At 60.9% G+C, this 85,618-nt stretch carries 79 protein-coding genes and 2 tRNA genes; 46 read left to right on the forward strand and 35 right to left on the reverse strand.

Going from position 1 to position 85,618, the window contains the following annotated elements; genetic code table 11:
* From G533_RS0115900 to G533_RS0115910, 3 genes are all read left to right on the forward strand, one after another.
* Positions 1-360, forward strand: a 360-nt coding sequence (locus G533_RS0115900; protein WP_027950822.1) for an ATP-binding protein, incomplete at its 5' end; no start/stop codon positions are given.
* Between the two features lie 433 nt (positions 361-793).
* Complete coding sequence (locus G533_RS0115905; RefSeq protein WP_027950823.1) at positions 794-2,053, forward strand: tyrosine-type recombinase/integrase; 1,260 nt, start codon at positions 794-796, stop codon at positions 2,051-2,053.
* Between the two features lie 51 nt (positions 2,054-2,104).
* Positions 2,105-2,971 carry a hypothetical protein gene (locus tag G533_RS0115910; RefSeq protein ID WP_144079914.1) on the forward strand — a complete coding sequence of 289 codons (867 nt, stop codon included), beginning with the start codon at positions 2,105-2,107 and terminating at the stop codon, positions 2,969-2,971.
* Between the two features lie 105 nt (positions 2,972-3,076).
* Here the strand turns inward: G533_RS0115910 and G533_RS0115915 are convergent, their stop codons facing one another.
* On the reverse strand, positions 3,077-3,937 hold the full coding sequence (locus G533_RS0115915) for a Stf0 family sulfotransferase (protein WP_027950825.1): 861 nt from the start codon (positions 3,935-3,937) through the stop codon (positions 3,077-3,079).
* 424 nt (positions 3,938-4,361) lie between these two features.
* Between G533_RS0115915 and G533_RS0115920 the strand changes: the two genes are divergently transcribed.
* The 3 genes from G533_RS0115920 (at position 4,362) to G533_RS25385 (ending at position 7,176) form a co-directional block, all read left to right on the forward strand.
* Positions 4,362-4,571 (forward strand): helix-turn-helix domain-containing protein, encoded by a 210-nt coding sequence (locus G533_RS0115920; RefSeq protein WP_027950826.1) that lies wholly within the window; start codon positions 4,362-4,364, stop codon positions 4,569-4,571.
* A 6-nt stretch (positions 4,572-4,577) separates the two neighbouring features.
* Positions 4,578-6,398, forward strand: coding sequence for a DUF927 domain-containing protein (locus tag G533_RS0115925; RefSeq protein ID WP_027950827.1), 1,821 nt, complete (start codon positions 4,578-4,580; stop codon positions 6,396-6,398).
* 400 nt (positions 6,399-6,798) lie between these two features.
* Positions 6,799-7,176: a helix-turn-helix domain-containing protein gene (locus G533_RS25385; RefSeq protein WP_158413429.1), complete on the forward strand. Its 378-nt coding sequence runs from the start codon at positions 6,799-6,801 to the stop codon at positions 7,174-7,176.
* Positions 7,177-7,700: 524 nt separating this feature from the next.
* On the opposite strand, the gene G533_RS0115930 is transcribed toward G533_RS25385, so the two are convergent.
* The 3 genes from G533_RS0115930 to birA all read right to left on the reverse strand — a co-directional run bounded on the left by G533_RS0115930 (position 7,701) and on the right by birA (position 9,603).
* A tRNA-Thr gene (locus tag G533_RS0115930) sits at positions 7,701-7,776 on the reverse strand.
* A gap of 103 nt (positions 7,777-7,879) precedes the next feature.
* Positions 7,880-8,626 (reverse strand): type III pantothenate kinase, encoded by a 747-nt coding sequence (locus G533_RS22335; protein ID WP_051230485.1) that lies wholly within the window; start codon positions 8,624-8,626, stop codon positions 7,880-7,882.
* Positions 8,626-9,603, reverse strand: a complete 978-nt coding sequence (birA, locus tag G533_RS0115940) for a bifunctional biotin--[acetyl-CoA-carboxylase] ligase/biotin operon repressor BirA (protein WP_027950828.1) — start codon at positions 9,601-9,603, stop codon at positions 8,626-8,628. Before birA ends, G533_RS22335 begins: the two co-directional genes overlap by 1 nt.
* 163 nt (positions 9,604-9,766) lie before the next feature.
* Here birA and G533_RS0115945 point away from each other — a divergent pair, with 163 nt between their 5' ends.
* The 8 genes from G533_RS0115945 to G533_RS0115980 all read left to right on the forward strand — a co-directional run bounded on the left by G533_RS0115945 (position 9,767) and on the right by G533_RS0115980 (position 18,293).
* Entirely contained in the window at positions 9,767-10,291 is a 525-nt protein-coding gene (locus tag G533_RS0115945; protein WP_027950829.1) for a hypothetical protein, read from the forward strand.
* 119 nt (positions 10,292-10,410) lie between these two features.
* Positions 10,411-10,791: a MerR family transcriptional regulator gene (locus G533_RS0115950; protein ID WP_027950830.1), complete on the forward strand. Its 381-nt coding sequence runs from the start codon at positions 10,411-10,413 to the stop codon at positions 10,789-10,791.
* A 70-nt stretch (positions 10,792-10,861) separates the two neighbouring features.
* Complete coding sequence (locus tag G533_RS0115955) at positions 10,862-12,031, forward strand: isovaleryl-CoA dehydrogenase (protein ID WP_027950831.1); 1,170 nt, start codon at positions 10,862-10,864, stop codon at positions 12,029-12,031.
* Between the two features lie 13 nt (positions 12,032-12,044).
* Positions 12,045-13,652 (forward strand): carboxyl transferase domain-containing protein, encoded by a 1,608-nt coding sequence (locus tag G533_RS0115960; protein ID WP_027950832.1) that lies wholly within the window; start codon positions 12,045-12,047, stop codon positions 13,650-13,652.
* A gap of 517 nt (positions 13,653-14,169) precedes the next feature.
* Entirely contained in the window at positions 14,170-14,958 is a 789-nt protein-coding gene (locus tag G533_RS0115965) for an enoyl-CoA hydratase/isomerase family protein (RefSeq protein WP_027950833.1), read from the forward strand.
* Positions 14,959-14,960: 2 nt separating this feature from the next.
* Entirely contained in the window at positions 14,961-16,967 is a 2,007-nt protein-coding gene (locus tag G533_RS0115970) for an acetyl/propionyl/methylcrotonyl-CoA carboxylase subunit alpha (protein WP_027950834.1), read from the forward strand.
* A complete protein-coding gene (locus tag G533_RS0115975; RefSeq protein ID WP_027950835.1) occupies positions 16,964-17,869 on the forward strand; it encodes a hydroxymethylglutaryl-CoA lyase in 906 nt (301 codons plus the stop codon). Before G533_RS0115970 ends, G533_RS0115975 begins: the two co-directional genes overlap by 4 nt.
* Before the next feature lie 73 nt (positions 17,870-17,942).
* Complete coding sequence (locus G533_RS0115980) at positions 17,943-18,293, forward strand: hypothetical protein (RefSeq protein WP_027950836.1); 351 nt, start codon at positions 17,943-17,945, stop codon at positions 18,291-18,293.
* 38 nt (positions 18,294-18,331) lie between these two features.
* On the opposite strand, the gene G533_RS0115985 is transcribed toward G533_RS0115980, so the two are convergent.
* Entirely contained in the window at positions 18,332-18,670 is a 339-nt protein-coding gene (locus G533_RS0115985; protein WP_144079915.1) for a hypothetical protein, read from the reverse strand.
* Between the two features lie 117 nt (positions 18,671-18,787).
* Between G533_RS0115985 and G533_RS22340 the strand changes: the two genes are divergently transcribed.
* Together G533_RS22340 and G533_RS22345 are read left to right on the forward strand one after the other, a co-directional pair.
* Complete coding sequence (locus G533_RS22340; RefSeq protein ID WP_084639053.1) at positions 18,788-20,272, forward strand: AlkA N-terminal domain-containing protein; 1,485 nt, start codon at positions 18,788-18,790, stop codon at positions 20,270-20,272.
* 75 nt (positions 20,273-20,347) lie between these two features.
* Positions 20,348-20,857: a methylated-DNA--[protein]-cysteine S-methyltransferase gene (locus G533_RS22345; protein ID WP_035528549.1), complete on the forward strand. Its 510-nt coding sequence runs from the start codon at positions 20,348-20,350 to the stop codon at positions 20,855-20,857.
* 63 nt (positions 20,858-20,920) lie between these two features.
* On the opposite strand, the gene G533_RS22350 is transcribed toward G533_RS22345, so the two are convergent.
* The 3 genes from G533_RS22350 to cysQ all read right to left on the reverse strand — a co-directional run bounded on the left by G533_RS22350 (position 20,921) and on the right by cysQ (position 23,158).
* Entirely contained in the window at positions 20,921-21,868 is a 948-nt protein-coding gene (locus G533_RS22350) for an MBL fold metallo-hydrolase (RefSeq protein WP_051230487.1), read from the reverse strand.
* A 32-nt stretch (positions 21,869-21,900) separates the two neighbouring features.
* A complete protein-coding gene (locus tag G533_RS0116005; protein ID WP_027950838.1) occupies positions 21,901-22,155 on the reverse strand; it encodes a YdcH family protein in 255 nt (84 codons plus the stop codon).
* A 133-nt stretch (positions 22,156-22,288) separates the two neighbouring features.
* Positions 22,289-23,158, reverse strand: a complete 870-nt coding sequence (gene cysQ, locus G533_RS0116010) for a 3'(2'),5'-bisphosphate nucleotidase CysQ (RefSeq protein ID WP_027950839.1) — start codon at positions 23,156-23,158, stop codon at positions 22,289-22,291.
* Positions 23,159-23,346: 188 nt separating this feature from the next.
* Here cysQ and yrfG point away from each other — a divergent pair, with 188 nt between their 5' ends.
* The 12 genes from yrfG (at position 23,347) to G533_RS24080 (ending at position 36,776) form a co-directional block, all read left to right on the forward strand.
* Positions 23,347-24,024: a GMP/IMP nucleotidase gene (gene yrfG / locus G533_RS0116015; RefSeq protein ID WP_027950840.1), complete on the forward strand. Its 678-nt coding sequence runs from the start codon at positions 23,347-23,349 to the stop codon at positions 24,022-24,024.
* Complete coding sequence (locus G533_RS0116020; protein ID WP_027950841.1) at positions 24,021-24,416, forward strand: RNA-binding S4 domain-containing protein; 396 nt, start codon at positions 24,021-24,023, stop codon at positions 24,414-24,416. The genes yrfG and G533_RS0116020 overlap by 4 nt, the downstream gene beginning before the upstream one ends.
* Positions 24,417-24,476: 60 nt before the next feature.
* The gene (dxs, locus tag G533_RS22355; protein ID WP_035528552.1) at positions 24,477-26,423 is read left to right on the forward strand and encodes a 1-deoxy-D-xylulose-5-phosphate synthase; all 1,947 of its coding nucleotides are present in this window, start codon (positions 24,477-24,479) and stop codon (positions 26,421-26,423) included.
* A 109-nt stretch (positions 26,424-26,532) separates the two neighbouring features.
* Positions 26,533-27,576 carry a glycosyltransferase family 4 protein gene (locus G533_RS0116030; protein ID WP_205622636.1) on the forward strand — a complete coding sequence of 348 codons (1,044 nt, stop codon included), beginning with the start codon at positions 26,533-26,535 and terminating at the stop codon, positions 27,574-27,576.
* Entirely contained in the window at positions 27,569-28,495 is a 927-nt protein-coding gene (locus G533_RS0116035; protein ID WP_027950843.1) for an NAD-dependent epimerase/dehydratase family protein, read from the forward strand. The genes G533_RS0116030 and G533_RS0116035 overlap by 8 nt, the downstream gene beginning before the upstream one ends.
* On the forward strand, positions 28,465-29,529 hold the full coding sequence (locus G533_RS0116040; RefSeq protein ID WP_027950844.1) for a glycosyltransferase family 2 protein: 1,065 nt from the start codon (positions 28,465-28,467) through the stop codon (positions 29,527-29,529). Before G533_RS0116035 ends, G533_RS0116040 begins: the two co-directional genes overlap by 31 nt.
* 18 nt (positions 29,530-29,547) lie before the next feature.
* Positions 29,548-30,480: a glycosyltransferase family 2 protein gene (locus G533_RS22360; protein WP_051230492.1), complete on the forward strand. Its 933-nt coding sequence runs from the start codon at positions 29,548-29,550 to the stop codon at positions 30,478-30,480.
* A 388-nt stretch (positions 30,481-30,868) separates the two neighbouring features.
* Positions 30,869-32,038, forward strand: a complete 1,170-nt coding sequence (locus G533_RS0116050; protein WP_027950845.1) for a DegT/DnrJ/EryC1/StrS family aminotransferase — start codon at positions 30,869-30,871, stop codon at positions 32,036-32,038.
* A gap of 40 nt (positions 32,039-32,078) precedes the next feature.
* Positions 32,079-33,368 carry an ATP-grasp domain-containing protein gene (locus tag G533_RS0116055; RefSeq protein ID WP_027950846.1) on the forward strand — a complete coding sequence of 430 codons (1,290 nt, stop codon included), beginning with the start codon at positions 32,079-32,081 and terminating at the stop codon, positions 33,366-33,368.
* Positions 33,369-33,393: 25 nt separating this feature from the next.
* On the forward strand, positions 33,394-34,158 hold the full coding sequence (locus G533_RS0116060; RefSeq protein ID WP_027950847.1) for a class I SAM-dependent methyltransferase: 765 nt from the start codon (positions 33,394-33,396) through the stop codon (positions 34,156-34,158).
* A 78-nt stretch (positions 34,159-34,236) separates the two neighbouring features.
* A complete protein-coding gene (locus tag G533_RS22365; RefSeq protein ID WP_051230494.1) occupies positions 34,237-35,691 on the forward strand; it encodes a lipopolysaccharide biosynthesis protein in 1,455 nt (484 codons plus the stop codon).
* Between the two features lie 17 nt (positions 35,692-35,708).
* The gene (locus G533_RS24080; RefSeq protein WP_240472462.1) at positions 35,709-36,776 is read left to right on the forward strand and encodes a glycosyltransferase; all 1,068 of its coding nucleotides are present in this window, start codon (positions 35,709-35,711) and stop codon (positions 36,774-36,776) included.
* Positions 36,777-37,081: 305 nt separating this feature from the next.
* On the opposite strand, the gene G533_RS0116070 is transcribed toward G533_RS24080, so the two are convergent.
* Positions 37,082-38,032: an IS5 family transposase gene (locus G533_RS0116070; protein WP_027950848.1), complete on the reverse strand. Its 951-nt coding sequence runs from the start codon at positions 38,030-38,032 to the stop codon at positions 37,082-37,084.
* Positions 38,033-38,423: 391 nt separating this feature from the next.
* Here G533_RS0116070 and G533_RS25390 point away from each other — a divergent pair, with 391 nt between their 5' ends.
* The 6 genes from G533_RS25390 (at position 38,424) to G533_RS0116100 (ending at position 44,466) form a co-directional block, all read left to right on the forward strand.
* Positions 38,424-39,050 (forward strand): methyltransferase domain-containing protein, encoded by a 627-nt coding sequence (locus tag G533_RS25390; protein WP_420835541.1) that lies wholly within the window; start codon positions 38,424-38,426, stop codon positions 39,048-39,050.
* Positions 39,051-39,676: 626 nt separating this feature from the next.
* Positions 39,677-39,835 (forward strand): hypothetical protein, encoded by a 159-nt coding sequence (locus G533_RS24845; RefSeq protein WP_158413431.1) that lies wholly within the window; start codon positions 39,677-39,679, stop codon positions 39,833-39,835.
* Positions 39,836-39,908: 73 nt separating this feature from the next.
* Positions 39,909-40,160, forward strand: a complete 252-nt coding sequence (locus G533_RS0116085) for an exodeoxyribonuclease VII small subunit (RefSeq protein WP_027950850.1) — start codon at positions 39,909-39,911, stop codon at positions 40,158-40,160.
* Entirely contained in the window at positions 40,157-41,071 is a 915-nt protein-coding gene (locus G533_RS0116090; RefSeq protein WP_240472460.1) for a polyprenyl synthetase family protein, read from the forward strand. The genes G533_RS0116085 and G533_RS0116090 overlap by 4 nt, the downstream gene beginning before the upstream one ends.
* A gap of 244 nt (positions 41,072-41,315) precedes the next feature.
* Entirely contained in the window at positions 41,316-43,520 is a 2,205-nt protein-coding gene (locus tag G533_RS0116095; protein ID WP_027950852.1) for a TonB-dependent receptor, read from the forward strand.
* A gap of 4 nt (positions 43,521-43,524) precedes the next feature.
* Positions 43,525-44,466 (forward strand): Lrp/AsnC family transcriptional regulator, encoded by a 942-nt coding sequence (locus tag G533_RS0116100; protein ID WP_027950853.1) that lies wholly within the window; start codon positions 43,525-43,527, stop codon positions 44,464-44,466.
* Between the two features lie 69 nt (positions 44,467-44,535).
* Here the strand turns inward: G533_RS0116100 and ribA are convergent, their stop codons facing one another.
* From ribA to G533_RS22375, 11 genes are all read right to left on the reverse strand, one after another.
* The gene (gene ribA, locus G533_RS0116105) at positions 44,536-45,135 is read right to left on the reverse strand and encodes a GTP cyclohydrolase II (protein ID WP_027950854.1); all 600 of its coding nucleotides are present in this window, start codon (positions 45,133-45,135) and stop codon (positions 44,536-44,538) included.
* 69 nt (positions 45,136-45,204) lie between these two features.
* Entirely contained in the window at positions 45,205-45,831 is a 627-nt protein-coding gene (locus G533_RS0116110) for a retropepsin-like aspartic protease family protein (protein WP_027950855.1), read from the reverse strand.
* 64 nt (positions 45,832-45,895) lie between these two features.
* Positions 45,896-46,423, reverse strand: a complete 528-nt coding sequence (locus G533_RS0116115) for a phosphatidylglycerophosphatase A family protein (RefSeq protein ID WP_240472461.1) — start codon at positions 46,421-46,423, stop codon at positions 45,896-45,898.
* A 98-nt stretch (positions 46,424-46,521) separates the two neighbouring features.
* Positions 46,522-47,442 (reverse strand): thiamine-phosphate kinase, encoded by a 921-nt coding sequence (gene thiL / locus G533_RS0116120; protein WP_027950857.1) that lies wholly within the window; start codon positions 47,440-47,442, stop codon positions 46,522-46,524.
* On the reverse strand, positions 47,442-47,894 hold the full coding sequence (nusB, locus tag G533_RS0116125) for a transcription antitermination factor NusB (protein WP_027950858.1): 453 nt from the start codon (positions 47,892-47,894) through the stop codon (positions 47,442-47,444). The genes thiL and nusB overlap by 1 nt, the downstream gene beginning before the upstream one ends.
* 8 nt (positions 47,895-47,902) lie before the next feature.
* Positions 47,903-48,379 (reverse strand): 6,7-dimethyl-8-ribityllumazine synthase, encoded by a 477-nt coding sequence (gene ribH, locus G533_RS0116130; protein WP_027950859.1) that lies wholly within the window; start codon positions 48,377-48,379, stop codon positions 47,903-47,905.
* 30 nt (positions 48,380-48,409) lie between these two features.
* Positions 48,410-49,513 carry a 3,4-dihydroxy-2-butanone-4-phosphate synthase gene (gene ribB, locus G533_RS0116135; protein ID WP_027950860.1) on the reverse strand — a complete coding sequence of 368 codons (1,104 nt, stop codon included), beginning with the start codon at positions 49,511-49,513 and terminating at the stop codon, positions 48,410-48,412.
* A 31-nt stretch (positions 49,514-49,544) separates the two neighbouring features.
* Complete coding sequence (locus G533_RS0116140; protein ID WP_027950861.1) at positions 49,545-50,210, reverse strand: riboflavin synthase; 666 nt, start codon at positions 50,208-50,210, stop codon at positions 49,545-49,547.
* 46 nt (positions 50,211-50,256) lie between these two features.
* Positions 50,257-51,375: a bifunctional diaminohydroxyphosphoribosylaminopyrimidine deaminase/5-amino-6-(5-phosphoribosylamino)uracil reductase RibD gene (ribD, locus tag G533_RS0116145; protein WP_027950862.1), complete on the reverse strand. Its 1,119-nt coding sequence runs from the start codon at positions 51,373-51,375 to the stop codon at positions 50,257-50,259.
* 21 nt (positions 51,376-51,396) lie between these two features.
* Positions 51,397-51,873 carry a transcriptional regulator NrdR gene (nrdR, locus tag G533_RS0116150; protein WP_027950863.1) on the reverse strand — a complete coding sequence of 159 codons (477 nt, stop codon included), beginning with the start codon at positions 51,871-51,873 and terminating at the stop codon, positions 51,397-51,399.
* A gap of 52 nt (positions 51,874-51,925) precedes the next feature.
* On the reverse strand, positions 51,926-52,216 hold the full coding sequence (locus G533_RS22375; RefSeq protein WP_051230496.1) for a CCDC90 family protein: 291 nt from the start codon (positions 52,214-52,216) through the stop codon (positions 51,926-51,928).
* Between the two features lie 89 nt (positions 52,217-52,305).
* On the opposite strand from G533_RS22375, the gene G533_RS0116160 reads away from it, so the two are divergent.
* The gene (locus G533_RS0116160) at positions 52,306-54,207 is read left to right on the forward strand and encodes a gamma-glutamyltransferase family protein (protein WP_035528561.1); all 1,902 of its coding nucleotides are present in this window, start codon (positions 52,306-52,308) and stop codon (positions 54,205-54,207) included.
* Between the two features lie 740 nt (positions 54,208-54,947).
* On the opposite strand, the gene glyA is transcribed toward G533_RS0116160, so the two are convergent.
* Positions 54,948-56,210 carry a serine hydroxymethyltransferase gene (glyA, locus tag G533_RS0116170; RefSeq protein ID WP_027950866.1) on the reverse strand — a complete coding sequence of 421 codons (1,263 nt, stop codon included), beginning with the start codon at positions 56,208-56,210 and terminating at the stop codon, positions 54,948-54,950.
* Between the two features lie 182 nt (positions 56,211-56,392).
* On the opposite strand from glyA, the gene G533_RS0116175 reads away from it, so the two are divergent.
* The 5 genes from G533_RS0116175 (at position 56,393) to G533_RS0116195 (ending at position 62,000) form a co-directional block, all read left to right on the forward strand.
* Positions 56,393-57,736 (forward strand): UDP-glucose dehydrogenase family protein, encoded by a 1,344-nt coding sequence (locus G533_RS0116175; protein ID WP_027950867.1) that lies wholly within the window; start codon positions 56,393-56,395, stop codon positions 57,734-57,736.
* Positions 57,733-58,179: an ATP-dependent zinc protease family protein gene (locus G533_RS0116180; protein ID WP_027950868.1), complete on the forward strand. Its 447-nt coding sequence runs from the start codon at positions 57,733-57,735 to the stop codon at positions 58,177-58,179. The genes G533_RS0116175 and G533_RS0116180 overlap by 4 nt, the downstream gene beginning before the upstream one ends.
* A 6-nt stretch (positions 58,180-58,185) precedes the next feature.
* Positions 58,186-59,241, forward strand: a complete 1,056-nt coding sequence (locus tag G533_RS22380; protein ID WP_035528563.1) for a succinylglutamate desuccinylase/aspartoacylase family protein — start codon at positions 58,186-58,188, stop codon at positions 59,239-59,241.
* Positions 59,242-59,899: 658 nt separating this feature from the next.
* The gene (gene ettA, locus G533_RS0116190) at positions 59,900-61,564 is read left to right on the forward strand and encodes an energy-dependent translational throttle protein EttA (RefSeq protein WP_027950869.1); all 1,665 of its coding nucleotides are present in this window, start codon (positions 59,900-59,902) and stop codon (positions 61,562-61,564) included.
* Positions 61,565-61,613: 49 nt separating this feature from the next.
* Entirely contained in the window at positions 61,614-62,000 is a 387-nt protein-coding gene (locus G533_RS0116195; protein WP_027950870.1) for a PilZ domain-containing protein, read from the forward strand.
* 25 nt (positions 62,001-62,025) lie between these two features.
* On the opposite strand, the gene radA is transcribed toward G533_RS0116195, so the two are convergent.
* Positions 62,026-63,402: a DNA repair protein RadA gene (gene radA / locus G533_RS0116200; protein WP_027950871.1), complete on the reverse strand. Its 1,377-nt coding sequence runs from the start codon at positions 63,400-63,402 to the stop codon at positions 62,026-62,028.
* 115 nt (positions 63,403-63,517) lie between these two features.
* On the opposite strand from radA, the gene G533_RS24085 reads away from it, so the two are divergent.
* From G533_RS24085 to G533_RS0116225, 5 genes are all read left to right on the forward strand, one after another.
* On the forward strand, positions 63,518-64,801 hold the full coding sequence (locus G533_RS24085) for a DnaT-like ssDNA-binding domain-containing protein (protein WP_027950872.1): 1,284 nt from the start codon (positions 63,518-63,520) through the stop codon (positions 64,799-64,801).
* A complete protein-coding gene (locus tag G533_RS22385) occupies positions 64,713-65,384 on the forward strand; it encodes a replication protein P (RefSeq protein WP_027950873.1) in 672 nt (223 codons plus the stop codon). Before G533_RS24085 ends, G533_RS22385 begins: the two co-directional genes overlap by 89 nt.
* Before the next feature lie 115 nt (positions 65,385-65,499).
* Positions 65,500-67,044, forward strand: coding sequence for a metallophosphoesterase family protein (locus G533_RS23635; RefSeq protein ID WP_027950874.1), 1,545 nt, complete (start codon positions 65,500-65,502; stop codon positions 67,042-67,044).
* A 55-nt stretch (positions 67,045-67,099) separates the two neighbouring features.
* Complete coding sequence (locus tag G533_RS0116220) at positions 67,100-67,912, forward strand: tetratricopeptide repeat protein (protein WP_035528565.1); 813 nt, start codon at positions 67,100-67,102, stop codon at positions 67,910-67,912.
* Positions 67,913-67,952: 40 nt separating this feature from the next.
* A complete protein-coding gene (locus G533_RS0116225) occupies positions 67,953-69,632 on the forward strand; it encodes an isovaleryl-CoA dehydrogenase (protein WP_027950876.1) in 1,680 nt (559 codons plus the stop codon).
* Between the two features lie 43 nt (positions 69,633-69,675).
* Here the strand turns inward: G533_RS0116225 and dnaB are convergent, their stop codons facing one another.
* From dnaB to rnr, 7 genes are all read right to left on the reverse strand, one after another.
* Positions 69,676-71,097: a replicative DNA helicase gene (gene dnaB, locus G533_RS0116230; protein WP_027950877.1), complete on the reverse strand. Its 1,422-nt coding sequence runs from the start codon at positions 71,095-71,097 to the stop codon at positions 69,676-69,678.
* A 136-nt stretch (positions 71,098-71,233) separates the two neighbouring features.
* The gene (rplI, locus tag G533_RS0116235; protein ID WP_027950878.1) at positions 71,234-71,683 is read right to left on the reverse strand and encodes a 50S ribosomal protein L9; all 450 of its coding nucleotides are present in this window, start codon (positions 71,681-71,683) and stop codon (positions 71,234-71,236) included.
* A 45-nt stretch (positions 71,684-71,728) separates the two neighbouring features.
* A complete protein-coding gene (locus G533_RS22395) occupies positions 71,729-72,634 on the reverse strand; it encodes a hypothetical protein (RefSeq protein ID WP_051230498.1) in 906 nt (301 codons plus the stop codon).
* 54 nt (positions 72,635-72,688) lie between these two features.
* On the reverse strand, positions 72,689-72,916 hold the full coding sequence (rpsR, locus tag G533_RS0116245; RefSeq protein WP_027950879.1) for a 30S ribosomal protein S18: 228 nt from the start codon (positions 72,914-72,916) through the stop codon (positions 72,689-72,691).
* Positions 72,917-72,965: 49 nt separating this feature from the next.
* The gene (gene rpsF, locus G533_RS0116250; RefSeq protein ID WP_027950880.1) at positions 72,966-73,406 is read right to left on the reverse strand and encodes a 30S ribosomal protein S6; all 441 of its coding nucleotides are present in this window, start codon (positions 73,404-73,406) and stop codon (positions 72,966-72,968) included.
* A gap of 134 nt (positions 73,407-73,540) precedes the next feature.
* A complete protein-coding gene (rlmB, locus tag G533_RS0116255; protein WP_027950881.1) occupies positions 73,541-74,296 on the reverse strand; it encodes a 23S rRNA (guanosine(2251)-2'-O)-methyltransferase RlmB in 756 nt (251 codons plus the stop codon).
* A gap of 9 nt (positions 74,297-74,305) precedes the next feature.
* On the reverse strand, positions 74,306-76,714 hold the full coding sequence (gene rnr, locus G533_RS22400) for a ribonuclease R (RefSeq protein WP_035528570.1): 2,409 nt from the start codon (positions 76,712-76,714) through the stop codon (positions 74,306-74,308).
* Positions 76,715-76,846: 132 nt separating this feature from the next.
* Here rnr and G533_RS0116265 point away from each other — a divergent pair.
* A tRNA-Leu gene (locus G533_RS0116265) sits at positions 76,847-76,933 on the forward strand.
* A gap of 51 nt (positions 76,934-76,984) precedes the next feature.
* Here the strand turns inward: G533_RS0116265 and solA are convergent.
* The 6 genes from solA to G533_RS0116300 form a co-directional block, all read right to left on the reverse strand.
* Positions 76,985-78,073 carry an N-methyl-L-tryptophan oxidase gene (solA, locus tag G533_RS0116270; RefSeq protein ID WP_027950882.1) on the reverse strand — a complete coding sequence of 363 codons (1,089 nt, stop codon included), beginning with the start codon at positions 78,071-78,073 and terminating at the stop codon, positions 76,985-76,987.
* 98 nt (positions 78,074-78,171) lie between these two features.
* Positions 78,172-78,906, reverse strand: a complete 735-nt coding sequence (locus G533_RS0116275; RefSeq protein ID WP_027950883.1) for a MauE/DoxX family redox-associated membrane protein — start codon at positions 78,904-78,906, stop codon at positions 78,172-78,174.
* Positions 78,907-78,958: 52 nt separating this feature from the next.
* A complete protein-coding gene (locus tag G533_RS0116280) occupies positions 78,959-82,096 on the reverse strand; it encodes an efflux RND transporter permease subunit (protein ID WP_027950884.1) in 3,138 nt (1,045 codons plus the stop codon).
* Positions 82,093-83,358 carry an efflux RND transporter periplasmic adaptor subunit gene (locus G533_RS22405; protein ID WP_051230500.1) on the reverse strand — a complete coding sequence of 422 codons (1,266 nt, stop codon included), beginning with the start codon at positions 83,356-83,358 and terminating at the stop codon, positions 82,093-82,095. Before G533_RS22405 ends, G533_RS0116280 begins: the two co-directional genes overlap by 4 nt.
* Positions 83,355-84,677: a TolC family protein gene (locus G533_RS0116290; protein ID WP_027950885.1), complete on the reverse strand. Its 1,323-nt coding sequence runs from the start codon at positions 84,675-84,677 to the stop codon at positions 83,355-83,357. Before G533_RS0116290 ends, G533_RS22405 begins: the two co-directional genes overlap by 4 nt.
* Before the next feature lie 620 nt (positions 84,678-85,297).
* Positions 85,298-85,618 (reverse strand): transposase (locus G533_RS0116300; RefSeq protein WP_205622638.1); only part of this gene is annotated, 321 nt, incomplete at its 5' end.

Raw genomic sequence — 85,618 nt, forward strand, 5'->3', positions numbered from 1 at the left:
GTCCGCCTGACCCGGCTGCTACGGGAACTGATGATCGCCAAGGGCGATGGCAGCTACCCGAAGTTACTGGCCAACCTCGCCAAGGTCGATGTATTGATCCTTGATGACTGGGGCCTGATGAAGCTGAGCGCCGAGAACCGGCGCGACCTGCTGGAGGTACTGGAGGACCGCCACGGACGCCGCTCCACTGTCGCCACCAGTCAGTTACCCATTGAGGAATGGCATGGCGTCATCGGCGACGCGACCCTGGCGGATGCCATCCTTGATCGGCTGGTACACAACGCCTACAAGATCAATCTGAGAGGAGAGTCGATGCGAAAACGCCAGGCCAAGTTGACGAGCACCACTGCTTCCGAGTAACAATGCAAACCCCGCGTCGCTACGCTCCGATGGGTGGCAGCTTTGCTCCGGTCCGCGTGGCAGCCTTCAAATGGAATGGGTGGCAGGCTTCAGCGGTATACGCACACAAGCTCGATCAACCGGGTTTAGTGAACGTCGGCACATACCCCCTTGAATGGGGAGGGGCCGAAGAACTTAAATACTTGAATTTTAAAGGAATAATGGAGCTGGCGAGAGGAATCGAACCCCCGACCGGCTGATTACAAAATAAAAACAGACCGTTTACCGGCTGATTCATATAGATTCATAATTATTGATAATTCAATATGTTAGGAATAACATTCCTTCTCGGTGCTACGCCAGAATTCACGACTTTTCACCTCAAACGTAGCACCAACGTAGCACCGGCCGACCGGCTGACTACTACAGACCACCGTCTTCGAGGGGGAAACACATGGCCCAGAACGCTCTCAATTTCACCAAGGCGGCGCTTGAGTCCTTGCCCCCTGCCGCCCCTGGCAAACGCGCCGATTATCACGACAGCCGCATCAGCGGCCTGATCCTGCAGGTCACAGCCAACGGCAACAAAACCTTCTACTTCTATCGGCGCATCAACAAAAAACCCAAGCGCTATCATCTCGGCAAGTTTCCCGATCTGACCCTCGCGGAGGCCCGCCGACAGGCTGAAACCCTAAAGGGCCGGATTGCGAGCGGCGATAACGTGATGCGCGAACGCACCGACATCGAAGCGAGCGCCGTAACCCTGGCCCAGGCATACGCCCAATTCGGTGCAGCGCGTAAAACACTGAAACCCAAGACCCGCTACCTCTACGAACGCTGCATGGCCGTCGCCTTTCTTGATTGGCAAAAACTACCCATCGCAGAACTCACCAAAAACATGGTCAGCCAACGCCATACAGACTTGACCGCCAACCACGGCCCCGCCTATGCCGATGGCGCTATGCGCTTCTTGCGCTCTTTGTACAACTTCGCCTCCGCCGTCTACGAGGACGAAAAAGGCAACCCCCTACTCCCGGTCAATCCCGTGCAGCGGCTGTCCCAGGCGCGCGCCTGGAACAAGCCCAAGCGGCGCACAAGTTGGATTAGCCCGGATCAGATGCCCGCCTGGTTTGAGGCGGTCGCAAACCTGCGCAGAGAGCCCACCGGGTCCACGGCCGCTGAAGTCGGCGACTACCTGCTAGTGGTTCTGCTAACCGGCTTGCGGAAATCCGAAGCGGCGAACCTTGACTGGAGCAACATCAACTTGGCTGACCGCACGTTGACCGTGCCGGACACCAAGAACGGACGCGACCACACGCTGCCCTTGTCGGACTACCTCTACGAGCTGCTAGCCCAGCGCAAGCGCATTTTGCTCCATGCCCGTTATGTGTTCCCCAACCGGGGGCGCAATGGGCCGCTGGTAGAGCCACGCAACCCCATGCGGCGAGTGACCGAGCAATCCGGAGTAGAATTCACGCTGCACGATTTGCGCCGAACCTTCACTACAATCGCGGAGCGTCTGGATATCCCCCACTACGCCCTTAAGCGCCTAATTAACCACGCGCAGGACGATGATGTGACGGCTGGCTATGTGATGGGCGACATCGAGAGACTGCGCAAGCCCATGCAACAAATCACTGACTTCATGCTAAGTGCCGGAGCTGTGCGCGCAAAGGCCGAAATCATCCCACTGACCAAGACCGAGCAAGGTTAAATGACTGACATATCGGTATTCAGCGACGTACTGAAGGGTGTGGATGCAGACGTGGGTGAGCATTTGCTGCCGCTAAACACTTTTGCGTTATTCGACCCACTAACCGGGCCTGCCCCCAGAGCCTTCGCCTCGCAGCTCGAAAACGTCGCAATGCGTGCCCGCGCGCTAATTCCAGGATGGAATACCGACCAAGTGATGGATGCTGCGGACTACCTGGCATTTCTGCTCAGTGCGACCCCTGCAACCGGAGTCCCCGCGGGCGATGAACCTGCCCAGCGACTGCCTCTGGAGGCGAGGGAATCGGCGATTGCCCAAGCAGCGGCCACTTGGGCCAAGTACGACAGCGTTGAGGGGGACATAAATGCGAGCCAAACGCTAAACCCGCCATACTGGCCCAGTATTTTCGCGTGCTATGCCCTCGCACACATCGGCCTTGCGCACCGCTGCTGCGCCTATGCCCAGCCAACGCCTGCGGCCGCGCCGGACAACACTGTCAAAGAGCGGTTTGTTGTCGCCAGCGACCCGTCATTGGGCGCGTGGCCGCTGCAGGGCGCAGATGACCTCTCACGAGAAACAGTGGCACAAGTTGCAGCGCATGCGTTTGCCGCCTTAGAGGCAATTTGTTGCGCTGAGGCTCTGCTGAACAGTGAACGCAAGATCGCAACTGATAAAAAGAAGCGCGCCTTACGCGCCGCTTCCGCAAAGCACGCAAATGCAAAGGCGCTCAAAGAAAAAGTGGAGGCGCTCTACACGGCAGACCCGGACTTCGCCGACGGCAAGACGCCGATGCTGAGCAATCAGCGCGTTGCGGACATCATTTACGATCACAGGCTGACGGACGAAGAACGCCGGGTACTTACGGGGCGCCGCCCCAGCGGTACCATTGCCAAGTGGATCGCGGAGTTTCGCCAGAAATGAACAGGCGCTATCGCTACAGACTGCACTAATAGTGCTGTGTCTATGAAATATTTGCGGGGCATCCTTACGACGCCGGAACTACTTGCTGCATGGAGGATTCTGTACTTACAACCCAAGGAGAGACCTAATCTCCTGATCCCAACGCGATCTCTCGAGATCACGCTTAAACCTTTCTATAAACTCGCGGTTCCGAGAACCCGCCTGCTTATCGCGCCGCAGTTGAGCTGAATCCACTTCCACATCCTTGATGCCAAGGCTATCTGCTAACGTGACCGTACTCTCTGGCGGATTAATGAGAAAGTCCTCATAGAAAATTTCAACCGGATCGATGCCTATATAATCGCAAAAAATGTCTATTTTTCGATTACTCTCGATCACGCTGAGAACCTGAGTCTTAATGTCGCTATAGCTGTATTCGGGGTCAACCGCGCTGCCGTCATGAAAACTTGCCCACTGACCAGTCTGGGCAGCTATCGAGTGCGAGACTGCTTGAGCGAGAACATCGCGCCGCTTCGCCACCAACCAGTTTACATGACCGTAACAAGCAGGTATGGCTCCGCTGGTGATCAGCATTAGCGCCTGATCGGCAGAAGCTTTCATGCCGAACATCGTGTTAGGCTCATGAACATGCGTCATGAGCCACTCAAGATAGCCATAGAATGACTCAATACCGTGGGATTCGGAACGGGAGACGACCAATGGATGATTTAAAGGCTCCCCCATACCGCTAAACTTGCCGGTGGCCCTCATATAATCGCAGATCAGAGAAGACCCAGAGCGGTTGCTGAACAACATAACACAGACTTCCTCAGCCAAAGCCTGCGCAGATTCCGACACTTCCAGTGAACCATAAAGCTTCGAGATTTCCTGCTCATGCTCACCAGGCCCGATGCTCTCAATGTCACCCTGCGGGGGCCCCACCCAAACGTTGAGGCCATTGCCAGCTTCTAAGCTCGATTTAATCATGCGCGGTCCTAACTAACGGCATTTGAGGCATTATACGAAAACGCGCCAGCCCGTAAAACTAAAGATCACGCTGCGCAAGAAATCCTCCAGCATAGCGCCCAGCGCTACCTACGTCAGTCAGCGTCGAAGCACCGGCAAAGGTGCCAGTATGTTACCTACTTCATCACTTCGACCTCACACGCGACAGCAACTCCTTGCTCGCCGCACTCGCCAAGAGCCTTTTCGCAAGCTGTGGCTATGAAATATTGTCGGAGCGCAATTAGAACCTTCGGCGGGGTTGAGCCTCACAGGCCGAATAACCCATCTGCTTCTGCGCGCAAAAGTCCGCTTCTGCATGCAGAAGCCGCCCCGTTTCTTGCCTTAAACCGCCAGCTCCCCTGAAATTGTCGGCGTCACGACAATTAATCAACTAGGAGCTACATTCATGTCTCATACGTCACATGCACTGACCAGGCTGCTTACGCCTGAACAAGTCGCGGAAACCCTCGGGGTAACGCCACACACTCTCGCCGTATGGCGATCTGAAGGCCGCTACGAACTGCCCTATATCAAAACGGGCCGCCTTGTGCGCTACCTCGTAGAGGACGTGCAGGCGTTCATTCAGGCGCGTCGGCGCACAGCCCCGGATGAGTAACTCACTATGAAATCAAATATACAACCCATTACCGCAGGTAATGCAACGGGTCCCGCTCCACAGTCAGAAGGTGATGCGCCGCTGCACAAACGCTTAATCCCCGAAGGGCTCAACGTCCCCGAGAGCTTCATACTCGCAGACGAAGGCGTCTACAAGATTGCGCCGCAGGGGCAACTCCGGCTTGTCAGCGGCCCCGTCTGGGTTAGTGCGAAAACCCGAGATATCTCTGGCAACGGCTGGGGCATCCATGTGCAATGGATTGACCAAGATGGGCTGCGGCGCGAGCGCGCATTCCCAACCCGACAGCTGCACGAACGCGGCCAATCCGCAGTCGTCGTCCACTTAGCCGACGAAGGACTGCGCGTGATACCCGGCCAAGAGAGCCCATTATTAAGCTATCTGGGGAGCTTTGAAACTAATCACCGGATTGCATCAACCGCGCAAACCGGCTGGCTAATGGCGCCCGATCTCGCGCTCAGCTACGTACTGCCCCATACAGTCATTAGCAGTGATGAGACCCTCCCCGTAGCATTCCAGCCGGAGCGGTTCAGCCCCAGCGCAGACAGCCTGCATGCCAACGGTTCACTGAAACAGTGGCAGGCGCAGGTCGCTCACTACTGTATTGGAAGCCCCATACTTCAATTTGGAGTCTGCCTGGCCCTGACGCCACCTCTCCTGCGATTTGCAGAAATGGACAGTTTCGGGGTCCACCTGTACGGGGCCAGCAGCCAGGGCAAGACGACCGCGCTACAAGTTGCCAGCAGCGTCTGGGGTAATGGCGCCGACCCAGCTGCATCCGCTCATTCGAGCATTCAACGCTGGAACACCACCGCCAACGCACTCGAAGGGCTTGCAGCGGCTCACAACGACGGCCTAATGGCATTGGATGAAATGGGTACGTATACCGGCTCCGACTTCGGGGCGGTGGTTTACAACCTTATGGGCGGGCAAGGCAAGGCGCGCATGAATGACCATGCCGGGATGAGGAACATGCGCACCTGGCGGCTAATCGCTCTTTCAACCGGGGAAATTTCAATAAAAGCTAAGGTGGAGGAATACGGCGCCACGGTTAAGGCAGGACAAATAAATCGTTTCCTCGACATTCCGGTGTCAGGCCGCATCATTCAGCCTAGCCACGGAGTGCCACCGGCCAAGCTGGCCGACCTGCTTAAAGAGGCCGCAGGGCGCTGCCATGGAACGCTAGGCCCCGCGTTCGTGGAGAAGCTAATTCACTCAGCGCCGGACGCGCCCGCGCTACAACAACGCGTCAAGCAACTCACTGCCGACTACACCGCCCAACTTCATGGAACGGTGCAATTGGAACCACATCAAGTCCGAGGGCTCAGGCGCTTTGGCCTGATCTGCACCGCAGCCCATCTCGCAAACGAATTCCAGCTTCTGCCCTGGACGCTGACGAACAGCGTCAACGCGATCACGGAAGCGGCCCATACCTGGCTCGCAGAGAACGTCAGCGATGCAGTACGCGGCATCCTCGCAATCCGGAACTTTATCCTCCAATTTCAGGAAAGCAAGTTCCGGACTACCCACGAATTGCGGTCTGCAAAATCGCAGACACATCATGATATTGCCGGATATTTCTTACCCGACAAGTCGATCTACGCGTTCACGCCGGACGGGTTCAAGCGCGCTTGCGGCGGACTCGACCCCAAGTCTGTCGCTGCGGCCCTCGATCAGCATGGTCTTCTTTTCAAAAACGAATCCGGCAGGCGCATGAGCAAATTGACGATCCCAGGCGCCTCCAACCGCCTACGAGTATATGCGGTTGAGTCAGATATACTCGACGCGGACATGGTTGGCGGCGAATAGCGCCGGGACAGCGGGGCATATGGGGCGCAGCCCGCCGATATAAGGCTCCCCCTAAAGCACACCAGATCAAACGAAAGGGGCCGGCGGGGACAACTGTCCCAGTGAGCCCCGCGCCCGATACAAGACCACTACTTTCCAAAGCCTACCTGTATGGCGCGCTGCCCCGACAGCCCCGCTGTCCCAGCCGCACGCCTGCGACAAAATCAGGATGAATAATCCCCATATGGGGAATGCACCACCGTTAACCCGATTCAAGACCAAAGGAGACCCAGCGCAAACCACTCGTAGCTCACTTTTGAACATCCCAAAATTCACCAATGTGCACCCATGTCATGGCTCAATTTCGGACCGCTGCCGACAATAGACCGAAAGCAAACTAATGCGACCAAAGGTGAACCCTATGCTCTACCCAGACCAAATTTGCGAAGCGCGACATACACTTTCACTCTCCCAGCACGAGCTAGCGCGGCGCGCCTGCGTGTCGCGTACTGCATTGAATCAGTTTGAACGGGGGAACTACTCTGCGGGGCCAAACTTCAGCCGGAAGTTACGTGATTACTTTGAGGCGGAGGGCATTCATCTCGAAGCGTCAAGCGAACCGCAAACAACGAAAGTGGGGGACCAGGGCCAGCCAACTGGCGACGCGACAGAGGCACGCACGGCGGCATCAAGTGACTGGAGGCGCCCGGAGAGCCCCTCAAAGCGCGCGCCTAGCCCGGTCGAGATCCTGATAGGGGTGGGACTAAGTCTACTCCTTGGCCGCCGAATAGGCTTATAGCGCGCCGCACCCAGCGGACAGCGAACCGGAAGGCCCGAAGTGATGAAAAAAAGTTAATCCCGAGACGACCCACGCGCAAAGGCGCGCCGAAACCTTGGAGCGTTAGGCTTCACTGTGAACCCGGCAACACATCTCGAGCGTTTGCGTCGTCACTTTGAAGTCGCACCGGCGAAGCTATGACGTTGTCTCGTTGCTTGACTTGTCCCACTCGCTGAGAAGTTGGGCCGATCTAAAAGACAGCATGCCCAAGTCTTACCCAAAATTTCATTCAACGAGTGCGGTCAATACAGGCACCCTGAAGTGCGCACACGACGCTGTCGAACTGGCACCCTAGCCACTGCGTCAAAATGCTGGAAGTCGCGGGAAGCCTAACAAGGCAAGGCAGCAAAGGCGCGAGGCGTCATGACGCCTTTAGTCGGCTTGATGCTCTACGGCGGAGCGTAGCACCAACGTAGCACCAACGAAAACCCCGCACGTAGCGCTGAAATTCCGTAACTGCAACTATTTGAATTTAAAGTAAAAAATGGAGCTGGCGAGAGGAATCGAACCCCCGACCGGCTGATTACAAATCAGCTGCTCTACCTACTGAGCTACGCCAGCTAAGCGCGGGTGGGGCGCATACCCCGGAAAGGCCGCAGATTCTAGACAAAGCACAGGTGCCACGCAAGCCCAAACCGACGCGGGTGAAAGGTGAATTAACAATCTATTCCCCGCCGCGCAGCCCGGCGAGCACCTCCAGTCCTTCAAACACAAGGTCAGGACGCAGCTTTCCGACGCCGCCCAACAGCGCCTGCAAAGTCTCCCCGGCACCACCACAGAACAGCAGCTCGGGCGCCGGGTCGCCCGCTTCACGCAGCGCCAGCAATACCGACCCGGCCTGGGAGAGGGCAATGCCGTGGCGCACTGCCTCGGCCGTGGACTGCCCCGGTGCCAACGCGTAAACGGGCTGTTCGGCAAAGCGCACCCGGTCCGTATCGAGCAAGAGTGCACGCTCCATCAACGCCGCGCCGGGAATAATATAGCCACCTTCGTGGCGACCATCGGCAGCTACCACATCAATGGTGAGAGCGGAGCCCGCATCCACAACCACCAATCGCTGCCGGCTGTGCTCCCTCGCGCCCAACATGGCTAGCCAACGGTCGACTCCCATACGCAGGGGTTGCGTGTAGCTGTTCACCAGATCACCACTGCGTGCCTCGCTGCGAGCGAACCAGAATTTCGCGTGCGGCCACCGCTGCTGCAGCCGGCGACGTACCGCGTCCTCCGTCGCCTCGCTGGAAACACTGGCGATCCAGATATGCGCGGGCTCAACGGGCTGTGCGAATAACACCTCCATGGTCTCCGGCGCGGTGTGACGAAACTCGCCGCGACTGACGATCTCGCCGCCCACCTTCAGCCGCCACTTCGCGCTGCTGTTGCCCATATCCAGCTGCAGGCACTGCGCCGCCATCAGGAGGCCGCCCGCAAGGAAATTTCTCCGCCATAGACGGGCTGCACACCTGTTGTGGTTTCCAGCAGCAGTGCGCCGCGCTCGTCCACACCGCGAGCCACACCAGCCTGGCGTTGCTCGCCGCTGTGCAACACCACCGGCGTATCAGCGTAGGCATCCAGAGCGATCCACGGGGCCCTCCAGGGCGCGAAACCCGTATCGCCGAAGCTGGCCGCCAGTGGCAGCAGCTCGTTGAGCAGGGCCGCCAGCAGCGCGTTGCGCCCGGGCGGACTGCCATCGCAGAGGCGAGTAAGGTCAATCCAGGCCTGGTCGATAGTATTGGCGGCAGCCGGCGGCATGGCCACGTTAATGCCTACCCCGATCACCACCTGGCAGCGGCCGGCTGCATCCCCGGCCATCTCCAGGAGCACGCCGCCGAGTTTGGCGCCCTGGGCGAGCACATCGTTGGGCCATTTGAGTTGCAGGCCATCGACACCCAGCCCGCGCAAGGCCCGCACCACCGCCACGCCCACCGCCAGACTCAACCCCTCCAGAGCCGTTGCGCCCTGATGGTACTCCCAGCATAAGGACAGGTAGATGTTGCGTGCAAATGGGCTCACCCACTGGCGGCCGCGCCGGCCACGCCCTGCGGTTTGCTGCTCAGCGCTGCAGACGAGTCCCGGGGCACTGCCCGCTGCAATCCGACGCAGCACTTCAGCGTTGGTCGAGTCCACCGTCTCCAGTAGTTGCAATTCATGCAGCAGTTGGCGGGCATGCGGCTCCAGCCGATCACGGGTACGGCTCTGGTCCAACAACTCGATGCCCCCGGGGATACGGTAGCCACGGCCCTTGACCGATTCGACCTCCAACCCCAAAGACTGCAAGCGATTCAGCTGCTTCCAGATCGCCGTACGGCTCAGGCCCAGGGCATCTGCCAGCGCCTGGCCAGAATGAAACTCTCCGTCTGCCAGCAGGGGCACGAGGGTGGTATTAGGCATCAGTGGCGTACCGGTCAGCGAAACATGGCGCGAATAATAGCAAACCCTGCCGCGGTTCAACTGAATAACCAGCCCGATTCGCCCTGCAACGCAAATCAGGCCAGAGTGGGCCCCTGATCCACCGGCTTCAGTGACCCCACACATAACAATACGGAGAACCGCCGTGCCGAATCTTGATGATGCCACCCTGCGCGCTGCCGCGGACACCCTGATCCGTGCGCACGCACAAGCTTCCCATGACAACGAGTGGACGTTTTTCGTCGACCAGATCTACGCGCGCGACTGCGTCTACACCTGTGAGTATGCCGGCGTCATGCAGGTAACGGCCCGCGGCATCGACGAGATCAAGGCCACGCACTACGGCCGCGACATGCAGGTCGGCTGGGAGGGCTGGACCTTTCCTTACCTCGGCGTCTACACCGGCAGCGACAACCGCCTCATCACCCACTGGATGAACCGGGGGCCGGGCGAGCGCAGTGACGGGAGCTACTACGAAACACCGGGCGTCTCGTTCATCACACTCGACGGTGATGCGAAGATCATACGGCAGTTCGATCTTTTCGACCTCGCCCACCAGATGCGCCTGTGTGATGAGCTTGAGGAGGCCGGGCTGCTCTCCCCCGCCCTGAAGGAGAACTGGGTGCAACCGATGAAGGCACGACTGCAAGAGCAGCTGGCTTCGCGCTGAGCCACCAGCTGCTTTTTCACACAGCGGGGATGCAGGACGCGCGCGCTCGCGGCGAACCATAGTTTACGTTAACGTAAACGTAGGCTATATTTCAGCCACACCCTCAACAGGCAGGTGCAGTGACAGACCGCAGCTACAGCATTTCGCAGCTGGCGTCGGAGTTCGGTATCACCACCCGAACCATTCGCTTCTACGAAGAAAAGGGGCTCATCCACCCCCGCCGACAGGGGCAGAAGCGTGTGTACAGCGCCGGTGATCGCGTGCGGATCAAACTTATCCTGCGCGGCAAGCGCATTGGCATGAGCCTGCAGGAAAGTGTGGAAGTGATCGACCTCTACGACCCCGCACACAATAACCGCGGCCAGCTACACTCATTGATACGCACGGTGCAGGACAAGCGCGAGCGCTTGCTGCGCCAGAAGCGGGACATCGAGGACATGCTGGCAGGCCTGGATGAAGTACAGGCCCTGTGTGAGCAGGGGTTGGAAAATGCAGATTGAACGCGACAGGCCAGGCACCCAGCGACGCTGGCACGCCACCCCATAACCACGGACTGAGGCACACATCACCATGAATACCGGCTACCCCACACTCAACTTTGGCCTGGGCGAAGAACTGGACATGCTCCGCAATGCCGTTTACCAGATGTGCCAGAAGGAGATCGCCCCGCGCGCCGCCCAGATCGATCGCGACAATACGTTTCCGAAGGACTTGTGGCGCACGTTTGGCGACATGGGCCTGCTCGGCATCACCGTCGACGAGCAGTACGGCGGCTCCAACATGGGCTATCTCGCGCACAGTATTGTTATGGAGGAGATCAGCCGCGCATCGGCGTCGGTGGGGCTGTCCTACGGCGCCATGTCCAACCTCTGCCTGAACCAGATCCAGAAGAACGGCAGCGAAGCCCAGAAACAAAAGTACCTGCCCCGGCTGTGCAGCGGAGAGCACGTGGGCGCACTGGCCATGTCGGAGCCCAACGCCGGCTCGGATGTGGTGAGCATGAAGTTGCAGGCACGCAAGGAGGGTGACACCTACTACCTCACCGGCAACAAAATGTGGATAACCAACGGCCCGGACGCGGATGTCTACGTCATCTACGCGAAAACCGACCCCGAGGCCGGCTCCAAAGGAATTACCGCCTTTCTGGTCGAGCGCGACTTTCCGGGCTTTTCCCGCTCACCCAAACTCGACAAGCTGGGCATGCGCGGCTCCAACACCTGCGAGCTGGTATTCGATAACACGCCAGTGCCCGCCGCAAACATTCTGCGCGGCGAAGGACAGGGTGTGAAGGTGCTGATGTCCGGGCTGGACTACGAGCGCACGGTACTCTCCGGCGGCCCGGTGGGGATTATGCAGGCCTGCCTGGACGAAGTGGTGCCCTACCTGCACACCCGCGAGCAGTTTGGTCAGAGCATCGGCCAGTTCCAGCTCATGCAGGGCAAGCTGGCGGATATGTATGCCGACCTGTCCGCCTGCCGCGCTTATCTGTACGCCGTTGCCGCCGCCTGCGACCGCGGCGAGGAAACGCGCAAGGATTGCGCGGCGGTGATTCTGTATACCGCGGAGAAAGCCACACAGATGGCGCTGCAGGCGATTCAGGCGCTCGGCGGCTTCGGTTATACCAATGATGCCAACGCGGGACGCCTGTTGCGGGATGCCAAGCTGTATGAAATCGGTGCCGGCACTTCCGAGATCCGCCGTATGCTGATTGGCCGCGAACTGTTCAACGAAACCGCCTGACCGGAGTGCTCCCATGACCGTGCTGCAATCCCGCCTGAACCCGCGCGACGAAACGTTCCAGGCCAACAGCGACCACATGCAGACCCAGGTCGATGACCTGCGCGAGCGGGTGGCGGCCCTGCGCGAGGGCGGCGGCAAGAAAGCGCAGGAGCGTCACCTTGCGCGCGGCAAGCTGCTGCCCCGACTGCGCCTGCAGGCACTGCTGGACCCCGGATCGCCCTTCCTGGAGCTGTCACAACTGGCCGCTCTCGATGTCTACGACGACCCGGTTCCCGGCGCCGGCATCATCACCGGGATTGGCCGGGTTGCCGGCCAGGAGTGCATGATTTTCGTCAACGACGCCACAGTAAAAGGCGGCACCTACTATCCGCTCACCGTGAAAAAGCAGGGCCGGGCACAGACCATCGCGGAAGAAAACCACCTGCCCTGCCTGTATCTGGTGGATTCAGGCGGCGCATTCCTGCCTCTGCAGGACGAAGTGTTCCCGGACCGGGAGCATTTCGGCCACGCCTTCTACAATCAGGCTCGCATGTCTGCCAAGGGTATTGCGCAAATCGCCGCAGTGCTCGGTTCCTGCACCGCCGGCGGTGCCTACCTGCCCGCCATGGCGGACGAGTCCATCATCGTCAAGAATCAGGGCACCATTTTCCTCGGTGGCCCGCCGCTGGTGAAAGCGGCCACCGGCGAAGTGGTTACCGCGGAAGAGCTTGGCGGTGCCGATGTGCACTGCCGCACCTCGGGCGTGACCGACCACTACGCCAACAACGACCACCACGCCCTGGAGCTGATGCGCCGCGCTGTGGCGCGACTGAACCGCGTCAAGCCGGTGAACCTGGACCTGCGCGAACCACAGGAACCGTTATACGACACACGGGAAGTTTACGGGGTGATACCCGCTGACAGCCGGCAACCCTACGATGTGCGCGAAGTGATCATGCGTGTGGTCGACGGCTCCGAATTCGACGAATTCAAGGCGCTCTACGGCGAAACCCTGGTCTGCGGGTTTGCTCGCATCCACGGCTACCCGGTGGGCATTGTCGCCAACAACGGCATTCTGTTTGGCGAATCCGCTGTGAAGGGCGCGCATTTCGTCGAGCTCTGTGCGCAACGCAAGATCCCGTTGGTGTTCCTGCAGAACATCACTGGCTTCATGGTGGGCAAGCAGTATGAGGCCGGCGGCATAGCGCGCCACGGCGCAAAAATGGTGCACGCCGTGGCCTGCGCCAATGTGCCGAAGTTCACGGTGATGATTGGCGGTTCTTTCGGCGCGGGCAACTACGCTATGTGTGGTCGCGCCTACGAACCGCGCTTCCTTTTCATGTGGCCCAATGCGCGTATCTCGGTGATGGGCGGTGAGCAGGCCGCGGGGGTTCTGGCCACGGTGAAGCAGGACCAGTTGGCGCGTGAGGACAAGGCGATGACGGCTGATGAGGAGCGCGCGTTCAAACAGCCCATTCTGGACCTGTACGAGAAGCAGGGCCACCCGTACTACGCGTCGGCGCGGCTTTGGGACGACGGGGTGATTGACCCGGCGGATACGCGGACGGTGTTGGGTTTGGCGATTTCCGCGGCGCTGAATGCGCCGGTTGAGGAGACGCGGTTTGGGGTGTTCCGGATGTGAGCGGGGTGTTGGACGCGAGTGTGATCGGGAGCTGCCTTGCGGGCGGATTAGTGGGTGCTTCGTGCGCGGGTGAGTGCGTGGGAGCTTCGTATGCGGGTGCATGCGTGGGAGCTTCGTATGCGGGCGGGGCGACGGGGAGGCGCTGGCCGGAAGCGCTACGAGCACATCCATGTGCGCTCGATGGCGGCCATCCATGGCCGCCAACGTTCCGGCCAGCGCCTCCCCGCCACCCCGCCCTGAATGTGGCAGTGAACTTGGACTTGTGGCGTGTCCACCACCAAATCGTAAACAAAGCCAGACTGTTGTTGGGCTCCCTACAGCGTGCGGCAGTTGAGGCAGTGTGGGGGTGGGGTCGGAGTTGCGGGACCGTCGGCGGCCATGGATGGCCGCCGACGAGCCTACATGGACGTACTCGCGGCGGGTCCCGCAACTCCGGCCCCACCGCCATACTGCCAGCACCAAGCCCGAAGCCCACAATCTCCACCCGCGCCAACGAAACCGCTGCAAGGAACAACCAATGACCACCACTGTCCTCACCACCACCGACCACCGCGGCGTTGCCACTGTCACCCTCAACAACCCCGCCAAGCACAACGCCTTTGACGACGCCATGATCAGCGCCCTGCGGCTCGCTTTCGATCAACTACGCGAGCGCGACGACGTGCGCGTTGTCGTGCTGCGCTCCGACGGCAAGCACTTCTCAGCCGGCGCCGATCTGGACTACATGAAGCGCATGGCCACGTACGACTATGGCCACAACCTGCACGATGCCGAGATGCTGGCGGGCATGCTGCGCGCCCTCTATGAACTCCCCCAGCCCACCATAGCCCGTATACAGGGTGCTGCGCTGGGCGGTGCCGTGGGACTGGTGAGCTGTTGTGATATGGCCGTTGCGACACGTGGGGCGAGTTTCGCGCTCTCGGAGGTGAAGATCGGCCTGGTGCCCGCAACGATAAGCCCCTATGTGTTGCGCGCGATTGGCGAGCGCGCGGCACGGCGCTATTTCCTGACCGGAGAGCGCTTCGATGCTCATCGGGCACTGGAGCTCGGACTGGTCAGCGAAGTGGCCGACGAGGAGTCACTGGATGCCGATGTGGACATGCTGGTGAATGCTCTGCTCGCCAACGGCCCGGAAGCCGTGCGCGCCGCCAAGGACCTGATCGCCAACGTTGCCGGGGAGCCACTGACAACTGAACTGGTGGAGGATACCTGCGCGCGAATCGCCCATATTCGGGTCTCCAGCGAAGGTCAGGAAGGCCTGAGCGCCTTCCTGGAGAAACGCACACCCAACTGGCAGGAGAGGTAGCCATGTTCAGCAAGCTATTGATCGCCAACCGCGGAGAGATTGCCTGCCGCATCATGCACACGGCGCGCCGTATGGGTATCGCCACCGTTGCCGTGTATTCGGATGCAGACCGCAATGCGCTGCATGTGCGGATGGCAGACGAAGCGATACACATTGGCCCGGCACCCGCGCGGGAAAGCTATCTGGTGACGGAACGCATCATCGCCGCGGCGCTGGACACGGGGGCGCAGGCCATCCACCCGGGTTATGGCTTCCTGTCGGAAAACGCCGCCTTCGCGAGCGCCTGCGCGGAGCAGGGACTGGTGTTCGTGGGCCCGCCCACCGGCGCTATCGAGGCCATGGGGTCCAAGTCTGCCGCCAAGCACATCATGGGCGAGGCCGGCGTGCCCTTGGTGCCGGGCTATCACGACGCCGATCAGGACCCGGCGCTGCTGCGCCGGGAAGCGGAGCGCATGGGTTACCCGGTGTTGCTCAAGGCAACCGCCGGCGGCGGCGGCAAGGGCATGCGACAGGTGTGGTCCGGGGATGAGTTCGATGCCGCTCTCGCAGCCGCACAGCGGGAGGCGAGCGCGAGTTTTGGCGATGCCACCATGCTGGTGGAGAAGTACCTGACCAAACCGCGCCATGTGGAAGTGCAGGTGTTCTGCGACAACCACGGCCACGCGATCTACCTCGCGGAGCGCGACTGCTCGGTGCAGCGCCGCCACCAGAAGGTCATTGAAGAGGCCCCCGCACCGGGCATGACGCCGGCCTTGCGCAGCGCCATGGGCGATACCGCGGTGCAGGCGGCGCGCGCCATCGACTACCGTGGCGCGGGCACGGTGGAATTTCTGCTGGATGAAGACGGCAGCTACTACTTCATGGAAATGAATACGCGCCTGCAGGTCGAACATCCGGTGACTGAAATGATCACCGGGCAGGACCTGGTGGAGTGGCAGCTGCGCGTGGCCGCCGGCGAAGTGCTGCCACTGCGACAAGAGGAGCTCGTCCTTCGCGGCCACGCCTTCGAGGCGCGGGTCTACGCCGAAGACCCGGACAACGATTTCCTGCCGGTTACCGGCACCCTCGCCTACCTGCAGGCGCCCGAGGAGTCCGCGCATGTGCGGGTGGACACTGGCGTACAACAGGGGGACGAGATCAGCGTCCACTACGACCCCATGATCGCCAAGCTTATTGTCTGGGACGAGTCGCGCGAGCGGGCGCTGCAGCGCCTGGCGGCTGCCCTGCGGGATTACCGGATTGGCGGTACGGTGACCAACCTCGATTTTCTCTACAACCTGGCCACGGCCGCCCCCTTTCAGCAGGCGGAACTGGACACCGGGTTCATCGAACGTCATCAGTCGCTGATTTTCCGCCAACGGCAGCACGACCTGCAGCGCGATCTACCCATGGCCGCATTCGCCCTGTTCCTGCTGCGTCAGCGCGAGGCCGCGCCGCGCAGCTGCCTCGACCCGTGGTCACCATGGGCCAGCGGCACGGCCTGGCGTCTCAATGAGCCCCACGTGCATCACCTGATGCTGCACTGTCATCAGCGCGACGTGCACGCCACGCTGGAACAACTGCCCGGCGGCGGCTTCTGCATTGATATCGACGGCGAGCGCAGCCAGCTGCGCGGTGCCCTGCAGGGGGACGAGCTGGTATTCGAACAGGACGGGCACCGGCGACGCGCCACACTGGCCCGCACAGCGGATGGCTTTACCCTGTACCTGGCCGACGGTGCCTGCCATTTCCGCGAGCTGCCCCCTGACACGGGTGAGGCCTCCGAAAATACGGCAACGGGTGGCCTCAATGCCCCCATGAACGGCACAGTGGTCAGCCTGTTGATTGAACCGGGCACCGAGGTTGCAGCCGGCACGCCGCTGATGATCATGGAGGCCATGAAAATGGAACACACGGTGCGGGCACCGGGGGCGGGTACGGTAAGCCAGTTCTACTTCGCCGCCGGCGACCTGGTGGACGGCGGTGCGCCGCTGCTGGCCTTTACCCCGAGCGAGGAGGCCGAGGCATGAACCTGCCAACGTCTGTCACCCTGGTCGAGATGGGCCCCCGCGACGGGCTGCAGAATGAGTCCGCCAGCATCTCCCTGGCGACCAAACTGCGACTCATTGATGATCTCGCCGCAGCGGGCCTTAGCGTCATTGAGAGCGGCAGTTTCGTCAACCCCAAATGGATTCCGCAGATGGCGGACAGCGCCGAGGTTTTCCGCGGCCTGCAACGGCGCGCTGGCGTTCGCTACACGGCGTTGACCCCCAACCTGCAAGGCCTGGAGCGGGCACTGGACGCCGGCGCGGACGAGGTGGCCGTGTTCGCGGCAGCCTCGGAGGCGTTTTCGCGCAAGAATATCAACTGCGGCATAGCCGAGAGCCTGCAACGTTTCGAGCCGGTGATGGCACGTGCCGAAGCGGCTGGCGTGCGCGTGCGCGGCTACGTCTCCTGTGTACTCGGCTGCCCGTACGAGGGCGAGATTGCGCCGCAGGGCGTACTTGAGGTGGCGCGTAAACTGCTTGGCCTGGGCTGCTACGAGGTGTCGCTCGGCGACACCATTGGTACGGGGACGGCCGGCAGCACCCAACGCCTGCTGGACGCACTGTTGCCGCAGATACCGGCACAGCAACTCGCCCTGCACTGCCACGACACCTACGGGCAGGCGCTGGCGAACATTCTGGTCGGCCTGCAGAACGGCATTGCCACTGTCGATGCGTCTGTTGCGGGGCTGGGTGGCTGCCCCTATGCGCGCGGCGCCACCGGCAACGTTGCCACGGAGGATGTGGTGTACATGCTCAATGGCATGGGCATACACACCGGCATCGACCTCGACGCGCTGGTGAGCGCGGGCGCGCGCATCTCGGAGGCGCTGGGACGGCGCAACGGCTCCCGCGCCGCCAACGCGCTGCTTGCCTCGGCGGGCTGACGCTCACCCGCTGACGTTCCCGACACCACACGGTGCATGATAAAGTGCAGCGCAAACCGCGCCGGAACGCTTCATGCCCGTGTCATCCATTGCTCTGCAGCGTCAGCTTGCCGCCAGCATTGTCACCGTCAGCGGTGTGTTGCAGGTGGCTTCCCTGTGGCGTAACCGGTTGAGCGAGGACGTGCTACTCACCGCGCTGGTGGGCAGCATTTACCTGTTAATAGCGCTTGGCCTCTTCGGTCGTTCACGTTTCGCGCTGTTTGTAGCCGTGGCCACCTGCGGCAGCAGTGCCCTGCTGCTTGGCCCGGACCTGCCGCTCGCCGCCTGGTCTTCGCTACAACAGCTGCGCATCGCGGGGGATGCCATCGTGGCCATGCTCTGCCTGCACGTGCTGTGGTCAGTGCGCAAACTGCCAAGCATCTAGCACACCGCGTTACCCGCCCGTGAAAGGGCTCGCGGGTGCTAGCCGGTCAACGCATTTTGTAGCAGTGGGTAGCCCACCAACAGCCAGGTGCCGCTGATCATCAGCATCAGTAAGCGCGACTGGGCTTTGAGCTCACCGAAGCCGCGGGTGAAACGTACCTCCTGCTCTGCGAGGCGCACTTCAATGCGCGTTTCCTGCTCCGCAAATGCGGCGCGCAGCGATGCATCCAGGTAGTCCCGGGTGACGATGTTATCCGCATAGAAACCGAATGCTTCGGCCATGAGCTCCGCCTGCACCTCTGCCTGCTGCTCAGGCACGCCGGCCGCGCGCAGGCGGCGAGCGTACTGGAGCGAGTCAAACGCCAATGTCCCCATCATAGCTCTCCCCGCCGATAGCGGCAAAGTCTGCCAGCTGGTGCGGCGCAAGGGTACATCCAATGCGGCCAGGGCCGTTTCTGGCTAGTCAGCGTTGCTGGGGCGGGCTAGAGTGCGTGCATGCAGACGTCATCAACCAAGCGCATCACACCAGACCTGAGCCAGTGCTCGCCAAACCGTGCCGTGGCCGACGTCGATGCGCCCTTGCACACCGCCCTGGACCCGGAAACCTGCCGCCGGGCGCGGCTCTCCCGCGACCTGCGCTTCGACGGCGAGTTCTTCCTTGGCGTGCGCAGCACGGGCATTTACTGCCGCCCGATTTGCCCGGCCCGCGCGGCCGCCGAACACAATGTGGTGTACTTCCGCGAAGCCAGCCAGGCGGCCGCTGCCGGCTTCCGGCCCTGCCTGCGCTGCCGTCCTGAGGCGGCACCGGGGAGCGCTGCGTGGCAGGGCAGCCCGGTCACCGTGCAGCGCGCGCTGCGCCTGATTCGCGAGGGTGCACTGAACCAGGGGTCGCTCGCCGCACTGTGCACGCGCCTCGGTGTGGGTGAGCGCTACCTGCGTAAATTGTTTCAGCGCGAGCTGGGCGTTTCGCCCAACGCCGTCGCGCAAAACCAGCGCCTGCTTTTCGCCCGCCAGCTGTCGCAGGAAACCGCACTGCCAATCACAGACATCGCCTATGCTGCCGGCTTTGGCAGTGTGCGGCGCTGCAACAGCGCGTTTCAGGAGAGTTTTGGCAAAACACCGGGTGCCATGCGTCGAGGGCAAGTCACTGCCTCTCCCGAACAGGGCATTCGCTTGCTGCTGCGCTATCGCCCCCCGTACGACTGGGCGGGTGTTCTGGACTTTTTCCAGCGCCATGCGGTGAATGGCGTTGAGTCAGTGGAGGACGGCGTGTACCGAAGGCAGATCCAGTTGCGTGCATGCAGCGGCACAATAGGTGTACGCCACGCGCCGGCACGGCACGCCATCGAGCTGGAGCTGCACCTGCCCGACCTGGCGGACATGATCCCCGTGGTACAGCGCGTACGGCGAATGTTTGACCTGGACGCCAACCCCGAGGTGATCGCTGCCAGCCTGCGGCAGGACCCGGCACTGGCAACCCTGCTGGAGCGCTTCACCGGCGTACGCTCTCCGGTGTGCTGGAGCGCGGAGGAAGCCACCCTGCGCGCCATTGTGGGCCAACAGGTGAGCATTGCCGCCGCTCGCGGAGTCTGCTCTCGCCTGGCCGAAGCCACACAGCGCCCCGGACAACCCCCGGCCTTTCCCGCCGCTGCAGCAGTTGCGGCCCTGGATGACAGCCACTTCCCCATGCCCACGCGCCGGCGCGATACCCTGCGCCGGGTCTGCAGCCGACTCGCCAGCGGAGATGCCCCAGCGGCTGAAGCGTTGCTGGCCGAACCCGGCATTGGCCCCTGGACCGTCGCCATGATCGCGATGCGGGGTGAAGGCCAGCCGGATGCGTTTCCCCCCAAGGATCTCGGCCTCATGCGCGCCTGGGAGGCGCTCCCTGAAGCCACGAAAGCACTGCAGGCTGCCAGCGAACACTGGCGCCCCTGGCGGGCCTACGCGGCCAACCTGCTGTGGCGCAGCCTCGGTGCATAAGCCCGACCGCAGCCAACGTTGCACAACGCCACCCTCACGTCACCCCCACTGCGCTGCGCGCCGAGGAGACTGGACATGACCACCACCGTCACCCGCCTGATCGAAAGTCCTTTGGGAACGTTACAGCTGGTCGCGAACGACACCGCACTGACCGCCATCCACTTCCCGGGGCAACACCGAACTGCAGCCGAAGAACGCGAGCCCAACGCCGTGCTGGAGGTGGCCAGCGCCCAGCTGGCAGAGTATTTCGCCGGCTCGCGGCGGGTGTTTGACCTGCCGCTGGCAACCGGGGGCACAGAGTTCCAACAGGCCGTTTGGCAGGCATTGCGCGCGATTCCGTGGGGCGAGCTACGCAGTTACCGCGACATCGCCTGCGCTCTGCACAACCCGCGAGCCGTGCGCGCTGTCGGGGCAGCGAACGGGCGTAATCCTTTACCCATCGTCGTGCCCTGTCATCGCGTGATTGGCGCGAACGGCAGCCTGACCGGGTTTGCGGGCGGGCTGGCGGCGAAAGCGTTGTTGCTGGAACTGGAGGGGAGCTTGACGGAGGAGGGAGTGGTCCCAACCTCCGGCAACAGCACCTAGCTTCTTAACAAAGCTGAAGCGCTCGTTTTATAGCCCTGAGGGCTATTTATCAGCGCGGAAGGCTCATGGACTGTTGGCAATAAAGCTGATCCAGGTGGGCTCATTGATAAAGCCTGTGCCCCAACTTGCCCACACCTCACCGAGGCCGGCCTCGGTGATGGCCTCCACGGACTCACCCGCCGCCAGCTTGTCGGACACGTAGGTGGAGGTAAGCTGCAGCATATCGAGATAGCGTTCGAGGTCTGCTTTGCTGGCCAGGCTGCCGTGCCCAGGCACAATCACCGTGCTGCCGTCCACCCGCTCCAGCACGGCCTGCACTGCCGCGATGTAGCCCGGCACGGTGCCGCCGGAAGCGATATCGACAAACGGGAAGCGGTCCTTGAAATACAGGTCTCCCATGTGCACCACGTTTTCCGCGGTGAAATACACCACGCTGTCGCCATCAGTGTGACCGGCGGCATAGTGCTGCACCTCCAGGTCGTCATCGTTGAAGTGCAGGGCCAGCGAATCGCCAAAGGTCACCACGGGCAACGCGCCTTCGGGGCTGGGCTCCACCACCCGGTTCATGGTCGGCATGTCCTGCCGCGTGGCCATGCGCTCACGCACGCGCGTGTGAGCGACGACGACCGCACCGCGGTCCGCCCAAAACAGGTTGCCGCCGGTGTGGTCGGAATGCCAATGGGTATTGAGCACGAAGCTGGGGTTGGCATCCGCACCGGCCAGGTCAACCAGCGCCGCTTCATAAGCGGGCACCATATTCTCGTAATCGTCATCAATGATCAGCAGGCCATCTTCCCCCACCGAGGCGACCACGTTGCCGCCGCGACCCAGCAACAGGTGGAGCGTGCCGGTCAGTGCTGTGGTGGTGACCTCGGGAAGCTCGCCGTGGTTGTCGGCACCAGCCGGCGCCGCGAGGGGCAATGCCATCGCAAAACAGAGCAGCGCGGCTGGGACTAGCGCGCGTGGCGCCACGGGCACGGACTGTGCACAGTGCGTTGTAAATGAGGACATGGAGCTACCTCCTTGCGGTTGTCGTGAGAACCTTACGCGTTGAGATCGGGAATGAGATCATCCTTCAAATGCTCGATTGTATCCTTCAGGCGCAGCTTTTCTTTTTTCAGGCGCTGCAGCAGGATCTGGTTCTTGTAGGGAAACTCGTAGAGCTCATCAATTTTCTCATCCAGCGCACGGTGGCGTGCCATCAGCTCCATCAGCCGCATGGCGGGGGTCGGCTCTTCATTGGCGGCGTCGGTTGCAACGTGGCCGCGCCCAAATGGGCTGCGCGGTGGCTCGTTCATGGTTGGTCTGCCTCCTGCACGGGCAGTGTCCGAATCGTGTTCAACTCTATACCTTACGGGTTTCCCCGCACAAGCGCCATGCAAGACGGTTTTGTATTGGCGTCGACCACAGCCGCCTTGATAACGGCCGCACTCATGTCGATACACCACCACCCAATTGCCGCTGGTGGGCCAGCAACTCGGGCCAGAGCGCATTGTGTGCGTCCCCCACCGCAAGAAAGTGCGGACTGAGCAGCGAGTCACGGCAGTTGTAGCGCAGGGGGTTGCCGTCCAGGCCCAGTACACTGCCGCCTGCGGCCTCCACCACAGCCTGGCCGGCAGCCACGTCCCATTCGCTGCACGGTGAAAAGCGCGGATACACGTCACCGCGGCCCTCCGCTAACTGACAGAACTTCAGCGCACTGCCACTGTTCTCGCGCTGCAGTGTGCCACAGTGCGCCTCCAGCCACGCCAGGCAGGTATCCAGGGCCGCATTGCGGTGGCGCCGGCTGGCCAATACCGTAACGCCCGCCTTCGCACCGGGCAGCGCACGGGTCTGCAACGGCTCTTGCCGCCACTGGCCGTTTGCATCGGCTATGAAGCGCGCGGACAGCTCACCCGGCACACCGACACAGGCCATTTTCTGCAGTGGAATGTACAACACACCCAACACCGGACGGTGCTGGTCGATAAGCGCGATGTTGATGGTGAACTCCCCGGTGCCGGCGATGAACTCCTTGGTGCCGTCCAGCGGGTCCACCATCCAGAACCGGGTCCAGGCGTGGCGCTGCGCCTTCTGCGCGGGCGATGATTCCTCCGACAGCAACGGCAGCTGCGGGGTGAGCGCCGCCAGGCCATCGCGCAAACAGGCGTGGGAGTCCATATCCGCATGCGTGAGCGGCGAGTTATCGGTTTTGGCACGCAGCCCGCTGTCACCCGGCGCATGGTAATGGTCACAAATCAGCTGCCCTGCCTCCAGGCAGAGTTGCAGCAGGGGCGGAACAAGCGCGGTCAAATCGGGCACGATGGCTACCTGGGCAATGATAGGGCAATTGTAACACTGTGGGCCAAGACGTCCCGCGGCGCAGCGGGAAGCCCTTGCTCAGCACGGTGGGTGCCGGCGACCAACGCCGACGACATGGGCCACCGGCATGCGGCTGGCGCCGAAACACGGCATACTACTGCGCCCCAACCCAACGCCGAGTTACTCGCATGATCAATTGGGACAGTATCGATACGGTTCTGCTGGACATGGACGGCACCCTGCTGGACCTGCATTTTGACAACTACTTCTGGCTGGACCACCTGCCACGCCTGTATGCGGAGAAGCACGGCATTGCGGCAACGGAGGCCACCACGGCGCTGCACGGGCGTTTCGACGGCCGCCAGGGCACGCTGGACTGGTACTCGCTGGATTACTGGAGCGCCCAGCTGGACATGGATGTGCCGGCGCTGAAGCAGGAGCTGCGGCACATGATCAAGCTGCGGCCCCATGCGCTGGAGTTCCTGCAGCGGCTTCATGCCGGCCCGCGCGAGGTGGTGCTGGTGACCAACGCCCACCGCAAGACGCTGGATATCAAAATGTCCCAGGTGGACATCACCCCCTGGTTCGACCGCCTGGTGGTGTCGCACGACCTCGCGGCCCCCAAGGAAGAGCAGGCCTTCTGGCACGCCCTGCAGGCCCTGCACCCCTTCGACCCGGCGCGCACGCTGTTTATCGATGATACCGAAAGCGTGCTGGAGTCCGCCCGCCAATACGGCATTGCCCACCTGCTCACCCTGCTACAGCCAGACAGCCAGCTGCAGAAACGCCTCGACACCCGCTTTCCCGGCATTCATCACTTTGATGAGATCATGCCCGAGGCCGCTTTCACGGGCTCTGCACCGTGAGCGAGCACAAACTTCGCATCGACAAATGGCTGTGGGCTGCGCGCTTCTTCAAAACCCGCAGCCTGGCCAAAGCCGCCATTGAAGGCGGCAAGGTGCAGCTGGATGGCCAGCGCATCAAGGTGTCCAAGGAAATTGCCGTGGGCGAACGACTGCTGATACGCCAGGGCTGGGATGTGCGTGAAGTCATCATTGAGGCGCTTTCTGACCAGCGCCGGGGGGCACCGGAGGCTCAGCAGCTGTACACGGAAACCGACGCCAGCGTAGCGCGCCGGGAGAGCGAGGCGGAGGCACGCAAGGCCGCCGGCGGTATGATCGAGCGGCCACTACACCGGCCAACCAAGAAGCAACGGCGGCAGATCCACCGCTTCAAAGAGCTGCCCGGGGAGGACTGAGGCGCAGTGCTACCACACGGAAATCATCGCATTCCTCACCGAATGCGCTAAAATCCGCCCATGTTACGCGATATTCCCGTCACACTGCCGAACACGCCCCTGCTCAGCGCCGTTGACCAGGGCAAAGCCCTGCGGGCGCTGGATGAGGCAGAGCTGGAACAGCTTTGTGAGGAACTGCGCGCCTACCTGCTGTACAGCGTAGGCCAGAGCGGCGGTCATTTTGGCGCCGGGCTGGGCGTTGTCGAGCTTACCGTGGCGCTGCACACCGTATACAACACGCCACAGGACCGCATTGTGTGGGACGTGGGCCACCAGACCTACCCCCACAAAATCCTCACCGGACGCATGCAGGCGATGCGCAGCATCCGCCAGGCCGGCGGCCTGGCAGGCTTCCCCAAGCGCAGCGAAAGCGACTACGACACCTTCGGCGTGGGGCACTCCTCCACCAGTATCTCCGCTGCCATGGGCATGGCATTGGCAGCCCGACAGCAGGGCATAGACCGGCACGTAGTAGCGGTTATCGGTGACGGCGCCATCACCGGCGGCATGGCCATTGAAGCGCTGGCTCATGCTGGCCACGTGCGCCCCAACATGCTGGTGGTGCTCAACGACAACCAGATGTCCATCGGCCACAACACCGGCGGCCTGGCCACCTACTTCGCCAAGATCTGGGCCAGCAAAACCTACATCAGCCTGCGCGAAGGTTCCAAGAAGATCCTCAAACGCATCAAGCCCGCCTGGGACCTGGCCAAGCGCACCGAAGAACACATGAAAGGCATGGTTGCCCCCGGCACCCTGTTCGAGGAGCTGGGCTGGCACTACATTGGCCCGCTGGACGGGCACGACCTGCCACAGCTCTTGCAAACGCTGGAGAACATGAAGGACCTGGAAGGCCCCCAATTCCTGCATATCCGCACCATGAAAGGCAAAGGTTTCGCACCGGCGGAAAAAGACCCGGTGGGCTACCACGCCATCAACAAAATCGAAGCCGTGCCCAAGGGGCCGCAGGCGAACCTGCCCGCGCCGCCCGCCGCCCCACGCAAACCCAAGTTCCAGGATGTGTTCGGGCGCTGGCTGTGCGACATGGCCGAGCAGGACCCGAAACTCGCCGGCATCACGCCCGCCATGTGCGAAGGCTCCGGCATGGTCGAATTCGCCGAACGTTTCCCCGAGCGCTATCACGACGTTGCCATTGCCGAGCAGCACGCGGTTACGCTCGCCGCCGGCATGGCCTGCGACGGCCTGAAACCCGTGGTGGCGATCTACTCCACCTTCCTGCAGCGCGCCTACGACCAGCTCATACACGACGTGGCCATCCAGAACCTGGACGTCACCTTCGCCATCGACCGCGCGGGGCTGGTGGGCCAGGACGGCCCCACCCATCACGGGGCATTCGACCTGAGCTATTTGCGCTGCATCCCCAATATGGTGATCGGCGCGCCTTCCGACGAAAACGAATGCCGGCAAATGCTCTACACGGCCTATCAACATGCAGGGCCCGCTGCCGTGCGCTATCCGCGCGGCACCGGCAAAGGCGCGCTGATCAGTGAAACGATGAGCGAACTACCTATCGGCAAGGCCGTGACCGTCCGTGAGGGGCAGCGTGTGGCCATTCTAGCGTTCGGCACCGTGTTGCCCGCTGCGCTGGAGGCCGGAGAGGCACTGAATGCCACCGTGGTCGACATGCGCTGGGTGAAACCGCTGGATGAAGAGCGGGTGCTTGACTTGGCTGCCACTCATGAGTTGCTGGTCACAGTGGAAGATAACGCCATTGTGGGCGGTGCGGGTAGTGGGGTGCATGAGTTACTGGCCGCCAACCGGCTGGATACGCCCTGCTTGCACCTGGGTATCCCCGATGAGTTTGTGGAGCACGGCAGCCAGGCGGAACAGTATGCGGCAGCGGGGCTGGATGTGGTGGGGATTACCGCAGCGATTACTGAGCGACTGGGAGATGCGGGACTGGTGCGAGCCGAAGTTCGGGCGGGTGCTGTGCCGGTGGTGGGGTGATCGCGTGAACAGCAAGGCCGCCTGAAGCGTGCGCCCGATGCGGGTTCTCTGTGCAGCAACATCGTACCCCGCCGACCGCGAGGACTGGCGAGGCGTATTCATTCGGCATATGGTCGATGCGCTTGCTCGCCGCTCCGACATAGAACTTTCGGTTTGGTCCCCACCAGGGCCGCTACCCGATAACGTTCGCTACGTGCCGACAGCAGCAGAGGAACGCACGCTCAGCGACCTGATGGCGGCGGGTGGCATTGCGCACATTATGCGCAGCTTGCGGCCAAGCGCGTTGTTGGCACCTTTGAAGCTGCTGCGTTCGCTGCATGCCGCGTATCGCAGGGAAACCACGGCGGAACTGTATCACCTGAACTGGCTGCAAACCGCGCTGCCGCTACCGAGGGACGGCAAGCCCGTGTTGGTTACCGTGTTGGGTACGGATCTGAAGCTGCTCAAACTACCCCTGATAAAGCCGCTGCTGCGGCGCGTGATGCGTGACCGCAAGGTTGCCATCTGCCCCAATGCCGAGTGGATGCAGCCCATTCTAGAGCGTACATTTGGTGACGTTGCGCACGTTCAACCGGTTCCCTTTGGCATCGACCCCGTTTGGTATGCCATCGAACGAAAACTGGCGCCAGAGCAACCTGTATGGCTGGCGGTCACGCGCCTGACTCGGGATAAGCTGGGGCCGCTACTCGATTGGTCGGAACCGCTATTTAACGGACAGTCGCGCCAACTGCATTTACTCGGCCCTATGCAGGAACAAATCGCTTTGCCAAGCTGGGTGCATTATCACGGCCCTGCCACCCCAGAGCAGCTGGCCATGGACTGGTTCCCAAAAGCACATGGCCTGGTGACACTGAGCAAACACGCAGAAGGACGCCCACAAGTTATGCTGGAGGCCATGGCGGCCGGCTTGCCCATTATCGCCTCCGATATGCCAGCCCATGCTGGCCTGGTGCAACCGGGAAATACCGGAGCGCTGTGCCGGGATCCTGCCAGCTATAGCGCGAGTGTCGAAGCTCTGGAGGACACTTCGTTGAATTTGCAGTGCGGGAGCAACGCATGCACCTGGGTTAAGCAAACAGTCGGCACCTGGGATGACTGCGCCGGACGCTATCTGACAATATACAACGGGCTGCTGAGCGATTCTGATGCGTAGCCACGTGCTGGTCATTGGCGCTGGGGGATTCATTGGCAGAGCGCTGTGCCAGGCGCTGAACCTCCAAGGCACACGAGTAAAGGCGGTTTCGCGCGGCGGGCACATCCCGAGCCTCCCGGGTATCGAACAGATTACCAATGATTGCAGCAGCCCCTCCGAGCTGGCCGCCTCGTTGGGCGACGTCGACGCCGTGGTTTACCTGGCTGCGTGCAGCACACCGGGCAGCAGCGCTGGCAAGCCGTCTGCAGAGATCAGCGAGAACCTAGCGCCATTGATGGCTACACTTGAGGCGTTGCAGAGTCACCCTTCCATACCTCTCATCTATTTCTCCTCAGCCGGTGCAATCTATGACGAGCAGGCTGCGGTGGCCTCTTGTGAAAGTGACCTGCCGCGGCCTCGCTCCTACCATGGTGCGGCGAAGGTAGCCGCAGAGCAGTTCATTGGAGCCTGGGCAAGGCAGTTTGGTGGGGGTGCAACAATCATAAGGCCTTCCAACGTTTACGGTCCCGGCCAGGCAGAAAAAGCAGGCTTCGGCATAGTGCCAACAGCCCTCGGCTGCATCAGAAGGGACGAGGCACTGACCGTGTGGGGAGACGGCTCCGCCGTGCGCGACTACCTGTATATTGACGACCTTGTAGACCTGACGCTCGCCGCACTGAAACAGGCATCAGCAAGCGAAGTACGAATACTGAACGCCGCCAGCCGCGAGTGCGTCAGTCTCAACGAGCTTCTCAGCCTCGCCGAGCTGGCCAGCGGCCAGGCCTTGCGACGAAACTATGTACCGGGCCGCGCGGTGGATGCCAGCAGAGTAAGCATCAGCGCGGACTGCGCTCGCCAGACTTTGGGCTGGCAGCCCGCAGTGCCACTGGCAGAGGGACTCAAGCGAACATGGCTGTGGTTGAACACTACCGCGCTCTAACGCGGCCTGCTGCGCCGCTGGTCTCCGTCTGTATCGCCCACTACAAGGGCCCGGAGTTGATCGCGGCATGTCTCGATTCCGTGCTGGCGCAGGACTGTGCTTTCGATGTGGAGATCATCGTGCATGACGATGCTTCACTCGATGACTCAGTGGCGTTCCTGCGGAGCAACTACCCTCAAATTGAATTGCTTGTCAGCCACGATAACGTTGGGTTTTGTGTGGCCAACAACCGCATGGTAGAGCATGCGAACGGGAAGTACGTATTGCTATTGAACAACGATGCCGCGCTGTTCTCCGACGCACTTGCCACACTGGCAGAGGCCGCCGCGGGGCAGAATACGCCCGGAATTCTTACGCTACCGCAGTATGACTGGGAGAGCGGTGATTTAGTGGACCTAGGATGCCTGTTGGACCCCTTCTACAACCCAGTTCCCAATTTGGACCCAGATCGTAGTGAGGTGGCGATGGTAATTGGGGCGTGTTTGTGGATAGGCCGAGATACTTGGTTCGATTTAGGGGGGTTTCCAGATTGGTTTGGGTCTATTGGTGAGGATTTGTACTTATGCTGTGCCGCTCGTCTGGCCGGGTTACCGGTCCAATCCGTACAGGGCAGCGGATACCGCCATCAACAAGGCAGCAGCTTCGGCGGCAACAGAGCTCTCAAAGGTAGACTCAATAGCAACTACCGAAGAAGGCGCTTCAGTGAGCGCAACAAGACGTTCACTTTATTCGTCATGACGCCAACCATCATAATGTGGCCGCTACTCTCCATTCACATCATTGCTTTGGTAGTAGAAGGGCTGATATTCAGTACAGTACGCAGGGATTTGAAAGCTGGCATCAACATCTACCTCAACGTTCTTCGGGAACTAACGGTCGAGCGATCAGTCATTGGCGCGGCACGCTCGAAACATCAAGCGAAACGAGGTGCGACTCTTCTGAATTACACTGCCCCTTTCCGTGTTTTGCCACACAAACTAGCTATGCTGCGCAAGTACGGATTCCCCACATTAACTCAAAACGCCAAGCATTAGTCCTAAAGAAACTTTCTTATGGCAAGTATCGCTAGCATTGTAGTCACCTACCATCCAAAGCGAGCAGAACTCGCGCCTTTACTCGAACAACTTCTAGCTCAAACTGCCGCCGTATTCCTGGTCGACAACACACCTGGAGAGGAGAACCAGCTACTAGCATCGATCTGCCTAGAGTCATCCGCCCCAGAGCGTTGTATCGTCACGCGATTTGGTGAAAACCTCGGCATCGCCAGAGCCTTGAACGAAGGTTGTGAACGTGCGCTCAAGACGGATATGGACTTTGTTCTGCTCAGCGACCAAGACAGCCTACCTGCAGCAGACATGGTCGCCACGCTCAAAAAATGCTACGACGTCTGCCATCGCCGCCTCGGGAAAGTAGCCGCTGTCGGTCCGACCTACACCGATACCTACACAGGGTTGACCTACCCGTTCCAGAGCCAGAAGGAAGGCAAGCTTTTCTATTCACACACTATCCCCAGCGAAGAGGATCCTTACGTCGAAGCGTTATCTCTAATAACCTCGGGCAGCCTGATTCCAGCCTCGGTGCTCACACAAGTTGGCATGATGCGTGAAGACTTCTTTATTGATCAAGTAGATATTGAATGGGGAATGCGAGCGAGGCATCTCGGGTTCCGGCTTATCGGCTGCGGGCCAGCGAGGATGTATCAAAGCATGGGAGAAGACGCGATACGAGTTTGGTATTTCGGCTGGAGGCACGAAAGCCTCTATCGTCCCTTAAGAATTTACTACCGATTGAGGAATTTCGTCATACTGCTCAAGGATCCAAAAATTGACTGGCGCTGGAAAGTGCGAAGTAGCTGGTATTCGCTTGGGCTAATCTATACGCATACCATCTTCGGTCCCCAACGAATCCAGAGCACTGGAACTGCAGTTCGCGGTCTTCTTGACGGAATCAGAAACCGTATGGGGAAACGCGAAATTAAGGACTAAAAATCAAGTTCGTTTTTGAAACACGGTGACATTTTGATGTGCGAATACTCGGTAAATTAAACGTCTCACGAAGGCATTTCTGGTCATGGCCTTAACGCTAAATCTAGGAACAACAATTGAGCTTTGACCCATGCTGCAGCTTGAAACATACACAGAGGTGCGGGCGCAAACTAGATGATACGCGGCTTGGAGCGGGCTTGATCGACTTTCCCCTAGACCTCGGCGAAAACTCCGTTTACTCTCTTCTGCTTCGAGAGTCGCCCGAGGGCTGGTGAAAACATAAAAACTAAACGCAATATCTTGACGTTAAGGCCTTCTAAACAAGACAGGGGAGGCGTCAAGAGATTCCGAACCCTAAATTCCGTTTTTATATTCCGAAGAAGCCGGTATGAAAAAAATGAAAACCTACGATGATTTGGCAATCGGTGGAGCGCCGCCAGCCTTCGTCGAACCCCTTCACGTCGGACGACCCAACATTGGAAGCAAACAAACCTTCCTCAATTATGCGAACGAAATGCTGGATAGGGGGTGGCTAACGAACAATGGACCTCTAGTGCAAGAGTTTGAGGAGAAAGTAAAGTGCTATCTTGACGTTAAACATTGCATCGCCGTGTGTAACGGAACAGTTGCACTAGAAATTGCCATCAGAGCTCTTGAGCTTTCAGGTGAGGTTATAGTGCCATCGTATACCTTCATAGCTACAGCTCACGCACTATATTGGCAAGGCATTAAACCCGTATTTGCTGATATAGACCCTGTCACTCACAACCTTGATCCAGAATCTGTCCGGAGCCTTATTACATCGAGAACAACAGCAATCATTGGCGTTCACCTATGGGGACGGGCCGCGCCGATCTCGGCCCTTGAGGAGATTGCAACAGAGTACGGATTGCAACTTATGTTCGATGCAGCCCACGCGTTCGGATGTAGCTACAACAAACAAATGATCGGAAACTATGGGAATGCGGAAGTCTTCAGCTTCCATGCGACCAAATTCTTTAATACGCTTGAAGGTGGAGCTGTAGTTACTAACGACGACCAAATCGCTGAAAAAATAAGGCTAATGCGAAACTTTGGGTTCGCTGGCTATGACAACGTAGTTCATCCCGGCACAAATGGGAAAATGACTGAAATTTGCGCAGCGATGGGCTTGACTAACTTCAACCACATGCAAGAGGTACTCAAAGAAAACGAAAGATGCTACAACGAATATGCATATTTACTATCAGAAATATCTGCAGTTCGACTATGCCAATACGACCTACACGAAAAAAATAATTTCCAATATATTGTACTCGAAGTGGCTCAGTCCGCGCAGTTTAATCGGGACGACCTAGTGACCGCTCTTCACGCGGAGAATGTTCTAGCGCGAAAGTACTTCTGGCCAGGCTGCCACCAAATGTTGCCATACCGCGAGAAATATCCTGTAGCGGACTCGGCTCTGCCAGTAACGTGCGATGTAGCGGAACGGGTTATCGTCTTGCCCGCCGGACCTCTAATTCGGCGCGCTCAAATAACGGTAATCTCTGACGTAATCCGAATACTGTCACGAATCTAGTCAATTCCCTCTTGAGTAGAACGCAACCGAGTAGAAAACGTTGAAGAATGACTTTCTTGAAACTAAACGGCGAGTCCTTGTTTTCCCTGCCGGGACAGAAATAGCTCTGGAGATACTAGAGTCTCTTAAGTGTATTCGAAATATGGAGGTCTTTGGAGCTGGTGAAGATTCACCAAACCCTGGCAAATTTGCATTCTCAAATTATTTTACAGTTTCCAACGTCGCACGAGAGACCTGGTTAATTGAGCTCAACGAGATATGTCGCACACAGAAAATAGACTACATATTCCCCGCACACGACGATGTTATCGTCGCTTTGGCTGAACGATCTGGTGAAGTAGGGGCTAGCGTGATTTCGTCACCACCAGAAACCTGCAGAATTACTCGCTCTAAATCAACTACCTACAACCATCTCAGAGACTTCATCGCCGTGCCAGCGATGTTTAGAGATGAATCCGAAGTCCACTCCTTTCCGGTTCTAGTTAAGCCAGACAAAGGACAGGGCTCAGTAGACATCACCGTCGTCGAAAACCACAAAGAACTGAAGAGCGCGATTGCAAACGTTAAAGACCCCATTATTTGCGAGTACCTCCCCGGGGAGGAATTTACAGTTGATTGTTTTACATCGAGAAAAAGTGGTCTACTTTTTGCAGCAGCTCGGGAACGCCGAAGAGTTCGAAATGGAATATCTGTAAACTCTATCACTGTACCGCTTTCTGAGGCAAGGGAGATCGCGGAATCTATAAACGCCCACATGGCGCTATGTGGAGCTTGGTTTTTTCAGATCAAACGAGCCGAAAATGGGACGCTGAAGCTATTGGAAGTGGCGCCGAGAATCGCTGGCACCATGGCTTTACACCGGGCGCTCGGTGTCAATTTCGCACTACTTAGCATATTTGAACACGAAGGATTAACGCTACAAATCATCCAAAACAACGTAGAGCTCGAAATCGATCGCGCGCTGCAAAATCGTTTTCGACACAATATGGTTTATGACCATGTTTATATTGATTATGATGACACCGTAGTTCTCAACGGCAAGGTCAACATCAAAGCTATTGGCTTCCTTTATCACGCCTTTAATGTTGGAAAACGACTAATACTCATAAGCAAGCACCAAGGCAACCTGGAATCTTCGTTGAAAAATTATCGCCTCGATACATTATTTGATGAAGTCATACACGTTCCGCAAGAACACCAGAAATCGGACTACATTCGCTCTGACCGCGCAATCTTCATTGACGACAGCTTTTCGGAAAGGCTAAAGGTTGCCAACAAACATAACATCCCGACTTTTGATCTTAGTATGATTGAAATGCTTTTCGATTAATCGCGCCTAGAAACAGGACGAAAATATGGAACGGAAGGACGACGAAACTGAGTTTTTAAACCGCGCTGCGACCACCTATGTAACGAGCGAAAGTCATCAAGAACGAACAATTAAGCAACTTGCAGTCCGCGCCTTTGCCCCCCATTTACGGGGTATGAGGGACGGGCTAGAACTTGGTTGTAGCGATGGCTACATGACCAGCTTGATTTCGAAAGAGCTAGAACACCTTACGGTCGTTGACGGATCCAACTATTTCTTGGAGCGAGCCCGCGGACGCAATCTTAAGAATGTTACGTTCATCCACTCGTTGTTTGAAGAATATATACCGAAACGTCAATTTGACTGCATATTCATAAGCTACGTGCTTGAGCACATGCGTGATCCCGTACTGTTGCTTGAGAGAGCTGCAAAGTTTCTGACGGAGCGTGGCCTGATTTTTTTGGTTGTCCCCAACGCTCGCGCATTGTCACGTCAACTTGCTAGGCATATGGGAATTCTCGACGATCTATACGCGCTAACTCCAAACGATCTTGCGCACGGACATCGCCGGGTCTATGACCGAATACTGCTGGACAAGGATATTTCCTCAGCGGGCCTAATTCAAGTGAGTCGGGGCGGGCTAATGCTGAAGCCTTTTGCCGACTTCCAAATGGACACCATGTTTGAGCAAGGAATCCTCGGCCCGCAGCAGATCGAAGGGCTATATACCCTGGGGCTTGAGTACCCGGATATTTCTGCTTCTCTTTTCTCCGTTTGCAGCACCCGGCCATCAAACCAACTGAGCCAATGAGACGTTTAGCGGGGAGGCAGGGGATACCGCGCAACCAAGAGAAGTTGTGTCCGCTGTTAGAAAGCCGCGTATAGCCTGATGACAAAAAGTCGAATATTCACTGCTAGCGCGTGGAGCGCCGCTGACGTCATCGTACGTCAAGGCATACAGTTTGCCATCGTTGTGGCTCTTGCAAGACTGGTCGCCCCCGAAGATTTCGGTGTAGTCGCGATACTCGCGTTTTTTACTAGCGTGGCTAGCGTAATCGTAGACGGTGGCATGTCAACGGCCTTGATACAACGACAGGACATTAATCATGTCGACGAATCCACAGCGTTTTGGCTCAATGTCGGGCTTGGCTTCACATTTGCAGTTCTTATATTGCTGGTCGCGGATTACTTGCCTCTGATTTTTGATATCGCGGAATTGAGTGAACTGGCCGTGTTAGCAGCGTTAACCGTATTTCTGAGCTCCTTGGGTAGTGTTCACACTGCATTGTTAACGAAACAACTGAACTTTCGAACACAGTTAGTCGCGGGAATCCTCGCAACCCTCTGCACTGGATCCGTATCAATTATAATGGCAGTGAAGGGGTTTGGGGTGTGGGCGCTCTCAGCTCAAATTCTGGGGATGGCCTCACTGAATACAACATTTCTTTGGGCATTCAATAAATGGCGACCTCAGGTTAAGTTTAGCGCCGCCTCCGCGCGAAAGCTTTTCGGCTTCGGCGGCTTTGTACTTACCGCAAACCTCGTAGACACAATTTATACCCGAGCATACAGTGTGCTAATTGGCCGATACATCGGAACTAGCGAGCTAGGATTCTACGCGCGGGCGGACCATACACACCAGCTACCTCTCAACTTTCTGACAAGCGTGTTCGGTCGAGTTGCGTTGCCAATCTTTTCCGAGGCTGCCGGTGAATCTCGACGGTTACTGCGTGGAATGAAGACGGCAGTTAGGGGCATGATGTTAGTTAATCTGCCTTGCATGTTTGGACTAGCAGCACTCGCGGAGCCTGTTATTCTCACAATCTACGGAGATTTATGGAGTCCCGCTGTTGGCCCCTTTCGAATCCTTTGCATCGGGGCCGCCTTTTGGCCGATGCAAGTAATAAATATATATTCGCTTATGGCGCAAGGCGGCGCAAGAACGGTTCTACTTCTCGAAATTCCCAAGAAGATTATTGGGGTGGCATTGCTAATAGCAGGATTGCAGCACGGGATAATCGGAGTCGCTTGGAGTTACACCATATTCTCAGTTATCTCAATTTTTATTAATTGTTATTTCAACGGCATCCGGCTGGGATATGGAGCAAGATCACAGCTAAGTGATATATGGCCGACATTTATCTTGGCTACAGTTATGGCGGTCTTGGTTTTCTTGGGTGAGGGCATCGTTGCGTTACCAGATCCAGCACGCTTGGGTATCTTGGCAGTTTCTGGAGCTGCTTTTTTTCTGATGACGGCATGGGCGTTTCGGCTAGACGCCTTCCTAGACGGAGTCACCCTATTCAAACGGGCCAGCGACAATACGTCTACAACGGCGGTATAGGAAAAATTGTGACTTTAATGGATATTAACCTAACTCAAGAAGCTACGAGCCAGCGCTCGCCCATTCCTTCGGAATCGCCCGAAGTTTCGGTAATAATGCTAGTTTACAATCACGCCGAATACCTAGATCGGGCGATCGAAGGGGTTATTTCTCAGCAGACAAATTTTAATTTCGAATTACTTATAGGGGAAGACCACTCTACAGATTCCAGTCTCGCAGTTGTAGCAAGATGGAGGGATTTGTATCCGAACATAATCCGAGTTATTACCTCAACAAAGAACATAGGGATGATGCAAAACCTCAGACGCTTGATTGTTGCGAAACGCGGCAAATACCTCGCGTATTGCGAAGGTGACGACTATTGGCAGGATCAAAAAAAACTACAAATACAAGTCGATTTCTTGCGAATGCACCCTGAACACGGAGCCGTTTACACTGACTATGATCACATCATATTTCGATATGGCCGCTGGAGAAGGAGATCGAGAAAGCGGTCTACAGGCGGCGTCAAGTCGATATCTGAAGAAATATTTAAAGAGCTTTTGTCCGGAAATTTTATACAAACGTGCACTCTGTGCGTACGATCTGACATAGTCGACGCATTTTTTTGCAGCGAGCTTCCGAATGATGAATACCCAGTAGGTGATTGGCCTCAATGCCTGTACATCGCTGGTTTTAGCAAAATTGGATATCTAGATTTCCCAGCATCCGTTTACAGACGCGCTCCAGGCTCTGTGATGAACTCGGGGATACAACGTCATCTTGAAATCGCTATTGGTTACCAAGCAATGCTATCCGATTTTTTTTCATTCTTCGATGTAGATAAGGAACAGCAGGTGCTAGCGCTGTCGAGTCTACATTGCACAATATTATCGCTTTCGCTATTCGCTGGAAACAAAAATGCGTTTTATAGTTCGTGGCACTGGCTCAAAGAGAACAACCCCAGCTCGACAAAACCTATGCGCCGACAAATAATGAGTCAGGTCATGAAAGTAAATTTAGCTCGAAGAACGCTCGTTTTATTCTTAAGAGCTTATACTTGGTCTAGTGAGACTTGGAGGTACCGCCAGCCGGTACACAGTTAAAAATTATCGGAAACATCGCTTTGCCTGCACCAATCTTCATGTTGCGCCCACATACATTTTTTAGGTACAAGAACATTTATAACTCCAAGAACACTTTAAAGATATTTGATTTCTAACCCCCCCTGCGCATTGACTTAGACTTCCTACGGCATAGATTCCTCCAATTACGTTTAGGGAACCTCTGAACAACGCATGATTTCAGTCGCACAGAGTTCAAAATGGTGATTTCTGGTCATAAATATCCCAGTTTCGGGGTTCTAATCGCCTTGCTGCCGGGTAATTCCCGTGCAGCAGGCGCACTAACCCTATATTGCCAAGTAGGGCCTGGCGCGCAGCAGGTTGGTGAACGCTGCGAGCACTACCAATCGGTTGTGGTTTTTCTGCAGGCCCCGGTAGCGGACTTTACTGTAGCCGAAGATCCGCTTGATGGTCAGAAACGGATGCTCGACCTTGGCCCGGATACTGGCTTTCATCCTCTCGACCTCATGCAGCAGACTGCTCTCGGGAAGCTGGGCGCGGCGTCCGAGACGCATGGCCACCTCCCAGTCGACCGGGCGGTCCTTGTGTTCCTCGCGCTTCTCAATGCCTGTATATCCAGCATCTCCCCAGACCGTTTTCTCTTCACCGTGCAGAAGCTGATCCGCAACGGTAATGTCACTAACATTGGCCGGAGTCGTCGCCACACTATGGATCAGGCCAAAGGTCTCATCGACGCCGATGTGCATCTTCATACCAAAGTGCCATTGGTTTCCCTTCCTGGCTTGATGCATCTCGGGGTCGCGCGCATTGTCGCTGTTCTTGGTCGAGCTCGGTGCGGCGATGATCGTTGCATCCACGATGGTGCCTTCCTTGAGCACCAAGCCTTCATCAGCCAGGTGCTGGTTGACGGTATCGAAGATGACCTGGCCCAGGCCACGCTTCTCAAGGAAGTGCCGGAAGTTCAGGATAGTTGTTTCGTCGGGAATCCTCTCCGAGAGCCGCAGGCCGGCAAACCGCCGCATGGATTCAAGCTCATAGAGCGCGTCTTCCATGGCTGGGTCACTGAGGTTGTAGAACAACTGCAGGCAATGCACCCGCAGCATGGTCGGAAGCGGGTAAGGCGGACGGCCATTCTCACCCCTGGGATAATGCTTGCGGAGCTTCTTCTCCAGTTTGGCCCAGGGAATAAGCTTATCCATGCGTTCCAGAAAAATCTCACGCCGGGTTTTGCGCTTCTTGTTGGCAAACTCGGCCTCGGCGAAGGTCATCTGGGTCATGCTGACATCCTGTTGTTGGGGCAAGGCGTATTATCGCAAAAATCCAGACTTATTCAGAGTATCCTTAGAACTAATCCCTCTTACGCAGAGTCTTCTTGGCAAGAGATTTTCAGAAACTTATCTGATTCTTCTACCGCATATTAGAAAGCACGCCTTTACAACAATAGTAAGGTACACTCAAGAATTTATGAACTAGAATATCGAGTTGAAGACAGATATGGATATTTTTGCAGTGGGCGACATCTCAATGAGCATCTTACACACGATAGAGCGATTCATTGCGCGCACATTCTCTGGCGGAAGCTTCTATTGTTGCCTTTGTGACAAAAACGTTCGACGATTTCTCCCTTATCGTGGGGGCCGCTCCAACGAATCGGCGTTCATTAAGGAGATGAAGATTGTAGGCAGTGACGTCGACAATTTCGAGTGCCCCAACTGCGGCGCCCACGATAGAGAGCGGCACTTGTTTCTTTACCTGAATGCCGCAGATCTATTCACGAAGTTTTGTGGAAAGGACATATTGCACTTTGCACCGGAGCGTCATTTATCGGCCCGTATCGCGGAGTGTAGTCCGAATACATATGTGAAGGCTGACCTGTATCCATATACTACGGACATCGTGCCGCTGGACCTACTGGATCTGCCATATCCGAATTGCTCTTTCGATTTCCTCGTAGCGAACCACGTATTGGAACATGTAGGTGATGATCTTAGGGCTCTATCAGAGATTTGTAGAGTGTTGCGAGTAGGAGGAGCGGCTATCTTGCAGACTCCATTCAGTGAAAGGTTGAATATAACTTGGCAAGATGACGGCATCGACTCAGCTTCGGCTCGCCTTATCGTCTACGGTCAGGAGGACCACCTTCGACTTTACGGCAACGACATTATCAAACGATTTTCTTCTGTCGGCCTTAGCCCTCTTGTTGCAACTCATGTCGGTTTACTTCCAAGCGTAAACGCATCAATGTTCGGGGTAAATCCGCATGAACCCTTCTTCTTGTTCGAAAGGCGTGAGTGAGCGTAACTCCGGCATTGGTTTCGCTCTCGGTCATCCTATCTTGAGAATGTAATTTTTATCTTTATAGTTTTTGGCGAAACAATGACGCGCTCGCAATTGCTAGATTCAAGTCGTAGTTTGAGGGCGATTTAAGAAAAATGCTGGACACGCATACATGTACCCACAGTCTCAGCTATGAGCCTGCTAGAACTCGTAGGTGGGCTGACAAAAGTCTACGGACTTTGGCAGGAGCCGCCAAACCCCAAGCGAGACCCACTATTAAGAACTCACAAGCCACACACAACCACGATGGGCCACAATATAGAGCGCGGAGGGAAGTTCGCGATTCCGCATCTAAGAGCAACCGGTAGCGGCCTTGTCTTAAGTGAGACCCAGAATCTCTTGTGAACTTGAAAACTCGATGCAAAGAGGCAGCAAGTAAGTCGTGCCACTCATCCTGAGGGAACTACATATTTGCGCGAATTTTTTACTCGTCAGCGACAAGGGCGGTTTCAATCACCTACTACCATGGTGTCGGCCCCCGCTCGACTCTTCTCGCCACGCATTTTTCTGGGCTTCTATCTTACCGATATCCCACCACCTCTGATGTGGAGCCAGACTCCACATTGCGACCCGGCGTAATCGCCATGACCCATGGCTTTGGCGGTCTACCGGGCCAGGAAGCCCGCTTCCGGGAACTCGGCAGCAATACCGGGCGCCTGCTCAATACCGAGGTCGATTTCGACCCCTACACGGGCATGCCGAGAATGGGCAATGTACCGGTTGCCGTGGATGTATTGCCCTGAGCCACCTTTTCTACCCACCCCGCAGGCAACGGCTGGTATCATTACCCCCCCCATCCACACCAACCGGGACCCCATGAGCAAGAAGCAGCCCCCCACCTTCGCCGAAACCCTCACCCAACTCGAGGCCCTCACCACCCGCCTTGAGGACAGCGACACGTCCCTGGAACAGTCCCTGCAGGATTTCGAACAGGGTGTGCAGCTTATCCGCCAGGCTCAGCAATCCCTGCAGGAAGCCGAGCAGAAAGTGCAGCTGCTGCTGGAGAAGGAGGGCAAGCCCGTTACCACCCCCTTCCACGATGGGGACGAGGAAGGCGCTACAGAGTGACCCCTGCCCTGAACACCCTGATGGAGCAAGGCCGCGCGCGCTGCGAGGCGCGCTTGCAGGCGTTGAGCCACATTCAGCCGCAGGATGCGCGCGCCTCCAACGCGCTGGCCGGTCTGGAGGACGCGGTGCGCTACGCGCTGCAAGCCGGCGGCAAGCGCATCCGACCGTGCCTGGTGTACGCCGCAGCGCAAGCCGCGGGTAGCGGCAACACGGATGTTGCAGCGCTGGATGACGCCGCCTGCGCCATGGAGCTGGTGCACACCTATTCCCTGATTCACGACGATCTGCCAGCAATGGACAACGACGACCTGCGTCGTGGGCGTCCCACGCTGCACAAAGCCTTTGACGAAGCCACGGCCATTCTGGTGGGCGATGGCCTGCAGGCGCTGGCTTTCGAGTTGTTAGCGAGCGCCAATGGGCTATCCCCCGAGGCCCGGCTGCAGATGGTCACGGTGATGGCGCAGGCCGCCGGCCTGGGCGGCATGGTGGGGGGGCAATTCGTGGACATCGCGGCCACGGGCAGTCCACTGGCGCTAGTGGAACTGCAGGGCCTGCACGCACTGAAAACCGGCGCACTCATTCGCGCTTCACTGAGCCTGGGCGGTATCGCCGCAGGTGCGCCGGACGCTGACCAGGAAGCACTCGAGGCCTTTGGCTCGCACCTTGGCCTCGCCTTTCAGGTCGTTGACGACATCCTGGATGTGGAAGGCAGTGCGGCGACCCTGGGCAAAACCGGCGGCAAGGATGCCGCAGCGGGCAAAACGACCTATGTCAGCCTGCTCGGCCTGGAGGGCGCGCGCAGCGCGGCAGATGCGCTGCTTGCCGACGGACTCGAGGCACTCGAATGCTTCGGCGACAATGCAAACCCGCTGCGCGATCTCGCCCGCTATATCGTCCAGCGCCAGGCCTGACAATCCCCGGAGCTACCGGCTAACGCCGAGGGCCAAACCAGGCAACCACCGCTCCCTTCGCACACCGCCCCCGGCGCCTCATTTTGAACCAGCGATTACTGCTTTGCGTTTCTTTTTTGCTATTTGTTGACGCAAACCGATACCTCTACCATGCTGAGAACCGCAAGTCCTCGTGAAGACATGCAATCAGAGCGCAACAGACGCTCGCCCACACACGCCTACCGCACCCTATGGGGGAACAGCCATGAAAAAACAACGCCTGATGCTCGCTATCGCCGCACTTACCAGCGGCCTCCCCGCCGCCACATTGCCCACGCTCGGCCACGCCGCTGCGCTGGAGGAGGTCGTGGTAACTGCCCGCAAACGCACCGAGAACCTGCAGCGCACGCCCATTTCCATTACTGCGCTCTCCGGTGAAGAGCTGGCGCGCGCCGGCATCAATCAGCTCACCGCCATCGAGCGCCAAACACCGAACCTGAACTTCACCGTAGGCACCGGTGGCGGCAGCTCGACGGTCAACGCCTTCCTGCGCGGTGTGGGTGAGTTCGACTTCATTCTCACCACTGACCCAGCCGTTGGCCTCTATCTGGATGGTATTTACCTCGCACGAGCCTTTGGCGCCAATATGGAGCTGGCGGATGTGGAACGCATTGAAGTGCTGCGTGGTCCGCAGGGCACGTTGTTCGGCAAGAACAGCATTGGCGGCGCCATCAGTGTCATCACGCGCAAGCCTACCGGGGAGAGCAGCGCGGAATTCGGCCTGGCGACGGGCTCACGCAATCTGGGCGAAGTCTCGTTCTACGGCCAGACGGCGCTGACTGACACGCTGTCAGGCAGCATCTCCTACCTGCGGCGCAAGGCAGACGGCTGGCAGGAACGGCCCGGCGACGATGCCGGCGATATCGACCTGTCGACCGCACGCGCCATCCTCAACTGGGCGCCCACCGACAGCTTCGAGTCCACCCTGACCGTGGACTGGCACGAGCAGGACCAGACCGGCTACCCCAACGTCATGCTGACATGGCAGGACGGCACCCTGTTTGGTGACCTGTGGAACCAGCTGAACCCCGACAACCCCTGCTGCACGCCGAACGCCAACATCGATGTATCCGGCATTGAAGGCCCGCTGCCCAACGACGACGTTGAGGGCATGGGGATTACCTGGACCAATACCTGGCAGGTGAACGACACATTGGAGTTCAAGTCGATCACCGGCTACCGCGAGACCGAAGCACTCTTCGGGCGCGACGGCGACAACAGCGCACTGAACTATTCGGGTGACATTCACGATCAGGACCACGACCAGTTCAGCCAGGAATTGCAGCTGGTGGGCACGAGCGGCGCGCTGGAATGGGTTGGTGGCCTGTACTACTTTGCGGAAGATACCCGCGACTTGACGGACCTGATCATCATACAGGGCCTGGGCACGTCGGTATCCTTCGATAACCGGCAGGAAACCAGCAGCTACGCCGCCTATGCGCAGGTCAGCTATGCCGTATCCGAACAGCTGGAGGTGTTTGCCGGCATTCGCTATACAGAAGAAGAAAAGGACTTTACTCAGCAAATCAGCAACTACGATTTCGGTGTGCCGCATGTCTTCGCTATCCCCGGCGTGCCGGTAAGCAGCTGCGCATTTGACGAGCCCACAGCCTACTTCGACTGCTCCCAGGACTGGTCCAACACGTCACCCAAAATCGGCGCCTCCTGGCAGCTGAACGATGACGTAATGGCCTACGCCCACGTGAGCCGTGGCTTCCGCAGCGGCGGCTACAACGGCCGCGCCTTCGGCAGCGCGGCGGACCTGCAGGAGTACGAACCGGAGATCCTCACCGGCTATGAAGCCGGTATCAAGGCGGACCTGCTGGGCCGCAGCCTGCGGTTGAACGGCGCTGTGTTCTACAACGACTACGAGGACATTCAGGTGCTGATCACACGCGCCGGTTCTGTGGCCGTGGAAAACGCCTCCAGCGCGAGCATTGAGGGCGTTGAGCTGGAAGCCACCTGGTTACCCGTCGTGGCCTTCCAGTTGCAGGCCGGCGTGGGTTACCTGAATGACGATTCCGATGGCTGGGTGGATGTAACAGGCGACTACACCAACACCGAACTCAAGCACACCCCGGAGTGGACCTTCAATATGGCCGCCGACTACAACTACGACCTCGGAGAAATGGGCGACCTGCTGTTCCGCGCGGATATGCGCTATACCGACAGCTACTATCTCAACGCGGTGAACAGCTCGGTGTTGCAGGTGCCTGGCCATACGCTGTTCGGTGCGGGCCTGATCTACACCTCACCCAGCGAGCTGTGGGAAGTGGGCCTGATTGGCACCAATCTGGGTGACAAGCGGGTGCTGAACTCGGGCTTTGACGGCAGCGGCTTCTTCGGCTACTTCGAGGGCAGCTACAACCGGCCACGCACGGTGGAACTGAGCCTCACACTGCGTATCTGACCGGATGACCGCAGTCTCCACCTACCAGCCGGACGCCCTCGACATCGCCATCATGGCGGCGCTCGAGGGTGACATCCGGCGTCCCACCCAAACCCTTTCCGATACGGTTGGGGCCTCGCCTATCACCGTGCGACGGCGTATCGAACGCCTGCTGGAGCAGAGCGTTATCAGTCTCGCCCCACTGGTGGACCTGCACGCCGCTGGCTACCCGAACCTGCTGTTGATTGGTATCAACGTGGAGCACATCTCACCCTTTGATGTGGCGCACGCCATTGCCGCGCTGCCCGCTGCACTCACGGTGAACGTGGTACTGGGCCGGCACGATATCGAGCTGGTAGCAGCCCTGCCCAGCCGGGAGGGAGTGAGCACGTTTCTCACCGAGACGTTGCCGCGCATCGCGGGCATCGCACGGGTCACCCCGGCCATGGCCCTGGATGTGTGGAAATTCCGGCGCGGTTACCAGGCCCATTCAGCGGAAGATGTACCTCGTGAACACCGGCTGCTGGACATGGTCGACCGCAGGATCGTCGCCAGCCTGCGTCAAAACGCGCGCAAGAGCAATCGTGCCGTAGCCGCCGAGATTGGTGCCTCCGAATCAGCGGTGCGCAGCCGTATAAAACGTATGCAGCGCACGCGGCAGATCAGCTTTGAGTATCTGCAGGTGCACCGCGACGACCCGATGAGTGCGGCCTTTGTCGGTATTGATGTACACGGCGGCAGCGGCCGCTCGGTGTGCCGGGCTCTGGCCACCATCCCGGAAGTCAGCTTTGTGGCCACTACGCTGGGGCGGCACGATTTGATCTGCGCCTTGAATGTTACGCAGGTTGAGCAACTGACCGGGTTACTGCACGAGAAAGTCGTGCCCATCGACGGCGTGAAGAGCACGGCCCCCTCGCACTGCCTGCAGCAGATTGCTCACCAATCGGAGTTGGGGTTGATTCTCTAGCAGCAGGTTGCGTGCCCTGTGCTGCGGGGTATCGTAACCAGTGACACCGCCGGGTCAGGCGGCCACCACCTACCCGCCGTGGCCAGTGAACAAATGCCCCAGCTTGGCACCCTTGGTTTTCAGGTATTTTTCATTGTGCGGGTTGCTCGCGCAGTGCAGCGGCACCCGCTCCACCACCTCGACGCCGTTTTCCTCCATCGCCGCCACCTTGCGCGGGTTGTTGGTCATCAGGCGCACGCGGCTGATTTTCAGGTGCCGCAGCATGGGGCCGAGAATGGAGTAATCGCGCATATCGGCGCCAAAACCCAGTTGTTCGTTGGCCTCAACGGTATCGGCGCCTGCATCCTGCAGCTTGTAGGCCTTGATCTTGTTCAGCAGGCCAATACCGCGGCCTTCCTGGCGCAGGTAGAAGATGGCCCCGCACCCAGCCTCAGATACCGCCTTCATGGCCGCCTCCAGCTGGTTGCCACAATCGCAGCGCAGGCTGAACAGGGCATCACCGGTCAGGCATTCGGAGTGGATGCGCGCCAGCACGGGTTCACCGCTGCCCACATCACCCATGGTCAGCACAATATGCTCCTTGTTCGAATCCGGGTCTTCGAACCCGTGGATATCGAACACGCCCCAGGCGGTGGGTAGGCGGGAGGTCTCTACGTAACGTACTGGCACGGGGCAATCCGGTGGCGAAAAAAAGGGGCGTAGTTTAGCACTTAATCGCCGCGGGTGTGGGCACGGGCACTACCATTCACGGGATAGCGACAACACGCCGTTGCGCTCGCGCAGCTCCACGTGCTGCAGGTAGCTCATACCCAGCAGGATGGTGGTCGGGTAGTCACCCACCACCACCGTGGCACGCACCCCCTCCACTGGAATGCCCCCCACCTCTACCCGCTCCAGGTTCAGCACCCAGGCGTCGGACACGCCGCTGGCGGTCTCCACCGTCGAGGGCATGCCGGCTTCATAGTCCAGGCCCAGTGCCGCAGCCTGCCGCGTATTGAGTGCCACCACGTTGGCCCCAGTATCCACCATCACCTGCACGTTGCGGCCGTTGATGAGGGCACCGGTAATGTACTGCATGCGCTCGTTACGCGGGATCTGCACTTCGCGCCGCTCGGGCGCCACGTAGTTGGTGGTGATATTGCGATTCAACCCTACACGCTGGCGCGCGCCGTTGATATCCAGCAGGGCGATAGTGGCATCGGCACTGACCAGCTTCACCCCGTCAAAGCTCTCGCCGGCGCGAAGGGTCTTGCGCTGGCCGTTGATCATCAACACCGCGGTGTTCGGCAGCAGCGCTTCCACGGTCACCGAAGCGGCGAGCAAGCGGCCACTGGCAAGCGCCAGCAACAGGAGCGCCACTGGCACCAACCAGTGCCTGCAGACTGGACCGGAGAGCCGGGATTGCCGGAGACTGGCGCAGCTCACCACGCTACCCGGCCGCCATTAGCCAGAGGGCGATATGCACAGTAATACAGGCCATGATCCCCGCCACAATATCGTCGATCATGATGCCGAAACCGCCGGCGACCTTGCGGTCCAGCGCGCCGATCGGCCAGGGTTTGGCGATGTCATACACACGAAACACCACAAAACCGATTACCACCCACATCCAGCCAGCGGGCATGGCCCACATGGTAATCCAGTAACCGACAAACTCGTCCCAGACAATGCCCGGGTGATCGTGCACCTGCAGCTGTCGGCTGGCGTGCTCACAAATCCAGACGCCAGCGACGGCCGTTGCCAACACAAACAGTGTGTACCACAGCAGCGGGAACGCAGTGCTCGCGAGTGCGGCATCCACCAGCAGGAACAGCGGCACCGCCGCCAGCGTGCCCACCGTACCCGGAGCAACCGGCGACAAGCCACTACCGAAACCGAAGGCAAGCAATTGCACCGGGTTGCGCAGCAATGCAGGGGGCGGTGGAGCGGCAGACTTGGCCATGGGACGTGTATCCATGCGGTCGAGCGCCCAGTTTACTGTGCTTTGACGTTGGAACAACCGGTGATTTCATTCCCGCGCACCGGCAGGCCGCGCGAGGCTACACGGGGCCTGTTTCAGAAATGGTTATAGCCCGGCGCAAGCGGCTCAAAACCGGGGCACACAACACCCTCCCCCGCAGTCACCTGGCCAATGCGGCTGCAGCCCGCTGGCGGCTGCACGGCAGCGGGGAGACAAAAGCACAGTTCGTAGTCATCGCCTCCCGCCAGCGCCCAGGCCAGCGCCTGCGCACGGTCAGGATGGGCCTGCAGAGCCGAAGACAAGGGCAGTGCCTGCGCGTCGATATGCAGCTGCACGCCGCTGGCAGCGGCGATATGCCCCGCGTCCGCCAGCAGGCCGTCGGACAGGTCGATCGCTGCCGTGGCGGTGTTGAGCAGGGTAGCACCCAGCGCCAACCGCGGCGTGGGCCGGAAAAAACGCTGCTCCAGATATTCGGCGGCGTCCAGGCCAGGGCGATACCGGCCCTGCAGCACCGCCAGCCCTGCGGCGGCATCACCCAGGGTACCTGACACATACAGGCCGTCACCCGGCTGCGCGCCGCCGCGGGTCAGTGCCAGCCCGGGGGGCAGCGCACCGAGCACCTGAACCGTAATCGTCAATGGGCCCCGAGTGGTGTCGCCCCCCACCAGCGGCAGCGAGAAGGCGCTCGCCGCGGCGGCGAGGCCCTGACTGAAGCTGTGCAGCCACAGTTCGTCGGCGGCGGGCAGGGTGAGCGCCAGGGTCATGCCGAGTGGGCGCGCACCCATGGCGGCGAGGTCTGAGGCTGCGGCGGCGACGGCGCGGTAGGCCACGTCCTCCGGCAGGCTGTCCGCGGGGAAGTGCACGTCTTCGACCACGGTATCGACCGACGTGGCCAGGCGCTCACCGGCCTGCAGCGCGAGGATCGCGCAGTCATCGCCCACTCCGAGCTCTACAGCCGGGCCGGCACCCAGGGCGGAGAAATAACGGGCGATCAGGGAGAATTCGTCGGCCGGCATCAGGCGCTGGCGTCGGTTTCGGCCTTGCGCAACTGGCGAGCCGCTTTATCGAGAACGCCGTTGATGTATTTGTGGCTGTCCGTGGCACCGAACTTCTTCGCCAGGGAAACGGCTTCGTTGATCACCACTTTCCACGGCACGTCGATGCGCTGCTGCAGCTCGAAAATGCCCATGCGCAAAAGACTGCGCTCGATGGGATCCAGTTCGTCGAGTTTGCGATCGAGCAGCGGCGCGAGTGTTGCCTCCAGCTCATCCACGCAGCCCGGCACACCGTGCAGCAGGGCCTGGAAGTACTCCAGGTCCACGTGATTGAAGTCGTAATCGCTGCGGAACTCCGCCTCGATCTGGCTCACCGGCGCTTCCGCCATATGCCACTGATACAGCGCCTGCATGGCGTAGTGCCGCGCCTTGTGGCGTTCGGCGGCCAGGGTATTGCGGGCTTGTTTGCTCACGGCAGCAATCAGCTCCCGATCCGGCCCAGCAGGCTGACCATTTCCAGCGCCGACAGCGCCGCTTCCGCGCCCTTGTTGCCGGCCTTGGTGCCGGAGCGTTCAACTGCCTGCTCGATGGAATCCACCGTGAGCACGCCGAAGGAAATCGGAATGCCGTGCTCCAGGCTCACCTGCGCGATGCCCTTGGTGCACTCTCCCGCCACATACTCAAAATGCGGTGTGCCACCGCGAATCACGGCACCCAGCGCCACAATGGCGTCAAAGCCGCCCTGTTTGGCTACGCGCTGGCATACCAGCGGTATCTCGAAGGCACCGGGTGCGCGCACCACGGTCATCTGCTCTTCTTTCACGCCGTGACGGCGCAGGGCGTCAATTGCGCCTTCAAGCAGGTGCTCAACCACAAAGCTATTCCAGCGGCCGACCACGAGTGCGTATTGACCATCGGCAGCCGTGAAATCCCCTTCGATCGTCTTGATGTTTGTCATGCGAGTTCCTTGTTCATGTGTGCCCGGGCGTCAAGGCGCCAGGTATTCCAGCACTTCCAGGTCAAAACCGGAAATGGCATTGTACTTGATGGGTGCGCCCATGAGGTGGATTTTTCCCACCCCCAGATCCTTCAGAATCTGCGAGCCCAGGCCCACCTTGGTGTAGGTATCGGGCAGCGCGCGGGCGCTGGAGGACGCCTCGCCCAGCGCCATGTCGATGCTGTCGAGCAACTGCTCGCCGCTTTCATCGCCGGCAAGCAGCACGATGACACCACGCCCGGCCTCCGCCACCCGCGCCATGCAGGCGCCGAACTGCCAGGAGGCGCGGCCGTCGATACGGCTTGCCACCAGGTCGCGCAGGGTGGAGGCCACATGTACCCGCACCAGCGTCGGTTCGTCCGCGGTTATTTCGCCGCAGGTCAGGGCGAGATGCAGCTCTCCCGCGGTGTTGTCACGGTAGGCGAGCAGGCGAAAGCGACCGTAGACGGTGTCAATCTCGCCGTCGCGCACGCGTTCGATGGTGCGTTCGTTAACCATGCGGAAATGGATCAGGTCGGCAATGGTGCCTATTTTCAAATCGTGTTGGCGGGCAAACTCGACCAGCGCGGGACCATCCGCCAGCAGGCCCTCAGGGGTGAGAATATCCGCAATGACCGCAGCCGGCAGCAGGCCCGCCAGCGCCGCGTAGTCGCTGGCGGCCTCGGTGTGGCCGGCACGGGTGAGCACACCGCCGGGCAATGCGGTGAGCGGGAAAATATGCCCGGGCTGGACGATATCCGCGGGCACCGCCTGCGGCGCCACGGCGGCCTGCACGGTGCGTGCGCGATCCGCCGCGGAGATGCCCGTGTCGATGCCTTCCGCCGCCTCGATAGACAGCGTGAAGTTGGATTTCTCGCCGTGGGCAGCGGGCACCATCGGCGGCAGGTCCAGCTGGCGGCAACGCTCCTCGGTGAGCGCCAGGCACACCAGGCCGCGGGCCTGGCGCGCCATGAAGTTGACATGCGCGGCGCTCACATGGTCTGCCGCCACCATCACCACGCCTTCATTGTTGCTGTCGTCATCGTCGTCCATCAGCACCACCATGCGGCCCTGGCGAATGTCGCTGATCAGTTCGTCTACGCTGTTTGTCTGCATGCCTTTGCGATCCTTGTGGGACGGTGCGCGGCTAGCCGCGCAGGTAGCCGTTTTCGGCCAGGGTAGCGAGGGAAACACCCGCCTGGTGGCCCGGCACAGCGGCGGCATCGCCGAGCACCAGCCGCTCGAGATAGCGCGCAATCACGTCCACCTCCAGGTTCACCCGGCTGCCGGGGCGGTATTCGGCGAACACGGTTTCCGCCCGCGTCTGGGGAATAATGTTGAGTTCGAACTCCGCGCCGTTTACGGCGTTCACGGTGAGGCTGGTGCCATCGACACAGATGCTGCCCTTGTGCGCGATGTACTTGGCGAGGCCATCCGGGGCGCGCATCACGTAGCGCCAGGAACGCCCATCTTCTACCGCGCTGACCACCTCACCCACGCCGTCGATATGGCCACTGACGATGTGGCCGCCAAGGCGACTTGCCGGCGTCAGGGCCTTCTCCAGGTTGACCCGGCTGCCGGGCTGCAAACCGCCGAGTGTGGTGAAGTCCAGGGTTTCGCGGGACACATCCGCCCAGTAGCCATCGCCGGGCAACTCGGTCACCGTGAGGCACACGCCATTGGTGGCAATACTGTCGCCGAGCTGCACATCGGCGAGGTCCAGCTTGCCGCTGTGGACCCGCAGGCGCAGGTCGCCGCCCGCCGGCTGCAGCGTGGCAATGGACCCAACGGCCTGGATGATTCCTGTGAACATAGTCTGCCCTGTGTCTTGTGTCGCGCGCCGGTTGCTGGCGCGCGCCTCAGGCGCCTGGTACGGCGGTAAATCGCCAGTCTTCGCCCACCTGCCGCACGTCGCGCAGGTGCAGCGGCACCTTGTCCGCCATGGCCTCCAATGGCAACGCCAGCAACGGCCGTGCGGTGCTGCCCAGCAGTGTGGGCGCCATATATACGATCAATTCGTCCAACAGGCCCAATTGCAACAGCGCACCTGCCAGACGGGGGCCGGATTCTACCAGAATTTCGTTGCACTGCCGCCTGTTGAGTTCGGCAAACAGCGCCTGGAGGTCGAGCCCCCCGTCCGCACAGCCGAGGGGCAGCAGCTGGGTAAAGGCGGACGGCGCGGCTGTCATCGGCGTGTGAGCGCTATCGTGGCACCAGAGTGTTGGCGCGTCCTGGCTGAAGACCCGCGCCCGGACGGGTGCCTGCTGCCGCGAGTCCAACACGACACGCAGCGGTTGGCGCGCAGCGGCGCGGGTCGCCAGTGCGGCGGGCAACCCCAGCTCGGACGCGCGCACAGTGAGCGCACAATCATCGGATAACACCGTGCCGACGCCTGTGACCACGGCACAACTCATCGCCCGCAGGCGCTGCACGTCGCGGCGGGCCGCCGCGCCAGTAATCCACTGGCTCTCGCCGGAGGCCATGGCGGTGCGTCCATCCAGCGACATCGCCAGCTTGGCGCGCACCCGCCCCCGCCCGCGACGCATACGGGCAATAAAACCGGGAATGACCAACTCCGCCTCGGCCTGCAACAAGCCGCATTCAACGGCCACGCCCGCTGCCTCCAGGCGGGCAAGGCCGCTGCCTGCCACTTGCGGGTTGGGGTCCTGCATGGCGGCGACCACACGCACTACCCCGGCTGCCAGCAGCGCCTCGGTACAGGGACCCGTTTTACCGTGGTGGCTACAGGGCTCAAGCGTGACATAGGCGGTGGCACCTCGGGCATCGCCGGCCGCCGCGAGTGCTTCCACCTCGGCATGGTTGCCGCCCGCGGGCTGGGTAAACCCCTCGCCGATCACCTGGCCATCGCGCACCAGCACACAACCCACGTGGGGATTGGGCATAGCGGAATAGCGGCCCTTGCGCGCCAGCTGCAGGGCCCGCGCCATCATGCGGGTATCAAACGCCGTGTCAGCCATGCAGGTGCCTTGCCGCGCCGCTCAGGCGCCGCCCCGCTCAGGCCGCGGCTCGGATTCCAGCAACTCGATAGCGTCCCTGAATTCGGCGATATCCTGGAACTTACGGTAAACGGAAGCAAACCGCACGTAAGCCACCTGGTCCAGCTGCTTGAGGTGCTCCATCACCAGCTCACCGACCACACGCGAGCCCACCTCGCGTTCGCCCGTCGCCCGCAGCGCGTGCTTGATGTGATTAATGGCGGCTTCCACGTCTTCTACCGGCACCGGGCGCTTTTCCAGCGAGCGCTGGAAGCCAACCCGAAGCTTGGCTTCATCAAAAGGTTCGCGGTTGCCGTTGTGCTTGACGATACGCGGCATCACCAGCTCCGCCACTTCATAGGTGGTAAAACGCTCGTGACAACTCAGGCACTCGCGACGCCGGCGAATCTGGTCGCCTTCGGCAACCAGCCGCGAGTCGATCACCTTGGTATCATCGGCAGCGCAAAACGGGCAGTGCATGAACGTTCACCTTCAGGACAAGTGCCTGAAGCGTAACACATTTTGGCTTCGCCTAGCGCAGCAAGAGCGCCGACAGTTGGGGCACGAGGACGGCTGCCACGTTAAGCGCCAGGAGCGCACTGTGCAGGCGCTGAGTGCCTTCTACCTGCGCGAAATGTGCATCCACGCGAGCATCCTGCTGCACCAACCGCGCATCAAGGTGATCGTTGGTCACAAGATTATTCACGTAGAATCCGAATGCTTCAGCCATTAACTCCGCCTGCACTTCCGCTTGTTCGGGGGCAACGCCCGCCGCTTTCAGGCGCCTTGCGTATTGCAACGTATCGAATTGCACTGATGTCATAATAGTCGCCTCTTCGCTTTTTGCCACCCGGTGGACTAATCGTTGGACTGAGCAGTGTTATCCTCAACCCAATGCTAGAGGAGAAACCCATGCACCGTCGCTTTCCAACCCGGCTCACTCAACGCACCCTGGCGCTTACTCTGGCGTTGAGCATCATCTGGCCCACGGCCTCTTTCGCCCAGAAAACGGCCCGCCCGGTGCTGCTGGGCAAGCACTGGGTGGCCGTGACAGGCAAGCCACAGGGCGCCACCGCGGGCGCCATGATGTTCCAGCAGGGTGGCAACGCCATTGATGCCGCGGCGGCAATGCTCGCCGTTACCGCCACGATGTGGGACGTGCTGGGCTGGGGCGGGGAAACCCAGGCACTCATCTACAACCCGAACACCGGCAAGGTGATCGGCCTGAACGCCCTCGGCGTTGCCCCCACCGGCGCAACGCCCGAGTTTTTCCGCCAACAGGGCATGCTTTACCCACCGGAATACGGGCCACTGGCAGCGGTAACCCCCGGCACACCGGGCGGCCTGATGGTGATGGTGGCGGAATTCGGCCGCTTGAGCCTGGCTGACGTGCTGGCGCCCGCCATGGAAATGGCCCGCGGCTATCCGATAGAAGCCACCCAGGCCCGCTTTATCGAAAGCCGCCGGGGTATCCTGGAGCAGTGGCCGGACTCCCAGCGCGTGTTCCTACCCCACTACAACAGCGAGGCCCCGGAGCAGCGCGCAGCGCCCGCACCCGGCGAGGTGTTCCAGCAAGCCGATTTGCTCGCCACACTGCAAAAACTGGTGGAGGCGGAAGCCCGTGCACTGGCGGCGGGGGCCGACCGCAAGGCCGCCATCATGGCCGCCTATGAGCGCTTCTACCGCGGCGACGTTGCCGCCGAAATCGTGCGTAGCAACCGTGCCGCGGGCGGCCTCATCACCACCGAAGACCTCGCCGACTGGGAGGTCATCCTCGAAGAGCCGGTGAGCGTGAACTACCGCGGCATCGACGTCTACAAGCTCACCACCTGGACCCAGGGGCCCGCCCTGCTGCAGGCACTGAACCTGCTTGAGGGTTTCGACCTGCAAGCCATGGGCTACAACAGCACACGCTACATCCATACGCTGTACCAGGCCATGAACCTTGCCTTTGCCGACCGGGATTTCTACTACGGGGACCCCTACACGCCCCCGGAGGAACCAATCACCGGCCTGCTTTCCAAGCGCTATGCCGACGAACGCCGCAAGCTCATGCCCGTTGACCACAACCTCACCGATCTCAAGCCGGGTGACCCCTACCGCCACCAGCGCGGCAAGAACCCGTTCGAGACCCTTCGTCAACAGTGGACCCCGATACCCCCTGCCGCCGATGCCGAGGGGGCAGACAGCTTCCAGCAAGCCGGCGTGATGACACCGGACGAGGCCTTCCTGGCAGGCACCACCTCGATTCAGGCGGCGGATGCCGAGGGCTGGGTAATTTCCGTCACCCCGTCCGGTGGCTGGATACCAGCATTTATCGCCGGCAATACAGGCGTTGGCTTGAGCCAGCGTATGCAAAGCTTTGTGCTGGGTGAGGCCCTGAACCCCTACAACGTGGTGCAGCCCGGCCAGCGCCCAAGGGTCACCCTGACGCCATCGCTGGCACTCAAAGATGGCAAACCATTGATGGCTTTCTCGGTACAGGGCGGCGACACCCAGGAGCAGAATCTGCTGCAGTTCTTCCTCAACATGGTGGAGTTCGACATGAACGTGCAGCAGGCGGCGGAGGCGCACAATATCCTCAGCTACCAGATGCAGAGCTCGTTTGGCGCGCACCAGTCCGAACCCGGGCGCTTGCAGGTTACACCGCTGGTTTCACCGTTTACCCGCGCCGAGCTTGAGCGCATGGGGTACACAGTAGAGGTGGTGGAGCGCACCTACAACCCGACCACGGCGATCTGGTTCGATCATGAGCATGGGGTGATGCAGGGTGGGGCGTCGGACTACGGGGATGACTACGGGATTGCCTGGTAGCAGCTACCGGGGTACCGGGCTGCGGGGTGTGGAGCTTCGTAGCGGCGGGACAGCGTGGGTTATCGCGGCGAGAACGGCCACTCGTTTTCCATCATCTCCGGGCGGCTGCGCAACTCGACCATTTTTGCTGCGCAAAAATTGGGACTCAAACAGTACTCGCCGTAAAGCCCCCTCCGATGATGGAAAACGAAAGCTGTGGCCTGATTGTTCTCGACGCGATAACCCACGCCGTCCCTCATACGGAGCGTATTTCCCAGAGGTGGGCGGCTCGAAAAGTGCGTACTGCTCGGATATGGCCGGCTCGCACAGTGCAGATTGCCCAGAGGTGGCCGGGTTGACGCGCTCCTTGGGTTAATAAGGTGGATTGAGATGAGCCTTTGAGCTTGTTCCATATGTTACCGCGTTGATCCAACGCTTTTGCATTTTACCGCCTGCCATTCCCCCAGTTCCTTTCGCAGGCTCAGCCTTCAGGCCCGATGCGGTGCACGGGTGGGCGAACAATCAGGCCACAGCTTTGGCTCGCGATCACCGTAGGGGGTAGTCCGCGAGCACTGTTCGAGTCCCAATTTTTGCGCAGCAAAAATGGTCGAGTTGCGCAGCGGCCCGGAGGTGATCGCGAGACAGTGGCCGTTCGCCCACCCGTGCACCGCATCGGGCCGCGCTACGAAGTCCCAACCACAGCCCAGCCCAGCCCACAAAAAAGGGGAGCCAAAGCTCCCCTTTCCCGTCAATCAGCCGAATCACCGATACACAGGAAACCGCGCACAGATATCCAGCACCTTACCCTTCACCTCAGCAATGGCAGCGTCGGCGGAACCCTGCTCCAGCGCTTCCAGCACATCACACATCCACCCCGCCAACTCGATAGTCTCCGCTTCCTTGAAACCGCGGGTGGTGATAGCCGGCGTGCCCACGCGCATGCCGGAGGTGATGAACGGTGAGCGCGGGTCGTTCGGTACCGCGTTCTTGTTCACCGTGATGTTCGCATTGCCCAGGGCCTCATCGGCATCCTTGCCCGTGTAGGGCTTGCCGATCAGGTCCACCAGCATCAGGTGGTTGTCGGTGCCACCGGAGACGATGTTGATACCCCGGTCGATGAAGGTCTTGGCCATCGCCCGGGCGTTGGCCACCACCTGCTGCTGGTAGGCAACGAATTCGGGGCTCTGCGCCTCCTTGAAGCTCACTGCTTTTGCCGCAATCACATGCATCAGCGGGCCACCCTGGCCACCCGGGAACACAGCAGACTGGAACTTTTTCTCCAGCTCTTCGTTGGCGCGCGCCAGAATGATGCCGCCGCGCGGCCCGCGCAGGGTTTTGTGGGTTGTGGAGGTCACCACGTCTGCATGCGGTACCGGGTTGGGGTAAACGCCCGCAGCGACAAGCCCGGCCACGTGCGCCATGTCAACGAGCAGGTAGGCGCCCACTTTGTCGGCGATGGTGCGAAAGCGGGCCCAGTCCATCACCCGTGAGTAGGCAGAGAAGCCGGCCACGATCATCTTCGGCTTGTGCTCCAGGGCCAGCGCTTCGACCTGGTCGTAATCCACTTCACCCGTGCCGGCTTTCAGGCCGTACTGCACTGCGTTGTACATCTTGCCGGAAAAGTTGGGCTTGGCGCCGTGGGTGAGGTGGCCCCCGTCCGCCAGGCTCATGCCCAGCACGGTGTCGCCGGCCTGGCACAGCGCCTGGTAGACCGCCGAGTTGGCCTGCGAACCGGAGTGCGGCTGGACGTTGGCGTAATCCGCCCCGAACAGCGCCTTCGCGCGCTCGATCGCCAGTTGCTCGGCCTTGTCCACGAACTCGCAACCACCGTAGTAGCGCTTGCCCGGGTACCCTTCGGCGTACTTGTTGGTCAGGACGGTGCCCTGGGCTTCCATGACCCGTGGGCTGGTGTAGTTTTCGGAGGCAATCAGCTCGATATGCTCTTCCTGACGACGCTCTTCCTCCTTGATAGCGGCGAAAATCTCGTCGTCGAACCCCTCAATGGTCATGTGCTGGTCAAACATCGGTGTCCCCTGGCAGGCGGGGCCGCGGCGGCCCGTGAAATGAGCGGCGCATTTTACCCAAATTCGGCGCTGCATATAAGTGGAGAGTCACCGCCGGACGATTCCTGTATTATTTCTGTCACTGTTATGACATACAGTGGGCGGTCAACCCGCAACGGCAATACAGGAAATCCCGGTAAACGATGAATATCAGTATCTTTGGTAGTGGCTATGTGGGCCTGGTGCAGGCAGCGATTTTTGCCGATGTGGGCCATAAGGTCGTCTGCATGGATATCGACGCGGGCCGCGTCGACAGGCTGCGCGAAGGCGATGTGCCTTTTTATGAGCCGGGCCTGTCGCAGCTTATTCGCAACGGCATCAGCAACGGGCTGCTGTCTTTCACCACGGACGCCAAAGAGGCAGTGCAGGCCAGCGACTTCCTTTTCATTTGCGTTGGCACACCGGCGGGCACTGATGGCTCAGCCGACCTCACCTACGTGATGCAGGTGGCAGACTCCATCGCCCGCTATATGACCAGCCGCAAAGTGATCATCACCAAATCCACTGTGCCAGTCGGCACCACCGATACCGTGCACCGCCACATACTGCAAACGCTGCACAATCAGGGGCGGTCGATTGCGGTCGAAGCGGCGTCCAACCCTGAATTTCTCAAGGAAGGTTCCGCGGTGGCCGACTGCCAGAGCCCGGACCGCATCATCATCGGCACCGAATCGCCGCGTGTGCTGGAAGAACTGCGGCGCATGTACCAGGCGTTCAACCGCAATCACGAAAAAGTGATGCATATGGACCCACGCAGTGCGGAAATGACCAAGCTCGCTGCCAATGCCATGCTTGCCACCAAAATCAGCTTCATGAATGAAATGGCCACCATCGCCGAAGCTGTGGGCGCCGATATCGAACTGGTGCGTCGCGGCATGGGGTCAGATCCGCGCATTGGCTACCAGTTTATTTACCCCGGCTGCGGCTACGGCGGCTCCTGCTTCCCCAAGGACGTACGCGCACTCAAGCATCTGGCGGAGCAGCACGGCCATCGCGCGGGCATTCTCACCGCCGTGCACGACACCAACCAGCGGCAGAAAAACAAGCTGGCGGAACGGGTGATGGAGCGCCTGGGTGCCGACCTGAGCGGCAAGACCATTGCCGTGTGGGGACTGTCCTTCAAACCCAACACCGATGACATGCGCGAGGCCCCCAGCCGCTACCTGATGGAGGGTATCTGGTCCTGCGGGGGCAAAGTGCGCGCCTTCGACCCGCAGGCCATGCAGGCCTGCCGCGAGATCTACGGCGAACGTGACGAGCTGACGCTTTGCGCACACAAAGAAGATGCCCTGCAAGGGGCCGATGCGCTGGTGATCTGCACCGAATGGAAAGCCTTCTGGTCACCCGACTTCGAACTGATCAAGCGCGAACTCAGTACACCCCTGATTTTTGACGGCCGCAACCTGTACAACCCGGCACAGATGGAAGAGCTGGACATCGAGTACTACGGCATCGGCCGCGGCCGCTCCCTGGCAAAGCCGGCATGACCGCGAAGGTTACGCTGGGCTGGCGGGAATGGCTGAGCTTACCCGAGCTCGGTATCACGCAGATCAAGGCCAAAGTGGATACCGGCGCACGCACCAGTGCCCTGCACGCCTTCTACGTTGAACCGTTTGAGCGCGACGGAGAGCCCTGGGTGCGCTTTGGCATACACCCTCAACAGGGCAACACCGCACTGGTGGTCGACTGCGAGGCGCCGGTGGTGGACCAGCGCCAGGTCACCGACTCGGGTGGGCACCGGGAAGTGCGCTACGTCATCCAGACAGCCATCGAACTCGGCGGCGAGCACATCGACGCTGAAATCACCCTCACCGACCGTGAAAACATGCGCTTCCGCATGCTGCTCGGGCGCACCGCCATGCGCGGTCGCTGCCTGGTGGACCCCGGTCAGTCCTACCTGCTTGGCAGGCGGGCACGCACACAGGAATAACGGCAGATGCCGGCAAACGGCAAGGCACTGAAGATAGGCGGCCAGGTTATCCAGCCGGGCGAACGCAAGGTCATCGACATACCCGTCGCGCCCACCTACACCCACGACAACCTGTCCATCAGCGTCCAAGTGGTGCGCGGCAAGCGCCCGGGGCCGGTGCTTTTCGTCTGTGCCGCCGTGCACGGCGACGAGATCAACGGCGTGGAGATCATCCGTCGCATCCTCAAGGACCCACACCTCGACCGCCTGCGCGGCACGCTGGTCGCCATACCCATCGTCAACGTCTACGGGTTCATCAACCACACCCGGTACCTGCCTGATGGGCGCGACCTCAATCGCTCCTTCCCCGGCTCCGCTCGCGGCTCTCTGACCGGGCGCATTGCGCACACATTCCTGCAGGACATTGTCGCCCACTGCACCCACGGCATCGACCTGCACACCGGTGCCCGCCACCGCAGCAACTTCCCCCAGATACGCGCGAACCTGGAAGACCCCACGGTGCTGGGCATGACCGAAGCGTTTGGTGCTCCCATTGCCATCGACGCCAAGATCCGCGACGGTTCCCTGCGCCAGGCGGCCGGGGACCTCGGCGTACCGGTGCTGCTCTATGAGTCCTGCGAGGCGCTGCGCTTCGACGAGATCTACATTCGCGCCGGGGTGAAAGGCGTGCTCAACGTCATGCGCCATATCGGCATGTTGCGCCGCTCCCGCGCCCGCTCACGCCCGCCTACGATCAGCCGCAATACCCGTTGGCTGCGCGCCCCGGAGAGCGGCATCCTGCGGGTGCTGGTACCGCTGGGCGCGGAGGTGCAGCAGGGCCAGACGATCGGTTTCATCGCGGACCCGATGGGTACCAGTGAAACGGATGTGGTGGCGGATACGCACGGCATCGTGATCGGGCGCACCAACCTACCGCTGGCGTATGAGGGGGATGCGCTGTTCCATATTGCGGAGATCGGGGCGAAGGCGAATTGGGAGGTGGACGAATTTCACGAGGCGCATGAGCCGGATGCGTCGGAGCTGGACCCGGAGGATTTGAGTTCGGCGCCGATTGCTGATTGACGGGGGCGGTGCCTGCGTTTGGGGGCGGCCGGGGCGACGGTGGGAACAATTCGGGGCACGCTCAAGGCCATCCATGGCTCGCTTGACCTCGACATCCTGTCTCGGACAGCCCCGAATTGTTCCCACCGCCACCCCGACCTTGGCGCCAACCCTGGAGATTCGGGTGCACTTTGGGGTTGGGGCTGCTGGATTCAGATTTCGGGATTTCGGGGCTTTAGGGCTAGAGAGCTAAGGAGCTAGAGAGCTAGAGAGCTAGAGAGCTTCAGAGCTTCGAGACTGCCCCACAAAATTGAATCCATCACCATCAATCCACATAAAACACCCACCTTGGCACTAACCCAACCTGAAAATGCACCCAAGCCCATCGCCTACTGCTGAGGCGGGGGGCGGTGCAGGGCTGCCGGGACTGTCCGAGACAGGATGTCGAGGTCAAGCGAGCCATGGATGGCCTTGAGCGTGTCCCGGCAGCCCTGCACCGTTCGCCGCCGACACCCGAGCGAAGTGACACCCGAACGGAGCTGCAACCGAACCGAGCGGTAGCCAAACGAAGCGGCAACCAAAACGGAGAGCCGACACGCGCACGGCAGGGCACTGAACCCAGCCCCGATTCCTGCTAGAATCCGCCCACATTTTCGATCACCAAAGGCAACGCAACCAGATGGCTCAGTACGTCTACACCATGAACCGCGTCGGCAAGGTAGTGCCGCCGAAAAAGAAAATCCTCGAAGACATTTCGCTCTCCTTCTTCCCTGGCGCCAAGATCGGTGTGCTCGGGTTGAACGGCTCCGGCAAGTCGACGCTGCTGCGCATCATGGCGGGCATCGATACGGACATTCTGGGCGAGGCGCGCCCGCAGCCGGGTATCAAGATCGGCTACCTGCCGCAGGAGCCGCAGCTCAATCCGGAAAAAGACGTGCGCGGCAATGTCGAGGAGGGCCTGCAGGAGGCGGTGGACGCGCTGGCCGGGCTGGACAAGGTGTATGCCGCCTACGCGGAGCCGGACGCGGATTTTGACGCACTGGCCAAGGAGCAGGCGCGGCTCGAGGACATTATCCAGGCGACCGATGCCCACAATCTGGACCACAAGCTGGAAGTGGCGGCAGATGCTCTGCGCCTGCCACCGTGGGACGCGGATGTCACCACGCTGTCTGGTGGTGAGCGCCGCCGGGTGGCGCTGTGTCGCCTGCTGTTGTCGGCACCTGACATGTTGCTGCTGGACGAGCCGACCAACCACCTGGATGCCGAGAGCGTGGCCTGGCTGGAGAAGTTCCTGCACGACTTCCCGGGCACGGTAGTGGCGATTACGCACGACCGCTATTTCCTCGACAACGCCGCCGGCTGGATTCTGGAACTGGACCGCGGCCGCGGCATCCCCTACGAGGGCAATTACTCGGATTGGCTGGAGACGAAGGAGGCGCGCCTGGAGCAGGAGAAGCGGCAGGAAGCCTCGCATCAGAAGGCGATCAAGGCGGAACTGGAGTGGGTGCGCAGCAACCCCAAAGGTCGCCAGGCGAAAAGCAAAGCGCGCCTGCAGCGTTATGAGGAGCTGCAATCGCAGGAGTTCCAGGCGCGCAACGAGACCAATGAAATCTACATTCCGCCGGGGCCGCGCCTGGGCGACAACGTCGTGGAAGTCACGAACCTGAAGAAAACCTACGGTGAGCGGCTGTTGTTCGACAATATCAGCTTCACTGTACCCAAAGGCAGCATCGTCGGCATCATCGGCGCCAACGGCATGGGCAAGTCGACCCTGTTCCGGATTCTGATGGGCGAGGAGCAGCCGGACGGCGGCGAGGTGAAGGTGGGGGAGACTGTCCAGCTGGGCTATGTCGACCAGTCGCGCGATGACCTGGACGGCAGCAAAACAGTGTGGGAGCAGGTATCGGGCGGTCAGGATGTGATCCGCATCGGCAACTACGAGGTGAATTCGCGCTCTTACCTGGGGCGCTTCAACTTCAAGGGCTCGGACCAGCAGAAGTTCGTCAAGGATCTTTCCGGCGGCGAGCGCAATCGCCTGCACCTGGCCAACCTGCTCAAGCAGGGCGCCAACGTGCTGTTGCTGGACGAACCGACCAACGACCTTGATGTGGAAACCCTGCGCGCGCTGGAGGAGGCGCTGCTCACGTTCCCGGGCAGCGCGCTGGTGATCTCGCACGACCGCTGGTTCCTGGACCGGATTGCCACGCATATCCTGGCCTACGAGGACGATGGCAATGTGGTATTCCACGAGGGCAACTTCACGGAATACGAGGAGGATCGCAAGGCCCGTCTGGGCGCGGCGGCCGCGCAACCGCACCGGGTCAAGTATCGCAAGTTGAAGTAGGCCCGGTGTGGGCTATGATTCCACCAACAGCAAACGCAAGAGACCTGGCATGACTGACACCCCTATTGAACGCCGAGCCTTCACCCGCGTCGCCATCGACCTGCCCGTGGAAGTACAGCAGGGCGGCAGTAGTTGGCATCAGCGCCTGATCGACATTTCCCTGGGGGGCGCGGCCACTGATCAGCCGGATGTGTGGGACGCGCAGTACAACGAACCTTTTACACTACTGATCGACACCGGTGCCGCTGAGCCGCTGGAGTTGTATGCCTATCTTCAGCATGTGGAAAACGGGCGCCTGGGGTTCAAGGTCGACCACGTGGACCGGGAGAATATCGACCCCCTGCGGGGTCTACTGGCCGCCCATCTGAGCAACCCCGATGTGCTGGACGGCGAACTGCGCAGGCTCGACGAGGAAAGCGGCGTCGAGGACGACTAGCGGCGCCCGCGTGCTCGCGGTGCGTCTATTCCACCGCCGCGAGCGCCTCCTCGAGGCGGGACACCGCAATGACCTGCATGCCGCGTATTTCCCCACGCGGCGCATTCGCTTTCGGCACGATGGCCCGGCGGAAACCGTGCTTGGCAGCCTCTGACAAGCGCTCCTGGCCGCTGGGCACGGGGCGGATCTCGCCGGAGAGGCCCACCTCGCCGAAGATCACCATATCCCGCGGCAACTGCCGGTCACGGAAGCTCGACACAATCGCCAGCAACAGTGCGAGGTCGGCACTGGTCTCCAGCACTTTTACGCCGCCAACCACGTTGGCAAATACGTCCTGGTCTCCCACCTGCAGGCCGCCGTGGCGGTGCAGTACTGCCAGCAGCATGGCGAGGCGGTTCTGCTCCAGCCCCACGGCCACGCGGCGCGGGTTGCCCAAGGCGCTGTCGTCCACCAGCGCCTGGATTTCCACCAACAACGGCCTGGTACCCTCCCAGACCACCATCACCGCACTGCCCGAGGCAGGCTCGCTGCTGCGGTCGAGAAAAATGGCCGAAGGGTTGCGCACTTCCCGCAGGCCCTGCTCGGTCATGGCGAATACGCCCAGCTCGTTGACGGCGCCGAAGCGGTTCTTTTGCCCACGGAGGGTACGGAAGCGCGAGTCGTGCCCACCCTCCAGCAGGATGGAGCAGTCGATCATGTGCTCCAGCACTTTGGGGCCGGCCAGGGAGCCGTCCTTGGTAACGTGCCCCACCAGGAACAGCACCGTGCCGGTGCGTTTGGCAAACCGGGTGAGAAACGCCGCGCACTCGCGCACCTGGGACACACTGCCCGGCGCGGAACTCAGGTCGTCGGAGTGCACAACCTGAATCGAGTCCACCACCAACACCCGCGGGCGGTGATTCTCTGCGGCAGCGATAATGGCCTCGACATTGGTTTCGGCCATCAGCCGCAGGCGGTCTGTTGCCAGCCCCAGCCGACGCGCGCGCATGGCCACCTGCTGCAGGGATTCTTCGCCGGTGATGTAAAGGGCATCCATGTTGGCCGCCAGATGGCACATGGTCTGCAGTAGCAGGGTGCTCTTGCCCGCGCCCGGATTGCCGCCGACCAGAATCGCAGACCCCGGTACCAGCCCGCCTCCCAGCACCCGGTCAAACTCCTCCGCACCGCTGCTGAAGCGCGGCAGCTCCTCGAGGTCAATTTCGCCCAGCAGGCGTGCTTCGCTCACGGTGCCGGCAAAACCACCCCGAGCCTTGCCACTGCGGGCCGCACCGGCCCCAGCCGGGCCACCGAGACGCACCTCTGACAGTGAGTTCCAGGCGCCGCAGTCGTTGCACTGACCCTGCCATTTCGCATAATCCGAGCCACACTCGTTACACACGAACGCCGTTTTGCTCTTCGCCATGCCCTGCCCTGCTCAGTTGCCGCGGAAAAAATCAGTCACCCCGCTATCAGCCGCAGGGTCAGGTCGGTATCCTAGTGCACTCGATGGTCACTTGCCCAACACTACCGGAATTTCCATGCCGCACTCCTCCCTGATCCCCGAACCGCCCCTGGTGTTCTCGCCCGGGCTGGCGGCAACGATCGGGCTGGAGGAGGCGATTCTGCTGCAGCAGCTGTCAACACTGTTCACCCACCGCGCCGCACAGCTGCACCGGGGCTATCGCTGGCTGCGGGTCGAGCGTGATTTCCTGCTGCAGCAGCTGCCGTTCTGGGGCCCCGCCGACCTCTACCGCATCTGCCAGAGCCTTGCGGACAAGGGCGTGATTCTGGTGGAGTCACCCCCGCTGCACAGCCACCCCGAACTCCTCTTCGCCATGAATGAGCCGGCCGGCGTCCCGGGGTCCGGCGCTCCGGCGGCCGGCGTCCCGGGGGGCGGCCAACCGCCGGCCGGCGTCCCGGGGTCCGGCGTCCCGCGGTCTGGCGCCCCGAAAGCCCACGCATCGGGCATGCAGGCCGCAACCGGCACACCCACAGCCACATCCGGCCAGGCAGGCCGCCCAGCCCAACACTTCGGCACCGACCCGTCACCTACTCGACGCAGCGCGTCACAACTACCCGGCAGCTGGGGGCCCAGTGAAGACTTGCTGCAGTTGCTGGGCCTGAACCACAACATACCGCGCCAGTTCGCGCTAGACCAACTGGAAGATTTCATCTTTTACTGGCGCGAGCGCGGCGAACCCAGCCACGCCTGGGAGAACAAGTTTCGCCAGCACGTCATCAGCTGCTGGCGACGGGAGCAACAGAGCCGCGCAGAGGCTTTTCGGGCCGACCAGAATCCCCCCCTGGACAACCAATGGCGACCCAGCCGGGACGCCCTGGATATCATGCTGCGCAGCGGCATCGACCCCGAATTCATCGACGAGGCGACCCCGGAGTTCATACTCTACTGGCGCGAGCGCGGCGACGCGCCCCGGGAACTGAACTCGAAATTCATCCAGCACATCCGCATCCAGTGGGCCAAGTACACCTCCAGCATGCGCCACAGTACAGAGCCACGGCGCATTGCCGAGGACTGGCAGCCGGACGACGATGTTTTTGATATTCTGCGCCTGTCGCATATCGATGAGAACTTTGCCCGCGAACTGCTGCCGGAGTTCATCATCTACTGGCGTGACAGCAACCAGGCACACACATCCTGGAACAGCAAATTCCTGCAGCACGTAAAGTTCCATTGGGCCAAACAGCACCGCATTGACCAGGCAGGGCACAACCATGACGGACAGCAAGGATCTCCTCGAACGAGTCGCACGCGGGATTCAAGCCTCGCAGACGACCTCAACGACACCTCCTGGGCCGACTGACGCCCGCCGCCGACCCGCCAGCGATGGCCACATCGAGGCGATCAACCAGGTTTTCGCCCTGTTCCGGCTGAACTACCACAACCAGTACTACGCGGCGTACCCCGACGCCGAGCAGCTCAAGCAGATCAAGAAGCTCTGGCTGGAATCGCTGGCCGATTACCCGGTTGAGCAGATTCTGCGCGGTGCACGCCACGCCATCGAAAACAGCGAGTACTTGCCAACCCTGCACCGCATGCTGGAGTGCTGTCAGGAGAGCATTGCCAGCCTCGGCCTGCCCGATGCCTACAGCGCCTACCGTGAAGCCTGCGATGCGCAAAGCCCGCGCTCGGCACAGCCCTGGAGCCACCCGGCGGTGTACCTGGCGGGCCGTGACAGCGACTGGTTTTTCCTCGCCAACAACCCGGAACGCAGCACCTGGCCGGTGTTTCGCAAGCACTACCAGGCCTGGTGCACACGTGCGCTGCGCGGCGAAGCGCTGGCGGTGCCGCAGGAGCCGGCCCTGGAACAGCACGCCGCCGAGCCACTGTCGACCGAACAGCAACTCGCAGCGCTGGCCAGGTTGCGCCGCGAGACACAACTCTGAGCGGTGAAAGCGCAATGACAGGTGTTTATTGCCGATTCTGCGGCCACCTGTTAATTTCTCCTCTCCCATTGCACGCGCTCAACGCACGTCCCACAATAACAATGGATACTCGGTTATGATTCGATACAGCAACACCTTGATGGCGGCCGCTGTGGCTGCATTCCTGGCCGGCTGCAGTGATGGCAGCGACCAGGTGGCAGAGGTCCTGCCGCCGCCGAACCCCTGCGACGGTACCGAAGTTGCATCCTCCCGCCTGTTCTTGCAGCAGCTCACCAGCAGCAGCGTGATCATCAAGTGGCGCGGCGACGCCACCGCGGCCTGCATCGGCAGTAGCGCCGAGTTGCTGGCCACGCGGTTCACGGCCGAGGAGACTGAAGGCGATCACAAAGAAGTGCGTATCGATGGGCTGGAGGCCGGCTCCACCTACTACTACTCCGTGGGCGGTGCCCCCTCGGCGCCGGCTGGCCAGCAATTCACCACGGCGCCTGAGCGCGGCAATGCTGCGGCCGGTGGCAAAACCCGCCTCTGGGTGATTGGTGATTCGGGCACCGGCGGCGACGACGAACGCGAAGGGCACGAAGGAGAAGCCGCCGAGGTACTGGCCGGTCTGGAAGCCTTTGTGGAGGCTGACGGCAAGGCAGTCGACCTGTTCCTGATGCTCGGCGACAACGCCTACAACGTGGGCAGCGACTTCAATTACCAGCAGGCCGTGTTCGAAACCTACCCCGACCTGCTCAAGTCCGTTTCGCTATGGCCCACGATAGGTAACCACGAAATGGGGCTGGGCTTCCTTTCACCTACGCTCGGCCTGCCGGGCCTGGGGACCAGCGCAGACCCCGACTCGTATCAGGCCACCGCCGACGATGAGCCGGGACGCATGCCCTACCTCGACATCTTCTCCCTGCCGGCCGAGGGCGAAGCGGGTGGCGTGGCCAGCGGCACGGAACAGTACTACTCGTTCGACCACGGCAATGTGCATGTGGTGAGCCTGGATTCACAGCTCTCGGCGCGCGACCCGGAACAGATGGCAACGATGCGCGAGTGGTTGATTGATGACCTGAGCAGCAACGACCTCGACTGGACCGTCGTGATCTTCCACCACCCCCCCTATTCCAAGGGTGCCAACCATGACTCGGATGATGTGGAGAAAGTAAACGGTTTCGATCGCCCACAGCGCGACATGCGTGAGCAGTTCGTGCCCATCTTCGATGCCCACGGGGTGGACCTGGTCTACAACGGTCACTCCCACTCCTACGAACGCAGCTATTACATCACCAGCCACACCGGCACCTCGGATACTTTCTCGACAGCAGAGCATGCCGAATTGCGCAATGGTGACCCGGCGCAGCCCGCTTCCGGCCGCGGCGACATGCCCTACGCCCAGCTCAGCCCGACCAGCGGAGGCGTGGATGACCGGGTGATCTACAGCGTGGTGGGCAATTCGGGGAAAGCCGACGAGGACGCCGGCAGCCTCACCGCTGCAGACGAATGGCTGCGCCATCCGGCACACATCGACCAGCCGGCTGACACCGAGGAGCCCCCGCGCCGCGGTCTGCCAGTGCTTGGTTCCGCCGTGATCGATGCGTCCGACACAGAACTGACACACTCGTTCATTACGGTAGACGGCGAGGTGCTTGACCAGTTCACCATCACCCGTTGACCCCGCAGGGGCCGCGGCGACTCGCCGTGGCCCCCTTCAATCGAGTACTTATGTCATGTCACCGCGACTGCTTTTAACCCTGTTTTTGTGCCTGTCACCAGTGGCTGCCACACCTTCTTTGGCTCACCCCGGCCATGAAGATCAGCTCAAGGCCATCGATCAGGCGCTGGCCAAGGCGCCGGACAATCAGGCGCTGTACTTGCAGCGGGGCTCCGTCTACGGCGAGATCGGTCACTTCACCGAGGCGGAAAACGATTTCGCCCGGGCCCGCGAGCTCGGTCCGGCTGAGCGCGTGGATCTTGCCGAGAGCATCATGCTCTACGGCAAGGGTGACCTCGCCGCAGCCATGGCGCTGGCCAATCGCCACGTGCAGACGTTCCCCAACGACCCGGAAGGGTTCCGGCACAGGGCGTTTATCGCCCGCGATGCCGGCAACCACGCGCGCGCCCTGGCAGACCTGCAAACCTATTTCAGGCTACAGGCACGTCCCAGCCCGGGCCTGTTCGTGTCCGCCGCCAATATGCTGGTAGGGGAGGGGCGCCCCGAGGATGCGCTCGCCGTGCTCGACCAGGGCCTTGAGCAACTCGGCATGGTGCCGCAGCTACAGCGCCAGGCCATCAGCCTGGAGGTCGCCGCAGGCCGACTGCCAGCGGCAATTGCCCGGCAGGAAGCCATGCGCACCACCCTGCGCGACAGTGCGCGCTGGAAACTCGACACCGTTGACCTGCTGCAACAGGCCGGGCGCAAGGCAGATGCCAACAAGCTCCTCCAGCAGGCGCAAGCGCAGCTGGCCGCACAGCGCGACACACCGGCACGACGCGCGCTGGAAGATCGCGCCGTGCGGCTGGCAGAGGCGCTCTCGGGCTGATATAACGGGGGCCCGAACACGCCACGAAGCGGAGCCTCCCATGACTGCCCAGCAAACCACCGCTGAGAGGGCCTCGGCCCTCGCCGACACGCACGTTGTTGAAAACGTCTCCCGTGAACTGGAAAACTACAACCTCTACACGCAGGATCGGGCGCTGCAGGACGCGGTGGCGCGTGAAGGGGCAGACTGGGCCAACGAGAGCCTGGTCGCCTTTGGCCATGCGGTGGGCCGGGCGGACTACCTGCAACTTGGCTTTGCCGCCAACAAGTACACGCCGGAATTCGATACCCACGACCGCTTCGGCAATCGCGTCGACCTGGTCAGCTACCACCCCGCCTACCACACCCTCATGGACAGCGCGGTCAGGCACGGCCTGCATTCGTCGCCCTGGACTGACCCGCGATCGGGTGCACATGTGGCCCGCGCCGCCCACAGCTACCTGCAGGGCCAGGTGGAGGCGGGGCACGGCTGCCCCATTACCATGACCTTCGCCTGCATTCCTTCCATTCGCACAGCGCCCGCCATTGCAGCCCTCTGGGAACCCAAGATCACCGCGCGCACCTACGACCCGCGCAACGTACCCGACACCGAGAAACAGGGTGTCACGATTGGCATGGGCATGACGGAAAAGCAGGGTGGATCCGACGTGCGCAGCAACAGCACGCGTGCGCACCCGCTGGGCGCGCGCGGCACCGGGGAAGCCTACGAACTGGTCGGGCACAAGTTCTTCCTCTCCGCCCCCATGTGCGATGCGTTCCTGGTGCTGGCGCAAACCGAGGCCGGCCCCAGCTGCTTCCTGGTGCCCCGCTGGCGTCCGGATGGCAGCAAGAACCCGCTGCAGGTGCTGCGCCTGAAAAAGAAGCTGAGCAACGCCTCCAACGCCTCCAGTGAAATCGAGCTGCGCGGCGCACTGGGCTGGCTGCTGGGTGAGGAAGGTCGCGGCGTACGCACCATTGTGGAAATGGTCAGCCTGACCCGCTTTGACTGCATGATCGGTTCCGCGGCCGGTATGCGCATGGCCGCCTCTCAGGCACTGCACCACTGCAGCATCCGCGAGGCCTTTGGCCGCGTGCTGAACGCACAGCCGTTGATGCAGAACGTGCTGGCCGACCTGGCCATTGAAAGCGAGGCCGCGCTGGTCCTGGGCATGCGCATGGCGCGCGCTCTGGACAATACCGGCGATGAACGCGAGGCGCTGTTCATGCGCCTGGGCGTTGCCGTGGGCAAGTACTGGGTATGCAAACGCGCGCCCAACCATGCCTACGAGGCCATGGAGTGTATCGGCGGCAGCGGGGTGATGGAGGACAGCATGATGCCGCGGCTCTATCGCGAAGCACCGGTAAACGCCATCTGGGAGGGCAGCGGCAACGTGCAGTGCCTTGACGTCCTGCGTGCCATGCAGAAGTCGCCCCGAGTGGTCGAGGTGTTTCTGGATGAACTGGGTGCTGCGCGCGGTGCCCACGCCACGCTGGACCGCGAAATTACGCGCCTGCAGCAGGATCTGGCCGCTCCCGAGGACTTCGAATACCGCGCTCGGGATGTGGTGGACCGCATGGCGCGGTCGCTGCAGGCCGCACTGTTGCTGCAACACGCACCCACCGGGTTGGCGGAAGCCTTCTGCAACTCCCGCCTGGGCGGCGAGGGCCAACACAACGTGGGCACCCTGCCCCGCGGCGTTGACTGCGCGGCGATTATCGAGCGCGCCACCCCACAGGCCTGAAGCGCCACCGCTCTGGCGGCACGGTAGCCGCTAGTGAAGGCGTTTATTCCTCGTCGTAGTGTCCGCGTGCGAGGTTCTCAAAGCGAGTGAACTGGCCAATAAACGCCAGCCGACAGGTGCCGATGGGGCCGTTCCGCTGCTTGCCCAGGATGATTTCCGCGGTGCCCTTATCGGGCGAATCCTCGTTGTAGACCTCGTCGCGGTAGATGAACATGATCACGTCAGCATCCTGCTCAATGGCGCCTGACTCACGCAGGTCGGAGTTCACCGGACGCTTGTTCGGACGCTGTTCCAGCGAACGGTTGAGCTGCGAGAGTGCCACCATGGGGCAGGCGAACTCCTTGGCGATCGCCTTCAGGCTGCGCGAGATTTCCGAGATCTCGGCGGTGCGGCCCTCGGAGGAACCCGCCACCTGCATCAACTGGATGTAGTCCACCATGATCATGCCGATCTGCCCGTGCTCGCGGGCAATGCGCCGCGCGCGGCTGCGCAGTTCAGTGGGTGTCAGCGCCGGGGTATCATCAATGAACAGCGGCAGGTCCTTGAGCTTGGACACCGCACCGCTGAGTTTGGGCCAATCTTCCTGCTCCAGCTTACCGGTGCGAATCCGCGTTTGATCGATGCGCCCGATAGAGGAGAGCATACGGATAATCAGCTGTTCCGCGGGCATCTCCATACTGAACACCAGCACCGGCTTCGCCTGGGAGAGCACCGCGTTCTCGACCAGGTTCATGGCGAAGCTGGTCTTGCCCATGGACGGCCGGCCTGCAACGATCACCAGGTCAGAGGGCTGCAGGCCCGAGGTTTTACGGTTGAGCTCAATGAAACCGGTATCGAGGCCGGTGATGTCGCCCCCGGAGTGGAACAACTCCTCGATGCGCGCCAGCGCCGACTGCAGCAACGGGTTCACATCACGGGGACCGCCGGCCTTGGGGCCCTGCTCCGAGATCTGCATGATCAGGCGCTCGGCCTCATCAATCAGCTCGTTGGAGCTGCGCCCCTCTGGGCTGAAGCCGCTCTCGGCAATCGTTTGCGCCGCCTCGATCAGCTTGCGCAGGCTGGCGCGCTCATTGACCACCTCCGCGTAGGCTCGGATGTTCGAGGCACTCGGGGTATTGCTGGCCAGCTCCGCGAGGTAGGAGAGGCCGCCCGCGGCGTCCAGCTCCCCATTGGCGGTGAGCCGGTCTGCGACCGTGATCACGTCAATCGGCTGGGTGGCCTCAGCCAGACGGGCGATCTGACGAAAAATAAGGCGGTGGTCGGGGCGATAGAAATCGTCCGCGGTGACGGTTTCCGCAACAGCGTCCCAGCCATCGGCTGACAACAGAAGGCCGCCGAGCACTGACTGTTCGGCCTCGATGGAGTGGGGCTGCATCTTGATGCGCGCGACGTCCCGGTCGAAGTTGCTCCCGCCACCGGCAAACGGTGGTTGGGCGATCATCTCGGAATAGTCGGTCTCGGGCATGAGGGCGTGCTGCGGCCTGAACGGCCACACAGGTTAGCGGATTTTGGCTTGCAGGGTAACCGCGCGTCCGACAGTTTGCCGGACGCGCAGCGCTACAGCGGGATAAACCCCGGCCAGAGCCGGGGCCACGGCAGGCTTACTCGGCAACAACCGCAATCACAACGGTCGCGGTAACGTCACCGTGAACCTGGATATCCACTTCAAACTCGCCCAGTTCACGCAGCGGACCTTCTGGCAGGCGCACTTCGGCCTTGTCCACTTCACAGCCGGCAGCGGTAACCGCTTCGGCGATATCGCGGGTACCCACGGAACCGAACAGTTTGCCTTCTTCACCCGCATTGGCGCCGATGGTGACCGGCTGCAGGGCGTTGATCGCCTCGGCACGTTGCTCGGCGGCAGACCGGGCTGCAGCCGCGGCCGCTTCCAGTTCCGCACGACGGGTTTCGAACTCGGCAATATTGCTGCGTGTAGCAGGCACAGCCTTGCCCTGCGGTACCAGGTAGTTGCGGCCGTAGCCGGCTTTCACGTCAACCTTGTCGCCCAGGCCACCCAGGTTGCCGATGTTTTCCAGCAGAATGACTTCCATTTTGACTTCCTCTTTTCGGGGGCCAGGCCCCTTACGTGTAAATTCTCAACCCCGGTTGTCGCGATCGTCTTCTTCATCGCGCCGGCGAACATCTTGCCCGACAGCCGCCCAGCGCTGGCGGAATCCCCACCAGCTGTCCACCACCGCCAACAGCACCACCAGCAGCTTCACCAGGTCCACCAACAGCCAGCCCACATACAGCGCCGTGAGCAGACCACTGCCGCGGCCCCGCTGCGCCACGCGCGCGTGCGCCAGTGCAAGCCCGGCAGCCGTCAGTGGCACTGCGCACACCGCCGCCCAGGGGCGGAATTCAGGCCCCATGGCCACCAGCGCCGCTGCACCCACTACCAACAGCGTACTCACCGCCGGCGGATAATACAGCGTGCGAAACTCGCCGCCAAAACCGCCCGGATTATACAGTGCTGCCTGCCACCAGCGGGCCAACAGCAGGCACAGTACGCTGAGCATGGCGTTGGCCGCTCCCAGCATGCCGGCCACCTGCAGGGCCGTTGGCCGGGGCAGCGCAACAGCGGCGTTATCCGCCGCCATCTGCTGCTCCAGGCTGGCGAGAAACTGGTCAAAAAACGCCAACATCTGCGCCAATAACTCACCGCCGAATACGCTGATACCGAGCCCGGTCAGCAGTCCTACCGGCACACTGGCGAGTAGCGCCAACGGCAGACTCACGGTCGACCGCAGCACCAGCGCCAGTGCAGTTGTACCCAGCAACAGGGCAAACGGGCCGCTGTCGCCAAACACCAGCATCAAGGCACCGGCGGGCAACACGGCCCACAACAGCAGCCACAGCCCTTGCCCCGGCCCCTGGCGCAGGGCGACCAGCGCAATAGCAGCCGCGCTGATCCAGCAGAACAACAGGCTGCCGGAACCGGCAACGGCCACCAGCAATGCCTGCAAGCGGCCGCGCATGATGAAATTGGCCAGGCCTTTCAATCGGGGCCTCCCGGTTCCTGATGACCGCTCGCGGCCATCACCCTGAGGGATTCCTTACTTGTGGGAATCCGAGTAGGGCAGCAGCGCCAGAAACCGCGCGCGCTTGACCGCGGTAGACAGCTGACGCTGGTACCGTGCCTTGGTGCCCGTGATGCGGCTCGGAACAATCTTGCCGGTTTCGGAAACATACGCCTTCAGCGTTTCCAGATCTTTGTAGTCGATTTCCTTCGTGCCTTCGGCAGTGAAGCGACAGAACTTACGGCGACGGAAAAAACGTGCCATGGTGCTACTCCTCGTAAACTGTACTAAACGTTACAACGCAACAGCCGGCTTATTCGCCGGACTCGTCGTCGCCCTTGTCTGCCGAATCATCATTGCTGTTGCTGCGCGCAGTGCGCTCGGCGTCAGCTGATTGGCGCTCTTCGTAACGGGTCTTGCGCTCGCGGCTTTCTTTCTCTGCCTTCATGATGAAAGATTCATCAGTGACGGCCTCGTCGCGGCGAATAACCAGGTTACGCAGGACGGCATCGTTGAAGCGGAATGTCGTAGTGAGTTCTTCCATCGCTTCGTTGGACGCTTCAACATTCATCAGCACGTAGTGTGCCTTGTGAATCTTGTTGATCGGGTAGGCCAACTGACGACGACCCCAGTCTTCCAGACGGTGCACACTGCCGCCGTCTTTCTGGATGGTGTTGGAGTAGCGCTCGATCATACCGGGCACTTGTTCGGACTGGTCCGGGTGGACCATAAATACTACTTCGTAATGACGCATGGTGGCTCCTTACGGGTTAATGCTACCCACCGGGGCGGTGTAGCAAGGAGGATCGGCTGCCAAAACAGCCGGGCAAAATTCAGGCCGCGGATTCTATAGATTTTCCTCGGTCGCCGCAAGCATTACGCGGCAGGTCAAACGGCACGTTGGCGCACCACCTCGAACAGGCAGATACCGGTCGCGACCGACACATTGAGGCTGCTCACGCTGCCCGCCATCGGCAGCTTGATCAGGTAGTCGCAGAGCTCACGGGTGAGACGGCGCATCCCGTCTCCCTCCGCACCCATCACCAGGGCCACGGCCCCGCGCAGGTCGGTGTCATAGATCGTGGCATCCGCCTCACCGGCCGTGCCGTAAATCCACACACCGCGGGCCTTGAGTGCCTCCAGTGTGCGGGCAATATTGGTCACGCGGGCGAACGGCACCGCCTCGGCGGCACCGCAGGCCACCTTGCTCACCGTGGGGCCCAGGTCAGCGGATTTGTCCTTGGGCACGATTACCGCATCAACACCGGCGGCATCCGCACTGCGCAGGCAGGCGCCCAGATTGTGCGGATCAGTGACTCCATCGAGCACCAGCAGGAGCACGGGATGCGGGCTGTCATCCACCAGCTGCAGCAAGTCCACCTCGTCCAGCAGGTTGTCACCGGCTGACTCCGAGCCCGCCACGGCATCCAGCGTGGCTACCGCGCCCTGGTGGCGCCCGCTGACGCGCTCATCCAGCACCGCGCGCGGGGCGCGCACCACCGCTACCCCCTGATTGCGTGCCAGGGTTTCCAGCGCGGCAATCCGCTTGTCCGACCGGCCCTGCTGCAATGCCAGCTCGCGGATCGACTCGGGTTTGCGCCGCAACAGGCCATCAACGGCATGAATGCCGAACAGATACTGCATGACAGCCGCCTAGCGCCGGCGCCGCCGGGACTTGCCCGCCGGCTTGGCACTGTCCCCCTCGCCACCCTTGCGTGACCCTGCACCAGACTTTGTAGCCGCTTTCGGCTTTGCGGCACCTGCCTTCTTGCGCGGCGGATTGGCAGAGGCTGAGCCTTCAGCTTTGCGCTTGCGCGGCTTGTTGGCCTTGGCCTTGCTGGCGGGAGGTGCGTCGATCAACTCCAGGTCGATTTTCTTGTCGTCCAGGTCCACCCGGGCAACCTGCACGCGCACGCGCCCGCCCAGCCGGTAACTGCGGCCACTGCGCTCACCCACCAGCCGCTGTTTGGACGCATCGAAACTGTAGTAATCGCCGGGCAACGCGCTGATGTGGACGAGGCCTTCTATATAGATGGGCTGTAATTCCACGAACAGGCCAAAGGAGGTTACCGCCGCGATAACGCCGTCGAACTCATCCCCCACATGCTCCTGCAGGAATTCACACTTGAGCCAGGACTCCACATCGCGGGTCGCATCATCCGCACGCCGTTCGGTCATGGAGCAGTGCAGGCCCTGGGCCACCATGTCGCGCTCGTTGTAGGGAAAGATCGCCTCGCGCGGGATCTCCGGGGCACCGCGCTGGCGCTGCACCGTCTTGGTACGGCCCTTGGAGCGGATGATGTGACGAATACCCCGGTGCACCAGCAGGTCCGCATAGCGCCTGATGGGCGAGGTAAAGTGCGCATAGGCGGGATAATGCAGGCCGAAGTGGCCCTCGTTTTCCGGTGTGTAGACGGCCTGGCGCAACGAGCGCAGCAACATGGTCTGGATGACATTCGCGTCGTCGCGCCCTTGCACCGCGTCCAGCAGGTCGCCGTAGTGGGCGGGTGTGGGCTTTTCACCACCGCGCAGGTCCAGGCCGAGCTCGCCGAGGAAGGCGCGCAGGTTTTCGAGCTTCTCGGGCGTGGGGCCCTCGTGCACCCGATACAGCACGGGCAGCTCGTGCTCTTCGTAGAATCGCGCTGCCGCCACATTGGCGCAGAGCATGCATTCTTCAATCAGCTTGTGCGCATCGTTGCGCACCACCGGCACAATGGCGTCGATCTTGCGCTGCTCGTTGAACAGGATCCGGGTTTCTGTCGTTTCGAAATCGATAGCCCCGCGCACATCACGTGCCTTGCGCAAAACCTTGTACAGCGACTGCAGCCGCTTCAGGTCCTTGAGCCGGTTCTTGTCAATCTGCGGATCGCTGCCACCTTCCAGCGCTTCGCCCACCTGGGTATAGGTGAGGCGCGCCTGGGAGTGAATAACCGCCTCGTAGAAACGGAAACCGGTGAGCTTGCCGGAGCCGCTCAACTCCATCTCACAGACCATGGCGAGACGATCCACCTTGGGCTTGAGCGAGCACAGACCGTTGGAGAGCGCCTCGGGCAACATGGGTACTACCTGCTCGGGGAAGTACACCGAGTTCCCGCGCAGCGCCGCCTCTTCGTCCAGCGCGGAACCGGGGCGCACGTAGTGCGACACATCAGCAATAGCCACCCACAGGCGCCAGCCGCGCAGGCGCTTTTCACAGTACACGGCATCGTCAAAATCGCGTGCATCCTCGCCATCGATGGTGACAAACCCGAGGCCGCGCAGGTCAGCGCGATATTTCTTGTCTTCCTCTCGCGGCTCCTCTTCCAGCGAGCCCGCTTCGCGCAGTACCGCCTCGGACCATTCGTGCGGGATGCCGTGGGAGCGGATGGCAACGTCGATTTCCAGACCGGGGTCAAGATGGTCGCCGAGCACTTCCACGATCTGGCCCTTGGCACCGAGGTTGCGCGTGGGGTAGTCGGTGATTTCCGCCGTCACAATCTGGCCGGACTTGGCGCCGCCCTTAAGCTTGGGCGGAATCAACACCCGGTGGTTGACACGGCTGTTGTCCGGCACCACGAAACCAATGCCGCTCTCCTCCTCATACCGGCCGACAACACGCGACGTGCCGCGGTGCAGCACCTCCACCACACGGCCTTCCGGACGCCCGCGGCGATCCAGGCCGATGATGCCCACCAGCACTTCATCGCCGTCAAACACAAACTGCATCTGCCGGGAACTGAGGTAGACGTCATCCCCCTCCTCCAGCGGGATGGCAAAACCGTAGCCGTCACGGTGGCCCTGCACACGGCAACGCAACAGGTTCAGCTTGTCCACCAGGCCATAGGCGCCGCGCCGATTGACCATCAGCTGGCCATCGCGCTCCATGGCGCGCAGCCGTTTGCGCAGCGCCTCAACCTGCTCCTCTTCATGCAGGTCGAGGTCGCGGGCGATATGCGGGTGACTCAAGGGTTTGTCCGCGGCTGTGAGCAGGTCGAGGATGACTTCGCGGCTGGGAATCGGGTTGTCGTAGCGTGCGGCTTCGCGCTCGGCGTGGGGGTCGGCAATCTTGCCTTTTTTAGCCATAGGTAACGGGGCTTCCTGTCGTGATTTAACGTGGTCTAAATTTTAGGTGGCAACAGTATACGCGAGGATTGACAAATCTGCTGCGGAAAAGTAAAGTGCGCGCCCTCGGGTAATCCACCGTGATTGCACGATGCCCAGGTGGTGAAATTGGTAGACACGCTAGCTTCAGGTGCTAGTGCTCGAAAGGGCGTGGAGGTTCAAGTCCTCTCCTGGGCACCACACTACTTCAGTCATTCCCCGTATGACTTCCCCCAGCCGCGAGCCTGTCCTTCAGCGCTTGAAGCGCGATAGACCCAGAAAGCCGTAATCGAAAGCAGGTGTTTCTCCGGTTGCCAGATCGACCAGCATCTCCCCCAGTACCGCAGCGAACTTGAAGCCGTGCCCCGACAATCCAGCGGCAAAAGCGACGTTATCGTTCCCGGGGTAACGGTCAACAATGAAGTGATCATCCGGTGTGCGCGTGTAAAAGCAGGTTTGATGCCCCAAACGCTCGCTCCCTACTCCAGGTAGATGCTGGCGCACGAAAGCTTCTATGCGCTGGCTGTCCACAGAGTCTGGCGCTGTGCTCGCGGCGAGCGGGTTGCTCACCACCTCTCCGCCACTGTGCTCGGCCACCTTCAAACGCCCGTTCATAGCCGGGAAGCCATAGAACTGGCCATGAGGAAGCTCAAAGAAGAAACCGCTTTGGTGGCGCGGATCGTCGCAGGGAAACCAGTGCATATGCTTGCGTTGGACGGTGAGCGGCAACTCGAGCGTTTGCAGCAGCCGCGAGCTCCATGCGCCCCCGGCAACTACCAGAGCATCGGCGCCGTATCGGCCAAGGTCGGTGGTCACGCTCACGCGGCGGTCCGTCGCTTGCCAATCAACCACCGACTCACCCCAGCGGTGCTCTGCCCCGGCCGCGGCCGCCTGCTCCAGGTGTGCCAGCACACAGCGTTCAACCGGCAGCCAACCGGCATCAGCCTCGTATAACGCGGTAAAACCATCCGGTGGAGAGAATTGGGGCATCGCGTTGCCACGCAGCACGTCCACGGCCAACTGGTGCTGACGCGCAGACGCCAGCACGCCCTCAATGATCTCGCTATCTGAGGGACCAAAGTACGCCACACCGCTACGGTGCAGCAAGGTGGGATCGAGCTGATCCCAGAGTACGTAGCTACGCTGCAGCAACGGCACATAATCGGCGTGCTCAAAATAGGACAGGCGAATCAGCCGCGATTCACCGTGTGAGCTACCCCGATCATGCGCCGGTGGAAAACGGTCAAGCCCCAGGCAGCGCAGCCCGCGCCGGGCGGCGTGATAGAGCGCGGCGCTGCCGACACCGCCGGTGCCGAGGACGATCAGGTCGTAGTGCTTCATCGCACGCACAGCCGAGGAGGCAGGCGACTATCCACACTGCCTGCCACGTGCGAACCTTGCCCACAACATGCCACCGTGTCGGGTAATTTTCATCGCCATCACATACCCACCAACATCCACACCCCCGCAAAAATCATGAACACATTCTCTGTGAGGGAAACAAACCCCAGCGGTACCTGGCTGTCACCACCGACGCAGGCACACTTCAGCTCCCGCTTCTCCATATAGACCGCCTTGAACACGGACACCGCACCCACCGTGCCGATAAACAGCGACACCGGCGCGAAAGCCCAGGGCAACACGCCGGCGAGCATACCGATCCCTGCATAGGCCTCCGCGAAGGGGTACACATAGGCGTAAGGCACATAGCGCATGGACAGCAGGTCGTAGGTCACGAATTGATTGGAAAACGCCGTGAGATCCTGCAGTTTCTGTATCGCGAGCACCACCATACTGAGACCGATGAAGGTCGCCAGCAATGCCGACCAATCCAGGGCGCCGCTGCGCCCCCACACCAACGCCAGCGCCGCGAGTGCGCAGGCACCGAATATCGCGATAACCGGTTTGTAGGTGGTGCCTGAATCGCCCTCCTGCTCCAGGCCCAGATGCGACCGCAGTGCTTCGTAACCACCAACGCGTTCGCCCGCGATAAACACCTGTGGCGTTGTCTCCACACCGTGCTCACGCTTGAAGGCGTCGGCCTCCTCCCGCGAGGCGAGTACCCGGTCATCCAGGTCATAGCCCTGGCGCCTGAGCAAGTCGCGGGATTTAAGCCCGAATGGGCAGAGATGATCAGCCGTCTCCATCCGGTACAGAGTCGCTTGTTTGCTCATGGTTTACCTCCCTTCTCGTCTCTCCTCACAAAAAGTGTAGACGCTGTGCGCGTCAACCGCGTGGCAGCTCGCCTGAGCCATGGCGCAAACCCCATCGACGCCAGAGCAAATACACGGTTGGCAGGACCAGCAGGGTGAGCAGCACGGCGCTCGCCATGCCCCCCACCAGCGGCGCCGCGATGCGCTGCATGACCTCGGTGCCCGTTCCGCTGCCGAACATGATCGGCAGCAGGCCCAGGATAATCGTCGCCGAGGTCATCATCACCGGACGTATACGGCGCCCGGCGCCGCTGAGGACAGCCGCGTTCAGTTGCGCGGTGGTTGGCCGCCCGGCCGTCTCTTCCAGCAACCGACGCCATGCCTGGTCAAGGTAGACCAGCATGATGACACCGATCTCCACGGCCACACCCGCCAGCGCGATAAAACCAACCCCGACCGCCACCGAGTAGTTGAAACCCAGCAGGTACATCAACCAGACACTGCCCACCATAGCCAGTGGTAGTGTGCCCAGTATGATCGCCACTTCCGCCACGCTGCGGAAGTTGAGGTACAGCAGCACCACGATGATGCCCAGGGTCAGCGGCAACACGTAGCTGAGCTTTTCCTTGGCCCGCAACATGTATTCGTACTGCCCGGACCACGTCAGCGAATAGCCGGGCGGCAGCTCAACGCGATCGGCGACGACGGTTTGTGCCGCACTCACATAGCCACCCACGTCCACGCCCTCTATATCCACAAGCGTCCAGCCATTCAGCCGCGCGTTCTCGCTCTTGATTGCGGGTGGCCCATCCTCAACGGTCACACCGGCGACATCGGCCAGTACGATATGCTGCCCTCCGGGAGTGACAATGGGTAGCAGCGCCAGCTGTTCAGGCGAGTCACGGTATTTCTGCGGGTAGCGCAGGTTGACCGGATAGCGCTCCTGCCCTTCGATGGTCTGCGTGACGTTCATGCCGCCCACCGCCGTGGCCACCACCTGCTGTATATCCGCGACGTTGAGCCCATAGCGCGCGGCGCGAGCGCGCTCTATATCCACCTTGATATAGCGCCCACCCGCGACACGCTCTGAATAGACCGACGCGGTACCCGTAACCTCCTGCAGCACCTGCTCCAGGCGTTTCCCAATACGCTCAATCTCCTGCAGATCGGGCCCGGCCACCTTGATACCCACCGGCGTTTTGATACCGGTGGCGAGCATGTCGATGCGGGTCTTGATCGGCATCACCCAGGCGTTGGTCACACCCGGCAGCTTCACCAGCGCGTCGAGCTCCTGCTTGAGCTTTGCGGTGGTCATTCCCGCTCGCCATTGCTCACGGGGGTGCAACTGCACGAAGGTTTCGATCATGGTCAGCGGAGCCGGATCGGTCGCCGTCTCTGCCCGACCCACCTTGCCGAACACGCTTTTTACCTCGGGCACGGTGGCGATGAGGCGATCCGTCTGTTGCAAAAGCTCGCGAGCCTTGCCGATGGAAAGCCCCGGATACGTAGTAGGCATGTACATCAGGTCGCCCTCATCCAGCTCGGGGATAAATTCACTGCCAATCCTGCCCAGTGGCCAGAACCCGACCACGGTAACCAACAGTGCGAGCAGCAAGGTCCTTGCGGGGTGGCGCAGCGCCAGCTGCAACACGCGCAGGTAACCGGCGGTGAGGAACCGGTTGACCGGGTTGCGGTCTTCCGCCAGCACCTTGCCGCGAATGAAGTACCCCATGAGCACGGGAACGAGGGTAATGGCGAGCGCGGCACTCGCCGCCATGGCATAGGTTTTGGTGAAAGCCAGGGGGGCGAACATGCGCCCTTCCTGCGCCTCCAGCGTAAACACCGGCACGAAACTCACGGTGATGATCAGCAGAGTAAAGAACAGCGCCGGGCCCACTTCCGCCGCGGAATCCGCCACAATGCGCCAGCGGTTCTCGGGTGTGAGCGGTGTGCGCTCCATGTGCTTGTGCATGTTTTCGATCATCACAATTGCGCCGTCGATCATGGCACCAATGGCAATCGCAATGCCGCCCAGCGACATGATGTTGGCGTTCAGCCCCTGCCAGTGCATGACGGTAAAGGCGGCCAGAATTCCCACCGGCAGGCTGACAATGGCCACCAGTGAGGAGCGCACGTGGAACAGAAAGGCCATGCACACCAGGCCGACGACCAGAAACTCCTCGAACAGCTTGCGCCACAAATTGTCCACCGCGCGCTCAATGAGTGCGGAGCGGTCGTACACGGTGACGATCTCCACCCCGTCCGGCAGACCGAGTGCCAACTGAGCCAAGCGCGCCTTCACCTGCTCTATGGTCTGCTGCGCATTTTCACCGTAGCGCATGACTACAACGCCCCCGACCACTTCACCTTCGCCATTGAGTTCGGCGATACCGCGGCGCATTTGCGGTCCCAGCGTGATATCCGCAACATCCTGCAAGCGCAGCGGTGTGCCGTTGGCATCGAGCCCGAGCGGGATATTGGCGAGATCATCCGGACTTTTTATGTAACCTGTCGCCCGCACCATGTACTCCGCTTCGGCCATTTCCACCACCGAGGCACCTATTTCCTGGTTGCCGCGTTGGATCGCGGTCTGCACCAGTGACAGGGGGATGCCAAATGCGCGCAACCTGGTTGGACTGACCTTCACCTGATACTGCTTCACCATCCCGCCCAGTGCGGCAACCTCGGCGACACCGGGAACGGTCTGCAGCTCATACTTCAGAAACCAGTCCTGCAGGCTGCGCAGCTGACTGATATCGTGTTTGCCACTGCGATCAACCAGCGCATAGAGATACACCCAACCGACCCCGGTGGCGTCCGGGCCAAGCTGTGGCTGCGCGTTATCGGGCAACGTGGGGGCAACCTGCGACAGATATTCCAGAACGCGCGAGCGGGCCCAGTAGAGGTCGGTGTCTTCCTCGAAGATCACGTACACGTAGGAATCCCCGAAGAACGAAAACCCGCGCACGGTGACTGCCCCCGGCACCGCCAACAGCGCAGTGGTGAGAGGATACGTCACCTGGTCCTGTACCACCTGCGGCGCCTGGCCGGGATAGCTGGTCTTGACGATGACCTGCACATCAGAGAGGTCAGGGATGGCGTCGACTGGGGTATTCTTCAGCGACCACGCCCCAGCAGCCAGGAGTAGCACCGTGGACAGCAACACGAAGAAGCGGTTGTGCACCGACCAGCGAATGATGGCGGCAATCATCGCGTGTGCTCCCTGGCGTGGCCGCTGTGATCATCCACCTGTTCGCGCGCCGCACGGGTATGCTCCTCCATGCGCAGGAAGTCCGACGTTTTACTGGACTCGGAATCGATGAGGAATTGCGCCGAGGTCACGATGCGGTCTCCCGCCGCTATGCCGGCGAGAATTTCAGCCTGTTCCCGCCCGACTCGCCCCGCCGCCACCGCCACCGACTTGAAGCGCCCCTCGCCCAATGCCAGCACCAGCCGGGACTGCGACCCGGTGCGAATCAATGCTTCGCGGGGCACCAGTAGCCTTTGCTCGCCCGGCGTGGTCGCAACTTGCAGCTGGGCGAACATGCCGGGGCGCAAGACGTGATCGGGGTTGGCCACCCGCACCCGCACCTGCAGGGTGCGCGTGCGGGTATTCAGGGTGGGGTAAACGTAGTCAATCCTGCCCTCCCATTCTCGTCCTGGAGCGAAGTCCAGCTGTATGCGTACGGTGTCGCCCACCTGCACTTGCGTTGCCTGGCGCTCGAACACTTCACCGATCACCCAGAGGTGATCGAGTGAGGCAATCGACAGGGTCTCCATACCCGGTTTGACGTACATCCCCTGGCGCACCTGCAGTGTGTCGACCACGCCATCCTGCGGCGCCGTGACGGTAACCGTGCGGCTTACTGTGCGGCTGTCCCGAAGCGTGCGTATCGCCTCTGGCGGCACCCGCAGCGCCTCGAGCCGCTCTGACGCGGCCTTGACCAAAGCCGGGTCGTCGCGCCGCCAGGCCAGCAACAGTTCTTCCTGGGCATTGACCAGAATCGGTGAATACAAGGTATACAAGGGCTCGCCGCGGCTGACCGGATCACCGGATGCATTCACGAACAGAGTCTCGATCCAACCCTCTACGCGCGGATGAACATGCCGCAACTGGTCTTCATCGTACTGCACGTAACCCATCGTACTGATGAGAGACGGAAGGCGCCCCATTACGACTTCGGCCGTACGCACACCGAGGTTGTTGGTCACCGCAGGGGTAATACGCACCGTGCCCGTGGCGGCCGCGTCAGCCTTGTCGGCATAAACCGGTATCAGGTCCATGCCCATCGGCGACTTGCCCGGCGCATCGCGGCGGTAGTTCGGGTCCATGGGAGCCACCCAGTAGAGTGGCTTAGCAGCCGTGTCTTCGACCGCCGGCGCCGGTGCTGCGCTGTTCCACCAGAACGTTGCAAGCACGCCAGCCAACGCGCCCAGCGTTGTTGCGGCAACGGTTTTCATCATTGCGTTCATTGCTTCGCTCCTGCGCTATTCACCGTCGGCTGCGACCGGCCGCGGTCGGCCGCAACCAATAGATAATCCACCTGTGCCAAAAGCTGCTGCCGCTCCACCGAGATCGCGAGCGACTCCATACGGGCATCAAGCTCTGCTATCCGCGCCCGCACGGCCTCGGCGAAGTCACCGTCATCATTGTTGTAGGCCGCGAGTGCCGCCTCCGCCTGATCGGCCATCTGCGGCAATAGCTGTTGCGCATACAGTGCCTCACGCTCCTGTACGCGCTGCACACGGGCCAGCGCCGTCTCCAGCTCGGCAAGCAGCTGGCGCGCGAGCAACTGGCGATCTGTACGCAGTGCCTCCGCACGGGCCACGGCTGCCCCGACCTGTCGGTCCTGGCGGTCCGCGGTAAACAGTGGCAGGTCAAATGTCACGCCCACACTGAACAGATCGGCGCGATCGCGACCCAGTGGGTCATCATCGCGGTAGCCATACTGCGCACTGACACCCCAGGCCGGCTTGTACCCCTGCCGGGCAAGCTCCACCTCGGCGGACATGGCCTCTACACGCTTGTCGAGCGCCTGCAGCGCCGGGTGGCGGACAATCAAGTCGCGGTATTGCTGAGTAGCACCCAACGCAGCCGGCGCCTTCACCGAGCCGCTGATGTCAGGCGCGAGCAAGGGCAGCAGAGCACTGTCGCCGATCCACTCGGCCATGCGCCGCTGGGCGGCTGCGCGGCGCTCCTGCAGCGCGACGAGACGATCTTCAAGCCGCGTCAGCTCCAGTTGCGCCCGCACCAGGTCCTGCTGACGGGTAGTCCCCAGTGCCGCCGCGTAGCGGAGTCTGGCGGCGTCATATAGCTGCCTGAAGAGCCCTCGGCTCTGCTCCACCAGCGCGATCGTCTCCTGCGCCAAATACGCCGCGAACCACAGCTGCGTCACGGTGCGTTCTACCTGCGCGGCCCGGTCCGCACGTCGCAGGGGCTCTTGTTCCGCCAGCCGGATTTTCTGTTGCGCCGCTAGTGCGCGGCTGTCACCGCGCGGAAACGCCTGGCTCACGCCGACGGTAAACTGGGTCATCGCCTCCTGGTTGATTGCAAAGGTATCCAGCGGCAAATTCCCGGCCGTCATGTTGATACGGGGGTCTGGCAAGCTGTCAGCGGCGGCGGCCTCGTCAGACAGCGCCTGCTGTCGGTAGGCACTACCCGCAAGCCAGGGGTCGGCTGCAACGGCCAGCGCAACCGCCCGGTCGCGCGTGAGTGCCGCCATGTCTGATTGCGCCAGCGCCGGCGCACACAGCAACAGCAGTGACCAGAGAGCTCTCTTTAAAACATTCATTGTCTTCCCTCGAAACCCTTGCTGCCCCATCACGCCGGGATTTGACCACCCGGAACGCCGTGGGATAGCTCGCGCAACAACAGCTTGCACCTGCGCCGCACGCGCACAGGCAAACGGCGGCTGGCAGGGCGCTGATTACGTTTGGGGAGTAGCGAACTCCCGCCGCAATGGGTGTGAGTGGCCAAATTTCAGGCGCACTAACCCCGCTTCAGCGGAAAATGGGGGGACGAAATAGCGAAACGCCGTCAGCCGACACACACGCGACCGGACTTCCAGCGTTAAAGATAGTGGAGCAGGGGGGAGTTTCGAGTACCAGGGAGTCAACCAGCGCCGCTCCGGAGGACAGGCAGTGCAGCAGGGAACACTGCAGTGCGTCACAGCATGACTGCTCAGGGGCGCCGGCCTCAGCCGCTAACGTGTGCCCGGCGTGATCCATGACCATTGCAAACTGTGCAGACTCGGGCACACTGCCGGTATCCATCATGGTGCAGGGAGCAGACGCAACCGCCCCCAGCCGACCCGCAAAGGCCAGCAGAGCAATGAGCACAACACACATCTTATACTTGCGCTGCAACATACGCCTCGCGGGGCTGGAAACACCCCACTAGTGGGACGCTTGATTAATTAGGTAACGCATTCTTTGCTCTATCAACGGCTGCGAGGATACCCTTCGCATCCTTGGTCCATTTGAACGGTTTGGCCAACGTGCGATTGTGGACTTTAATAAAGTCGAGTAATGCTGCTTTGAGCTCTGGGACGCTGGTGAAAACTCCGCGGTAGAGGGCGCGCCGTTCAAGCTGGGCAAACCAACCCTCTACTGCATTCAGCCAGGAGGCACTGGTCGGCGTGAAATGGAAGTGAATGTAAGGCCTGGCCTCCAGCCAATCTCTGATCTCTTTCGTTTTGTGGGCGCTGTGATTATCGAGAATGATGTGCAGGTC

It is taken from the genome of Haliea salexigens DSM 19537 (genome assembly GCF_000423125.1).
In the GTDB taxonomy this organism is placed as follows: domain Bacteria; phylum Pseudomonadota; class Gammaproteobacteria; order Pseudomonadales; family Halieaceae; genus Haliea; species Haliea salexigens.

What these genes read in the sequence shown, in the direction of transcription:
- G533_RS0115905 (WP_027950823.1), top strand. Translation starts at nt 794, where the DNA reads ATGGCCCAGAACGCTCTCAATTTCACCAAGGCGGCGCTTGAGTCCTTG.
- G533_RS0115915 (WP_027950825.1), bottom strand. Translation starts at nt 3,937, where the DNA reads ATGATTAAATCGAGCTTAGAAGCTGGCAATGGCCTCAACGTTTGGGTG.
- G533_RS0115920 (WP_027950826.1), top strand. Translation starts at nt 4,362, where the DNA reads ATGTCTCATACGTCACATGCACTGACCAGGCTGCTTACGCCTGAACAA.
- G533_RS0115925 (WP_027950827.1), top strand. Translation starts at nt 4,578, where the DNA reads ATGAAATCAAATATACAACCCATTACCGCAGGTAATGCAACGGGTCCC.
- G533_RS25385 (WP_158413429.1), top strand. Translation starts at nt 6,799, where the DNA reads ATGCTCTACCCAGACCAAATTTGCGAAGCGCGACATACACTTTCACTC.
- G533_RS22335 (WP_051230485.1), bottom strand. Translation starts at nt 8,626, where the DNA reads ATGGCGGCGCAGTGCCTGCAGCTGGATATGGGCAACAGCAGCGCGAAG.
- birA (WP_027950828.1), bottom strand. Translation starts at nt 9,603, where the DNA reads ATGCCTAATACCACCCTCGTGCCCCTGCTGGCAGACGGAGAGTTTCAT.
- G533_RS0115955 (WP_027950831.1), top strand. Translation starts at nt 10,862, where the DNA reads ATGAATACCGGCTACCCCACACTCAACTTTGGCCTGGGCGAAGAACTG.
- G533_RS0115960 (WP_027950832.1), top strand. Translation starts at nt 12,045, where the DNA reads ATGACCGTGCTGCAATCCCGCCTGAACCCGCGCGACGAAACGTTCCAG.
- G533_RS0115965 (WP_027950833.1), top strand. Translation starts at nt 14,170, where the DNA reads ATGACCACCACTGTCCTCACCACCACCGACCACCGCGGCGTTGCCACT.
- G533_RS0115970 (WP_027950834.1), top strand. Translation starts at nt 14,961, where the DNA reads ATGTTCAGCAAGCTATTGATCGCCAACCGCGGAGAGATTGCCTGCCGC.
- G533_RS0115975 (WP_027950835.1), top strand. Translation starts at nt 16,964, where the DNA reads ATGAACCTGCCAACGTCTGTCACCCTGGTCGAGATGGGCCCCCGCGAC.
- G533_RS0115980 (WP_027950836.1), top strand. Translation starts at nt 17,943, where the DNA reads ATGCCCGTGTCATCCATTGCTCTGCAGCGTCAGCTTGCCGCCAGCATT.
- G533_RS0115985 (WP_144079915.1), bottom strand. Translation starts at nt 18,670, where the DNA reads ATGATGGGGACATTGGCGTTTGACTCGCTCCAGTACGCTCGCCGCCTG.
- G533_RS22340 (WP_084639053.1), top strand. Translation starts at nt 18,788, where the DNA reads ATGCAGACGTCATCAACCAAGCGCATCACACCAGACCTGAGCCAGTGC.
- G533_RS22345 (WP_035528549.1), top strand. Translation starts at nt 20,348, where the DNA reads ATGACCACCACCGTCACCCGCCTGATCGAAAGTCCTTTGGGAACGTTA.
- G533_RS22350 (WP_051230487.1), bottom strand. Translation starts at nt 21,868, where the DNA reads ATGTCCTCATTTACAACGCACTGTGCACAGTCCGTGCCCGTGGCGCCA.
- G533_RS0116005 (WP_027950838.1), bottom strand. Translation starts at nt 22,155, where the DNA reads ATGAACGAGCCACCGCGCAGCCCATTTGGGCGCGGCCACGTTGCAACC.
- yrfG (WP_027950840.1), top strand. Translation starts at nt 23,347, where the DNA reads ATGATCAATTGGGACAGTATCGATACGGTTCTGCTGGACATGGACGGC.
- dxs (WP_035528552.1), top strand. Translation starts at nt 24,477, where the DNA reads ATGTTACGCGATATTCCCGTCACACTGCCGAACACGCCCCTGCTCAGC.
- G533_RS0116030 (WP_205622636.1), top strand. Translation starts at nt 26,533, where the DNA reads ATGGTCGATGCGCTTGCTCGCCGCTCCGACATAGAACTTTCGGTTTGG.
- G533_RS0116035 (WP_027950843.1), top strand. Translation starts at nt 27,569, where the DNA reads ATGCGTAGCCACGTGCTGGTCATTGGCGCTGGGGGATTCATTGGCAGA.
- G533_RS0116040 (WP_027950844.1), top strand. Translation starts at nt 28,465, where the DNA reads ATGGCTGTGGTTGAACACTACCGCGCTCTAACGCGGCCTGCTGCGCCG.
- G533_RS22360 (WP_051230492.1), top strand. Translation starts at nt 29,548, where the DNA reads ATGGCAAGTATCGCTAGCATTGTAGTCACCTACCATCCAAAGCGAGCA.
- G533_RS0116050 (WP_027950845.1), top strand. Translation starts at nt 30,869, where the DNA reads ATGAAAAAAATGAAAACCTACGATGATTTGGCAATCGGTGGAGCGCCG.
- G533_RS0116060 (WP_027950847.1), top strand. Translation starts at nt 33,394, where the DNA reads ATGGAACGGAAGGACGACGAAACTGAGTTTTTAAACCGCGCTGCGACC.
- G533_RS22365 (WP_051230494.1), top strand. Translation starts at nt 34,237, where the DNA reads ATGACAAAAAGTCGAATATTCACTGCTAGCGCGTGGAGCGCCGCTGAC.
- G533_RS24080 (WP_240472462.1), top strand. Translation starts at nt 35,709, where the DNA reads ATGGATATTAACCTAACTCAAGAAGCTACGAGCCAGCGCTCGCCCATT.
- G533_RS0116070 (WP_027950848.1), bottom strand. Translation starts at nt 38,032, where the DNA reads ATGACCCAGATGACCTTCGCCGAGGCCGAGTTTGCCAACAAGAAGCGC.
- G533_RS25390 (WP_420835541.1), top strand. Translation starts at nt 38,424, where the DNA reads ATGAAGATTGTAGGCAGTGACGTCGACAATTTCGAGTGCCCCAACTGC.
- G533_RS24845 (WP_158413431.1), top strand. Translation starts at nt 39,677, where the DNA reads ATGACCCATGGCTTTGGCGGTCTACCGGGCCAGGAAGCCCGCTTCCGG.
- G533_RS0116085 (WP_027950850.1), top strand. Translation starts at nt 39,909, where the DNA reads ATGAGCAAGAAGCAGCCCCCCACCTTCGCCGAAACCCTCACCCAACTC.
- G533_RS0116095 (WP_027950852.1), top strand. Translation starts at nt 41,316, where the DNA reads ATGAAAAAACAACGCCTGATGCTCGCTATCGCCGCACTTACCAGCGGC.
- G533_RS0116100 (WP_027950853.1), top strand. Translation starts at nt 43,525, where the DNA reads ATGACCGCAGTCTCCACCTACCAGCCGGACGCCCTCGACATCGCCATC.
- G533_RS0116115 (WP_240472461.1), bottom strand. Translation starts at nt 46,423, where the DNA reads ATGGATACACGTCCCATGGCCAAGTCTGCCGCTCCACCGCCCCCTGCA.
- thiL (WP_027950857.1), bottom strand. Translation starts at nt 47,442, where the DNA reads ATGCCGGCCGACGAATTCTCCCTGATCGCCCGTTATTTCTCCGCCCTG.
- ribH (WP_027950859.1), bottom strand. Translation starts at nt 48,379, where the DNA reads ATGACAAACATCAAGACGATCGAAGGGGATTTCACGGCTGCCGATGGT.
- ribB (WP_027950860.1), bottom strand. Translation starts at nt 49,513, where the DNA reads ATGCAGACAAACAGCGTAGACGAACTGATCAGCGACATTCGCCAGGGC.
- G533_RS0116140 (WP_027950861.1), bottom strand. Translation starts at nt 50,210, where the DNA reads ATGTTCACAGGAATCATCCAGGCCGTTGGGTCCATTGCCACGCTGCAG.
- ribD (WP_027950862.1), bottom strand. Translation starts at nt 51,375, where the DNA reads ATGGCTGACACGGCGTTTGATACCCGCATGATGGCGCGGGCCCTGCAG.
- nrdR (WP_027950863.1), bottom strand. Translation starts at nt 51,873, where the DNA reads ATGCACTGCCCGTTTTGCGCTGCCGATGATACCAAGGTGATCGACTCG.
- G533_RS22375 (WP_051230496.1), bottom strand. Translation starts at nt 52,216, where the DNA reads ATGACATCAGTGCAATTCGATACGTTGCAATACGCAAGGCGCCTGAAA.
- G533_RS0116160 (WP_035528561.1), top strand. Translation starts at nt 52,306, where the DNA reads ATGCACCGTCGCTTTCCAACCCGGCTCACTCAACGCACCCTGGCGCTT.
- glyA (WP_027950866.1), bottom strand. Translation starts at nt 56,210, where the DNA reads ATGTTTGACCAGCACATGACCATTGAGGGGTTCGACGACGAGATTTTC.
- G533_RS0116175 (WP_027950867.1), top strand. Translation starts at nt 56,393, where the DNA reads ATGAATATCAGTATCTTTGGTAGTGGCTATGTGGGCCTGGTGCAGGCA.
- G533_RS0116180 (WP_027950868.1), top strand. Translation starts at nt 57,733, where the DNA reads ATGACCGCGAAGGTTACGCTGGGCTGGCGGGAATGGCTGAGCTTACCC.
- G533_RS22380 (WP_035528563.1), top strand. Translation starts at nt 58,186, where the DNA reads ATGCCGGCAAACGGCAAGGCACTGAAGATAGGCGGCCAGGTTATCCAG.
- ettA (WP_027950869.1), top strand. Translation starts at nt 59,900, where the DNA reads ATGGCTCAGTACGTCTACACCATGAACCGCGTCGGCAAGGTAGTGCCG.
- G533_RS0116195 (WP_027950870.1), top strand. Translation starts at nt 61,614, where the DNA reads ATGACTGACACCCCTATTGAACGCCGAGCCTTCACCCGCGTCGCCATC.
- radA (WP_027950871.1), bottom strand. Translation starts at nt 63,402, where the DNA reads ATGGCGAAGAGCAAAACGGCGTTCGTGTGTAACGAGTGTGGCTCGGAT.
- G533_RS24085 (WP_027950872.1), top strand. Translation starts at nt 63,518, where the DNA reads ATGCCGCACTCCTCCCTGATCCCCGAACCGCCCCTGGTGTTCTCGCCC.
- G533_RS22385 (WP_027950873.1), top strand. Translation starts at nt 64,713, where the DNA reads ATGACGGACAGCAAGGATCTCCTCGAACGAGTCGCACGCGGGATTCAA.
- G533_RS23635 (WP_027950874.1), top strand. Translation starts at nt 65,500, where the DNA reads ATGATTCGATACAGCAACACCTTGATGGCGGCCGCTGTGGCTGCATTC.
- G533_RS0116220 (WP_035528565.1), top strand. Translation starts at nt 67,100, where the DNA reads ATGTCACCGCGACTGCTTTTAACCCTGTTTTTGTGCCTGTCACCAGTG.
- G533_RS0116225 (WP_027950876.1), top strand. Translation starts at nt 67,953, where the DNA reads ATGACTGCCCAGCAAACCACCGCTGAGAGGGCCTCGGCCCTCGCCGAC.
- dnaB (WP_027950877.1), bottom strand. Translation starts at nt 71,097, where the DNA reads ATGCCCGAGACCGACTATTCCGAGATGATCGCCCAACCACCGTTTGCC.
- rplI (WP_027950878.1), bottom strand. Translation starts at nt 71,683, where the DNA reads ATGGAAGTCATTCTGCTGGAAAACATCGGCAACCTGGGTGGCCTGGGC.
- rpsR (WP_027950879.1), bottom strand. Translation starts at nt 72,916, where the DNA reads ATGGCACGTTTTTTCCGTCGCCGTAAGTTCTGTCGCTTCACTGCCGAA.
- rpsF (WP_027950880.1), bottom strand. Translation starts at nt 73,406, where the DNA reads ATGCGTCATTACGAAGTAGTATTTATGGTCCACCCGGACCAGTCCGAA.
- rlmB (WP_027950881.1), bottom strand. Translation starts at nt 74,296, where the DNA reads ATGCAGTATCTGTTCGGCATTCATGCCGTTGATGGCCTGTTGCGGCGC.
- rnr (WP_035528570.1), bottom strand. Translation starts at nt 76,714, where the DNA reads ATGGCTAAAAAAGGCAAGATTGCCGACCCCCACGCCGAGCGCGAAGCC.
- solA (WP_027950882.1), bottom strand. Translation starts at nt 78,073, where the DNA reads ATGAAGCACTACGACCTGATCGTCCTCGGCACCGGCGGTGTCGGCAGC.
- G533_RS0116275 (WP_027950883.1), bottom strand. Translation starts at nt 78,906, where the DNA reads ATGAGCAAACAAGCGACTCTGTACCGGATGGAGACGGCTGATCATCTC.
- G533_RS0116280 (WP_027950884.1), bottom strand. Translation starts at nt 82,096, where the DNA reads ATGATTGCCGCCATCATTCGCTGGTCGGTGCACAACCGCTTCTTCGTG.
- G533_RS22405 (WP_051230500.1), bottom strand. Translation starts at nt 83,358, where the DNA reads ATGAACGCAATGATGAAAACCGTTGCCGCAACAACGCTGGGCGCGTTG.
- G533_RS0116290 (WP_027950885.1), bottom strand. Translation starts at nt 84,677, where the DNA reads ATGAATGTTTTAAAGAGAGCTCTCTGGTCACTGCTGTTGCTGTGTGCG.